The sequence below is a fragment of the Martelella sp. FLE1502 genome (assembly GCF_053484255.1).
The window spans coordinates 115,344-228,553 of record NZ_JBAKFQ010000004.1 but is presented as its reverse complement, the minus strand read 5'-3'; the positions used below and the strand labels follow the sequence as shown (position 1 = coordinate 228,553).

Annotated in this window: 109 protein-coding genes, 1 other RNA gene and 4 pseudogenes (2 of these 114 cut by a window edge); 40 read left to right on the top strand and 74 right to left on the bottom strand. The window is 62.3% G+C overall.

What is annotated here, in order from left to right:
• The 4 genes in view from V6767_RS05740 to V6767_RS05725 are tightly spaced (at most 12 nt apart) and all read left to right on the top strand, a layout consistent with a single transcriptional unit that may run on beyond the window.
• Positions 1-1,017, top strand: the 3' portion of a protein-coding gene (locus V6767_RS05740) for a BMP family ABC transporter substrate-binding protein (protein ID WP_448472567.1). It extends 81 nt beyond the left edge of the window; 1,017 of the gene's 1,098 nt are visible here — the last part of the coding sequence; its start codon lies beyond the left edge, outside the window; its stop codon occupies positions 1,015-1,017.
• Between the two features lie 12 nt (positions 1,018-1,029).
• On the top strand, positions 1,030-2,541 hold the full coding sequence (locus V6767_RS05735) for an ABC transporter ATP-binding protein (RefSeq protein ID WP_448472566.1): 1,512 nt from the start codon (positions 1,030-1,032) through the stop codon (positions 2,539-2,541).
• Positions 2,538-3,632, top strand: coding sequence for an ABC transporter permease (locus V6767_RS05730; protein WP_448472565.1), 1,095 nt, complete (start codon positions 2,538-2,540; stop codon positions 3,630-3,632). The genes V6767_RS05735 and V6767_RS05730 overlap by 4 nt, the downstream gene beginning before the upstream one ends.
• A complete protein-coding gene (locus V6767_RS05725; RefSeq protein WP_448472564.1) occupies positions 3,629-4,540 on the top strand; it encodes an ABC transporter permease in 912 nt (303 codons plus the stop codon). The genes V6767_RS05730 and V6767_RS05725 overlap by 4 nt, the downstream gene beginning before the upstream one ends.
• A 258-nt stretch (positions 4,541-4,798) precedes the next feature.
• Here V6767_RS05725 and V6767_RS05720 read toward each other — a convergent pair.
• From V6767_RS05720 to V6767_RS05700, 5 genes and pseudogenes are all read right to left on the bottom strand, one after another.
• Positions 4,799-5,098: pseudogene (locus tag V6767_RS05720) on the bottom strand (SDR family NAD(P)-dependent oxidoreductase); the annotation flags it as partial.
• A 67-nt stretch (positions 5,099-5,165) separates the two neighbouring features.
• On the bottom strand, positions 5,166-5,399 hold the full coding sequence (locus tag V6767_RS05715; RefSeq protein ID WP_448472563.1) for a carboxymuconolactone decarboxylase family protein: 234 nt from the start codon (positions 5,397-5,399) through the stop codon (positions 5,166-5,168).
• A 182-nt stretch (positions 5,400-5,581) separates the two neighbouring features.
• Positions 5,582-5,881: an antibiotic biosynthesis monooxygenase gene (locus V6767_RS05710; protein WP_448472562.1), complete on the bottom strand. Its 300-nt coding sequence runs from the start codon at positions 5,879-5,881 to the stop codon at positions 5,582-5,584.
• Between the two features lie 41 nt (positions 5,882-5,922).
• Positions 5,923-7,491, bottom strand: a complete 1,569-nt coding sequence (gene lsrK, locus V6767_RS05705) for an autoinducer-2 kinase (protein WP_448472561.1) — start codon at positions 7,489-7,491, stop codon at positions 5,923-5,925.
• Positions 7,488-8,444 (bottom strand): sugar-binding transcriptional regulator, encoded by a 957-nt coding sequence (locus V6767_RS05700; RefSeq protein WP_448472560.1) that lies wholly within the window; start codon positions 8,442-8,444, stop codon positions 7,488-7,490. The genes lsrK and V6767_RS05700 overlap by 4 nt, the downstream gene beginning before the upstream one ends.
• Positions 8,445-8,688: 244 nt before the next feature.
• Between V6767_RS05700 and lsrA the strand changes: the two genes are divergently transcribed.
• The 5 genes from lsrA to V6767_RS05675 all read left to right on the top strand — a co-directional run bounded on the left by lsrA (position 8,689) and on the right by V6767_RS05675 (position 14,575).
• A complete protein-coding gene (gene lsrA / locus V6767_RS05695; protein ID WP_448472559.1) occupies positions 8,689-10,185 on the top strand; it encodes an autoinducer 2 ABC transporter ATP-binding protein LsrA in 1,497 nt (498 codons plus the stop codon).
• Positions 10,178-11,212, top strand: coding sequence for an ABC transporter permease subunit (locus V6767_RS05690; protein ID WP_448472558.1), 1,035 nt, complete (start codon positions 10,178-10,180; stop codon positions 11,210-11,212). The genes lsrA and V6767_RS05690 overlap by 8 nt, the downstream gene beginning before the upstream one ends.
• Positions 11,209-12,210 carry an ABC transporter permease subunit gene (locus tag V6767_RS05685; RefSeq protein WP_448472557.1) on the top strand — a complete coding sequence of 334 codons (1,002 nt, stop codon included), beginning with the start codon at positions 11,209-11,211 and terminating at the stop codon, positions 12,208-12,210. Before V6767_RS05690 ends, V6767_RS05685 begins: the two co-directional genes overlap by 4 nt.
• Before the next feature lie 14 nt (positions 12,211-12,224).
• On the top strand, positions 12,225-13,256 hold the full coding sequence (gene lsrB / locus V6767_RS05680) for an autoinducer 2 ABC transporter substrate-binding protein LsrB (RefSeq protein ID WP_448472556.1): 1,032 nt from the start codon (positions 12,225-12,227) through the stop codon (positions 13,254-13,256).
• 68 nt (positions 13,257-13,324) lie between these two features.
• Positions 13,325-14,575, top strand: coding sequence for a class II aldolase/adducin family protein (locus tag V6767_RS05675; protein WP_448472555.1), 1,251 nt, complete (start codon positions 13,325-13,327; stop codon positions 14,573-14,575).
• A 28-nt stretch (positions 14,576-14,603) separates the two neighbouring features.
• On the opposite strand, the gene doeA is transcribed toward V6767_RS05675, so the two are convergent.
• The 9 genes from doeA to ehuR form a co-directional block, all read right to left on the bottom strand.
• Positions 14,604-15,791 (bottom strand): ectoine hydrolase DoeA, encoded by a 1,188-nt coding sequence (gene doeA, locus V6767_RS05670; RefSeq protein ID WP_448472554.1) that lies wholly within the window; start codon positions 15,789-15,791, stop codon positions 14,604-14,606.
• Positions 15,792-15,823: 32 nt separating this feature from the next.
• Positions 15,824-16,822, bottom strand: a complete 999-nt coding sequence (eutC, locus tag V6767_RS05665) for an ectoine utilization protein EutC (RefSeq protein WP_448472553.1) — start codon at positions 16,820-16,822, stop codon at positions 15,824-15,826.
• 1 nt (position 16,823) lies between these two features.
• On the bottom strand, positions 16,824-17,822 hold the full coding sequence (eutB, locus tag V6767_RS05660; RefSeq protein ID WP_448472552.1) for a hydroxyectoine utilization dehydratase EutB: 999 nt from the start codon (positions 17,820-17,822) through the stop codon (positions 16,824-16,826).
• The gene (locus V6767_RS05655; RefSeq protein ID WP_448472551.1) at positions 17,819-18,613 is read right to left on the bottom strand and encodes an aspartate racemase/maleate isomerase family protein; all 795 of its coding nucleotides are present in this window, start codon (positions 18,611-18,613) and stop codon (positions 17,819-17,821) included. Before V6767_RS05655 ends, eutB begins: the two co-directional genes overlap by 4 nt.
• A gap of 36 nt (positions 18,614-18,649) precedes the next feature.
• Entirely contained in the window at positions 18,650-19,087 is a 438-nt protein-coding gene (locus tag V6767_RS05650) for a universal stress protein (protein ID WP_448472550.1), read from the bottom strand.
• A 15-nt stretch (positions 19,088-19,102) separates the two neighbouring features.
• On the bottom strand, positions 19,103-20,386 hold the full coding sequence (locus V6767_RS05645) for a TRAP transporter large permease (RefSeq protein ID WP_448472549.1): 1,284 nt from the start codon (positions 20,384-20,386) through the stop codon (positions 19,103-19,105).
• A 10-nt stretch (positions 20,387-20,396) separates the two neighbouring features.
• Complete coding sequence (locus tag V6767_RS05640) at positions 20,397-20,981, bottom strand: TRAP transporter small permease (protein WP_448472548.1); 585 nt, start codon at positions 20,979-20,981, stop codon at positions 20,397-20,399.
• 93 nt (positions 20,982-21,074) lie between these two features.
• Complete coding sequence (locus V6767_RS05635) at positions 21,075-22,097, bottom strand: TRAP transporter substrate-binding protein (RefSeq protein WP_448472547.1); 1,023 nt, start codon at positions 22,095-22,097, stop codon at positions 21,075-21,077.
• A 294-nt stretch (positions 22,098-22,391) separates the two neighbouring features.
• Complete coding sequence (gene ehuR, locus V6767_RS05630) at positions 22,392-23,780, bottom strand: MocR-like ectoine utilization transcription factor EhuR (protein WP_448472546.1); 1,389 nt, start codon at positions 23,778-23,780, stop codon at positions 22,392-22,394.
• Between the two features lie 63 nt (positions 23,781-23,843).
• On the opposite strand from ehuR, the gene V6767_RS05625 reads away from it, so the two are divergent.
• The 3 genes from V6767_RS05625 (at position 23,844) to V6767_RS05615 (ending at position 27,398) form a co-directional block, all read left to right on the top strand.
• Positions 23,844-24,332 carry an Lrp/AsnC family transcriptional regulator gene (locus tag V6767_RS05625; RefSeq protein WP_448472545.1) on the top strand — a complete coding sequence of 163 codons (489 nt, stop codon included), beginning with the start codon at positions 23,844-23,846 and terminating at the stop codon, positions 24,330-24,332.
• Positions 24,333-24,481: 149 nt separating this feature from the next.
• Entirely contained in the window at positions 24,482-25,972 is a 1,491-nt protein-coding gene (locus V6767_RS05620; protein ID WP_448472544.1) for an NAD-dependent succinate-semialdehyde dehydrogenase, read from the top strand.
• Between the two features lie 55 nt (positions 25,973-26,027).
• Positions 26,028-27,398 carry an aminotransferase gene (locus V6767_RS05615; RefSeq protein WP_448472543.1) on the top strand — a complete coding sequence of 457 codons (1,371 nt, stop codon included), beginning with the start codon at positions 26,028-26,030 and terminating at the stop codon, positions 27,396-27,398.
• Positions 27,399-27,561: 163 nt separating this feature from the next.
• On the opposite strand, the gene thyA is transcribed toward V6767_RS05615, so the two are convergent.
• Positions 27,562-28,488, bottom strand: a complete 927-nt coding sequence (gene thyA / locus V6767_RS05610; RefSeq protein ID WP_448472542.1) for a thymidylate synthase — start codon at positions 28,486-28,488, stop codon at positions 27,562-27,564.
• Between the two features lie 134 nt (positions 28,489-28,622).
• Here thyA and ssrA point away from each other — a divergent pair.
• From ssrA to V6767_RS05590, 4 genes are all read left to right on the top strand, one after another.
• Positions 28,623-28,981, top strand: a transfer-messenger RNA (tmRNA) gene (gene ssrA, locus V6767_RS05605).
• Between the two features lie 98 nt (positions 28,982-29,079).
• A complete protein-coding gene (locus V6767_RS05600; protein WP_448429190.1) occupies positions 29,080-29,556 on the top strand; it encodes an SspB family protein in 477 nt (158 codons plus the stop codon).
• A 7-nt stretch (positions 29,557-29,563) separates the two neighbouring features.
• Positions 29,564-29,758: a DUF4169 family protein gene (locus tag V6767_RS05595; protein WP_448472541.1), complete on the top strand. Its 195-nt coding sequence runs from the start codon at positions 29,564-29,566 to the stop codon at positions 29,756-29,758.
• Positions 29,755-29,967, top strand: a complete 213-nt coding sequence (locus tag V6767_RS05590) for a ribbon-helix-helix domain-containing protein (protein WP_448472540.1) — start codon at positions 29,755-29,757, stop codon at positions 29,965-29,967. Before V6767_RS05595 ends, V6767_RS05590 begins: the two co-directional genes overlap by 4 nt.
• A 13-nt stretch (positions 29,968-29,980) precedes the next feature.
• Here the strand turns inward: V6767_RS05590 and V6767_RS05585 are convergent, their stop codons facing one another.
• From V6767_RS05585 to glmU, 3 genes are read right to left on the bottom strand one after another with little or no spacing between them, the layout of a single operon-like run.
• The gene (locus V6767_RS05585; protein ID WP_448472539.1) at positions 29,981-30,481 is read right to left on the bottom strand and encodes a GNAT family N-acetyltransferase; all 501 of its coding nucleotides are present in this window, start codon (positions 30,479-30,481) and stop codon (positions 29,981-29,983) included.
• On the bottom strand, positions 30,478-32,304 hold the full coding sequence (gene glmS, locus V6767_RS05580; protein ID WP_448472538.1) for a glutamine--fructose-6-phosphate transaminase (isomerizing): 1,827 nt from the start codon (positions 32,302-32,304) through the stop codon (positions 30,478-30,480). Before glmS ends, V6767_RS05585 begins: the two co-directional genes overlap by 4 nt.
• Before the next feature lie 4 nt (positions 32,305-32,308).
• Entirely contained in the window at positions 32,309-33,676 is a 1,368-nt protein-coding gene (gene glmU / locus V6767_RS05575) for a bifunctional UDP-N-acetylglucosamine diphosphorylase/glucosamine-1-phosphate N-acetyltransferase GlmU (RefSeq protein WP_448472537.1), read from the bottom strand.
• Positions 33,677-33,944: 268 nt separating this feature from the next.
• On the opposite strand from glmU, the gene V6767_RS05570 reads away from it, so the two are divergent.
• Positions 33,945-34,385 (top strand): hemerythrin domain-containing protein, encoded by a 441-nt coding sequence (locus tag V6767_RS05570; RefSeq protein WP_448472536.1) that lies wholly within the window; start codon positions 33,945-33,947, stop codon positions 34,383-34,385.
• A gap of 8 nt (positions 34,386-34,393) precedes the next feature.
• On the opposite strand, the gene V6767_RS05565 is transcribed toward V6767_RS05570, so the two are convergent.
• The 7 genes from V6767_RS05565 to hemN all read right to left on the bottom strand — a co-directional run bounded on the left by V6767_RS05565 (position 34,394) and on the right by hemN (position 41,305).
• Complete coding sequence (locus V6767_RS05565; RefSeq protein WP_448472535.1) at positions 34,394-35,323, bottom strand: lipid A biosynthesis lauroyl acyltransferase; 930 nt, start codon at positions 35,321-35,323, stop codon at positions 34,394-34,396.
• An 85-nt stretch (positions 35,324-35,408) separates the two neighbouring features.
• Positions 35,409-36,440: a zinc-binding dehydrogenase gene (locus tag V6767_RS05560; protein ID WP_448472534.1), complete on the bottom strand. Its 1,032-nt coding sequence runs from the start codon at positions 36,438-36,440 to the stop codon at positions 35,409-35,411.
• Positions 36,441-36,505: 65 nt separating this feature from the next.
• Complete coding sequence (locus V6767_RS05555) at positions 36,506-37,786, bottom strand: beta-ketoacyl-ACP synthase (protein ID WP_448472533.1); 1,281 nt, start codon at positions 37,784-37,786, stop codon at positions 36,506-36,508.
• A 15-nt stretch (positions 37,787-37,801) separates the two neighbouring features.
• Positions 37,802-39,004, bottom strand: a complete 1,203-nt coding sequence (locus V6767_RS05550) for a beta-ketoacyl-ACP synthase (RefSeq protein WP_448472532.1) — start codon at positions 39,002-39,004, stop codon at positions 37,802-37,804.
• A gap of 1 nt (position 39,005) precedes the next feature.
• On the bottom strand, positions 39,006-39,491 hold the full coding sequence (locus tag V6767_RS05545) for a 3-hydroxyacyl-ACP dehydratase FabZ family protein (protein ID WP_448472531.1): 486 nt from the start codon (positions 39,489-39,491) through the stop codon (positions 39,006-39,008).
• 77 nt (positions 39,492-39,568) lie between these two features.
• Entirely contained in the window at positions 39,569-39,856 is a 288-nt protein-coding gene (locus V6767_RS05540; protein ID WP_085986543.1) for an acyl carrier protein, read from the bottom strand.
• Between the two features lie 96 nt (positions 39,857-39,952).
• Entirely contained in the window at positions 39,953-41,305 is a 1,353-nt protein-coding gene (hemN, locus tag V6767_RS05535) for an oxygen-independent coproporphyrinogen III oxidase (protein WP_448472530.1), read from the bottom strand.
• A gap of 194 nt (positions 41,306-41,499) precedes the next feature.
• On the opposite strand from hemN, the gene V6767_RS05530 reads away from it, so the two are divergent.
• Positions 41,500-42,231 (top strand): Crp/Fnr family transcriptional regulator, encoded by a 732-nt coding sequence (locus V6767_RS05530; RefSeq protein WP_448472529.1) that lies wholly within the window; start codon positions 41,500-41,502, stop codon positions 42,229-42,231.
• A gap of 8 nt (positions 42,232-42,239) precedes the next feature.
• On the opposite strand, the gene V6767_RS05525 is transcribed toward V6767_RS05530, so the two are convergent.
• Together V6767_RS05525 and V6767_RS05520 are read right to left on the bottom strand one after the other, a co-directional pair.
• Entirely contained in the window at positions 42,240-42,692 is a 453-nt protein-coding gene (locus V6767_RS05525; RefSeq protein ID WP_448429218.1) for a L,D-transpeptidase, read from the bottom strand.
• Positions 42,693-42,807: 115 nt separating this feature from the next.
• Positions 42,808-43,758 carry a nucleoside hydrolase gene (locus tag V6767_RS05520; RefSeq protein ID WP_448472528.1) on the bottom strand — a complete coding sequence of 317 codons (951 nt, stop codon included), beginning with the start codon at positions 43,756-43,758 and terminating at the stop codon, positions 42,808-42,810.
• A gap of 132 nt (positions 43,759-43,890) precedes the next feature.
• On the opposite strand from V6767_RS05520, the gene V6767_RS05515 reads away from it, so the two are divergent.
• Positions 43,891-44,682 (top strand): TSUP family transporter, encoded by a 792-nt coding sequence (locus tag V6767_RS05515; protein WP_448472527.1) that lies wholly within the window; start codon positions 43,891-43,893, stop codon positions 44,680-44,682.
• Here V6767_RS05515 and cobU read toward each other — a convergent pair.
• The 16 genes from cobU to V6767_RS05435 form a co-directional block, all read right to left on the bottom strand.
• Positions 44,666-45,190 carry a bifunctional adenosylcobinamide kinase/adenosylcobinamide-phosphate guanylyltransferase gene (gene cobU / locus V6767_RS05510; RefSeq protein ID WP_448472526.1) on the bottom strand — a complete coding sequence of 175 codons (525 nt, stop codon included), beginning with the start codon at positions 45,188-45,190 and terminating at the stop codon, positions 44,666-44,668. The two genes, V6767_RS05515 and cobU, sit on opposite strands and share 17 nt — an antisense overlap.
• Before the next feature lie 211 nt (positions 45,191-45,401).
• Positions 45,402-46,403 (bottom strand): glycine betaine ABC transporter substrate-binding protein, encoded by a 1,002-nt coding sequence (locus tag V6767_RS05505; RefSeq protein ID WP_448472525.1) that lies wholly within the window; start codon positions 46,401-46,403, stop codon positions 45,402-45,404.
• 329 nt (positions 46,404-46,732) lie between these two features.
• Positions 46,733-47,158, bottom strand: coding sequence for a hypothetical protein (locus V6767_RS05500; protein ID WP_448472524.1), 426 nt, complete (start codon positions 47,156-47,158; stop codon positions 46,733-46,735).
• A gap of 138 nt (positions 47,159-47,296) precedes the next feature.
• Positions 47,297-47,986 carry a GntR family transcriptional regulator gene (locus V6767_RS05495; protein WP_448472523.1) on the bottom strand — a complete coding sequence of 230 codons (690 nt, stop codon included), beginning with the start codon at positions 47,984-47,986 and terminating at the stop codon, positions 47,297-47,299.
• A gap of 105 nt (positions 47,987-48,091) precedes the next feature.
• A complete protein-coding gene (locus V6767_RS05490; protein ID WP_448472522.1) occupies positions 48,092-48,481 on the bottom strand; it encodes a cupin domain-containing protein in 390 nt (129 codons plus the stop codon).
• A 4-nt stretch (positions 48,482-48,485) separates the two neighbouring features.
• The gene (locus V6767_RS05485; RefSeq protein WP_448472521.1) at positions 48,486-49,382 is read right to left on the bottom strand and encodes an NAD(P)-dependent oxidoreductase; all 897 of its coding nucleotides are present in this window, start codon (positions 49,380-49,382) and stop codon (positions 48,486-48,488) included.
• Positions 49,383-49,474: 92 nt separating this feature from the next.
• Complete coding sequence (locus tag V6767_RS05480; protein ID WP_448472615.1) at positions 49,475-49,888, bottom strand: carboxymuconolactone decarboxylase family protein; 414 nt, start codon at positions 49,886-49,888, stop codon at positions 49,475-49,477.
• Positions 49,889-49,926: 38 nt separating this feature from the next.
• Positions 49,927-50,802: an NAD(P)-dependent oxidoreductase gene (locus tag V6767_RS05475; protein WP_448472520.1), complete on the bottom strand. Its 876-nt coding sequence runs from the start codon at positions 50,800-50,802 to the stop codon at positions 49,927-49,929.
• A gap of 65 nt (positions 50,803-50,867) precedes the next feature.
• On the bottom strand, positions 50,868-51,194 hold the full coding sequence (locus V6767_RS05470) for an NIPSNAP family protein (RefSeq protein WP_448465476.1): 327 nt from the start codon (positions 51,192-51,194) through the stop codon (positions 50,868-50,870).
• 109 nt (positions 51,195-51,303) lie between these two features.
• Complete coding sequence (locus V6767_RS05465; RefSeq protein WP_448472519.1) at positions 51,304-52,107, bottom strand: N-acyl homoserine lactonase family protein; 804 nt, start codon at positions 52,105-52,107, stop codon at positions 51,304-51,306.
• A 79-nt stretch (positions 52,108-52,186) separates the two neighbouring features.
• Complete coding sequence (locus V6767_RS05460; RefSeq protein ID WP_448472518.1) at positions 52,187-53,404, bottom strand: ABC transporter substrate-binding protein; 1,218 nt, start codon at positions 53,402-53,404, stop codon at positions 52,187-52,189.
• Positions 53,405-53,432: 28 nt separating this feature from the next.
• A complete protein-coding gene (locus tag V6767_RS05455; RefSeq protein ID WP_448472517.1) occupies positions 53,433-54,143 on the bottom strand; it encodes an ABC transporter ATP-binding protein in 711 nt (236 codons plus the stop codon).
• On the bottom strand, positions 54,130-55,911 hold the full coding sequence (locus tag V6767_RS05450; RefSeq protein WP_448472516.1) for a branched-chain amino acid ABC transporter ATP-binding protein/permease: 1,782 nt from the start codon (positions 55,909-55,911) through the stop codon (positions 54,130-54,132). Before V6767_RS05450 ends, V6767_RS05455 begins: the two co-directional genes overlap by 14 nt.
• Positions 55,908-56,873 carry a branched-chain amino acid ABC transporter permease gene (locus V6767_RS05445; protein ID WP_448472515.1) on the bottom strand — a complete coding sequence of 322 codons (966 nt, stop codon included), beginning with the start codon at positions 56,871-56,873 and terminating at the stop codon, positions 55,908-55,910. Before V6767_RS05445 ends, V6767_RS05450 begins: the two co-directional genes overlap by 4 nt.
• Positions 56,870-58,234 (bottom strand): MmgE/PrpD family protein, encoded by a 1,365-nt coding sequence (locus V6767_RS05440; protein ID WP_448472514.1) that lies wholly within the window; start codon positions 58,232-58,234, stop codon positions 56,870-56,872. Before V6767_RS05440 ends, V6767_RS05445 begins: the two co-directional genes overlap by 4 nt.
• 67 nt (positions 58,235-58,301) lie before the next feature.
• Positions 58,302-59,042: an SDR family NAD(P)-dependent oxidoreductase gene (locus V6767_RS05435; protein ID WP_448472513.1), complete on the bottom strand. Its 741-nt coding sequence runs from the start codon at positions 59,040-59,042 to the stop codon at positions 58,302-58,304.
• 289 nt (positions 59,043-59,331) lie between these two features.
• Between V6767_RS05435 and V6767_RS05430 the strand changes: the two are divergent.
• Positions 59,332-59,800: pseudogene (locus V6767_RS05430) on the top strand (ISAs1 family transposase); the annotation flags it as partial.
• Positions 59,801-59,994: 194 nt separating this feature from the next.
• Here the strand turns inward: V6767_RS05430 and V6767_RS05425 are convergent.
• The 14 genes from V6767_RS05425 to eno all read right to left on the bottom strand — a co-directional run bounded on the left by V6767_RS05425 (position 59,995) and on the right by eno (position 72,771).
• Positions 59,995-60,744: an ATP12 family chaperone protein gene (locus V6767_RS05425; RefSeq protein ID WP_448472512.1), complete on the bottom strand. Its 750-nt coding sequence runs from the start codon at positions 60,742-60,744 to the stop codon at positions 59,995-59,997.
• Positions 60,741-61,406, bottom strand: coding sequence for an HAD-IA family hydrolase (locus V6767_RS05420; protein WP_448472511.1), 666 nt, complete (start codon positions 61,404-61,406; stop codon positions 60,741-60,743). The genes V6767_RS05425 and V6767_RS05420 overlap by 4 nt, the downstream gene beginning before the upstream one ends.
• 1 nt (position 61,407) lies before the next feature.
• Entirely contained in the window at positions 61,408-62,397 is a 990-nt protein-coding gene (locus tag V6767_RS05415; protein WP_448472510.1) for an RluA family pseudouridine synthase, read from the bottom strand.
• 61 nt (positions 62,398-62,458) lie between these two features.
• Positions 62,459-62,839 carry a fluoride efflux transporter CrcB gene (crcB, locus tag V6767_RS05410; RefSeq protein ID WP_448472614.1) on the bottom strand — a complete coding sequence of 127 codons (381 nt, stop codon included), beginning with the start codon at positions 62,837-62,839 and terminating at the stop codon, positions 62,459-62,461.
• 29 nt (positions 62,840-62,868) lie between these two features.
• Positions 62,869-63,843: a lipoyl synthase gene (lipA, locus tag V6767_RS05405; RefSeq protein WP_448472509.1), complete on the bottom strand. Its 975-nt coding sequence runs from the start codon at positions 63,841-63,843 to the stop codon at positions 62,869-62,871.
• 145 nt (positions 63,844-63,988) lie between these two features.
• On the bottom strand, positions 63,989-64,240 hold the full coding sequence (locus tag V6767_RS05400) for a GlsB/YeaQ/YmgE family stress response membrane protein (protein ID WP_448472508.1): 252 nt from the start codon (positions 64,238-64,240) through the stop codon (positions 63,989-63,991).
• 72 nt (positions 64,241-64,312) lie between these two features.
• Positions 64,313-65,758 (bottom strand): dihydrolipoyl dehydrogenase, encoded by a 1,446-nt coding sequence (lpdA, locus tag V6767_RS05395; RefSeq protein ID WP_448472507.1) that lies wholly within the window; start codon positions 65,756-65,758, stop codon positions 64,313-64,315.
• A 67-nt stretch (positions 65,759-65,825) separates the two neighbouring features.
• Entirely contained in the window at positions 65,826-66,062 is a 237-nt protein-coding gene (locus V6767_RS05390) for a YdcH family protein (RefSeq protein WP_448472506.1), read from the bottom strand.
• A 75-nt stretch (positions 66,063-66,137) separates the two neighbouring features.
• Positions 66,138-66,776 (bottom strand): SGNH/GDSL hydrolase family protein, encoded by a 639-nt coding sequence (locus tag V6767_RS05385; RefSeq protein WP_448472505.1) that lies wholly within the window; start codon positions 66,774-66,776, stop codon positions 66,138-66,140.
• A 10-nt stretch (positions 66,777-66,786) separates the two neighbouring features.
• Positions 66,787-68,175, bottom strand: a complete 1,389-nt coding sequence (locus V6767_RS05380) for a pyruvate dehydrogenase complex dihydrolipoamide acetyltransferase (protein WP_448472504.1) — start codon at positions 68,173-68,175, stop codon at positions 66,787-66,789.
• Between the two features lie 12 nt (positions 68,176-68,187).
• Positions 68,188-69,582: a pyruvate dehydrogenase complex E1 component subunit beta gene (locus V6767_RS05375; RefSeq protein WP_448432897.1), complete on the bottom strand. Its 1,395-nt coding sequence runs from the start codon at positions 69,580-69,582 to the stop codon at positions 68,188-68,190.
• Positions 69,583-69,598: 16 nt separating this feature from the next.
• Complete coding sequence (gene pdhA / locus V6767_RS05370; protein ID WP_448465530.1) at positions 69,599-70,621, bottom strand: pyruvate dehydrogenase (acetyl-transferring) E1 component subunit alpha; 1,023 nt, start codon at positions 70,619-70,621, stop codon at positions 69,599-69,601.
• Positions 70,622-70,768: 147 nt separating this feature from the next.
• Positions 70,769-71,089, bottom strand: a complete 321-nt coding sequence (locus tag V6767_RS05365) for an FtsB family cell division protein (protein WP_448472503.1) — start codon at positions 71,087-71,089, stop codon at positions 70,769-70,771.
• 407 nt (positions 71,090-71,496) lie between these two features.
• Positions 71,497-72,771 carry a phosphopyruvate hydratase gene (gene eno / locus V6767_RS05360; RefSeq protein ID WP_448472502.1) on the bottom strand — a complete coding sequence of 425 codons (1,275 nt, stop codon included), beginning with the start codon at positions 72,769-72,771 and terminating at the stop codon, positions 71,497-71,499.
• Here eno and V6767_RS05355 point away from each other — a divergent pair.
• Complete coding sequence (locus V6767_RS05355; RefSeq protein WP_448472501.1) at positions 72,770-72,919, top strand: hypothetical protein; 150 nt, start codon at positions 72,770-72,772, stop codon at positions 72,917-72,919. The two genes, eno and V6767_RS05355, sit on opposite strands and share 2 nt — an antisense overlap.
• A 59-nt stretch (positions 72,920-72,978) precedes the next feature.
• Here the strand turns inward: V6767_RS05355 and kdsA are convergent, their stop codons facing one another.
• The 3 genes from kdsA to V6767_RS05340 form a co-directional block, all read right to left on the bottom strand.
• Entirely contained in the window at positions 72,979-73,818 is an 840-nt protein-coding gene (kdsA, locus tag V6767_RS05350) for a 3-deoxy-8-phosphooctulonate synthase (RefSeq protein WP_448472500.1), read from the bottom strand.
• 1 nt (position 73,819) lies between these two features.
• Entirely contained in the window at positions 73,820-74,698 is an 879-nt protein-coding gene (locus tag V6767_RS05345) for a VOC family protein (RefSeq protein WP_448472499.1), read from the bottom strand.
• Positions 74,699-74,776: 78 nt separating this feature from the next.
• A complete protein-coding gene (locus V6767_RS05340; RefSeq protein ID WP_448472498.1) occupies positions 74,777-78,652 on the bottom strand; it encodes an autotransporter domain-containing protein in 3,876 nt (1,291 codons plus the stop codon).
• Positions 78,653-78,903: 251 nt separating this feature from the next.
• On the opposite strand from V6767_RS05340, the gene V6767_RS05335 reads away from it, so the two are divergent.
• From V6767_RS05335 to V6767_RS05315, 5 genes are read left to right on the top strand one after another with little or no spacing between them, the layout of a single operon-like run.
• Positions 78,904-80,799, top strand: a complete 1,896-nt coding sequence (locus V6767_RS05335) for a SurA N-terminal domain-containing protein (protein ID WP_448472497.1) — start codon at positions 78,904-78,906, stop codon at positions 80,797-80,799.
• A gap of 12 nt (positions 80,800-80,811) precedes the next feature.
• Entirely contained in the window at positions 80,812-81,846 is a 1,035-nt protein-coding gene (gene trpD / locus V6767_RS05330; RefSeq protein WP_448472496.1) for an anthranilate phosphoribosyltransferase, read from the top strand.
• Positions 81,843-82,652: an indole-3-glycerol phosphate synthase TrpC gene (gene trpC / locus V6767_RS05325; protein ID WP_448472495.1), complete on the top strand. Its 810-nt coding sequence runs from the start codon at positions 81,843-81,845 to the stop codon at positions 82,650-82,652. Before trpD ends, trpC begins: the two co-directional genes overlap by 4 nt.
• A complete protein-coding gene (gene moaC, locus V6767_RS05320; RefSeq protein WP_448472494.1) occupies positions 82,649-83,140 on the top strand; it encodes a cyclic pyranopterin monophosphate synthase MoaC in 492 nt (163 codons plus the stop codon). The genes trpC and moaC overlap by 4 nt, the downstream gene beginning before the upstream one ends.
• A 3-nt stretch (positions 83,141-83,143) precedes the next feature.
• A complete protein-coding gene (locus V6767_RS05315) occupies positions 83,144-84,349 on the top strand; it encodes a molybdopterin molybdotransferase MoeA (RefSeq protein ID WP_448472493.1) in 1,206 nt (401 codons plus the stop codon).
• A 92-nt stretch (positions 84,350-84,441) separates the two neighbouring features.
• On the opposite strand, the gene V6767_RS05310 is transcribed toward V6767_RS05315, so the two are convergent.
• Entirely contained in the window at positions 84,442-84,765 is a 324-nt protein-coding gene (locus tag V6767_RS05310) for a DUF1476 domain-containing protein (RefSeq protein WP_448472492.1), read from the bottom strand.
• Positions 84,766-85,006: 241 nt separating this feature from the next.
• Between V6767_RS05310 and V6767_RS05305 the strand changes: the two genes are divergently transcribed.
• The 4 genes from V6767_RS05305 (at position 85,007) to V6767_RS05290 (ending at position 87,424) form a co-directional block, all read left to right on the top strand.
• On the top strand, positions 85,007-85,768 hold the full coding sequence (locus tag V6767_RS05305) for a phosphoribosylaminoimidazolesuccinocarboxamide synthase (protein ID WP_448472491.1): 762 nt from the start codon (positions 85,007-85,009) through the stop codon (positions 85,766-85,768).
• Positions 85,769-85,798: 30 nt separating this feature from the next.
• A complete protein-coding gene (gene purS / locus V6767_RS05300; protein ID WP_448472490.1) occupies positions 85,799-86,041 on the top strand; it encodes a phosphoribosylformylglycinamidine synthase subunit PurS in 243 nt (80 codons plus the stop codon).
• Between the two features lie 11 nt (positions 86,042-86,052).
• Positions 86,053-86,727: a phosphoribosylformylglycinamidine synthase subunit PurQ gene (purQ, locus tag V6767_RS05295; RefSeq protein ID WP_448472489.1), complete on the top strand. Its 675-nt coding sequence runs from the start codon at positions 86,053-86,055 to the stop codon at positions 86,725-86,727.
• A 103-nt stretch (positions 86,728-86,830) separates the two neighbouring features.
• Complete coding sequence (locus tag V6767_RS05290) at positions 86,831-87,424, top strand: acyloxyacyl hydrolase (RefSeq protein ID WP_448472488.1); 594 nt, start codon at positions 86,831-86,833, stop codon at positions 87,422-87,424.
• A gap of 223 nt (positions 87,425-87,647) precedes the next feature.
• On the opposite strand, the gene V6767_RS05285 is transcribed toward V6767_RS05290, so the two are convergent.
• The gene (locus V6767_RS05285) at positions 87,648-88,064 is read right to left on the bottom strand and encodes a winged helix-turn-helix transcriptional regulator (protein WP_448472487.1); all 417 of its coding nucleotides are present in this window, start codon (positions 88,062-88,064) and stop codon (positions 87,648-87,650) included.
• 141 nt (positions 88,065-88,205) lie between these two features.
• On the opposite strand from V6767_RS05285, the gene V6767_RS05280 reads away from it, so the two are divergent.
• On the top strand, positions 88,206-89,093 hold the full coding sequence (locus tag V6767_RS05280) for an SDR family oxidoreductase (protein ID WP_448472486.1): 888 nt from the start codon (positions 88,206-88,208) through the stop codon (positions 89,091-89,093).
• A 12-nt stretch (positions 89,094-89,105) separates the two neighbouring features.
• Here V6767_RS05280 and V6767_RS05275 read toward each other — a convergent pair whose 3' ends face one another.
• Positions 89,106-89,858, bottom strand: a complete 753-nt coding sequence (locus V6767_RS05275; protein ID WP_448472485.1) for a pyridoxine 5'-phosphate synthase — start codon at positions 89,856-89,858, stop codon at positions 89,106-89,108.
• Positions 89,859-89,942: 84 nt separating this feature from the next.
• The gene (locus tag V6767_RS05270) at positions 89,943-91,070 is read right to left on the bottom strand and encodes an ATP-dependent DNA helicase (RefSeq protein ID WP_448432918.1); all 1,128 of its coding nucleotides are present in this window, start codon (positions 91,068-91,070) and stop codon (positions 89,943-89,945) included.
• 133 nt (positions 91,071-91,203) lie between these two features.
• Here V6767_RS05270 and V6767_RS05265 point away from each other — a divergent pair, with 133 nt between their 5' ends.
• Both V6767_RS05265 and V6767_RS05260 read left to right on the top strand, forming a co-directional pair.
• A complete protein-coding gene (locus V6767_RS05265; protein ID WP_448472484.1) occupies positions 91,204-91,593 on the top strand; it encodes a COG4315 family predicted lipoprotein in 390 nt (129 codons plus the stop codon).
• Positions 91,493-92,086 (top strand): annotated as a pseudogene (locus V6767_RS05260) (RNA polymerase sigma factor); the annotation flags it as partial. The gene V6767_RS05265 and the pseudogene V6767_RS05260, both read left to right, overlap by 101 nt.
• Before the next feature lie 12 nt (positions 92,087-92,098).
• On the opposite strand, the gene V6767_RS05255 reads toward V6767_RS05260, so the two are convergent.
• The 8 genes from V6767_RS05255 to murQ all read right to left on the bottom strand — a co-directional run bounded on the left by V6767_RS05255 (position 92,099) and on the right by murQ (position 100,943).
• Positions 92,099-92,695 (bottom strand): LysE family translocator, encoded by a 597-nt coding sequence (locus V6767_RS05255; protein WP_448472483.1) that lies wholly within the window; start codon positions 92,693-92,695, stop codon positions 92,099-92,101.
• A gap of 63 nt (positions 92,696-92,758) precedes the next feature.
• Positions 92,759-93,886, bottom strand: a complete 1,128-nt coding sequence (locus V6767_RS05250; RefSeq protein WP_448472482.1) for an anhydro-N-acetylmuramic acid kinase — start codon at positions 93,884-93,886, stop codon at positions 92,759-92,761.
• Positions 93,886-94,890, bottom strand: coding sequence for a serine hydrolase domain-containing protein (locus V6767_RS05245; protein WP_448472481.1), 1,005 nt, complete (start codon positions 94,888-94,890; stop codon positions 93,886-93,888). The genes V6767_RS05250 and V6767_RS05245 overlap by 1 nt, the downstream gene beginning before the upstream one ends.
• Positions 94,887-96,626 carry an ABC transporter ATP-binding protein gene (locus V6767_RS05240; RefSeq protein ID WP_448472480.1) on the bottom strand — a complete coding sequence of 580 codons (1,740 nt, stop codon included), beginning with the start codon at positions 96,624-96,626 and terminating at the stop codon, positions 94,887-94,889. The genes V6767_RS05245 and V6767_RS05240 overlap by 4 nt, the downstream gene beginning before the upstream one ends.
• A complete protein-coding gene (locus V6767_RS05235) occupies positions 96,623-97,462 on the bottom strand; it encodes an ABC transporter permease (RefSeq protein ID WP_448472479.1) in 840 nt (279 codons plus the stop codon). Before V6767_RS05235 ends, V6767_RS05240 begins: the two co-directional genes overlap by 4 nt.
• Positions 97,462-98,421, bottom strand: a complete 960-nt coding sequence (locus V6767_RS05230; protein WP_448432925.1) for an ABC transporter permease — start codon at positions 98,419-98,421, stop codon at positions 97,462-97,464. Before V6767_RS05230 ends, V6767_RS05235 begins: the two co-directional genes overlap by 1 nt.
• A gap of 24 nt (positions 98,422-98,445) precedes the next feature.
• Positions 98,446-99,957, bottom strand: a complete 1,512-nt coding sequence (locus V6767_RS05225; protein WP_448472478.1) for an ABC transporter substrate-binding protein — start codon at positions 99,955-99,957, stop codon at positions 98,446-98,448.
• A gap of 53 nt (positions 99,958-100,010) precedes the next feature.
• Entirely contained in the window at positions 100,011-100,943 is a 933-nt protein-coding gene (gene murQ, locus V6767_RS05220; RefSeq protein WP_448472477.1) for an N-acetylmuramic acid 6-phosphate etherase, read from the bottom strand.
• A gap of 230 nt (positions 100,944-101,173) precedes the next feature.
• Between murQ and V6767_RS05215 the strand changes: the two genes are divergently transcribed.
• The 4 genes from V6767_RS05215 to alaS all read left to right on the top strand — a co-directional run bounded on the left by V6767_RS05215 (position 101,174) and on the right by alaS (position 107,880).
• On the top strand, positions 101,174-102,028 hold the full coding sequence (locus V6767_RS05215; RefSeq protein ID WP_448472476.1) for a MurR/RpiR family transcriptional regulator: 855 nt from the start codon (positions 101,174-101,176) through the stop codon (positions 102,026-102,028).
• 122 nt (positions 102,029-102,150) lie between these two features.
• The gene (locus V6767_RS05210; RefSeq protein WP_448472475.1) at positions 102,151-103,800 is read left to right on the top strand and encodes a SulP family inorganic anion transporter; all 1,650 of its coding nucleotides are present in this window, start codon (positions 102,151-102,153) and stop codon (positions 103,798-103,800) included.
• Positions 103,801-103,998: 198 nt separating this feature from the next.
• Positions 103,999-105,084 carry a recombinase RecA gene (recA, locus tag V6767_RS05205; RefSeq protein WP_448472474.1) on the top strand — a complete coding sequence of 362 codons (1,086 nt, stop codon included), beginning with the start codon at positions 103,999-104,001 and terminating at the stop codon, positions 105,082-105,084.
• A gap of 141 nt (positions 105,085-105,225) precedes the next feature.
• Positions 105,226-107,880 carry an alanine--tRNA ligase gene (gene alaS / locus V6767_RS05200; RefSeq protein ID WP_448472473.1) on the top strand — a complete coding sequence of 885 codons (2,655 nt, stop codon included), beginning with the start codon at positions 105,226-105,228 and terminating at the stop codon, positions 107,878-107,880.
• Between the two features lie 75 nt (positions 107,881-107,955).
• Here alaS and dusA read toward each other — a convergent pair whose 3' ends face one another.
• Positions 107,956-108,966: a tRNA dihydrouridine(20/20a) synthase DusA gene (dusA, locus tag V6767_RS05195; RefSeq protein WP_448472472.1), complete on the bottom strand. Its 1,011-nt coding sequence runs from the start codon at positions 108,964-108,966 to the stop codon at positions 107,956-107,958.
• Positions 108,967-109,085: 119 nt separating this feature from the next.
• On the opposite strand from dusA, the gene V6767_RS05190 reads away from it, so the two are divergent.
• The 3 genes and pseudogenes from V6767_RS05190 to V6767_RS05180 all read left to right on the top strand — a co-directional run bounded on the left by V6767_RS05190 (position 109,086) and on the right by V6767_RS05180 (position 112,170).
• Positions 109,086-110,156, top strand: a complete 1,071-nt coding sequence (locus V6767_RS05190) for a tyrosine-type recombinase/integrase (RefSeq protein ID WP_448472471.1) — start codon at positions 109,086-109,088, stop codon at positions 110,154-110,156.
• Between the two features lie 310 nt (positions 110,157-110,466).
• A pseudogene (locus V6767_RS05185) lies at positions 110,467-110,763 on the top strand (biotin synthase BioB); the annotation flags it as partial.
• 561 nt (positions 110,764-111,324) lie between these two features.
• Positions 111,325-112,170 carry a PrsW family intramembrane metalloprotease gene (locus V6767_RS05180; RefSeq protein ID WP_448472470.1) on the top strand — a complete coding sequence of 282 codons (846 nt, stop codon included), beginning with the start codon at positions 111,325-111,327 and terminating at the stop codon, positions 112,168-112,170.
• A gap of 32 nt (positions 112,171-112,202) precedes the next feature.
• Here V6767_RS05180 and V6767_RS05175 read toward each other — a convergent pair whose 3' ends face one another.
• On the bottom strand, positions 112,203-113,210 hold the 3' portion of the coding sequence (locus tag V6767_RS05175) for an MFS transporter (protein ID WP_448472469.1). It continues 129 nt past the right edge of the window; only the last 1,008 of its 1,137 coding nucleotides appear in the window; its start codon lies beyond the right edge, outside the window; its stop codon occupies positions 112,203-112,205.

Genomic DNA, 113,210 nt, shown 5'->3' with positions numbered 1-113,210 from the left:
TTTGCCGCCGACGAGCCGCTCGGCATCACCCTCGTCGTGCCGTCGCCGATCGGCGATGTCGGCTGGGGCCACGCGCTGGCCGCCGGCCTCGAGCCGGTCAAGGAAGCCTATGGCGACAAGGTCAAGGTCACCGTGCTTGAAAATATCATGGAAGGTCCGGACGCCGACCGGATCATGAACAAGGCCGTCGCCGATGGGAATAATTTCCTGATCGCCGGCTCGTTTGGCTACCAGAACGGCGCATTCCAGATCGCCCGGCGCAATCCGAAGATCAGCGTTCTGCATGCATCGGGCTACATGGTCGCGCCGAATTTCTCGCCCTTTGCCGCCAAATATTTCCAGGGCACCTATCTGCTCGGCATGGCCGCCGCCGCGGTTTCCAAATCCGGCAAGCTCGGCTCGGTCTCGGCCTTCGCCATTCCCGAACTGATCACCTCGATCAACGCCTTCACGCTCGGCGCGCAGGCTGTGAATCCCGATATCGAGGTCTCGGTGGTCTGGGTCAATTCCTGGTTCGATCCGGCCCAGGAACAGGATGCCGCCAAGGCGCTGATCGCGCAGGGCTGCGACGTGATTTTCTCCAACGCGCAGGATACGCCCTCGGTCATTTCGGCCTGCGAAGAAGCCGGCGTCTATGCCTTCAACCTCAACTCCTCGATGAAGAAATACGCGCCGGAGAAATATCTCGGCTGCGTGGCCACCGACTGGTCGCCCTATTTCAAGGCGCAGGTCGAGGCGCATATGAATGGAACATTCAAGGGCGCCAATGCCTTCCTCGGCATGGCTGACAATGTGGTGGAAGTCGTCGACCTCAACAGCGACATCCCTGCCGACATCATGGAGAAGATCAAGTCGACCGAAGCCGAGATCGCCGACGGCAGCTTCTCGCCCTTCACCGGCCCGATCGCCAAGGCTGACGGCAGCGAGGGCGTTGCCGACGGCGAGACCATGACCGACGAGCAGATCGTCGCCATGGACTGGCACGTCAAGGGCGTCACCACGCCGCTGCCGCAATAAGGCCTGCAGGGAATGGAGACACCGCTCCTTTCGCTCAAGGGCATTTCGAAGAGTTACGGACAGGTCCAGGCCAATCGGGACATCGACCTGTCCGTTGCCCCGAAATCGATCCACGCGATCCTCGGCGAAAACGGCGCTGGCAAATCCACGCTGATGAAGCTGATCTATGGCGTGGAGCAGCCCGACGCCGGCAGCATGGCGTGGAACGGCGAGCCGATCGCGCTCGCCTCTCCCGCCGCCGCCCGCCGGCAGGGCATCGGAATGGTGTTCCAGCATTTCTCCCTGTTCGAGACGCTCACCGTCGTCGAGAACATCCAGCTCGTCATGCCCGGAACCAAGGGCGCGCTTGCCGAGCGCATGCGCGCCCTTGGGCGCGATTTCGGGTTGGAGGTCGATCCCTTCGCCCATGTCCACGCGCTTTCAGTGGGCGAGCGCCAGCGGGTGGAGATCATCCGCTGCCTGATGACCGATCCGAAGCTTCTGATCCTCGACGAGCCAACATCGGTGCTGCCGCCACAGGCGGTCACCCTTCTGTTTGAGACCTTGCAGCGCCTGCGCGATGGCGGCGTATCGATCCTGCTGATCTCGCACAAACTGGAGGAAATCCAGGCGATCTGTGACCGGGCGACAATCCTGCGCGCCGGCCGCGTGACCGGCCATCTCGACCCGCGCGAACATGACGAGCACACGCTTGCAAAGATGATGATCGGCCGCGATATCCCCGAGCCGGTGCCCGCCGAGCCGGTGGCACAGGGCGACAAGCAGCTCGAGATCATCGGCCTCGACTACAAGCCCGAGGACCCGTTCGGCGTATCCCTCGAAGGCATTACGCTCACCGTTCGTGGCGGCGAAATTCTCGGCATTGCCGGCATTTCCGGCAATGGTCAGAGCGAGCTGACCGCGCTGATTTCCGGCGAGACCCGCCTTCCCACCGCTGACCGCATCTTCATGATGGGCAAGGATGTCGGGCCCATGGGTGCGGCCGCCCGCCGCAAGCTCGGCTTCGCCTTCGTTCCGGAAGAACGGCTTGGCCGGGGCGCGGTGCCGGAAATGTCGCTGGCGATGAACGCCATTCTGACGGCCCATGGCCGCAATGTGGTCCGCAACGGCGTGATCGACAGGAAAGCGGCGGAGGCCTTCGCCCTTGAGTGCATCAGCGAATATGACGTGCGCACGCCGGGACCGCAGGCGGAGGCAGGCGCGCTTTCCGGCGGCAACCTGCAGAAATTCATCGTCGGGCGCGAGATCATGCTGGCGCCGAAACTGCTGTTCGTCGCCCAGCCGACCTGGGGCGTGGATATCGGAGCCGCGACCGCGATCCGGCAGCGGCTGATCGCGCTGCGCAATGCCGGCATGGCGATCCTGGTGATTTCCGAGGAGATCGAGGAACTGTTCGAGCTTTCGGACCATATCCAGGTGCTGCATCACGGCAGGCTGAGCCCGCCGCTCGTCACCCGCGACACCAGACCCGAGGAGATCGGCCGCTACATGATCGGCTCCGAAACAGGAAAACGCGCCTCATGACCGCCCTGTCATTCCTCCCCAACCTGGTAAAGCGCGAACAGGCCTCGCTGAAGGCGACCCTGCTCGCGCCGCCGCTGGCGCTGCTGGCGGCCGTGATCCTCAATGTCGGGCTTTACGTGCTGATGGGTCGCAGCCCAACGGCGGTCGTCTACGCCATGCTGCTCGAACCGTTCATCTCCTGGACCTCGTTTTCGGAAGTTCTGTTGAAGACCGGACCGCTGCTCCTGATCGCGCAGGGGCTTGCGATCGGCTTCAGGGCCAAGGTGTTCAATATCGGCGCGGAGGGACAATTCATTCTCGGCGCGATCTTCGCCTCTGCAATCCCGGTCTGGTTCCCGATGGCGACCGGGTTCTGGATCTGGCCGCTGATGCTTCTGCTCGGCGCGGTCGGCGGCGCGCTCTGGGCGTCAATCACGGCGTTCTGGCGCACAAGGCTCAACGCCAGTGAAATCCTGGTCTCGCTGATGCTGAGTCTCGTCGCCCTGCAACTGCTCTACTACCTGCTGCTCGGCCCCTGGAAGGACCCGAACGGCTTCAATTTCCCGCAATCGGTGATGTTCCAGTATGACGCGATGGTGCCGACGCTGATCCCCGGCACCAGGGTCAATGTTTCGCTTCTGATCGCGCTTGCCTTCTCGGCCGCCGCCTTCGTGTTCATGCAGAAGAGCTTCATGGGCTACAGACTACAGGTTGGCGGTCTTGCGCCGAAGGCCGCGGGCTATGCCGGCTTCAGCGACAGAAACGCGATCTGGCTATCGCTGCTGATCGGCGGTTTTGCGGCTGGGCTTGCGGGCGCTGCGGAAGTCGCCGGCCCCGTCGGCCAGCTTCAGCGCTCGATTGCGACCGGCTACGGCTATGCGGCGATCATCGTCGCCTATCTCGGCGGCCTGCATCCGATCGGCATCATCTTCTCCTCGCTGTTCATGGCCGCGCTCTATATCGGCGGCGACAACGCGATGGTCTCCGCCAACCTGCCGGTCGCGGCCGTGCGGGTTTTCCAGGGCAGCCTGCTGCTGGCCTATCTCGTCGCCATTGCCTTCACGCGCTATCGGCTGGAGTGGCCGACAACCCATCGTCGGAGCACGGCATGAACGCAGTCGAATTCATCATCGCCGGCATGCTGGCCGCCGCAACGCCGTTCCTGCTGGCCGCCCTCGGCGAACTCGTGGTCGAGCGCTCCGGCGTCATCAATCTCGGCCTTGAAGGTCTGATGGCGCTGGGCGCGGCAATCGCCTTCATCGTCGTCTATCAAAGCGGAAGCCATATTCTCGGTTTTATCGCAGCGGGCATCGTCAGCGCGCTGCTTGCGCTGATCTTTGCCTTCGTCGTGCTGGGTTTCCGGGCCAATCAGGTCGCGGCCGGCCTTGCGATCGGCATTCTCGGACAGGGGCTCTCGGCTTTGTTCGGCAAGACCTATGAGAGCCTGACGATCAAGGGCCTGCCGAAACTCGCGATCCCCGGCCTTTCCGATATCCCCATCATCGGCGGGCTGTTCAGCCAGGACATCATCGTATGGCTGTCGCTGGCGGCAACATTCGGCGTCTGGTTCATGCTGAACCGCACCAAGACGGGCCTTATCGTGCGGGCGGTGGGCGAAAACCCCAAGGCGGCGCATGCGATCGGCTTTCCGGTTATCGCCGTGCGTCTCGCAGCCATCGTCTTCGGCGGCGCGATGGCGGGCTTTGCCGGCGCCTATGCCGCCACGGTCTACACGCCGCTCTGGGCCGATGGCATGATCGCCGGACGCGGCTGGATCGCCATCGCCCTTGTCGTCTTCGGCACGTGGCTGACGGGCCGGGTCTTTCTCGGCGCCTGCATGTTCGGACTGGTTTCGCTCCTGAGCCTCGCCGCCCAGGCCTCCGGCGTCGGCCTGCCCTCGCAACTGCTTTCCGCCCTGCCCTATATCGTCACCATCATCGTGCTCGGCATCATCTCTGCCGACCGCCGCCTGCTGAAGCTCAACGGCATAGCCTCGCTCGGCGAGCCGTATGAACGGTGAAGCATGGGCGCTGGAAGCAAGCCGCAAATTCTTCACGTCTTTTGACGCCGCGTGGAAGCCTTGCCCTGGCGAGGACGCCGCAATGGGAATGGTTTGGCAGGAACGCACGCATGACCCTTGGACACTGGTCCCGTGGCGCGCGCGGAAATGAACGGGCATAGTCCGGTTTGAATCCTCGTTCGTCCATTTCTTTGCTTATGGCAGTGTTCGATCTATGGCTTTAAACCAGAGCCGTCTGCGTCGGGCCAATTACCCTTCTCAAGAAAACACGATGCCGCCATCGACATTCAAGGTCTGACCGGTCACGAAGCCCGCATCGTCGGATGCGAAGAAGGCGACGGGACCAACGACATCCTCGGGAGCGCCGATCCCTGCCATCGCGGTCTTCTTCTGCCAAGCCTCGCGCACCGCCGGGTCGTCAAGGTTCACGCGTCCCATATCCGTCAGGATGATCCCGGGACAAACGCAGTTGACGGTGATGCCGAGCGGCCCTACCTCCTGCGTCAGCACGCGGGAAAAGCCCATGACGGCTGCCTTGGAAGCGGAATAATGCGCCTGTTTCCGTGCCGCCATCTGCTGTCAAGAAATTGGTCATCGTCTCCTCCCATATTGCGGCTTGAACCGGTTAAATAACGCGGAAGGCCTCCAGCACCTCGACGAGCGCTGCCTCTTCGGCGCCGTGGCGTTTTGCGGCCTCCACATGGTAGAGAATGCATTCCTCGCAGCGTGTAACAACGGCTATCGATACGGCAGACAGTTCCCGGTCCGCCGCGGAGAAATGGCCCGCTTTCGTGGCTGCGCCGGAGACGGCAGCGAAGCCGCGCATCAGCTCCGGCGCGGATTTCGCGAATCCTCCCATACAGGACTTTGCGGTTTTCAGCTTAACGGCCGGTCTGCTGTCTGAGATGTCCTGACAATGCCATCATCGAATGCCCGCCAGGATATCGTGGCATCCGCACTGATGCTGATCCCGGTGTCGATGCCGGCAGCGGCAAGAGCACCCTTGGCAGCGAGCTCGCCATTCGGGGGCCCGCCCTGCAACTACAAGAACTCGGCCATTTCGGCGTTATAGAAGACCTTCGTGCGGGGGCGCGCCAGGATCGGATCGATCAGACGGACGCATTCCTGATAGTGCTCGGTCTTGCGATGGGCGTCGACAGCCTCTTCCGATTTGAAGACCTCGTAGATGAGGAAGCTGTTTTCATCCTCCGGGTCCCGCAGCACATCGAAACGAACATTGCCAGGCTCGTTGCGCGTGCCCTCGTAATTGATACGGAAGGCTTCGACGAATTCTGCCGCGTGGCCTGGTTTCACTTCGATGCTGACCAATTGAACAATCATATCTGTATTCCCGGTTTTAAATGAAACTGTTGTGAGAGATCCTAGAGACCCGGCGCCTTCCACATCGAGGTGGTGACGCCCTCGTCGACGAGCTGAAGCTGCAGGGCGTAAGCGCGCGCCCAGCGTTCGCCGGCTTCATCGTAGATTTGCTTGTGCGCGGTATCGGGCTCGAAACGCTGGTCCCAGCGGATCCAGGCGCTGGCGGCTTCGGGCAGATCCCGGTAGAGCCCGGCGCCAACGGCAGCGGCGGCGGCGCAGCCGAAAGCGGTCGCCTCCTTCACCACAGGCGTGACCACCGGTATGCCGGTCGCGCTTGACAGGATCTGGGCCCAGTGCGCCGATTTGGCGGCGCCGGCTGCAAAGACGATCTTGTCCGGCGTGATACCGGAGAGCTTGAAAATGCGCGAGAGATTCCGCGCCGCCACGATCACCGCATTTTCCTGGAGGGCGCGGAAGATCGCAGCCTTGCCGGAGCGCTCCGGATCGATCGACAGGTTCAGCAGCGAAGGTGCGGCGTGATACCATCTGCCGTAATGCATGACGTCGGAGAAAATCGGTATGATGCCGTACGCGCCCGGCGGTACGGCTTTGGACTTTTCCTCAAGAAGCGCATAGGCATCGCCCTCGCCTCCCGCCTTCAAGACCTCTTCCGCACCGAAACTGTCGCGGAACCAGCGCATGACGGCGCCAACGAAGAAGCTGATCGCTTCCGCCTGATTGAGGCCCTCCACGACATGAGGGTTGATGCGAAGATCCATCGACGCATCAGTCACCTTCGGCGACACGTTGACGATCTGCTGCCAGAATGTGCCGCCGAGCACGGCGCAGTCGCCCTCCTTGACGAGCCCGGTGCCCGCCGTTCCGATCTGGCAATCGCCGCCGCCCATGACGACGGGAATGCCCGCCGCAAGGCCGGTCTCCTCGGCCGCCTGATCGGTGACGCGCCCGATCACAGTGCCGGTTTCGACGCAATCGGGAAAGATGTCGTCTCTGAGACCGGCGCGACTCATCGCGCTTGGCTGAAAGCGGCGCGCCTTGAGGTCGAACAGACCGGTCGTGCCGGCATTGGAGGGGTCGCTGACAATCACGCCGGAAAGGCGTGCCAGCACCCAGTCGGAGAGCATGGCGATACGATGCGTGCGCTCGTAGATCTCGGGAAGGTTGCGCTTCAGCCAGAGCAGGCGCGGCAAGGCGCCAAGCGCGAAGGTCTGGCCGGATTCTGAATAAAGCTGTGCCTCGAGTTCCGGGTGCGAACGCTTCAGCGCGCCAACCTCGCGACCCGCGCGGCTGTCGACATTGGCGCAGGCCCAGATCTCGCGGCCCTCCCTGTCGAACAGCACGAAGGCCTCCCGCATGCTGGTGGCGCTGACGGCGGCAATATCGCTGCCGCGAAGACCAGCCTTTTCAAGCGCCGCACGGATTGCGCGCGAAAGCAGCGCCCAGTTTCCCTCAACGTCGAAATCCATCGAGCCTTCAAACCGGGGATCCGGCTTGTGCCACCATTCCTGCTGCGCGCTCGCGATCTGTTCGCCGGACGCATCGAATATGACGGCGCGTCCACTGCCGGTGCCCGCATCGATAGCGAGCAGATAGGTCTCCTTGCCGCTCATGCTGCTCTCTCCTGGATTTTCATGAGGCCCTCGGCCGTGGTCTCGTCGGTGATCAGAATGCCGGCGAAACGGCCCTTGAGTGCCGCGTGGATGGCCTGCACCTTGTGAAGGCCGCTGGCTGCCGCAACCACTTTTTCCGCGCGTGAAAGACCGGCAAGCTTCACGCCGATGACACGATCGTGGAACGGCAGGTCAAGGACCTCGCCCTGCTCGTTGAAGAACTGGCAGAGAATATCGCCAACCGCGCCCTTGCGACGCAACGGCTCGATCTCGTCCGGCGTGACGTAGCCGGACCGTACCACGGTCGAGGATGGCGAGATTTCGCCGATTCCGACCAACTGGTAGGAGGCATTCAGGGCCATGTCGAGAAGATTGGCAACCGCAGGCTCATGGCTGAGCGTGCTGGCAACCGCCGGATCCCGCACCACCAACGGCGCCGGCACAAGATGCACGCTACTACCCCAGTTTGCCGTGCGCATGCCGTCGACATAGGTGCCGACCCCACCGGTGAGGCTGACAAGGCCGATACTACGCTCATTGGCGACATGGCCGAGGCGCTGCATCGTGTTGGAAACCGTTTCACCCCAGCCGACCGCGAGGAGATCACCGGGCTCAAGTCTCTGCATCAGGAACTGGGCGGCGGCCTGGCCGAGACGGTCGCTCGGATTGTCCTCGGGAAGTTTCGGGACGACATAGGCTTCCTGCAGGCCGTAACGCTCCTTCACCTCGCGCTCAAGAGACAGGCAACCCTGATACCGTGAGTTGATGCGCACCTGGATGATTCCCGACCGGCGGCCGCTCTCCAGGAGCCGCGACACCTTGATGCGCGACATGCCGAGCTTTTCGCCGATGTCGCTCTGGGTCAGGCCATCATTGTAATAGTACCAGGCGATACGGGTGAGCAGCTCCTCGTCCGTATCCGCATAACTCCAGTCGCCAGCGTCAGCGCTCATTGGCTTTCCTCATCCCAATTTATGAACACTTGAATACCGTAGGAACATTTGATCCGTCAACGGATAAGCGCGACTAATTTTTTCATCGACATCAATGCGCTGATTTATATGACTTCTGATCGAATTAATCGTTATTCCCTTAAGGGATTTGAACAATGTCAGTTCTGATCATGTTGACGCCACTCAATCTATGTGATCGTATGTTGTCAAGGTGGAGCATTTGAACAGGTGAGGAGTATTCGCGATGCCGACAGCCGGGAGGGCTGCGCAGCTGACCGATATCTGGAAGTCCTACGGGCCCGTGCCGGTGCTTAAAGGCGTCACGCTGACGCTTGGCATTGGCGAGGTGCATGCGCTTCTGGGCGGGAACGGCGCCGGAAAATCCAGTCTGATGAAGGTGATGTCCGGGGTCATCGCTGCAAATTCGGGATCTGTCGAGATCAACGGACAGGAGCTCGCGACCCCCTCGCCCGCAGCCGCCCAGAAACTCGGGCTCTATTTCGTCCCGCAGGAGGCGCATATCTTCCCGAACCAGACGGTTCTGGAGAACATCTGCCTCGGATTGAAGCGTTCCGCCAGAAGCATGCGCGTCCGCGTCGAGCAGTTGCTCGAGGAGCTGTCGGTCTCTCTTGATCTCGATGCCGAAGCCGCCGGGCTGGAGATTGCCGAAAGACAGATCGTCGAGATTCTCCGGGGCATGATTCGGGATGCGCGGGTTCTCATCCTCGACGAGCCCACGTCTGCGCTGACGCCGTTTGAAACCCGCGCGCTTTTTGATCGCGTCCGCAACCTGCAGGCTCAGGGCGTCGGCATCTTCTTCATTTCGCACAAGCTGCGCGAGATTCGCGAAATCTGCGGAACGATCAGTGTCCTGCGCGACGGCGCCATCGTCCTTTCCGGCCCGCTTGCCGATTTCACCGATGAGGAAATCGTTGATGCGATGAGCCGTGTTGAGAATGCCGAAAGTGAAGTCACCGTCCCCCGGACGACGGGAACCATCTCCCATGTCGGCCGCGCCAGGCTCTGTGTCAGAAATCTGAGCGGAGAAGGTTTTGCCGATATCGACATGGACGTCCATGCCGGTGAAATCTTGGGTCTTGCCGGCGTCGTCGGCGCTGGCCGGACGGAGTTTGCCGAGACAGTGTTCGGCCTGCGCCCTCAGTCGGCCGGCTCTGTCACCCTTGAGGGCGAAGACTTCCCAAGCCGTTCACCGAGACGGTCGATCGACCGGGGGCTGGTCTATCTGCCCGAAGACCGCCAGCAACACGGCCTCTTTCTCGAAGCGCCGCTCTTCTGGAACGCGTCTTCCTATCTGATCCATCGCCTGCCGTTCTTTCTGAGCGCGGGAAGGGAAAGATTGAGCTTCGATCGTTTCCGTTCCGATATGGGGATCGTCTGCACGGGCCCCGGCCAGGAGGCAAAGGGCCTGTCAGGTGGTAATCAGCAGAAGGTTCTGATGGCGAAGTGCCTGTCGGCGAAACCCAAGGTGCTCATCATGGATGAGCCGACGCGCGGCGTCGATGTTGCCGCCAGAAACGACATCTACGCCCTGATCCGCGAACTTGCCGCGACCGGCGTCGCGATCGTGCTGATTTCCTCGGACTTCGATGAGATCGAAACTCTGGCGCACCGCGTGCAGGTGATGGCGTTCGGCAGGCATGCCGGTGAAATCGACAGCGATATCGCGGTCGATGCCATCGCAAGGATGGCATTCGGTGCGGGAGAAAACGCCCATGCTTGAGGCTTTTTCCCGGAACCGGGTCCTGACCCTTCTTGTTGTGCTGGTCCTCGCATCACTTGCAGCCGGCGCCTTTGCCCCCGGCTATCTATCTCTTGCGACCGCTTCTGTGGTGCTGTCGAACAGCCTCGTGCTCGCCCTGATTTCGCTCGGCACGATGGTGGTGATCATCACCCGCAACATCGATGTCTCAAGCGGGTCGGTGCTCGGTCTCAGTGCGGCCGTCCTCGGCCTGACGCTGAATGCGGGCGCGAGCCTCCCCCTGGCAATCGCGCTTTGCATTGCGACCGGCATCGCGGCTGGCGCCGTCAACGGCGTGCTTGTCGCCTATCTCGGCATCCCCTCGATCGTGGCCACCCTCGGAACGCTCGGCTTTTACCGCGGCCTCATGCTGGCCATGACCGGCGGACGCTGGATCGAGGACTTGCCGCAGGGCCTGAAGGCGCTTGCCGCCAATGCTGCATTCGGTATTTCGGTGCTGACACTCATTGTCTTTGCCATGCTCGTCGCGATCTGGCTTCTCCTGCGCGCCACCAATTTCGGACGATCCTTCTATGCGGTTGGCGACAACCGCGCGGCCGCCCATCATCTGGGCATTCCCGTCAGGCTGGTTCAGTTTACAGCCTTCGTCATAACCGGCATCTGCGCAGCGCTTGCGGGACTGACCTTCGCAGCGCAGATCGGGTTCATTCCCAACCAGGCGGGCAACGGCGTCGAGCTCAAGGCCATCGCCGTCAATGTCCTCGGCGGCGTCAGCCTGCTCGGAGGAACCGGCTCCGTCGGCGGCGTCATTGCCGCGGTTCTGTTCCTTACATCGATCGACAGCGCGCTGGTCTTCCTGAAGATCCCCGCCTACTGGAACGACTTCATCGCCGGCGCGATCCTGCTGTCCGTCATCCTGCTCGACGGCCGCATCCGCCTGATCGTCAGCCGCCGCATCCGCGCCAAGCGCTATGCCGTTCATGACCGAAGCGAACGACCGGCAGAGTTTCCCCCGACCACATCCGCCAACGCCGGAGCCGACCAATGAAAAAGATCATCTTCCGCTGGGAAACGGCGCTACTTTTGATGCTGATCGTGGAATTGGCGGTTTTCGGCCTGATCAATCCACGCTTTCTCAACCTCTCGAACCTGATCTACGGGATTTCCGATTTCGTGCAGATCGGCATTGTCGCCCTGCCCCTGACACTGGTCATCATCGCAGGCGGGATCGACGTTTCATTCGCTTCCGTCATCGGCTTTGCCGCAATCTCCTTCGGCATCTCCAACTATTTCGGCATGCCGCTGCCGCTCTCGATCGCCGTTGCGCTGATCGTTGGAAGCCTTTGCGGACTTCTCAACGCCTGGGTCATCCATTTCTCGAAGATCCAGCCGCTGGTGGTGACACTTGGCAGCCTTTACCTGTTCCAGGGCACCGCGACCGTTGTTTCCGGTCTGGCGGGGGCCGGCGGTTATGAGGGGATCGGCAATTTTCCAGAGGTCTTTACCGGTTTCGGATATGCCGAGTTTCTCGGTATTCCCGCTCCCACTCTGCTGTTTGTCGCGATTGCGGCGGTGCTGATCGTGTTGCTGCACATGACGAGGTTCGGGCGCGCCGTGTTCCTGACGGGCCAGTCGGAGAGCGCGGCCCGGTTCTCGGGCATTCCCGTCGCCCGGGTGCAGACCATCACCTATGTGATCACCGGCCTTTGCGCGGCCATTGCCGGCCTTGCTCTGTCAGCCTATTTCGGCTCGGCCCGCGTCGACCTCGGCTCGTCCACCCTGCTGCCGGCGGTCACCGCCGCCGTACTCGGGGGCGCATCCATCTACGGCGGACAGGGGTCCATCATCGGCACCCTGATCGCCACCTTCGTCATCGGCTACCTGCAACAGGGCCTACAGGCGGTCGGTGTTCCCAGTCAGATTTCCAGCGCACTTTCGGGAGGGTTGCTGGTTGTAGCGGTCGCATTGCGTCACGGCACGACAATGCTTGCCGATTTCATCGCTGTCGCACGCCAGCAGAATGCAAAGCGGGCGACGGTTTCTTAAGGAGGAGAATGAAAATGAAGAATTCTGGTTTCAAGACGGGCGTTTTTGGCGCGGCATTGCTGGCCGGCTCGATGCTCATGGCGGGCGGGGCATATGCATCCGAGCAGATCGCCTTCATTCCGAAACTGGTCGGCGTCGGCTTTTTCACGAGCGGCGGCGCTGGCGCGGTCGCGGCCGGCGAGGAACTCGGCGACGACGTGACCTATGACGGGCCAACCGAGCCGAGCGTTTCCGGCCAGGTCCAGTTCATCAACAACTACGTGAACCAGGGCTACAAGGCGATTATCGTATCCTCTGTTTCTCCCGATGGCCTTTGCCCGGCATTGAAGCGCGCCATGGCCCGCGATGTGCTGGTGATGACCTGGGACAGCGACGTCAACCCGGAATGCCGCAGCTACTACATCAACCAGGGCACGCCAGAGCAGCTCGGCGGTCTTCTGGTGGACATGGCAGCCGAAGGCGTCACCAAGGACAATGCAAAGGTCGCCTTCTTCTATTCGAGCCCGACGGTGACCGATCAGAATGCATGGGCGAACGCCGCCAAAGAAAAGATCGCCAAGGAGCATCCGGGCTGGGAAATCGTGACCACGCAATATGGCTACAACGACGCCCAGAAATCGCTGCAGACGGCGGAAAGCATTCTGCAGACCTATCCGGACCTCGACGCCATCATCGCGCCCGATGCCAACGCGCTTCCCGCAGCAGCCCAGGCCGCTGAAAACCTGAAGCGCGCGGATGACGTGACCATCGTCGGGTTTTCGACCCCCAACGTCATGCGCCCCTATATCGAGCGCGGCACGATTGACCGCTTCGGTCTCTGGGACGTCACGCAGCAGGGCAAGATCTCGGTCTATGTCGCCGATCACGTTCTGAAGAACGGCCCGATGAAGGTGGGCGACACGCTCGACATTCCGGGCATCGGCACCGTCGAAGTCTCCCCCAACAGCGTTCAGGGCTATGATTACGAAGCCGATGGCAACGGCATCATCCTGCTGCCGGAGCGGACCGTCTTCACCAAGGACAACATCAACGATTTTGACTTCTGATCGAAGCAGAACAGACGAGACGGGCGATCACGGTCGCCCGTCCTTTTCTTGATAACGGGAAATATGACATGCAAAGCCGCTGGAACGACATCGATGCAAAGGCCTTCGAGGACGCCGCAATCGCGGCAGGACAGGACCCGCAACTGGGTCTCAGGGTCTATACCTCGCGCATCATCGGGGCCGATCCCGATCTCGTTCTCCATGGCGGCGGCAACACCTCGGTCAAGGTGACCGGCGCTGACGGCGAAGAAATCATCCACATCAAGGGCAGCGGCTGGGATCTCGACACGATCGAGGCGCCCGGATTGCCTGCCGTCAGAATGGCGCCGCTTCTCGCTGCGCGTAACGGCGACAAACTGAGCGATCCGGACATGGTCGCGCTTCTGAGGGCCAACCTGCTTGATCCCGCCTCGCCCAACCCTTCGGTCGAAGCGCTGCTTCACGCCTTCCTGCCCTTCCGTTTCGTCGATCACAGCCATGCAACCGCGATCCTTGCGCTGGCCGACCAGAAGGACATGGCTGAGACGGTGAAGCGCATCTATGGCGACCGACTCGCCTTCGTGCCGTATGTGATGCCCGGCTTCGACCTCTCGATCGAGGCGGACAAGGTCTACCGGGCAAATCCCGATTGCGAAGGACTCTGGCTCGAAAACCACGGGCTTTTCACCTTCGCGGACACGGCGAAGCATTCCTACGATCTGATGATCGAATTCGTGACGATGGCGGAGCAGGAGCTGGCTGATAAGGGCGCCGCCCTCGCCGGGCCTCAGACAAGCGATCGGCAACCCGATGAAGCCTTGCTGCGGAGGCTGGAAAATGTCCTTCGCGGCGAAGGCTCGCCATTTGCGAAGGCACTGCATATGGACTACCGCTCGACGCCTGCAATCCGCGACTATGTTTCGCGCGCGGACGTCGATGCCGTATCCGCGCGCGGCACTGTGACGCCGGATCACGTGATCCGCATCAAGCCATGGCCCATGATCATCGGAAAAGACGATACCGAAAAGCAGATCGTTGAGGCTCTTGCGGCATATCGCGAACGTTACGAAGCCTATTTCAGACGCAACGCCGCGCGGGCCGATGAACCGAAGACCATCCTCGATACCTATCCAAGGGTCGTGGTCATCAGGAGCGAAGGCATGGTTGCCCTGGGGGCCACCGAAAACGCCGCAAGGATCGGAGGTGATCTCTGCGAACAGGCAACCCGCGCCATCAATGCCGCCGAATCCTATGGCCGCTTCACGCCGATTTCGGAAGCGGACCTCTTCGACATGGAATACTGGACCCTCGAACAGGCAAAGCTGAAGGTCGCGCGCTGATCGTCCCCCGCAGACGGTCGCCGTCTCATCAGCCCTTCACGAACAATTTGCGCGGCACGTTGGCGAGGCACTCCGGCCCGCCTTCCCTGATGACGATGCTTTCGGTGATCTCGAAGCCCCAGTCTTCCATCCACAGGCCGGTCATGAAGTGGAAGGTCATGTTTTCCTCAAGCACCGACTTGTCGCCGGGACGGAGCGACATGGTGCGTTCGCCCCAGTCCGGCGGATAGGAGAGGCCGATCGGGTAGCCGGTGCGATTATCCTTGGTGATCCCGTATTTCTTCAAGACGCCGAAGAAGGCATTGGCGACATCCTCGCAGAGATTTCCAGCACGCGCCATTTCGAGCCCGGCTTCCATGCCCTCGAGCACGGCTTTTTCCGCGTTGAGGAAAGTCTCTGTCGGCTTGCCGAGGAAGACCGTGCGCGACAGCGGGCAGTGATAGCGGCGATACACGCCGGCGATCTCGAAAAAGGTGCCTTCGCCCAGCCGCAGCGGCTCGTCGCTCCAGGTCAGGTGCGGCGCGGATGCATCGATGCCCGATGGCAGGAGCGGCACGATCGCCGGATAGTCGCCGCCGAACCCGAGATCGTCGTCGAACCTGAGGGAGGCGTCGTAGATATCGGCCACCAGATCGCATTTGCGAATGCCGGGCTCGACTTTCTCGAAGATCCGCTGGTGCATGCGCTCGACGATACGGGCGGCACGCTGCATGTAGAGAAGCTCCTGATCCGATTTCACCGCGCGCTGCCAGTTCACCAGGCTGTTGGCGTTGACGAAGGTGGCATTGGGAAGGTGCTGCCGCAGCGAGGCATGGGCCTGCGCGGTGTACCAGTAATTGTCCATCTCCACGCCAATGCGCTTCCTGTCCCAGCCGCGCTCCTCAAGCCGGGCGGCGAGAAAATCCATCGGATGGCGAACATCCGACTGCACATAGTGATCCGGATAGCCGATCATGTCGTCTTCCGCCATGAAACAGGTGCGCCTGGCGCCATTGCGGTCCTGATCGCGGCCGAACCAGACGGGGTCGCCGTCGGGACCGACGATGACGCATTGATGCACATAGAATGACCAGCCGTCATAGCCCGTCAGCCAGGCCATGTTGGACGGGTCCGAGACGATCAGAACCTCCACCTCGCGTTCTTCCATGGCCTTGCGCGTCTTCTCGATGCGCTGGGCAAACTCGCTGCGTGAAAAGGCCAGTTGCGGTGCTGACATGTCTTTTGCTTTCTATGCCGTATGGCTGCCGATCACGCCTCGGAGTCGAACGTGACGCCGAGACCCAGTTGATCCGCCTTCTTGAGGGCGAGCGTTGCGATCGCGGTGTCCTGAACCCCGGTTCCGGTCAGGTCGGCAATGGTGAGGTCGGACGGCGCAAGACGCGCCCTCGCGGCGCCCGTGATGATGTCTCCGAGTTCGGCGAACTTCTTTTCGGCGGGGATGACGCCTGCCGCGATCGCCGAACGCAGTTCGCCGAGTTCCGCGGTCTGCGACTGGCGGTCGGGGACATAGGCATCGGCCCTCAACAGACATGCCGGCTCGATCTCGTTCTTGGAATGCTGGTCGGAACCCATGGCGGTGACGTGCTGGCCGGGCTTCAGCCAATCCGCCTTCAGGACGGGCTCGGTCGCCGGCGTCGTGGTGATCACGATATCGGCCGCGCTGACGGCCGCTTCCGGATCGGCCACCGCGACAGCCGCAATGCCGTCCTCGGTTCTGATCCGCTCGGCCAGCGCCTCGGCTTTGGCCATATCGCGCGCCCAGATCGGCGCCTTTTTCACCGGACGGACGAGCATCAGCGCCTGCAATTGAAGCCGCGCCTGCATGCCAGCGCCGAAAACGCAGACCGTCGCGGAATCTTCGCGCGAGCAGTGTCTGGCCGCCACCGCGCCGGCGGCCGCGGTGCGTACGTCGGTCAGATAGCCGTTGTCGAGGAGCAGCGCTTCGAGAACCCCGGTCCTGGCCGAGAAAACCATCATCAGCCCGGACGTGCTCGGCAGACCGATCTTCGGATTGTCGAAGAAGCCGGGCGAGACTTTTATGGCAAAACTGTCGAGACCAGGCACATAAGCCGTCTTCACGTCGACTTCGCCATTCGCTTCCCTGATCGCAAGGCTCAGAATCGGCGGCATGACCACCTTTCCGCCGGCAAGGGCCGCAAAGGCGTTCTCGACGCAATCGACCGCTTCGCCATCGAGCGGCACGGCTTTCACCAGATCGGACTGGGTGAGAATCTTGATCTTCGGCATTTCAGGCAAGCTCTTTCATGAGGTCGACATCCTCGCCGCCGATCACCCGGAAATGCTGCTTCATGTCGACATTGCCTCCGGACAGGATGAGCGCGACCGGTCCTTTCGGCTTGAACGTTTTGGCGATGACTGCGGCAATCCCCACCGCACCGGCCCCTTCGACGATCTGCCGCTCCTGCCAATAGGCGTGGCGCATGCCGGCGGCGATCTGGGCTTCGTCGAGCAGAAAGGTTTCATCCACGAGGTCGTGGGTCATGGCGAAGGTATAGCGGTTCGATAGTCCGATCCCGCCGCCGAGGGAATCGGCCAGCGTCGGCAGTTCCTCGACCGCGATCGGCGCGCCCGCCTTCAGGCTTGCGATCATCGCGGCGCCGCGCTCCATGGTGATGCCGACAATGCGAATATCCTTGTTCCGCGCCTTGCAGGCGGCGGCCACCCCGGCAATCAGCCCGCCGCCGGAAAGCGGCACGACGACGGTCTCGACATCGGGGATCTGCTCGACGATTTCGAGGCCGAGCGTTCCCTGTCCGGCGATCACCGCGGGATGATCGAAGGGCGGGATCATCGTCATGCCCTCGGCGACCAACTTCTCGACTTCGGCCTGGGCTTCGTCCTGAGACCTGCCGACAATGCGGACCTCCGCGCCAAGCGCCCGGATACCGTCGACCTTCACCTGTGGCACCAGGCGCGACATGCAGATCACGCAACCCACGCCGGAAGCCTTGGCGGCATACGCCAGAGCCCGGCCGTGATTGCCGGTGGACACGCCGACAACGCCCGCCCTCCGCTCCTCGTCCGACAGAAGGGAAACCGCGTTGGCCGCTCCGCGCAGCTTGAAACTGCCGGTATGCTGCAGATGTTCGAGCTTGAGATGCACCGGCACGCCGGCAAACACCGAAAGCGTCTCGGAGACATTGACCGGCGTTAGACGGATGGTCGCGGCAATGCGTTCGCGCGCCGCCTCGATTTCTCCGATACCGATGAAATCCGATTGGGTCATGCAGCAAATCCTGCGTTCAGGCCGTCGAGCTGAAGCGTGAACAGTCTTCCGTATTCGGTGGGGCGCCAGTCATTGAACCCGCCGCGGCGCAGCATCTCCCAGGCGCTTGCCTGGTTGGATGTCACCACCGGTTTTCCGGTGCGCTCCTCGATCTCGGAAATCGCGCCGACCGCGGGCATGGCTGTGCATGAGAGGAATATCGCCTCATTATCGGGGCCATCGGCCGCCATTGCCGCCTTCACGATCGTCTGCTTCGAGAGCCTCGCCATGTCGCGATCATCAGCCAGTCCCAAGCAGTGATGGGTCGTCACATCGAAGCCTTGCGAAGCGAAATATCCGGCAACGGCCTCGCTCGCTTCCGGCAGATAGGGCGTGACGATGGCAATACGGTTCACGCCAAGCGCTTTGAAAGCGAGCGTCGAGGCGCCGGTGGGCAGCACCACCGGGATGCCGGGCCGCACGGCATGGATGGACCGCTCGACCGTCTCGACCCCGATCGTGGCCGAAGCCGACGTGCAGGAATAGCAGATGCCGACAATCGGAACGCCCGGCGTGATAAGCGCCGCGGCATCGGTGAGAAGCGGCGCCATCTTGCGCAGGTTTTCCGGCGTCGTCGGATTGGCGTAATGCACGCGCGTCGTATGCACGATCGCCTCGGGCGGAAAGATCCTCACGAAGTCCGGCTCCGTCGTCATGTCGGTCGCAAGAGCGATGAGACCGAATCGCACAGTTGCGCCCGGGCTCTCGTAGCCGACCTCTTGCGGCGACATCGAAACTTGTGGCTCTGCCATCATGCTCTCCGGGAAACGCACAGACGCGCCGCGGCGTCAGACGACCAGTACTGGACACGACGCCAGGCTCGTCACCTTATGGGAAACGCTGCCCAGCAGAAAACCCTCTATATCGCCCATGCCCCGGCTGCCGACAACGATCAGGTCGGCGGCGTGATCGGCGGAGAACTTCACGATGGTGCGCGCGGGCTGGCCGCTCTTGATGAAGGCGCGAAACTTGGTGGCGCCGGCTTCCCTGGCCAGCACCTTGGCCTCGTCCGCCACTTCCCTGGCATAGCCACGCATGGCGTCATCGATATTCTCCGGGGTCTGCGGACGCACCATCGACATCGAGCCCTCGAGCAATGAGTGGTGCCGGTATACGGTCAGCATGAGAAGCTCGCCCTCATACTGCGCCTGCATCTGGGCGCCGTAGCGGATGGCCTTCTTCGAGCCTTCCGACCCGTCGACGGCAACGACAATCGTTTTGAACATTTTTTCCCTCCCGGTTTATCTGAATGCCAGATCGCGCGCGAAGAGTGCGATCTGCGGGAAGAAGATCAGGGCCACCGCGACCCCCATGAGAATGAGGATGAAGGGCGGCGTCCCGCGGATCACCTCGATATAAGGTCGCTTGAAGACCGCGATCGCCGTGAAAATGTCACAGCCGAACGGTGGCGTGGCCGAACCGATCGCAACCTGCAGCGTGATGATGGCGCCGACAAGCACCGGATCGAGACCGACTGCATCCACAACCGGCGCGAAGATCGGCACCAGAACGAGGATAACGACGATCGGATCGACGAACATGCAGCCGACGAAGAAGGCGATCGAAATGACGAACAGCACGCCGATCGGCCCCATCTCGGTAATGCCGATGGCGCCGAGGATTGCCTGCGGCACCTGCGCAAACGAGATCACCCATGAAAAGGCAGCACCTGCGCCCACCAGAATGAACACCACCGCCGTGATCAGGCCGGTCGACTTGGCGGTCTGGTAGACCTCGCCAACCGTGATCGAACGGAAGATCAGGACTTCGAGAAGCAAGGCATAAAGCACGCAGGCCGCGGCGGCTTCCGTCGGGCTGAAGACGCCGCCATAGATGCCGCCGATGATGATGACGGGGAAGCCCATGGGCCAGAGGGCTGCAAGCAGGGCCCTGCCGCGCTCGGACCATGTCGCCCGCTCCTCGGTCGGCACGTTGTTGCGCACCGCGTAGATGTAGCTGTAGATCGAAAACAGCACGAGGATCAGCAGGCCCGGACCGATGCCGGCGATGAAGAGTTCGGCGATCGAGGTATTGGACACGACGCCGTAGATGATCATGCCGATCGACGGCGGGATCAGGAAGGCGATGTCGGAGGCGTTGACGATCAAAGCCAGAATGAAGCTATCCTTGTAACCGGCCTTCAGCATGCGCGGCCGAAGCGGCGAGCCGACGGCGACCACCGTCGCCTGCGTGGAACCGGAGACCGCGCCAAAAAGCGTGCAGGCTGCCGCCGTGGAGACGGCCAGACCACCACGGACATGGCCCACAAAAGCCATCACAAGGTCGATCAGACGTCCGGCCGACTGTCCGCGCGTCATGATGTCGGCGGCGAAGATGAACATCGGAACCGCGATCAGCGAGGCCGGACGGATGCCGGCGAGCATCTGCTGGACCATGGTTTCCATCTGCCCCATGCCGCCGAACATCGTGAAGAACCCGATGAACGCGCCGACGATGAGCGGGATCATCATCGGGAAACCCAGAAGCAGGAGGACGATCATCGCGATGAAAATTGTAGCTGCCATGATGCCGTCCTCAGATCTCGAGTTCGTCTTCTTCGTATCCCTCGAGCACGCTGGTCGAGAGATAGATGTCACGCGACGTCATGTTCTTGATGGCGGTCAGCACATATTGCGCACCCGTCATGAAGAAGCCGATCGGCACCCAGACGAGGGTGATCCAGACGGGAATCTGAAGGGCGGGAAGCACGCGGCCGCGCGATGCCTGCGTCAGGAGATAGCCAATCGAGTAGTAGCACAGCCCGAACATGAAGAGCGCGGTCACCAGCGCGATGCCTATCATCAGCGGCTTGCGGACATTGCTCGGCAGGGCGTCGTAGATCGCCGACATCCGGATGTGGCGTCCGTGCCGCGCCGCATAGGAGATGCCCGCGAAGGTAATGAGAATGATGAGAATGCGGTTGAGTTCTTCGGAAAAGAAGATGCTCTGCTGAAACGCGAAACGGCCCACCACATTGGCGACCGTGTTCAGTGCCATCAGCAGGACGCCGGTGGCGAGAAAGAAGGATTCTATCCGGCTGATGGTCGTGTCGATTACGCCCAGAATGCCGGGTAAAGTGGATTCATGCTGCTCAATGCTGTCTTCGCCGCTGTCGGTCATCTCATATGTTCCCGATCCTGAAAGATACCGGGCGGGCTCTCACCCGCCCGGTCCTGTTCCTGATCCTTGGTATTCGTCCAGCCGTATCGGGACTTAACCTTCTTCGGCAGCCTTCAGATCGGCCTTCATCTGGTCGAGAATTTCCTGGCCGGACTCGCCGGTCATCTCGATGAAGGTCGCTTCCACGTCTGCGGCAGCGTCCTTGAAGCATTCGCGCTGCTCTTCATTCAGCACCGTCACCGTCATCTCGGGCTTGGCGTCCGTGATCTTCTTCAGCTCGGAATCAGCCAGACCCTTCTGATAGTCGACGATGTAGTCGTAGGCTTCCGTCGAGGCCTTCTCGATGAGCGCCTGGTCTTCCTCGCTCAGTCCGTCGAAGAAGTCCTTGTTGGCCATCACCGCCGTGGTGAAGTTGTTGTGGCCGGCATAGGTGATGTAGTCGGTCACCTCATAGAGCTTCGTCGAGTACAGGAAGAAGGTGGGGTTTTCCTGGCCCTGTATGATGTTCGTCTGCAGCGAACCGTAGACCTCGCCCCAGGGCAGCGGCGTCGGCGTTGCGCCGAATGCCTTGTAGCTCTCAACCAGCAGCGGGTTGGTCATGACCCGGAATTTCACGCCCTCAAGGTCGGCGCAGGTTTCCACCGGCTCCTTGGTGGTCATGGCGACTTCGCCTTCGGGGAACATGGTGAGGAGTTCAAGTCCCTGCTCGGCATAGAGCTCGGGGAACATCTCGTTGACGGCCTTGGAGTCCTTGTAGAAACGGGCAAGCTGTTCCTGGTCGGTCGGCAGCAGGTACGGCACGAAGAAGACCTGGGCTTCCGGGATCAGCGAACCGGTGAAGCCAGGCGACTGGTCAACGAACTGAAGAATGCCGGACTGGGCCTGTTCCATGATGTCCGCGGATTCACCGAGCGTGCCGAACGGGAAGAGCTGGATCTGGTGGTCGGAATTGGCCTCTATCACTTCCTTGAACTTCTGGGCGTATTTGCCCTGCACCTCGTCCATGGCTTCCTCGAAGGCGTACTTCCAGGTGGCCGCATGTGCGGTGCCGAGACCGGCGACGGTCATCACGGTCGCAGCAATGGAACTGAAAAGGATCTGTTTGTTAATGCGCATAAATGGTTGCTCCCATTGTGTTGGTGCGCGACCGCAATGGCATACGGGCCTGCCACGGCGGTACCGGGCAGGAATATTGCCTTGAAATCGGTCTGCGCTGTCTCCGGCTTCGACGATCCGAATTGATCGTGCCGGTGTTTCCCGCTCTAGTTTTATTATTGTTCTGATTTGGCAACGGTGAAACAATGACAATTTAGAGTCAATAATTATATTAAATCATTACAATTTCGAATGAGGCCCGTTGGCAGACTTGGCTTGTTCTTCGAACGACCGGACTGGCCGCAGGCGGCCGCGCTAATTGGTCAGAAGCGCCGGCTCAAAGCGGCTCCGGATAATGCGGCCGATGACCCTCAAACCGCTCTCCAGCGTCTCGATCGACTGCCCTCCGAGGCACACGCGCACCGCCGGCTCCGGATAATCATCGGCAATCGCGAACGCACCTCCTGGCGCGACCGCAACGCCTTGCTGGCGGGCATGGGAGACGAAGTCGTCCTCGCTCCAGCCGGGAGGCATCGGCAGCCAGATATGCATGCCGTTCGGCGAGGATCTGAAGGGGACGCCCGCCAGAATGATCTCGGCCAGACGGTTGCGTTCGGCGAAAGCCTCGGCCTGGTAGCGGGCGAGCTTCTCGGCGGTCCCGTCCTCGATCCAGCGTGCGGCTATTTCCGCGAGCATGGGCGTTGCCATCCAGTTGACAACGAGATGGCGGTTGGCGGTCGCGGCCTCCAGCGCCTCGGGCATGACGAGAAAGCCCAGCCGCAGGCCCGGCATCACGCATTTCGTCAGCCCGGTGAAATAGAAGGTCCGCTCGGGCGCCATGTTGGCGATCGGCGCCGGACGATTCGCCTGCATTGGCCCCCACGCATCATTCTCGATGATGATGATATCGCGTTTCCGGGCGACCTCGACGAGCGCGCGCCGCCGCTCTTCCGGCATGATCCGGGCCTGGGGACCAAGGCCCGCGGGCATCAGATAGACAGCGCGAACGGTCTCGCGAAGGCTCAGCCGTTCAAGCGCTTCGGGGATCATGCCCTGATCGTCGGACGGCACGCCGCGAAGGCGATAGCCGAGATAGCCGGCAAGGGGTTTGAGCGTATGATGCGTGAGTGTCTCGGCCGCGATCAGGTCTCCGCCATTGGCCGCGGTCAGGACCGCCAACGCCATTGCGGGGCTCGACCCGTTGGTGATCATAACCCCCTGCGATTGCAGCTCGATTCCGCAATGCCTCAGCCACTTTATGGCGTTCTCCCGGTATTTCCCCAGTGCGGTGGCCGGCCTGAACGACGCGTAGATCGTTGTTGGCAGATCGTCGGCGAGGTCCTTAAGCGCCTGCTTCATCAACGCAGCATGCATAGGCTCGAGCACCGGCTTCAGCAGCGACAGATCGATCATCGGGCCGTCGGGATTGCGCGGCAGATAGGGCGTGCGGGTCTCGTTGCCGGTGGCCCGCACGAAGGTGCCGCGACCCACTTCGCCGCTGATGACGCCGCGCCTGATCAGTTCGTCATAGGCGCGCCCCACCGTCTGTACGCTCAGTCCCAGATCGTAGGCGAGATTGCGATGGGTGGGCAGACGGTCGCCCTGCTTGAGCTGACCGCTTTCAATTGCTTGCATAACCGCGTCGGCCAGCGAACGATAAGCGGGACGACGAAGCGTCCCGGGTTGTGGAGGCCATATTGTCATGATTTAGTGTGACCCGAAAAAGGGACAATTGACAAGCCCCTCGCCATTCTGTGGAAACCCGCAATGATCAAGCTCGACGACCGCGATATCAAGATCCTGTCCGTTCTCGACCGCGAGGGACGCATCTCCAAGACGGAGCTCGCCAGGCGCGTTTCCCTGTCGGCCACGCCCTGCTGGGAACGGCTTCAGCGGCTGGAGAAGGCAGGCATCATTTCCGCCTACCGCGCGGAAATCAGCCTGAAGAAAATCGCCCCCCATGTGGAAGTCTTCGTGATGGCGGAACTCGAAAATCACCGGGTCGAAACCATGCAGGGTTTCGAGCGCGCCGTGGAGCGCTACGACGAGATCGTCAATTGCTGGGCGCTGGGGGGCGGCTACGACTATCTGCTGCATGTCGTCTGCAGGGACATCGACACCTACCAGCGCATGATCGACCAGTTGCTCGGCGAAGGCGCGGGTTTTGCGCGCTACTTCACCTATATCGTCACCAAGCCCGTCAAATCCGGCCGCATTCCCTTCGAGGCCCTGCTGCCGCCACGCGGCAAGGGTTGATTTCTCTCCCTTTCGCCCCCGTAAAAAAGAGGAATCCTCTGCCCGGGACATTTCGATAAGAGAATCCGACTGCCCGCCGCCCGATAGTCTCGATGCATCCGATCGCCCACCTGAGCGGCGATCCATCACGCACAAAACGGGAGAGAGACATGGCAGAAGCGCACCGCATCGATACCGTCCGCCGGGACATGTCCCGTCTCGACGATCCCAAACTCCTGCGCAGCTTCTCTTACATTGACGGAAAGTGGACGGCAGCAACCAACGGCGCGGCGATCAGCGTGACCAACCCGGCTGACGGCTCCGAGTTCGGGGAAATCGCGGCGCTGAGCAGCGATGACAGCGCCGCCGCAATCGATGCTGCGCAGACGGCCTTTCCCGAATGGGCGTCGCTCCTGCCACAGGAACGCTCGACGATGCTGCGGCGCTGGTTCGAGCTCATGGGCGAACACCGTGAGGACCTGGCCCGCATCATGGTGCTCGAACAGGGCAAGCCGATCTCCGAGGCACGCGGCGAGATCGACTATGCTGCGGCCTTCATCGAGTTCTACGCCGAGGAAGCCAAGCGCCCCAACATAGAGAGCGTGACCTCGCACCTGCGCGATGCCGAAGTCGAGGTATGGCGCGAGCCGCTCGGCGTTGCAGCGCTCATCACGCCGTGGAACTTCCCCTCGGCGATGATCACCCGCAAGGCGGCCGCGGCCCTTGCCGCCGGCTGCACCGTGCTGGTTCATCCCTCCGCCGAGACCCCGTTCTCCGCGCTCGCGCTGGCCGAACTTGCTGAACGCGCAGGCCTTCCCGCCGGCGTGTTCAACGTCGTCACCGGGAATGCCGCCACGATCGTCGAGCCCTGGCTCAACGATCCCCGTGTTCGCGCGCTGTCCTTCACCGGCTCCACCGAGATCGGCAAGCATCTCTATAGGCGCTCCGCCGACACCGTGAAGCGCCTTGTGCTTGAACTCGGCGGCCATGCGCCTTTCATTCTGTTTGCCGATGCCGACATGGACCAGGCCGTCGACGAGGCGATCAAGGCAAAGTTCGCAACCTCGGGCCAGGATTGCCTCGGCGCCAACCGCTTTTTCGTGGAACGCTCGGTCTACAGGACTTTCTGCGAAAAATTCGCCGCCCGCACCGCGATGCTCTCGGTCGGCATCGGCATGGACGATCCCGATATCGGCCCGCTGATGAACGAAAAGGCCGTCGCTAAACAGCGCCAGCATGTCGAGGACGCCGTCGAGAAGGGCGCGCGCGTGCTGACCGGCGGCAAGGGTCACGAAGCCGGCGACCTCTTCTTCCAGCCGACGGTGCTTGCCGATGTGCCCGCCGACGCCCTCATCATGCATGAGGAAACATTCGGGCCCGTGGCCGCAATCGCGCCCTTCGACACCGAAGAGGAAGCGCTGGCCCGCGCCAACGACACCGAATACGGCCTCGTCGCCTATCTTCACACACAGGACCCGCGCCGCATCTACCGCGCCAGCCGGGCGCTGCAGTTCGGCATGGTCGCCGTCAACCGCACCAAGGTCACCGGCGCGCCGATCCCCTTTGGCGGCATGAAGCAGTCCGGTCTCGAACGCGAAGGTTCGCGTCTCGGCATGGAGGCCTTCACCGAAGTCAAATATGTCTGCCGCGACTGGGCGTGAGCCCGCGGCAGACCCTCGCAACAACACGAACGAACGATAATCGAAAGGAAAGCCGATGCTTCGCAACGACCAGCTTGACCAGTGGGATCACGACCACTTCTTCCACCCCTCGACCCATCTGGGCCAGTTCGCCCGTGGCGAACTGAAGAACCGGATCGTCACCGGCGGCGAAGGCGTCCATATCTCGGACCGCGAAGGCAACAGGCTGCTCGACGCCTTCGCCGGCCTCTACTGCGTCAACATCGGCTACGGCCGCCAGGAAGTTGCCGATGCCATCGCCGAGCAGGCCAGGGAGCTGGCCTATTACCACTCCTATGTCGGCCATGGCACCGAAGCCTCGGTGACGCTCGCCAAGATGATCATCGACCGCGCGCCCGACAACATGAGCCGCGTCTATTTCGGCCTGTCGGGTTCGGATGCCAACGAGACCAACATCAAGCTCGTCTGGTACTACAACAACATCCTCGGCCGGCCGGAGAAGAAGAAGATCATCTCCCGCTGGCGCGGCTATCACGGCTCGGGCCTGATGACCGGTTCATTGACCGGGCTTGAACTGTTTCACAAGAAGTTCGACCTGCCGCTCAGCACCGTCATCCACACCGAGGCGCCCTATTATTATCGCCGCGAAGACCTGGCGATGTCGGAACAAGACTTCGTCGCGCATTGCGCCCGCGAGCTCGAAGCCCTGATCGAGCGGGAAGGCGCGGACACTATCGCGGCCTTCATCGGCGAGCCGGTCCTCGGCACCGGCGGCATCGTGCCGCCGCCCGCCGGCTATTGGGAAGCCATCCAGAACGTGCTGAAAAAACACGATATCCTGCTGATCGCCGACGAAGTGGTCACCGGCTTCGGGCGTCTGGGCACCATGTTCGGCTCCGCCCATTACGGCATCGAGCCCGACATCATCACCATCGCCAAGGGCCTGACCTCGGCCTATGCCCCGCTGTCCGGCTCGATCATCTCCGACAAGGTATGGAAGGTCCTCGAGCAGGGCACCGACGAGAACGGCCCGATCGGCCATGGCTGGACCTATTCCGCGCACCCGATCGGCGCGGCGGCGGGCGTTGCCAACCTGCAGCTTCTCGACAAGCTGAACCTGATCTCGAATGCCGGCGAGACCGGCGCCTATCTCAACAAGGCCATGTCCGACGCGCTCGGCGACCACGCCAATGTCGGCGAGATCCGCGGCGAAGGCATGCTCTGCGCCGTCGAGTTCGTCGAGGACCGCGACAGCCGCACCTTCTTCGATCCGTCGAAGAAGGTCGGACCATCGGTGTCCGCCGCCATGCTCAAGCGCGGCGTCATCGCCCGCGCCATGCCGCAGGGCGATATCATCGGCTACGCCCCGCCCTTCTGCCTGACCCGCGCGGAAGCCGACACCATCGTCTCGGCCACCGTCGACGCGGTGAAAGAAGTGCTCGGCTAAGCATCGTCTCAGCCTGAAAAGCGACAGCGCGGGGCGCAAGGCCCCGCGCTTTTTTTCATTCCCGAGAGGTCGGCCCGTTCAGCGCTTGCGGAAGCCGCAGCAGGCCGTGATCGCGGTGCGTTCCGCCACGGTGTCCGTCGGTCCGCCATCCGCGCTCGGGCTACTACACCGCCACCGGCGCGGCAATCGCCGGGTGCGGATCGTAGGCGGTTACCTCGAAGTCTTCGATCCGGTAGCCGTCGATGGAGGCTGGGCGGCGGAGAAGGCTCAGTTTGGGGAACGGGCGCGGTTCGCGCGCGACCAGTTGCTGGGCCATGTCGAGGTGGTTCAGGTAGAGGTGATAGTCGCCAGCCATCCAGATCAGTTCGCCGGGGGCCATGTCGACCTGCTGCGCCACCATGGAAAGCAGCGCAGCCGATGCCGCGCAGTTGAAGGGCGCACCGAGGCCGACATCGAGGCTTCGCTGGAACAGCAGCATGGACAGTTTCAACTTGGGTTCGCCTGGCCCCGCCTTTTTGTTCTCGGCAGTGTGAAACTGGTAGGTCATGTGGCAGGGCGGCAGCGCCATCTGGTCCAGTTCGCCCACATTCCAGGCGTGAAATAGCATGCGCCGGCTCGCCGGTTTGGTTTTCAGCGTCTCGATCACGGTGGCGATCTGGTCGTGTTCCTTGCCATTGGCATCGAGCCAGCGCCGCCACTGCTTGCCATACACGGGGCCGAGGTCGCCCCATTCGAGCGCAAAGCCGTCATCGGCGAGGATACGTTCCTCGAAGGCTTCCTGCGATATCTGTTCGCCCGTGGCATTGCGGTATTTCTCCAACGGCCAGTCGGTCCAGATGCGGACGTTTTCCTTCAGCAGAGACTGGATATTGGTCTGGCCGGTCAGGAACCACAGCATCTCCTTGATCGCGGTTTTCCAATAGACGCGCTTGGTCGTGAACGCCGGAAACGTGCCGTCGGAAATGTCGAAGCGCATCATCGCGCCAAAGGCCGACAGCGTGCCGACGCCGGTGCGGTCTATCCGCCGATCGCCTTTTTCCAAAAGGTGCTCGAGCAGGTCGAGATACTGATATTCGGGATGACGCGCCATGCGAAGCTCCTTGGAATCGTGCCGCAAGTCTGAACATCGCGCCCCTTGAAGGCAAGATATCGGCGCCGAATTCGGACGGTTGCCCACCGGAATGCGGGGTCCGCAGTCCGGGGAACGGAATTTCTCGGTCCCCGCCCCTTTCCAGAAGCTTTTGAAACACTTATATCAGGTCTGCCGGCTTGACCGGCTATGGTGATAAACGGCAATGCAATAAGCTCATTGGACCCGGGGGCGGTACCCGGCGCCTCCACCATGATCAGGCGGGAAGGCCTGATTTTGATGGGGGCGAAACAGGATCGACAAGAGTGTAAAGATTGACCTTTTACCCGGCATGATACCACCGTTATCGGGTCAAACGAGTAGTTGCAAATGACAACAAAGCTCAGGGTTACGCTGTAGCTGCCTAATGGCGGTTCCAGAAACCCAAATTAAGTCCTTGCGGGTAGCACTGTAAGGCGGGGTCCGGAGGCACCTGGCAACAGAAGCCTCCACCTGATTTTGAACAAAATCCCCTATAATGATTGCGATTTCCGAAAAGCCGACTTATGGCTGTGGGGAACGCAGCAACCGGGCGAGAGGCAGGAAGATTTAATGGGGCAGGACCATATTCGCTACGACGTTTTGGCGCAGGATGCATTGCGGGGCATGATCCGCAAGGTTCTGGCCGAAGTGGCTGCAACAGGCCACCTGCCCGGCGAACATCATTTCTTCATCACCTTCCTCACCGGCGCGCCCGGCGTGAAAATCTCGCCGGCGCTGAAGGAAAAATACGCCCAGCAGATGACCATCGTCATCCAGCATCAGTTCTGGGACCTGAAGGTAACCGACGCGCTGTTCGAGATCGGCCTGTCCTTCTCGGATGTGCCGGAGCGTCTCGTCATTCCCTTCAACGCCATTGTCGGTTTCTACGATCCTTCGGTGAACTTCGAGCTTGAATTCGACGTCGCCACCCTTGATGTAGAAGACGAGACGCCGACCGATCCGCCGATGAATGACGGTGACGACACCCCCGGCGGCGATGACGGCGCCTCCGTGGTCTCGCTTGACGCCTTCCGCAAGAAGCACTGAACGTTCGATGTGCGCCGAGATCGTCAATCTGCGGCAGCAGCGCAAACGCAACGAACGCCGCAAGTCAGAGCAAAGAGCCGCTGAGAACCGCGCGCTCCACGGCCTCACCAAGGGCGAGAAGCAGCGCGAAAAGCTTGAGCGCGACAAGGCTGAGCGCCGGTTCGATCAGGGGCGGCGCGAGCGCGGCGAAGACGAGGCGTGATCCGCAAACACTCCGTCAGCCTGCACGGCCACCGCACCAGCTTTTCCCTGGAAGATCAGTTTTACGCGGAACTGACCCGGATCGCGGACAAACGCGATCTCAGCCTCGCGGCCCTTATCGCCGAAATCGATGACGCGCGGGATGGGGAGATCAACCTGTCATCCACCATCCGGCTTTTCGTGCTTGCCGCGGTAAAGGCCGGGACATGAGCCCCTACCCTCCTCAGACCTCGCCATAGAACGCCCGGTGATAGGCGACCTTGCCGCTTGGCACATGACCATCAAAATCGAGCGCCATGAAGTGGTCCGGCGGCGCGCCGTCCAGCGTCAATGCCGGTTCGTGGCGAAAGCCGAAGCGCTGGTAGAAGGAGGGGGCGCCGAGCACCACGACGCCATGCGCGCCCTCGTCCTTCAGAAGCTCCAGCCCGCCGAGCACCAGCGAGGTGCCGATCTCGCGGCGCTGGAATGCCGGATCGACGGCGAGCGGGCCGAGCCCGAACCAGCCGTCCGTTCCATCGGAAATGCCGACCGGCGAGAACGCGATATGGCCGACCGGTCGCCCCTCCTCCTCCGCCACCAGCGCCAGCGACAGCGCGCCCGCCTTGCGCAGCCTGCGGATGATGTCGGGTTCGCTGCCATCGCTGTACGGCGTCTCCGCAAAGGCGGCCGCCACGAGCCTGTAGATCGCGGCGACGTCGTCCTGGCGTTCCCGTCGAATGATCATTCCACGGTCACCGCCTTGGCGAGGTTGCGCGGCTGGTCGGCATCCGTGCCCATGAACACCGCGGTATGATAGGCCAGAAGCTGGATCGGCAGCGAGAACACCATCGGCGCGATGAATTCCGGCATGTCCGGCAGCACGATGGTCTGCATGGTCTTGAGGTCGGAGGCCTTCGCGCCGCTCTCGTCGGTGATGAACACGATCTTGCCGTCGCGCGCGGCGACTTCCTGCATGTTGGACACCGTCTTTTCGAAGAAACGGTCATGCGGCGCGATCACGATCACCGGCATGTTTTCATCGATCAGCGCGATCGGCCCGTGCTTGAGCTCGCCGGCGGCATAGCCCTCGGCGTGGATATAGGTGATCTCCTTGAGCTTGAGCGCGCCCTCCATTGCCAGCGGAAAGCTGGTGCCGCGGCCGAGATAGAGAACGTGATGGAAATGCGAGAGTTCGCGCGAGAGCTTTTCGATTTGTGGCTGCACGGCGTGCAGCACCTGGCTCATCAGCCGCGGCACTTCCGAAAGCGCGTGCACCAGCTCCTTTTCGTCCGCCGGGGACAGCGTGCCGCGTTCGCGCCCCGCGCGCAGCGCAAGCGATGCCATAAGCGCCAGCTGACAGGTGAACGCCTTGGTCGATGCCACGGAAATCTCGGGCCCGGCGAGGATCGGGAACACCGCATCGGCCTCGCGCGCGATCGTCGAGCCGGTGACGTTGACGAGTGCGCCGGCCCTTGCGCCCTGCTCCTTGCAATAGCGCAGCGACGCCAGCGTATCGGCGGTTTCTCCGGATTGCGAGATGAACAGCGCAAGCGTGTCGTCCGATATCGGCAGTTCGCGATAGCGGAACTCGGAGGCGACGTCGATCTCCACCGGCAGGCGGGCATAGCGCTCGATCCAGTATTTGCCGATCAGGCCGGAGAGATAGGCCGTGCCGCAGGCGGCGATGGTGAGACGGGAGATTTTCGAGAAATCGATTCCGTCGTCGGATTCGGCGCTCCGCCCGGCCGCGAAATCGCAATAGCGGCCAAGCGTGTGAGAGATCACTTCCGGCTGATCGAAAATCTCCTTTTCCATGAAATGGCGATGATTGCCCTTGTCGATCATCATCGCGGACAATTGCAGCGGCTGGCGCTGGCGGCGCACCGGTTCACCGGCAAAATCGCAGAACACCGCGCCGTCGCGATCAACGATCGCCATGTCGCCGTCTTCCAGATAGGAGATGCCGGTGGCAAGCGGCGCGAGCGCAATCGCGTCCGAGCCGACATACATCTCGTCATCGCCGTGACCAATGGCAAGCGGCGGGCCGTAGCGGGCGACGAACAGCGTATCGGGCCGGTCCTTGAACAGGATGACCAGCGCGAAGGCGCCGGTGACCCTTTGAAGCATGGCCAGCACCGCATCGCGCGGGGCCATGCCGGCGCGACGATAGTCATCCAGCAGGCGGGCGACGACTTCGGTGTCGGTGTCGCTCGAAAAACTGACGCCCTTGGCCGTCAGTTCGGCGCGCAGTTCCGCGAAATTCTCGATGATGCCGTTATGGACAACGGCGACATCGCCAGCGATATGCGGATGGGCATTGGCCTCGTTGGGAACGCCGTGGGTCGCCCAGCGGGTATGGGCGATGCCGGTGACGCCGTCGACCGGGTCATCGGCAAGGCATACCCGCAGGTTTTCAAGCTTGCCCGGCGCGCGGCGGCGCACCAGTTCGTCCTCCTCGATCACCGCAATGCCGGCCGAATCATAGCCGCGATATTCAAGTCGCTTCAAAGCATCGACAAGACGACCGGCCACCGGCCGAACGCCAACGATCCCCACTATTCCGCACATATGGTCACTTGCCCCCGTCCTTCTTGCGCGCCGCCTTGATGGCCAGCGAGCGGGCGCGCAGCAGTTCGGCGCGCCCTTCCTTGTTTTCCTGGCGTCCGCGCGCAAGCGCAAGCGCATTGTCCGGCACATCGCGCGTCACCACGCTGCCGGAGCCGACATAGGCGTGGTCGCCGATGCGCACCGGCGCCACCAGCGACGAATTGGAGCCGATGAAACTGTCCGCCCCGATCTCCGTCCTGAACTTGTTGACCCCGTCATAATTGCAGGTGATCGTTCCCGCGCCGATATTGGCGCGCGCGCCGACGCTGGCATCGCCGATATAGGTCAGGTGGTTGACCTTGGCGCCCACGCCGATATCGCCGTTTTTCACCTCGCAGAAATTGCCGACCTTGGCATCTTCATGCAGCACAGCGCCCGGCCTCAACCGCGCGAACGGCCCGACCTTGCTGCCGGCCGCGATCTTCGCACCCTCAATGTGACTATAGGCGTGGATCGTGACGTTCTCCGCAATCTCGACGCCGGGACCGAAGAAAACATTGGGCTCGATCAGGCAATCGGCGCCGATCACGGTGTCATGGCAGAGGAACACGGTTTCCGGCGCGATCATGGTCACGCCCTCAAGCATCAGTTCGCGGCGGCGGCGCGCCTGCCAGATGCGCTCAAGCTCGGCGAGTTCGGCCCGGTTGTTGCAGCCCAGCACCTCCTCGGCGTCGGCCATCACCACGCCGGCGCGACCGTCCTTTGCCAGCGCCGCCTCGACGATGTCGGTCAGATAGTATTCGCCCTTGGCATTGTCATTGCCGATGGCATCAAGCAGTGCGAGCGCGCGTCGGCCGTTGAAGGCCATCAGACCGCTGTTGCAGAGCGTCACCCTGCGCTCGTCGTCGCTGGCATCCTTTTCCTCGCGGATGGCATAGAGCGCGCCATCGCGGGTCAGAAGCCGGCCATAGCCCGTCGGCTCGTCGGTCTCAAAGCCGATTACCACGACGTCGTCGCCCGCTTCGAGCGCCGCCCGCGCCTTGTCGAGCGTCTCTCCCGTCACCAGCGGCGTGTCGCCATAGGTCACGATCACATCGTCATAGCCGCGTTCCAGCGCCGCGCGGGCGGCAAGAACGGCGTGGGCGGTGCCAAGCCGTTCGCGCTGCTCATAGGTCTCCAGCGCCACGCCGGGCAGCGTGCAGGCATCCGCAACCTGGTCGCCGTCGCGCCCGACGACGAGCGCCACGGCATCGACGCCGGAACGGGAAACGGTATCGACCACATGCGCCGCCATCGCCCGGCCGGCCACCTCGTGCAGCATCTTGGTTTTGGCCGATTTCATCCGTGTTCCATCGCCCGCCGCCAGAACGATTGCCAGTGCACTGCGTGACATGAAATCCCCTTCCGTTTGCCGCCGATTGATCCGCTATCGCTTGTAGCGGAATCCTCACCGAGACCTATTCAAAAAATGTGAATAATTTTTATGTGCGGCGCCGCCATGCGACATGTTTTTCGCCACGCGCCGCCCCTGCCCTGCGCCGAACACTACGAAGCCCTGGAAGCCGTCTTGACCCAGGTCAATGAAGCACGAGCGGCATTGAACTCTAATGGTGACAGAACGGCCGGGCGGAAGGCCGAGCTAATGCATCCGGGAAACAGTTGTGAACAAACATATGCTGGTCAAGAACCTGGCGCCGTTCTCGGCGCTCTCATCGACACATGGCACGATTCTGGGGCTTTGCCATGCGCTGGAGGCGGTTGCCGATTCGCTGCCCGGCAATATCGACCGGCACAGTTGCCAATGCCTGTCCGAGACCCTGATGCCTCTCTTGAAGCTCGCCCAGCAACGCGAGGAAAGACAGGTATTTCCGCCATTGCGCCGCAAAGGAGGGGCAGCGGCAATGTTCGACCGGCTTCATCAGGAGCATTTCGAGGATTTGTGCTTTGCCGAGGAGGCAAGCGAGGCGCTTGGACGGCTCGCCCGGGGCGAAGAGGTCAATACCGAGGCGACCGGCTATCTGCTGCGCGGCCTTTTCACCACGTTGCGCCGTCATATCGTGTTCGAAAAGGACTTTCTCGAAAGTCTGCAGGCCACGAAGTAGTAAAGCTGCTATCCCCGTTTCCGGCGGTTCCAGCGGTCATGATACCATAGCCACTGCTCGGGATATTCCCGAACCCAGCTTTCAACCTTGTCATTCAGCACCTGGGCGGTCGCCGGTATGTCGATCGCGCCTTTTTCATTGCGCGGAAGCGTGATCTCGTCTTCCAGCACCAGCCGGAACCGGTTGCCCGGCAGGCGGATGCAGCGGGCGGGATAGATCGCGCAATCGAACTGGCGGGCGAGCTTTCCGAGCAGCGGATTGGTCTGCACCTCCTGCCCGAAGAAAGTCGAGTGGGTGCCGCGCTTGAACTTCTGATCCACCAGCACGCCGACGCCGCCGCCCTGTTCCAGCGTTCCCGCCAGGGCGAAGGCCGATCCGGCGTGCGACGGCACCAGATTGCCCATGCGCTTTCTCCGAAAACGGAACACCTTCTTGGCGATATAGGGGTTGTTCGGCGGACGGAAGAGCACCGAGACGTGAAGATTGAACGACGCGGCCGCGACCGGCAGAAGCTCGAAATTGCCGGTATGGGCGGTGAAGACGATGAACGGCCGATCGCGATCGAGCAGCGTCAGAAAGCGCTCCACGCCCTCCACCTCGATCCGTCCAGGGCTGCCGGCCTCCGGATCGAAATCGAAAAGCTCATCGAGAAACACATATTCCGCCGCCAGCCGGCCGATATGCCCCCAACTCGCGATCGCGATACGCTCGATCTCGGCGTCATCCTTTTCCGGAAAGGCTTTCCGCAGGTTTTCGAGAATCAGCTTGTGGCGGCCGGTATGGGGGCCGATCCTGCGCATTACCCAATCCGCAAAGCGGATCGAACCATCGGCGGGAAACAGCTTGAGCACCGAAAGCAGCGCGAAAATCAGATAGGCCACCAGCCATTGCTGGAACTGGCGGGCTTTCAGAACGACGCGGGTGATGAAGGATTTCAAAGACTCTGGCCCATATTAGAACTTTACGAAGCAAATGCCGCGCGTCCGTCTTTTATCGGCGAAAGCCCCTCAAGCCAAGTCGCAATCAATCCTCGATCCTGAGCACGATCTTGCCGAACACCTGGCGGCTTTCCATGCGCTCCAGCGCCTTGTCGATGCCGTCGAAGTCGACCAGCGTATCGATCACCGGATGAACCACGCCCTGCGCCATCTTCTGCATGGCGTTTGCCATGTTTTCCATGCGGCAGCCGAACGAGCCGAGCAGCTTGAGCTGCTGCTGGAACAGCATCATCAGGTTGACATTGGTGGAGACGCCCGAGGTCGAGCCGCAGGTCACCAGCCGACCGCCGCGCTTCATCGACAGCATCGAACCCGCCCAGGTATCGGCGCCGACATGCTCGAACACGACGTCCACGCCCTTCTTCTTGGTGAGCTTGCGGACCACGCCCTCGAACCGGTCCTCACGATAGTTGATGACATGATCGGCGCCGAGTTCGCGGGCCTTTTCCATCTTGTCCTCGGAGCCCACCGTGGTGATCACGGTGCAACCGGTCTTCTTGGCAAGCTGGATCGCCGCCGAACCGATGCCGGAACCGCCGGCATGAACCAGGATCGTCTCGCCAGGCTGGAGCTTCGCATTGTCGAACAGCATATGCTCCACGGTCCCGAAGGTCACCGGCGCAAGCGCCGCGCCGATCGCGTCCACGCCGGGGGGCGCTGCCACGAGCTGGCGGGCGGGAATATTGATCTTTTCCTGCGCGAAACCGTCAAGATGAAAGCCGTGAACGCCGCCGACATGTTCGCAGAGATTGTCGCGACCCTCGCGACAGGCCTTGCAGCGGCCGCAGACGCGCGCGCCATAGATCGCCACCAGATCGCCCGGCAGGACATTGGATACCCCTGCCCCGATCGCCTCGACCACACCGGAAGCCTCCGCGCCGATCGTCAGCGGCAGCTTGCGCTTGGCAAACGCCATGCCGCGCCAGCCCCAGACATCGATATGGTTGAGCGCGACCGCCTTCAAACGCAGCGTCACCTCGCCGGGCGCCGGTGCATCGGGCTCGGCCACGTCGCGCAATTCGATCTTGCGGTCATCGGTCAGCTGCAAGGCGCGCATGGGTCATTCCTTCATATTCAATACGTTAGAGCTACTAACTAAACTATGCCATCGACCGATCAGGCTCACGCCGGCTCGCGCGTCATCACCAGGCAGGCATTCTGGCCGCCAAAGCCGAACGAGTTGGAGAGCACCGATCCGGTGTCGGCCGACCGCTTCACATTCGGCACCACATCGAGTTCGATCGCCGGGTCCGGATTGACGTGGTTGATGGTCGGCGGCAGCACGCCGGTCTGCATGGCCTGGAAGGAGAACACCGCCTCCACCGCGCCGGCCGCCGTCAGCGTATGGCCGATCATCGATTTGTTGGACGACAGCGGGATCGACTTCAGCCCCTCGCCAAACACGGCCTTGAGCGAGGAATATTCCATCTTGTCGTTTTCCGGCGTGGAGGTCCCGTGGGCGTTGATGTAATCGATGCCGTCGATATCGAGCCCGGCATCGTCCAGCGCCGCGCGCACGGTCGCAATCGCCGGCGCGCCATCGGGCGAGGACCGGGTGCGGTGGAAATGATCGGCCTTTTCGCCGCAGCCGCGCACGATGCCGTATACCTTCGCGCCGCGGGCAACGGCCGACGACAGCGATTCGAGGATCAGCGTCGCCGCGCCCTCGGCAATCACGAAGCCGTCGCGATCCTTGCTGAAGGGTTTGGAGGCCTTTTCCGGGGGATCGTTCTGGGTGGACAGCGCCGACAGCAGCGAGAACCGCACCAGCGCCTCGGCGCTGACCGAACCGTCGGTGGCAACCGTCATGGCGCGCTCGGTGCGGCCCTGGCGGATCGCCTCGACGCCGAGCTGGATCGCGGTCGCGCCGGAAGCACAGGCCGTCGATGTCGTCACCGGCAGGCCGCGCGTGCCGAACTTGTCGGCAATGCGTTCCGAGATCGAGCCGAACAGCACCGCTTCGTGAAAGGCCGGATCGCCCTTCTCGCGCATGGCGGCGAGAAAACGGACATAGGCGTCGTTCTCCTCGACCGGCGGACCGGAGCGATCGGTCAGCGCGAAGCGCATCGACCATTCGGGCTCGACCGGCGGGGCCGCCAGAAACAGCGGCGCATCGAAATCGCCGGAAAGGCCGGCCGCGGCAAGCGCCTCCTCGATGGTCGCCTCGGCAAAATTATAGGAGCGGGAAACCGCATTGTCCTCGGCCGGAATGAAATCGACCGTCCCGGCGATGCGGGTGGAAAGATGGTCGGTCGGAAAGCGCGAAATGGCGTGGATGCCGGAAACGCCCTCCGTCAGCTTCTTCCAGTTGTCCTCAAGCCCGCGACCGAGCGAGGTTACCACGCCCATGCCGGTGACGGCGACGAGCGGGCGACCGAGATGATCTGTATAGGCATTGCTCATCTGTCCGGTCCTTCCTTATTTCTCGGCCGAGAGCACGGCGACGCCCTCGCCGCGCTGATGGCCGACCGTGGTTACCGCGATCTTTTCGGCCGGCACCGCCATCTTCTGCTCCGCGCCGGGGTTGAAGACCGGCAGAGCGACCTTCCTGTCGAGCGCCAGGGCTGCCAGCGCGAGACCCAGGGTAAAATTGGCTTCCATGGCATGGCCGGTTGCGCCGGTATAGCCGCGCAGCGGCGCCGACGGGAAATGCGCTTTCACGAAAGCGGCCTCGCGCTTGGTGATATCGGTCAGGCCGGTCGCGCCGGAAAGGATCGCCTCGTTGGAAGCGCCCGTAAACCCGGCATCCTTGAACAGCCGCTCGAGACGCTGTTCCAGACGGCCATCGTCGCGCTTGCCGCGATCGCCTTCGACGCCGGAGAGCACCGCATAGATATGCGCGCCGCGGGCCTCGGCATGTTCACGCGATTCCAGAACCAGAAACGCGCCGGCGGTGCCCATGACCATGCCGCCATCTTCGTCTTCCGGCCGGTCCCAGAGCGGTCTCCACTCGCCGCGCGACAGCGCATGCACCGATTCCATCATCAGCAGGATATCGCGCCGCTCGGCCACGAACGAGCCGCCCACCAGCGTGTGGCTGGACTGGCCCGCCAGGACGCGCGCATAGGCGGTGGCGACGGCGGAAATCCCCGCGCCTTCCTCGCCCATGAAAGTGCGCGAGGAGCCGGCGACCTTGTGGACGATCGAGATGTTGCCGGCAACGAGATTGGCGAGTTGGGCCAGAAACAGCGTCGGGCGCAGCTCGGTGGTGAGCTTCTCATTGAGCAGGATTTCGCGATCATTGCGCTGGCGCGCCTCGTTGACGATCAGGCTGTCGACGGCGATATCGCGCTCGCCACCGCCGGCGGCGACGATCATGTCCATCGTCGCGCAGAGCTCTTCGTTTTCCTTCATCCCGGCATCGTCCAGCGCAAGGCCGGCGGCATAGACGCCGAGCCGCTGCCAGTTTTCCATCTGGCGCTGGTCGCCGCGCTTCGGGATCTGGTCCTTCCAGTCGATTTCCGGTAGCGGGTGCACCGGATAGGGCGCGCAGATATCGGAATCGATCCGGATATCGGGCTCGCCGCCCGTCAGCATCGCGACATGCGGCTCGATACCGACGCCGAAACTCGTGACCAGACCAATGCCGGTGACGACCACATCATTGGAGGATTTCGCCATGTCAGGACCTCTCCGCGGCCTGTCCGGCGATCGCCGCAAACAGGCCGACTTCCTCGGCGCGCCGTTTCACGATCGGCGCTAGTTCATTGTCATCGAAGGACATCGTGCGGAATTTGAGCTGGGCGTTTGCGATCGGCTTCCCGCCCGACGCGATCTTCGCCTTGGTAACGGCAAAGCCCGAGCCCTCATGCTCCAGTTGCGCTTCGATATCGAGCACGGCATTGGGCTCCACGAAGCCGCGCAGCTTGGCACTGTCGACCATCATCAGAAACGGCATGGCCGTGCAGTCATTGACGCCGAGCAGCAACATGCCGGACGCCTGCGCCATGGTTTCGATCAAAAGCACGCCCGGCACCAGCGGCATGCCCGGAAAATGTCCCTCGAAAACCGTGCTTTTTTCAGGAACCGTGGAACGCGCGACGATCGTCCCGGCGGAGATGTCCGCCGACACGATCTCGTCAATCATCTGGAAATATTCGAGCAGCATAGAATGCTTTCAGCCCCTGCATCAGTTCCGCAGCGAAGCCAGGCGGGCTGAGATGCCGGTCGTAAAACCGGTCGCCCTTAAGACTGCTTTGCCGCTCTCAGCTCGTCGATCTTGGCGCAGAGATTCTTCAGAATGAAGTACTCGTCCGCATCGACCTTGCCCTCGTTGACGTCCTGCGTCCACTTTTCGAGCGGGATCTTGATACCGAATTCCTTGTCGATCGCAAAGACGATATCGAGGAAATCGAGGCTGTCGATGCCGAGATCGTCGATCGTGTTGCTTTCCGGCGTAATCTGATCGCGGTCGATTTCGCTCGTTTCCGCGATGATATCGGCAACTTTATCAAATGTAGCGCTCACGCCTATTACCTCTTCATCTTTCAAGTGTGCCCTCCTCATAGGCAATGATTGACGAAAAGCCAATGGCCGCAAGGTGTGGGAGGGCAATTTTTCGATTGTAACTCAGACGGCCGCCGAATGGCGACCCTTGCCGCGCCCAAGATAGGTATCGAAAACCGCAGCAACAGAGCGCGCGAACGGAAAAGCCTCATTTTTCAATCGAAATCCGAACCGGTCATAAACGCACACGTCCGGATTTTCGCGCGCATAAGCCTTGGCCTCGGCGATGATATCGTCGGTTCCGGCGGCGAATCGCGCCTTCAGTTCGCAGGCGGAAAATCCGTAGGCGCACATGATTCTCTCGATCACGAAGGCCCGCGCGCGGTCTTCCGGCTGAAGCGCGACACCGCGCACCACGGCCAGATCGCCGCTTTCGACCATGCGCCGATATTCTCCGGTCGCCGGCATGTTCTGCCAGTAACCCTCGGGCAGCTGACTGATGGATGACGCCCCGAGCCCGATCAGCGCATCAGCGCTTTCATCGGTATAGCCCTGGAAATTGCGCCGCAGCCTGCCGGTGCGGGCCGCCTTGGCAAGCGTGTCGTCGGCAAGCGCGAAATGGTCGATGCCGATCGCCTCATAGCCGGCCTCGGCCAGCATCCCGGCCGCCAGCGACATCTGGCGAAATCGCTCCTCCGCATCAGGAAGAGCGTGTTCGGGAATCAGCGCCTGATGCTTCTTCATCCACGGCACATGGGCATAGCCGAACAGCGCGATCCGATCGGGCTTCAGGCTGATGATATCGGCGACGGTCTTCGCCATCGTATCAAGCGTCTGATACGGCAGGCCGTAGAGCAGGTCGCAATTGACGGAGCGGACGCCCCGCTTGCGCATCGCCGCGATCACCTCTGCCGTCTGCTCGAAAGTCTGCAGGCGGTTGATGGTCTTCTGCACCTTGGAATCGAAGTCCTGAACGCCGAGGCTTGCCCGCGTCACCCCGATCTCCGCCAGCGCATCATAGCGCGCCTCATCGAGATCGTTCGGGTCCATCTCGACGCTGATCTCGGCGTCTTCGGCGAAATTGAAGGCCGTGCGCAGCCAGCCCATCAGCCGGTGCATGTCCTCGGGCTTCAGCATGGTCGGAGAGCCGCCGCCCCAATGCAGGCCGGTCACAATCACATCGGGCGATACCAGCCGGCCCATGGTCTCGATTTCATGCTTCAGGCTTTCGAGATAAGCGGCCACCGGCTCATATTTCAGCGTGTGTTTGGTATGGCATGCGCAAAACCAGCAGAGACGGTCGCAATAAGGAATGTGCACGTAAAGCGATAGCTTCTGGCCTGCGCCCAGCGCCGCGATCCACTTTCTCGCCGTGGCCGAATCGACACCGTCGTGGAAATGAGGCGCCGTGGGGTAGCTCGTGTAGCGCGGAACCGGCTCCGAAAACTTATCCAACAACTGTCGTTGCGACGTCATGACGCGCCCCTTCCTGACTGATAATCCAATCGAGATAGCCGCTCGGCGCGCTCGCAGCTTTGACTTTGATCAAGTTTGGTTGCACTGTGTGAAGGAGCGACGCTAGGCGGTTGTGGCGGCGGCGCGGCCCTGCCCTCCCGCGTTGCAGAAAAGATGGCAGGTGGTTTCACGCCACAACGAATTGAGAATATCCGATGACCGACCACACGCACCGATCCCATGAAGGCGACGACCTTCTGCCGCTCGTATGCCGGGCATGCGAGGCGCGCCATGGGGGCATCTGTTCGGTGCTGACGCCCGAGCAACTGGCGCAGATCAACAAGCACTCCTCGCGCCGGACGATCGAGGGCGGCGCGGAAGTCGTCGGACAGGGCGAAAGCGTTGGCAGCTACTCAAACATACTGCGCGGCGTGGTGAAGCTTTCCAAGATGATGGCCGATGGCCGCCAGCAGATCGTCGGCCTGCAATTCGCGCCCGATTTCATGGGCCGCCCGTTTTCGCGCGAAAGCGCGCTGACGGCGGAGGCTGCAACGGAAACGGAAATATGCGCCTTCCCGCGCGCCGCGCTGGAGCGGATGATCGAAGAATCACCGGAGCTTGAGCGCAAGCTTTACAATCAGTCCCTGAAGGAACTCGACGAGGCCCGCGACTGGATGCTGACGCTCGGCCGCAAGAGCGCGCGCGAGAAAGTCGCCTCCTTTCTGTATCTGATCGCGACCCATATCGATCCGCTCGCCGATGACGGCTTCACCTTCGATCTGCCGCTGTCGCGCGCCGACATCGCCGATTTTCTCGGCCTCACCATCGAGACGGTCAGCCGTCAGATGACCAAGCTGCGCAACGAGAAGATCATCATCGTCGAAAACAACCGCCATGTCAGCGTGCCGGATATCGACAGACTGAGCGCGGCCGCCGGCAATGACTGATTCCCTTATCAGTCGCCGATCACCACCGTGACGTTTTCCAGGCCCATCGTCTGCGCGAGTTCGAACAGCAGCGCCGCATTGTCCGGATGAAGCCGCACGCAACCGTGTGATGCAGGGCGGCCAAGCCGCGAGAGCTGGTCCGTGCCGTGGACGGCATAGCCGTGATGAAAGAAGATCGCATAGGGCATCGGCGCATTGTTGTATTTGCGCGAGCGGTGGTTCTTCGACAGCCATTCCGCGCCATATATGCCGCGCGGCGTCGAATAGCCCCCTGCCCCGGTCGAGACCGGCCATTCATAGCGCTCATGGCCGCCAATGATGACCTTCATGGTCTGGCTCGTCAGGCTGACGGCCGCAACGACCTTGCCCGGATCGAAAATCTCGTCGCCGGATTTACGGGCGGCATTCGCAGCCGACGCCGCGCCAAGCAACACCAGTAACGCCAACAGTATTTTACGCATATCCACCCCGACACACATATGTTTCTAATGAACGATATGTGCAGCGGGGGTTACTATCAACGCGATACTGATTTTAAGGTAAACACAACCGGCGCAAGACCGGTCTGTTCATGCGTCAGGGCGCTAGCGTGGCGGCGATCAGATCGACCACCTTCTTCGCTTCGATGGTCATCGCCACCTTCTGCTCGGTCTTGTCATCCCACGGGCTCGGGCCGAACGCGCCGCCGGCCGGCTTCTGCAGGGTCAGCCCGTCGGCAATGCCGCCGCAGACCACGCGCACGGAGCCCGACCTGAGGCCGAAGAGCTCGGGCGCCACCACGTAGGCGCAGGCGCAGCTGTCATGCACCACCATGCCGTCTTCGACCTGCTGGCTGTAGAAATCGATATAGGGATCGGAAATCCGTGCCAGCAGTTCCACCGCCGGGCCGCCGCGCAAGGCCAGATCCTTCATCATCGTGCGGGTCATGACGGTCTTAAGGGTGACGTCGAGGCCGATGATCACGACCTTCCACGGCGCGGTGAACACGACATCGGCCGCTTCCGGGTCGCCATGGATATTGGCTTCCGCCGCCGGCGTCACGTTGCCGTTGGTGTCGAACGCGCCGCCCATCACGACGACCTGCTTGACGAGGCCGGCGATTTCCGGATCGCGCGCCAGCGCCATGGCAAGGTTGGTCATCCGGCCGACGGCGACGATCTCGACCTCGCCGGGATGTTCACGCACCGTATCGATGATGAACTGGAAGGCAGGACGCGGATCGAGCGGCACGTCTTCGATCGTCTCCGGCACCTCGATATCGCCGAGCCCGTTGACGCCATGCACGAATGTCGGCCACGATGCCATCGGTCGGCCCGGATCGAAGGTTATGTCGGCGCCGCGGGCGACCGGGGCCTTGATACCGAATTCGCGCTTCAGGAACTGCGCATTGCGCGTCGTCGTGTCGGCGGAGGCGTTGCCGAAAACGGAGGTTACGCCGAGGAGTTCGATATCGGGATGGCGCTCGAGGAAGAGCAGCGCCATGGCATCGTCAATACCGGGGTCCGTGTCGAAAATTACCTTGTGCATGAAAACGCATCCTGTCTTCGGAAATATGGGAACGGCGTTTGCGCCGGATCGAGAAAGGCCCTACACGATCCGGAGAAAAAAGGAAACGCCGCAGGCCCGCGCGGGCTGCGGCGGCCCGCCAAGGATATATTCGTGTTTGAAACCAGTGTCGAACTGCTGCTGATCCTGTTTGCGGCCGCCTATATCGCCGGCTTCGTCGATTCGATCGCCGGCGGCGGCGGCCTCATCACCATACCGGTGCTGCTGATTTCCGGCGTACCGCCGCTGCAGGCGCTTGGCACCAACAAGCTGCAGGGCATGTTCGGCGCGGCTTCCGCCACGATCTCCTATGCCCGCGCCGGCCGGGTGGAACCGTTGCAACAATGGCCGATGGCGCTGATCGCGATTGCCGGCGGCGCGCTCGGCGCGCTGGTCGCCACGCTGATTTCCGGCGATGCGCTGCGCGCGGCGCTCCCGTTCCTGCTGGTCGCAATAGGGCTCTACTTCGCGCTGCGCACCGGGCTCGATGACAGCGACCGCGAGAAGCGGCTTTCCACCCCGCTCTTCGCCGCAATGGTGGTGCCGGCGATCGGCTTTTACGATGGTCTGTTCGGCCCCGGGACCGGATCGTTCTTCATGATCGCCTTCGTCACGCTCGGGGGCTTCGGCATGCTGAAGGCCACCGCCCACACCAAGTTCCTGAACCTGTCGACCAATATCGGCGCTTTCGCGGTGTTCATGTTCGGCGGCGCGATCCTGTGGAAGGTCGGGCTGGTGATGGGCCTTGGCCAGTTTCTGGGTGCCCGCACCGGATCGAATCTCGCCATGAAAAACGGCGCGAAAATCATCCGCCCGCTTCTGGTTCTGTCGTGCATGGCGATGGCGATCAGGGTTTTCTTCGATGAGAAAAATCCCGCCTATCAATGGCTTATGATGCAGTTTTAAGGTGAAGCGGTAGGCCCGCCGCCATAAACACCACCTCCGCCGAGACCGCCGCGATGCGCTGGTTCAAAATGCCGGCGGCATCGCGAAAGCGCCGCGCAAGCGCGTTATCCGGCACGATCGAGAGGCCCACCTCATTGCTGACCATGATCAGCCGGTAGGGGCAGCGCGCGACGAAATCGGCAAGCCGTGCGCCTTCGGCCTCGATATCGCGCTCCGCCAGCAGCAGGTTGCTGAGCCACAGCGTCAGGCAGTCAAGCACCACCACCGGCTCCTTCTCCCGCTCCAGCGCTTCGAGACGCTCGACTAGCGCAAAGGGCGCTTCATGGGTGACCCACTCGCTGCCGCGATCGGCCCTGTGTCGCGCGATCCGCGCCGCCATTTCGGCGTCGTCCATGCTTTCGGCGGTCGCGATATAATGCAGGCATCCGCCATGCCGGCGCGCCAGCATTTCGGCGTGACGCGACTTGCCGGAGCGCGCGCCGCCGAGGACTAGGCAGGTGGCCTTCATCCAGCCGACCCCGGTCGGCTTTTCAAATCTAAGGAGAATGCGCCGGCGGGCGACAGTTTGGCGAAAGCGGACGATTCGTAGTTCATGGAGGCGTCCGCATTGTTCATCGCCACGGTCACGATGACCGATCGGGGACCATCCCCGACTGCACCCTTGCCGGCACGCCGCGATGATAACGGCGACGGGCCGGCAGTGCAATAACCGTCGCCGGTCAGATCTTGTCGGCGACCTTTTCGGCGATGTCCTCCGGCAGCCAAGCTTTCCAGACATCCGGATAATTGGCAAGGAAATGGCGGGCGCCGGCCTCATTGCCGGCTTCCTCCTCATCCATCCAGGCCAGCACTTCGCTCACCGTGCCGTTGCTCCATGAGCGGGTATTGAAGTAATTCATCAGTTCGGGATTTTCATCGACGAAATCACCCGCGATCAGCGTGTAGACGGCAGAGACGGGATAGGTGTTGAGCTTGGGATCCTGGCAATCCGGCACGATGGTGCAATTGTCCCATTCCTCCTTGCTGAATTCCACGCCGAAACTGAGCTTGACCATCGGATGATTGCCGAGAAGGGCCGTTGGCGCCCAGTAATAACCGAGCCAGCCCTCCTTGCTCTCGAACGCCTCGATGATCGATTCGTCAAGGGCGGCGGCGTTCTTCACATCGTGAAGCGCGAAGCCGGCCTCTTCCGCATCGATGGCGCGGAACAGGTTTTCGGTCGAGGCGCGACAAGCCCAGCCCTCGGGACAGTTGAACACCGCCGGCTTGCCGCCCTCCTCGGCCGGCATGAAAAGCTCCGGATGCTGCAAGGCCTGCTGAACGGTTGTCATGCCGGGATTGGCGTCGAGGATATATTTCGGCATCCACCAGCCCTGAACGCCGCCTTCGTTCAGCAGCGCCGCTCCGAAGGCGACGCGCTTGTCGGCGACCGCCTCCTCAAGCGCCGGCGTCATGCTTTCGAACCAGAATTCCGGCACAATATCGGGCTTGCCGTCCTTCGCGATCGAAGCGACGGCGCTGTTGGTGTCGCCTTCGACGAGCGACACCGTGCAGCCATACCCCGTTTCCATGATCAGCTTGTCGACCCAGGCAGCAAGCCCGGCCGAGGGCCAGTTCAATTCCGCGATCGTCAGATCGCGACAGTCGGTCTCGGCTGCGGCGGCTCCGGAAAACAAGGCAACGGCTGAGGCCAATGACAGAGCGGCGACATAGGACTTCATTGTTGCTGTTTCCTCCGATCATCACATTTTAGAGCCACGGCGGGCGACATTGCCGTCTCCCGAAAGCCGTAGCGCCTAATTGGTTCAAGAATACGTCTGTCGCGCTGAAATAACAAACCGCAAGACGCGGCTTTTAGGGTGAAATCCGATCGGTTTCCGTCTTTATGCACGAGCGCTAACCAAGCGGTAACGTTCTGCCGCTAGAACGGGTGTCAGCGGACGGTTGCGCGGCAAATGTCCTCCCGGCTTTATCAGTTTCGCGTTTCCGGGAGTGCCGTTTCAGGTATTGCGTATGCAACCGCCGCGCAGCGTCGAGCCGGGCTTCAGCGCTAGATCTTCTTCACCACCCAGGAATAGCTGTCGGTCACAACATGCAGCGGCGCCGAAAAGGCGTTGGCGAGCTGCTGGCGCGTCGGCACGATGCCCATCAGCGCCGCCATCGACCCTCTCGTCAGGCGCTGGAGGCGGTTTGGCATCTCGGCTTGCGCCTCGGCGGTCGTCGTTTCGGGCATGGTTGGTGGCAACACGGCATCCGGGTTCCGCCCGAGCGCGGCATTGACGAGCTCGCCGGGCTCCCGGCAGACGGCGATGATCGTGGGAAAACCGCTGTCGCCATAGGCCGTGATTTTGTTTTCGATTTCGCTGTCGCAGGCCTGGACAGTGGCATAGCGCGTTTCAGCCATATCGATATAGCTGCACTGGTTCAGACTGTCATCACAGCCGAAAATCGTCATCGCAATCAACGCCGCCTGCATGATTCACCTCGCTCGTTTCAGGGCTGAATACATCTTCCGCGCGAATGCGCCGCAAACAAGGCAGCAGAACGGGAGCGCCGCAAATTTGCGGCGCGGTTTGTGAGCTCTGGTGCTCGACAGCAATGAGGGCGACCGAATCTAGGCTTCGGCGTCCACCTCGTCACGTTGCTCTTTCAACAGTTGAAGCGCGACAACGCAGGCGTTCTGGACGTGAAGAGAGGCAATCCTGGCGGCTTCCTCCGCATCGCGCTTTTCCAGCGCGGCCGCGAGAGCGTCGATCTCGGCAAGGCTTTCATCAATGCGCTCGGGATGCATCAGCGAAGTCGCGCGCAGGATGTTGATCCGGGAAAACAGGCTTTGCAGTACTTCGCGGGCGAGGTTGTTGCCGCAGTTTCCGAGCATGATGCTGTAAAGGCGGCTCTTGGCTTCCAGCACCTCCGCCTTGTCACCGGACAGGGCGTGCTCGCGAAGCGCCTCGGCGCCCTTCGAAAATTGCCTTATGGCTTCATCGGAGCCGTTGAGCGCAAATTCGCGCGCGGCAAACCCTTCAAGCACCCCGCGCAGAGCGTATAGCTCCTTCGCCTCTTCCAGCGAAATGACGGCGACGACGGGTCCCTTGTGCGGAACGATCTCAAGCAGCTTCTCGGCTTCCAGCTTGCGCAGGGCTTCACGCAGCGATGTGCGGCTTACGCCAAGTTCCTCGCACAGTTCGCGCTCGACAAGGCGCGCGCCCGGCTTGTACCGGCCGGACGTGATTCCCTGACGGACTGCGTTCTCGATCTGTCGACGCAATGTGTCCGGTTGCAGCGCTGTCCCACGTGAACTCATCAGGCCTTCCCGTATTACATTATGACCATCCGCCAATTAACACGAAACACCGCTGCGCAACAAGCTTTACGCGGCACACGTCACCCTCGCACTCTGGCGAAAACGCTACTTCCCAGCGGCCTGATAGTCGGTCTCGCCGACCTCTTCGAGCCAGTCGGTCTTGCCGATCGAAATGGCGGTGTGCAGCAGATAGCTGTCGGAAGCCGCGCCGTGCCAGTGCTTTTCGCCGGTGGCGATCCAGACCGTGTCTCCGGCCTTGATCTCCTGTGCGGCCTCGCCTTCCTTGCAGACCCAGCCCTTGCCGGCGATGACGGTCAGGACCTGGCCGGTCTCGTGGGTGTGCCAATAGGTGCGCGCGCCGGGCGAAAAGAACACGTTGTTGATGACGACGCCATCCGTTGGCGGCATCACGGGATCGGCGTGAACCGTTCCGGTGAAAGTATCGGATTTGACTTCCGATGGAGCGCCAGCCTGCCGGCCATGGAAAATCTTCATATCTTCAATCCTCTTCGTGGAGACGAACTTTGCCGGAAATGTCGCCGATGGCATCGACGACGCGATTGCTTATGACATCGCCATAGCCGAGCGCGGTTGCAAGGCCGAAGCTTGCCATCGGCCCGGACGCGTTCAGCGAAGAGACGCCGAGTTCGTGCAGCAGGTCGCAATAGAGCAGCACGTCCTTGGTCATAAGTTTGGAGGTGAGCCCGCCCTCCAGGTAATCTCCATCGACGATCTTCGGAAAACGGTTCAGCGTCGCGAAGTTCACCCCGCTGCTGGCGTTCAGTACCTCGAGCAGGCGATGGAGATCGAGACCGGCCTTCTTGCCGGCGACCATCACTTCCGCCGTGGCTGCCAGACTGACGGCATTGAGAAAATTGTTCAACAGCTTGGCGGTGTGCCCCGCCCCGCTTTCGCCCATCACGATGACCTTCTTGGCGATCAGCGCGAAGACCGGCTCGAGCCGTCCGATCGCCTCCGCATCGCCGCCGACCATCAGGGTAAGCGCGCCCTTTTCGGCCGCCGCCGCGCCGCCGGAAATGCCGGCATCGACATAAAAGGCACCCTTCTCAGCGAATTTCGCCGCGATCCGCCGGGTGGAGGCGGCAGACGCCGTGCTCATGTCGGCGACGATCTGTCCAGGGCGAACGTGGTCCAGCAAGCCGCCCTCGCCTTCCACCACCTTCTCGATCACCGTGCTGTCGGGCAGGGAGAGAAAAATGATGTCGGTCTCTTGCATGATCTGGCGAGCGGAGGACGCCCGCTTGGCTCCGAAGCGTCCAGCGGCGGCCTCGTCCATATCGAAGCCTAGCACCTCGACGCCGCCCGCGACGATGCAGCGGGTCATCCGCCCGCCCATGTTTCCAAGTCCGATAAACCCTACCGTATCAATTGCCATATATAGCGACCCTTGCTGAACCTGCTGTTTTCAAACGGCGCGACGGCCGCACCGGCCGCCGTTCCGTCCCGATGAAAGAGTGACGCGAGACCTTATTCCGCCGAACCGCCCTGTTTTTCCTGCTCCGCGGACCACTCCTTCAAAACGGCGCTGGCGGTTCGGAAGGCCGAGAGCGCCGCCGGCGCGCCGCAATAGACCATCGCCTGCAACAACACCGCCTGGATTTCCTTCGGCGTAACGCCGTTGTTGAGCGCGCCACGGACGTGGACAGCCAGCTCATGATGCTGGTTCATCGCGGTCAGCATCGCAAGGTTCAGCATGCTGCGGGTGCGGAAAGGGAGCGTTTCATCACCCCAGACCTCGCCCCAACAGTATTCGGTCACAAGCCTCTGTGCCGGACGGTTGAACGAATCCGCGTTTTCCCACGACTTTTCAACATGCGGGGCGCCCAGCACCGCCTTGCGGTTCCGGAACCCTTTTTCGAACATTTCGCTTTCACTCGGCATGGCATCCAATCTCCCCCGCTCCACGCGGTCGTCATCTTTCATTGCGCGTCTTCCGAAAGAAGACGGTACATCTCGGTGTGATCGGTCGTCGGCGAAACCCCTTCGGCAACCCGGTGCCAGGTATCGATGCCATAGGCCCCGAAACTCAGCGTGTAGCCGACCGATTCAGCAAGCTTGCCTGCGATCGAAAGGTCCTTGTCCATCAGCTTCAGCGAAAAGCCGGAGCCGAACGTGCCCGAAAGCATGAATTGCTTGACCTTGTTTTCGGAGGTATTGCTGCGGCCGCTTGAGGCATTGAGCACATCGGTCATGACGTCTTCGGCAATACCGAACCGCTTGGCGACATGCAGTGCCTCGACCGTGATCATCAGCCCACAGGCCGAGACCAGATTGTTGAGCGCCTTGGCAGCGTGACCGGCACCGGCGGGACCGATGAACAGGATCGACTGCCCCATGGTTTCCAGGAGCGGCCGGGCGGCATCCATCTGCGCCTGGTCCCCGCCCACGAGAATTGCCAGCGTGCCGTTTTCCGCCCGTTTGACGCCGCCGGAAACCGGCGCATCGAGATAGTGAAGTCCGCGCCCGGCAAGCGTCGCGGCGAGTTCGCGCGAGCGCACCGGCTCGGACGAGCTCATGTCGATCACCAGAGCGCCGGGCTTCAGCCGATCGGCCCAGCCACTCTCCAGCAGAACGGACTCCACGATGGAGGAATTCGGGAGCATGGAGATCAGGACGTCGAGGTCTTTTGCCGCCGTCTCCGTCAGGGGCTCGGCGGACAGCTTTGCGCAAATCTCGTCAACGCGCGCCGCGTCCGCGTCCGCGACATATAACGCATAACCGGCTCCCGCGATGCGCGCACACATCGGCGCACCCATCATGCCCAGTCCGATGAAGCCTATTTTCTGAACGCTCATGACAAACCCGCCTCGCGTTTGAAGGACCACAATTCCATATCCGCTATGCCCTCTCTGGCGACACGTCAGCGCAAGGCCGAAAAGTCGGTCGGCGCGAGAAAGCTGTTCTCGACCCGGGCGACGATGGGCGCGTTTCGTTCGGATTCAGCGCGCGCGGCGATCCAGTCGGGATCGGACTGGAAAGCGTTCCAGCGTTCTTCGCGCTCGGCCATGCTCTCCCATTTCAGCAGATAGGTGAGCGCATGATTGTCGGGGCCGACGACGGTGGTCCAGAAGCCGATCTGCTCGATGCCGTACTTCTCGAAAAAGCCGAGCGTCGTTGACCGGAAACGGTCCAGAAGCGCAGGCAGGCGGGTCGGCGCGCAATAATAAATCCGGAGCTCCACGATCATTCGACAGTCCCTTCTCTTGATTGGGTAGGAGTCTATTTTTGCTATGACATTCCGTCAATAATACAAAATCATCTCGGGCGTTTAAGTCAGCCTATTTCACAGACTGAAACTATCGCTCCTGCGGTCGCTCGTCCTCATCCAGCCTCACGGCGAAGGCCGCGGTCTGCTCGCTGAATGAAGGATAGCGGTTCATCACCGCGGGATCGTGTCCCGGCACAATGTGGCTGTCCCTCCCGGCCAGTTCCTTCAGCCGATGGTAGCCAACGACCGTGTCGGAAACGCTGTCGCAGGTCGGAAACACCCGGCCGGTCTGGAAGTGCTGGTAAAGATGGCTGGCGTCAGACGCGAGCACCACCGGACCGCGTTTGGTCTCCACCCGCACGCATTGCAGGCCGCGCGAGTGGCCGCCGATGTGGTGAACCGTGACGCCCGGAAAGAGCTCGCGATCGCCCAGGCAGAACGACACCTTGCCGGCATAGGTGCGCCGGACCATGTCGACGACATCGTCGACCTCGTAGGGGTGATTGAGGAAATGATGGCACATGCAGGGACCGGTCGCATAACGCATCTCGCTTTCCTGCATGTAGAAGCAGGCATTCGGAAACAGCTCGTTATTGCCGGCGTGGTCGTAATGCATATGCGTGGTGATCACATGCTCGACGGCATTGAAATCCACGCCAACGGCGGTGAGCGCGGTGTGCACCGGCGTGATGAGCTCACGTCCCCGCCGCGTGCCCGATTGCGCGTTGAACCCGGTATCGACAACGATGGTGCGCGCCTCGTTGCGGATCACCCAGACATAATAGTCGATCGGCATCGAGTGGTCGTGGGCATCGCCGCCGATGAAGTTCTGCGACGCCGGACGGTCGTTGCGGGCGTATTTCAGGGCCAGGATTTCGTATCTGTCGCTCATGCTGCTCTCACTTCAACAATTCATCCCGCCCGCGCGGGAAAACGCGTCCGGCGATCACCCGACCGCCGGACGCAGGATACTACTTCTTCGGCCAGCTCGGCTGCGAAAGCGCCAGGTCTTCCGGGAACACGGTGACCGGAACGCCATCCTGCCACTGGATGACAGTCAGGCTGGCGCCTTCGCGGCGGCCTTTGTCGTCAAAGCTCAGCGTGCCGCCCGGATAATATTCGGCCGGTCCCGCATCGAGTTCGCGCAAGGCATCGCCGAGCGCGGCGCGATCGCGGCTGCAGCTCTTTTCCAGTGCTTCCTTGAAAAGCCAGATATCGCCATAGGTGGATACGGCGTTCTGGGTCATCCATGGTTCGCCGTAGACGGTGTTGAGCCGTTCGATGAGCTCCTCCTGCCCCTTCGTCCCCCAGTTGGCGACCGCCGACATCACGCCTTCCAGCATTTCCGGCGGCATGGTGTTCAGCACCTCCGGCTCGGCGATCGCGATGCCGAAGGAGATCACCGGAACCTGAACCCGGAATTCCTTCATCTTCTCCAGGATCAGCTTGCTGTCCGAAATCACGGTCGGCAGGAAGAACAGCAGGTCCGGGCGCTTCTGGCGCACCTGCTGGACCAGCGAGGTGGCATCAGCCAGCGGCGGGGTGAACACTTCCTCCAGCACCACTTCGAGGCCGACTTCATCGAGCAGGCCACTCGTCATGCGCTCGACGGAGGACAGCGACGCGGCGGTATTGTCGGTGACGATCGCGACCGTCTCGGGCCGCTTGCCGGTCTGTTCCTCGGCGAGGTCCAGAATGATCGGCAGGGCAAGCTGCGCCTGCACGCCGGCCGTCGCCGAGGTCTGGAACACGTTCTTGAAACCGCGATCGGTGATGAGGTCGGAATAGGACAGCGTCAGCATCGGCAGATTGGCCCGCTCCGTCACCTCGGTCACGGCCAGCGTGAACGAACTGAGATAGGCGCCAGTGCCGCCCACCAGTTCCGGATATTCGGCAACCATGCGCTGGGCGGCATTCGTGGCCTTCTCGACGGTATCGCCGGAATCGATCACGACGAGCTCCAACGGGGCGCCGTCCAGGCAGGAGATGCCGCCGGCTTCATTGACGTCCTGCACGGCGAGCTCCGCGCCCATTTTCATGACCGTGCCGGGACGGGCGTAGATGCCCGATGTCGGCGCGATCAGGCCGATCTGGATCGGCTTTTCCTGCGCAAGCGCGGGGATGCCGGCCATCGCGGCCGTGCTTGCCGCAAGGGCAAAAGCGAAACTCTTCTTCAACTGATTAGACATGTTTTCCTCCTCCTTTGTTCAGTTCTGTTTACATTCCGAGATAGGCTTGGCGGATACGGTCATCGGCCATCAGCGTATCGCCGTCTCCTTCCAGAACGATGCGACCGGTTTCGAGCACATAGCCGCGATCGGCAAATTGCAGCGCCTCCGCCACGCGCTGCTCGACAAGCAGGATGGCAAGGCCGAGGTCACGCCTGATCTCCATCAGCTTCTCGAACACGAAGTCCGCTATCGACGGCGCAAGCCCCATGGACGGCTCGTCGAGCATGATCAGCTTGGGCGACGATGCGAGGCCGCGCCCGATGGCGAGCATCTGCTGCTGGCCGCCGGACAGCGTGCCGGCATACTGTCCGGCGCGTTCCTTCAGCACCGGAAACCAGGTATAGATCCGCTCCAGGTTCGTCGCCCATTCGTCCCGTCCGGCCTTGGGCACCGCGCCCATTTCGAGATTTTCCAGAACGGTCATCGAGGGAAACACCTGCCGACCCTCCGGGACATGGGCGATGCCGAGATGCGGCCGCCGCGACGGCTCAAGGCTCGAAATGTCCTCGCCCTCGAAACTCAGCCTGCCGCCGACGGGCGTCAGCGTTCCGGAGATCGCCTTGAACAGCGTCGTCTTGCCCGCGCCGTTCGGCCCGACGACGGAGATGAACTGGCCGGCCTCGATGCTGATCGAAACGTCGTGCAGCACCGGAACACTTGCGGAATAGCCGACGGTGAGTTTCTCAATCTTCAGCATGGGCGCTCCACTTCTTGCCAAGATAGGCCTCGATGACATGAGGGTTCTTGGTGACTTCTTCGGGAGCCCCCTCCATGATCACCTGGCCATGGTCGAGCACCAGGAAGCGGTCGACCAGCTGCACCATCGCCTGCATCGTGTGTTCGATGATCGCCACCGTCATGCCGCTGGCGGAAAGCCGCCGGATCACCGCCACCACCTCGGCGGCCTCGTCGCGGCCGAGCCCGGCAAGCGTCTCGTCGAGAAGCAGGGTGTGCGGCTTGCCAGCAAGGGCGCGGGCCAGCTCCATCAGGCGGAGTTCCTTGGTGGTGAGTTCGCCGGCAAGACGGTCCGCGATCGCCGACAGCCCGACCTGACGCAGGGCATCGTCGGCAACCTCCGCCGCCTCGGCCTCGCTCCCGGCCCGCACATAGGCCCCGGTGCGAACATTGTCGCGCACGGTCATGCGCGTGAACGGACGCATGATCTGGAACGTGCGGCCAACCCCCGCCCGGCACAGGACATGCGGCTTGCTGCGCGCCATGTCATTGCCGTTGACGAAAACCTGGCCGGATGTCGGCGTCTGAAACCCGTTCAGAAGGTTGAAGAGCGTGGTTTTGCCGGCCCCGTTCGGGCCGATGATCCCGAGGATCATGCCACGGCGCACCTGGAAGCTGACATCCTGAACCGCCTTCAGCCCGCCGAAATTCTTCGACATTTTGCGCACGTCGAGAACGATGTCGGAGCCATCGGCAGCCGGCGTGAATTTCCGCGGTTCGACGGCGACCTCGTCCATCGGTTGCGTTTCAGGATGCGTCTCGGGCTCGCCCTTCTTCCGGGCCTTGCCCATCCAGTCGCGCACCTTCCAGAACATCCCCTCCGGCGCAAGCGTGATCAGCACCACGATCGCGACGCCGTAGACGACGCCCTGAATGCCGGGAAGAATGCTGCCGAGTTCGGCATGCAGGATTTCCGCGATCGGTATCAGGAAGCCCGCGCCGATGATCGGGCCCCAGAAGGTGCCGATCCCGCCGAACATCGCGACCGTCAGCGCCTGGGCGGACACCAGCATGCCGAACACGGATTGCGGCGTGATCACCAGAATGACCACGGCATAGAGCGAACCCGCCATCGCCGCGATCGCGCCGCTGACGGCGATGGCCCTCAGCTTCCAGCGCAGCGAGTCGATCCCGGCCGCTTCTGCCGCCGCCTCGTTCTGCTTGATAGCGATCAGCGCCATGCCGAAGCGGGAGGATTCGATCTTGCGCGACAGCAGCACCACGACGATCAGAAACGCCATCGCGATCAGCGTGTAGATACGCCCGTCGGAGAACTGCATGTAGGCAGCAGGATTTTCATGCACGCGCGGCACGCTGACCTCGGGAAAGCCGAGCCAGAGGAAGACGTACATGAAGGCCAGCGGATAGGCGAGCATGCTGAGCGCGAAATAGTGGCCGCGCAGGCGGAAAGTCGGAAAACCGATCAGGACGCCAAGTGCCGCGCCGATGACGCCGGAGGCGAAGAACATCACCCAGGGCGTGATCGACCAGTAGATCTGCGCCAGCACCGTGGCGAAGGCGCCCGCGCCGAAGAACGCGGCATGGCCGAAAGATATCAGCCCGGTATAGCCGCTCAGAATGTTCCAGCTCAGCCCGAAGGTCGCCCAGATCAGGATGAGCGTCAGCATGAGCTGGTAGTAGGAATTGGTCACGAACGCCGCGAGCGCCAGATAGGCGAGCGCCGGAACGATGAAATAGAGGAGAGATTTGCTGCCTGTCTTCATCATCATGTCCGATCCACATTGCGTCCGAACAGGCCCTGCGGGCGAAGCATCACCACCAGCAGGAAGCACACGAAGATGGTCGCGTTCTGAAGCTGAGTCGGCAGCACCAGCGTCGAAAACTGCTGCACAAGACCGATGATCATCCCGCCCCAGAAAGCGCCGATAATGCTGCCGATGCCGCCGAGCACGACGCCGGCATACATGATGATCACATATTCCAGGCCGACGAACGGGCTGAAGGGATAGCTGGTGGCGAGAAGTCCGCCGGCGATCGCGGTGACCGCCGTGCCGATCGCAAAGGCGATGCGGTGCGCCCGGTCGACATCAATGCCCATATAGGTCGCGGCTTCCGCGTTATCGGCGGCAGCCCTCAGTGATTTACCGAGGAAGCTGCGCTGGATGAGCAGCCACAACGCGATGATGACGGCGCTGGAGACCAGCATGGCGAAGATGCGCGACTTGTTGAAGAACAGCATGATCGGCATGCTCTCGCCGAACGGCTCCAGAACCCACGCCTCGCTTGAAAGCGGCGTGCGGATCGAAACCAGATCGGCCCCGACGAGGATCATCGCGCCGTTTTGCAGGATCAGCGCGATGCCGAGCGTCAGGATGAGTTGGGCGTAATGGCCATCGCCCTCCATCTCGATCGACTGCCGACCGGTGACCCGGCGGATCAGGAACCTATGGATCAGCCAGCCGAAGGCATACATGGCAGGCGCTGCGGCAATGACTGAGACATAAGGGCCGAGCCCGCTTCCGAACAGCGCCTGAAAGCCGAGCGCGGTGAACACGAAATAGGCGGCATACATGCCGACCATCATGAAATCGCCTTGGGCGAAATTGATGACCCGCATGATCCCGAAGATCATCGCCAGACCGACGCACATCAGCCCGTAGATCGCGCCGAGCGATACGCCCGTGATCAGGAGCTGGAGAACATTCTCGATGAAGAACTGGAAATCCGTCACGGGACGCCCTCCTCGGCGTTTGCGGCGGCAAGCTTTGCCACAGCGGCAAGGCTCGCGGCGTCATTCGCGACGAGCTGATCGATCGCGCGATCGAGGTCGCTTGCCTGACGATTCCCCAACCGCTCCGTCGCCACTTTCGAAAGCCGTTGGCGCACGAGACCGGGCGATGCCGAACGGATATCGTCCAGCGCTTCCTCGATCACCGCACCAGAGTTCGTCTCGATGCGCACCTTTGCGCCCTGACGGGCGGGAAAGGCGCTGTTGAGCGCGTCGGAAATCGACACACTGGTCATCCCGATCAATTCCGCGATCCTCGGGTCATCGAGCAGCGCATAGTTCGCCTCGGCGATCTCGCCGCGCGCAATCGCCGCCCCCATGCCGAAAAAGATGCTCATCTTGGCCTGCAGCGGCGTTTCAAAAGGCCCGCGATAGTTACAGCCCGGATAGTTGAGCGCGGCATCGTAGGTCGACAGATGGATGGCCTTGATGCTGTCGCCCTCGCCAACCTGTTGCGCTGCGGCCAGCGCCGCCTGGCACGGCGACTGGGCGAAATTGCAGGCCGGCACTTCCTTGTTGAACACCGCCATGATTTCGCATTCGCCCTCGGGATAGAGGACGATTTCGGAGGGCGCCTTCTGGCGGCCGAAGGCGGCGAACAGCCCTGCCACGCCGTCGATGGCGCTCGCCGAGCCCTGCGCGCCGAGCCGGGCCAGCCGAAGGGTCGAGAGCGCGTTGCGCGAGGCGAAGCCCGGATGAAAATACATGTCGTCCGCGCCGCTGTGCGGCCATTCGTTGAGACCGCCGGCGGAATTGATGGCCAACGCCATCGCGTTGACGGTGGTCTCTCTGTCGAGACCGAGAAACAGAGCACCCGCGAGCGTGCCGGAAAGCGGCCCGATCAGCCCGGTCGGACGGAAAAGCCGCGCCATTTCCGGCGTCATCAGCGCCCGGCCGACACGACCGCCGATCTCGTATCCGGCAATCGCCGCATCAAGCGGTCGTGTCGTGAGGTCCGCCGCCTCACCGGCAAGCGCAAACAGCACCGGCCAGATCACTACACCCATATGCGAAAGGCTGCCGGCATGCATGTCCTCGCGCACGAGACCGTGTCCGCGCACCGCATTGGCAAAGGCTGCATCTTCCGCAACAAATCCGCCTGCTTCGCCAACGATGGCGCAATCGCCGCTCCTGCCGGCAGCCAGCGCGAAGGATTGCCGGCTCCAGGGAAGGTCCGCCGATTCAATGGCGCATGACAGGAAGTCTGCGAGGCAGATCGCGGCCTTGGCGCGTGCAGCCTCGGGAAACTCGTTTTTCTCGAAAGCCTGATCGACCAGATCCGTCAATACGGTCCCTGCGGTCATAAAATATTCCCTCCCATTGGGTGTCGACCTCTTCTGTTTCAGCCGGCGTTTTCGGCTCGGGCGCTGGTCACGCCCCCTTGATCGTCATGCCGCAATCCACCTTGAGCGTGACCCCGGTGATGCAGCGGGCTTCGGTTGACGCCAGAAACGCCACCGCGCGGGCGACATCCTCCGGCTCGGCAAGACGTCCGAGCAGCGATTTCGCCGTCCGCTCCTCCCAGCCGCTGTCGGTGATCACGGCGGATGCACCGGGCGTGCGCACCGAACCTGGCGCCACCGCATTAACCCGAATGCCCCTTGGGCCGAGTTCGGCCGCCTGCTGGCGTGTTAGCGCGTCGAGCGCACCTTTGATCGAGGTGTAGACCGAGGCCGTGCCGATCGCGATCGACACCGCGATCGAGGATAGGTTGACGATGCTGGCGTGCTTGCTGTCCTTCAGAAACGGAATCGCCGCCTGGCTCGCCCAGAAGGTTCCCTTGAGGCCGACATCAAGCATGCGCTCGATCTTCTCGGGCGGAAAAACTTCCAGTTCGGCATAATGGAACGCCACGGCATTGTTGACGAGGATATCGAGCCCGCCGTCTTTCGCAAAACCATCGATCGCGGCCATGGTGGCCGCGCGATCAGAGATATCGCAATGCAGCGGCACCAGCCTGCCGCCCTCAGCCTCGTTCGCCATCCGCGACAAGGCTTCTCCGTCGATATCAAGCGCGCCGACGGTCACCCCCCGAGCGACCAGATCGAAGGCGATTGCGCGACCAATTCCGTTCGCGCCGCCGGTTACGACCGCACGCAACCCATCATGCATGAAAGCTCCTCTCATTTGGCGCGGTCTCCCGCCGCGCTTCAGCAATGTCTATCACAAAACTACAATAATACAATATGAAAATCCTGAGACTTTGGATCCGTCTACAGAATTGACCGATGCACCGGTCGACGCCCGATCAGCCGCCGGCCCATCGCACCAATAACGAAATCACATGGGATGAAAGCCCCGCTGCGCTCGGTTCTCCGAATCATTCTCAGCGCGGCGAACCGTCATTGCCGGGCGAGGACGCTTTGCCTCCCCTTTCCATTTTGGACAGCCTTTGCCCGTCATTGACGGCAAGGCCGTGCGCGGGGCCTACAAACGCGGCGACAAGGCTTCGACCCTGCATCTGGTCAACATCTGGGCAGCCGACCAGCGCATGGTCATAGGCCAGCAGCTCGCTTCGGGCCGCAGTGAAGTCAAAGGCGTTCTGCAAGCTCTTTCATGCTTGTCACCACTGGATGGGCTGCATCGTGACGGCTGACGCGCTGCATTGCAGGGCCGACACGGCCTCTGCCATTTTCAAGTCTGCGCCGACTATGCGCTTGCACTCGAGGGGAACCAAACCCGACAGAGCCGAAACCCAACGCGCCGTCATCGTCAAGAAAGGATCATGGGCCCCAGAACCTTTCGATCCTTCGCAAGCTCGCTCTCAACATCATCCGACACCACCCGGACAAGGCGTCCATCCGGCGAAAAATGAAAAAGCCGGATGGGACGATGCCTTCCTAATCTCAAGGATCGCTCATATGCGATAGCCCTGCCCTTGAGGTGGAGATGGCGCGAAAGCGACAGAGAAGGTAAAGTGCGTAAGCCCTGAAAGCCGCAGTCTCTGTGCTGCTCGGAGAGGGTACACCCTCCCTGCCCCTTTCGGGGCATCTCTCTAAAGGGGAGAGATTATGGGGCCGGACCGACGCGCGGCGCATCGCCGGCGCGCTGCCATCCGACGTTGCTACCCCAGCGCCACGAACAAATCATGCGCGGCCTTCATGTCCTCGAACCGCTTGGCGCGGCGGGCGGCGGCTTCGGCGTCTTCGCCCCAGTGCTCGATGGTCCAGTCCTCTTCCAGATTGGCGAGCGCCCAGGCCTCGTCCAGCGTCAAGCGGCGGCGCGCCAGCGCGAGCGTCACAAGGGCCGAGCCGGTGAGCGTGGTCATGACGTGGAGGCTGCCGAGCGCAAAGGGCGCGCGGTGACGGTCGAGCTCGCTACGGAAAGCCGAAACGCTTTCAGAGGGTTGCTCGGAAAACATGATCCCTTCCACGAGCACGAAACGCGCGCCGAATTCCTCCGCCATCCAGTCGAGCACCGGGTCCCAACGCTCCGCCTGACGGGCCACAAGCTCTTCAGGGCTTTCAGCGCGGTAGAACAGCATGTCGTTGCCGGCATAGGCGATGATTTCCTCGAACACCGCATCGGCATTCTGCGTCACGCCGTCGATCACCGTATTGGCAAGCCGCGTGACCGGCATTTTCGCCGGATCGATCACCTTTTCCTGCGCCTGCCATTCGGCACGCACCATTTCGGCCGCGTCTGCCGTCGGCAGGATCAGCGGATTGCGGCCGGGCGACTTCACCCCACGGCCATCGAGCTTGATCGCAAACCCATCGCCGTCCCGTTCGACGGTGGCGGTCTGATAGAATTTCTTCGGCAGTTCGGCGCGCATCAGTTCCTGCGAGCGGCGGATCGGATCGGTCTCGGTCATTGGGCGGTCTTCAGCACGAGTTTGAGGATATCGTCGGGGCTTTCGGCAATCGCGGAGGCGCCCGAAGTGGTCAGGTCCGTGGTTGCGCCATAGCCCCACGAGACGCCGATCGCATCGGCGCCTGCGGAGCGGGACATCTGCATGTCGTAGACGGAATCGCCGATCACCACGGTTTCGGCCGGCTCGATGCCGGTCTCCACGCAGCATTCCAGCACCATCGCCGGGTGCGGCTTGGAGGGGCAGTCGTCGGCGGTGCGCGACACCACGAACTTGCTGGCATAGCCATGCAGATCAAGCATGTGATCGAGTCCGCGCCGCGATTTTCCGGTCACGGCCCCGATCAGGAGATCATCCTGCAGGAAAAGCTGCTCCAGCATCGGCGCGATGCCCTCGAACAGCCGCTCCTGCATGGCCGGATCGGCGCGCACGATGGCAAACAGCGAGCGGTAATAGGCCATCATCTCGCGGCATTCCTCGTCCGGTCCCTCGCGACCGAGCAGCAGCGACATCGAGACATCGAGCGTCAGCCCGACAGTGGCGCGGGTCTTCTCGATGGCCGGAACGGGGTAGCCGAAATGGGTGAAGGTGCGCGCCATCGATTCCTGGATGATGGCGATCGTATCCACCAGCGTGCCGTCGCAATCGAACAATACAAGTTTCATGTTATTCCTTGTCGAGATCCTCGCGGTCGGCATCGAAGCCGAGCAGGTTCCAGCTTTGCACCATGTGCGGCGGCAGCGGCGCGGTGACCTTCAGCCGGCCGCCATCGGGATGGGGCACATCGATATGGCGGGCATGAAGGTGAAGCCGCTTCTGGATGCCGCCCGGAAACTCCCAATTGGGATCGTCATCGAAATATTTCGGATCGCCGATGATCGGGTGACCGATGTGATGGGCGTGGACGCGCAGCTGATGGGTGCGCCCGGTATAGGGCTCCATTTCCAGCCAGGCGAGATTGTGGGCCGCGGTATCGACCACGCGGTAGTAGGAAACGGCATGGTCTGCGTCCGGCTCGCCGTGCTTCGCGATCCGCATCCGGTCTCCATCCGGTGTCTGTTCCTTGACCAGCCAGGTGGAGATCTTATCCTCGCGCTTGCGCGGCACGCCCTTGACCAGCGACCAGTAGGTCTTCTTGGTCGTGCGCTGACGGAAGGCCTCCGTCAACGATTGCGCGGCCCGGCGCGAGCGGGCAACCACCAGCACGCCGGAGGTATCGCGGTCGAGGCGGTGGACAAGACGCGGTTTCTCGCCCTTCTTGTTGGTCCATGCCTCCAGCATCTTGTCGATATGCCGGACCACGCCGGAGCCGCCCTGCACCGCGAGGCCGGCCGGCTTGTTGAGCACGAACACCCGCTCATCCTCATGCAGCAGCATGCGCGACAGCAGATCGCCGTCCGATGAGTGCTTGAGGTCCCTGCCCGGGATCGGCCCGGATTTCTTCGGGTCGACATTCATCGGAGGAATGCGGATCATCTGACCGGGCTCGACGCGGGTATCGGTTTTCACCCGCCCGCCATCAACGCGGATCTGCCCGGAGCGCAGCAGCTTCTGCAGCGCGCCGAAACCGAGGCCCGGATAATGCTGCTTGAACCAGCGGTCGAGCCGCATGCCCGCCTCGTCCTGATCCACCTTGATATGTTCGATGCCTGCCATTTGAAAAACCTTTACGCTCAAGCGCAGGCTTCTATCGCATCGGGAGACGTAATGAAATGGGCTAAAATACCATTCGACCGATCATGAGGCCTGCGAACACGGCGATCAGCCCCAATGCGACGCTTGCGCCGATATAGAGAGCGGCCGGCAGGTAATCGCCGCGTTCGATCATGTTCATCGCATCCAGCGAGAAGGAAGAGAACGTCGTAAAGCCGCCAAGAAAACCGGTGACGAGGAACATGCGCATCTCCGCAGACTGGTTCAGGAGGCGCGCCACCGCCTCCACCAGAAGCCCGATCAGAAGCGAGCCCAGCACGTTGACGATAAACGTGCCCCACGGAAAACCGTGTCCGAAAAAGCGAATGGCAAAAACGCCGACGAGGTAGCGGCCGCTGGCACCAAGACCGCCGCCGATGGCGACGATCAGCGCATGGTTGAGCATTTGCGGCAAACGACTACCCCCGTTTCAGCCTATTCCGCCGCCACCATGGCAAGCTTCTTCTCGCGGTTTTCACGCAAGCGGGCGAAGTCTTCGCCGGCGTGATGCGAGGAACGCGTCAGCGGGCTTGCGGACACCATCAGGAAGCCCTTCGTATAGGCGACCGTCTCATAGGACTTGAACTCGTCCGGCGTCACGAAATTCACCACGCGGTGATGCTTGCGTGTCGGCTGCAGATACTGGCCGATGGTCAGAAAGTCGACATCGGCAGTGCGCAGGTCGTCCATCAGCTGGAGCACTTCGTTGCGCTCCTCACCGAGCCCGACCATGATGCCGGACTTGGTGAACATGTTCGGATCGAGCTCCTTGACCCGCTGCAAAAGCCGGATCGAATGGAAGTAGCGCGCGCCGGGACGCACCGTCAGATAGTTCGACGGCACGGTTTCCAGATTGTGGTTGAACACGTCCGGTTTCGCGGCCACCACGCGCTCCAGCGCGCCGGGCTTGCGCAGGAAATCCGGCGTCAGCACCTCGATCGTCGTTGCAGGCGAGGCAGCGCGGATGGCGAAGATCACCTTCTCGAAATGCTCGGCGCCGCCATCAGCCAGATCATCGCGGTCGACCGAGGTGATCACGACATGCATCAGCCCCATCTGGGCGACGGCCTTGCCGATATTTTCCGGCTCGTTCGGATCGAGCGCGCCGGGCTTGCCGGTCGCGACATTGCAGAAGGCGCAGGCGCGGGTGCAGATCTCGCCCATGATCATGAACGAGGCGTGCTTCTTGTCCCAGCACTCGCCGATATTCGGACAACCGGCTTCCTCGCAGACCGTGACGAGCTTGTTCTCCTTCACGATGCCGCGGGTTTCCTGATAGCCGCGCGAGACCGGCGCCTTTACGCGGATCCAGTCCGGCTTGCGCAGCACTTCGGTATCGGGCCTGTGGGCCTTTTCGGGATGGCGCACGCGCTTTTGTGCGTCACTTGTCGTATCGAGAAGCGTAACCATCTGTTCGTCCTTGACCGCCGGCGGGCCTCTCCGGCCCGGTCGACTTCGTTTTTCGTTAGACCGGATTCGTGGTGTTCGAACCCGGTCTATCTTGTTCTTGCGGCATTTTCGCGAATGTCAGGATTTCACCCGACAGCGAAATGCTCTAGCGCCGGATCAGACGTCCGACGAAAATCAGAATGACCGCGCCGATAAAGCCGGCGATCAGATAGCCCAGCCATCCGCCAAGGGCGATGCCGAACACGCCCAGAATTGCGTTGGCGACAATGGCACCGACAATGCCGAGGATGATGTTCATGAGGATGCCCATTTCGGACTTCATGAACTTCTCGGCGAGCCATCCAGCGATACCGCCGATGATGATGGCGGCAATCCAGCCTACACCCTGTTCTTCCATGTAATGCGTCTCCCTTTTTTGCTAGACGTCAAAGCAGGTTCTCTCGTTCCCGCTAACGATAACATAGAGGAATCATGCGTTAAGTACACGGCCATATGCGTCGAGCACGCTTTCCTTCATCATTTCCGAAAGCGTCGGGTGCGGGAAGATCGTGTGCATCAGCTCTTCCTCGGTGGTCTCCAGGTTCATGGCGACCACGAAGCCCTCGATCAGTTCGGTGACCTCCGCGCCGACCATATGGGCGCCCAGCAGCTCGCCGGTCTTCTTGTCGAACACGGTCTTGACCATGCCCTGGTCCTCGCCGAGCGCTACCGCCTTGCCGTTGGCAACAAAGTTGAAGCGGCCGACGCGGACCTCATGGCCGGCTTCCTTGGCCTTGGCTTCGGTGAGGCCGACAGAGGCCACCTGCGGATTGCAGTAGGTGCAGCCGGGAACCTTCAGCTTGTCCAGCGGATGGACGTTCTTTTCACCGGCGATCTTCTCGACGCAGATTACAGCCTCATGCTCGGCCTTGTGGGCGAGCATTGGCGGGCCTGCGACATCGCCGATCGCGTAGATGCCCTCGACATTGGTCTTGCAGTAGTCGTCGATGACGATGCAGCCGCGATCCGTCTTGATGCCGAGCTTTTCCAGCCCGATATTTTCGATATTGCCCTGAACGCCGACAGCCGAAATCATCTGATCGGCGGTGATCTTCTCGACCTTGCCATCCTTGGTCTCGACATGCGCGGTGATATTGTCCCCGCCCTTTTCGACCTTGGAAACCTTCGCTTCGAGCATGATCTTGATGCCGCGCTTTTCCAGCCGCTTCTGGGCAAACTTGGCGATCTCGTTGTCCTCGACAGGCATTACCTGCTTCATCACCTCGACCACCGTCACCTCCACGCCGAGCGAGCGGTAGAAGGAGGCGAATTCGATCCCGATCGCGCCCGAGCCCATGACCAGCAGCGACTTCGGCATCTTGGCGGGCTTCAGCGCATCGAAATAGGTCCAGATCAGCTTGCCGTCCGGCTCGATGCCCGGCAGCGCGCGCGGCCTGGCGCCGGTCGCGACGATGATGTGCTTGGCGTTATAGGTGCCGGGCCCCTTGGCGCCCTTCGGCGTCGGCGCCTGCGGCTCAACGACCTTCTTCTTGACCTCGGAGACGGTGACCTCGCCGGGCTTCGACAGCGTCGCCTCGCCCCAGATGATGTCGACCTTGTTCTTCTTCATGAGATAGATCACGCCGGCGTTCATCCGCTCGGCAATGCCGCGCGAGCGCTTCACGATCGCATCAAGATCGGCCTTGACCTGACCTTCGATAACGAGCCCGTATTCGTTGGCGTGATTGGTATTGTCGAACACCTCGGCGGATCTGAGCAGCGCCTTGGTCGGGATGCAGCCCCAGTTGGAGCAGATACCGGCCATGTGTTCGCGCTCGACGACGGCAGTCTTCAGGCCGAGCTGGGCGGCGCGGATGGCGGCGATATAGCCGCCGGGGCCGGCGCCGATGACGAGGACATCGTAGGTCTCAGACACGGTGTTCATCTCCTTTAAGGGGAGCCGGACGTTGCCCGCCCGGCCCGCTTGAGGGATGCCGCCGCAGCTACTGTTTCAGCATCCCGTAGATTTCGTCCTTCAGAACCATCCGGCGCTTGCGCATTTCTTCCATATGCGCGTCATCGGTCGGTTCGATGTTTTCCTCCGCGCGGTGGATGGCGCGGTTTACCTCGTGATAGTCGTCGAAGAGCTTTGCAAAATGGGCATCCTCGACCTTCAATTCGTGAATCCGGTCGGCGAATTCCGGGAATTCATCGGCCAGTTCGTGCGGGGTGTTCGACATGGATATCTCCTCTGTTGTGGTTGATATCCACCCTATCCGCGCTTCGTGTTCACTCCTTGATATTAATCAAAAAAATCACAGACCGAGCATCATCCTGACGATCGGCTCGAGACCGCGGCCGATGGCGCGGGTGTTCTCGGCATCAAGATGGACGCCGTCCACCGGGCTCGCGCTTGCGACCGAGGCCGCGTCGTAGAAACCGCAACCCAGTTCGTCGGCCAGTTCGCTGTAGAAAGTCGAAAGCATCTGCGACTGTTCGACCACGCCCTTCAGAAAGCCCATGCCGGTATCGTTGGCCGTGGGCACGGCATGCGGCGGCGCAACCACCAAAATATCCGGCGCGGCATGATCGAACGGATAGGGATGCGACCGTACGATCTCGATCAGCCGCTTCATGCCGTTTCTGGCCGCCAACGCCCCGCCGCCCGTCCACGGCTTCAGATCGTTGGTGCCGAGCATGATGATGACCAGATCGAGCGGCGTGTGGCTGGCAAGCAGCGTCGGCAGTATTCGCGCGCCGTTGCGGTCCGCCGCCGCCGTGTGATCGTCAAAGGCCGTGGTGCGGCCGCCCAGCGCCTCGGGGAGAACGTGGACGCCCTCCCCCAGAGCCTTCTGCAGCACCATCGGCCAGCGGTCCTCATGCGCATGCCGCTGCTCTCCATTCGGGTCATGTCCGAAGGTCAGCGAATCGCCATAGCAAAGAACCGTCTTCATCGGACCGCCCTCAGACCAGCATCGACATCGGGTTTTCGATGTAGCCCTTGAACGCGGCCAGAACCTCGGCCGCCAGAGCGCCATCGACGCAACGGTGGTCGGTGGAAAGCGTGACCGACATCACGGTCGCGATCGCGAGTTCGTCGTTCTTGACCACCGGACGCTTTTCGCCCGCGCCGATCGCCAGGATCGAGGCGTGCGGCGGGTTGATGACGGCGGCGAAGTCCTTGACGCCCATCATGCCCATGTTCGAAACGGCCGTCGTTCCGCCCTGATATTCGGCGGGCTTCAGCTTCTTGTCGCGCGCACGATTGCCCAGATCCTTCATCTCGTTGGAGATGACCGAGAGCGGCTTTTCCTCCGCCCGGCGTACGATCGGGGTGATCAGGCCGCCCGGGATCGACACGGCGACGCCGACATCGACATGCTTGTGGACGACCATGTTGCTTTCGGTCCAGGAGACGTTGGCGGTCGGCACGTCGCGCAGAGCCAGCGCCATGGCCTTGATGACCATATCGTTGACGGAGAGCTTGTAGGCCGGCTTGTCGTCCTTGACGGGCGCTGCCTTGTTAAGCTGGCTCCTGAGCGCCAAAAGCGCATCGAGCTCGCAATCGATCGTGACATAGAAATGCGGCACGGTCTGCTTGGATTCGACCAGACGCTTGGCGATCGTCTTGCGCATGCCGTCATGCGGCACGAGCTCGTAGGAGCCTTCTTCGAACAGCTTGAGAACGGCCTCTTCGGAGGTCGCCTTCGGCATGGGAGCGGGGGCAGCTTCTTCCTTCGCGGCTTCCGGCGTGGCGGCAGCCTTGCCGACGCCTTCGCTCTCAGCCTTCTCGATATCGCGCTTGACGATTCGGCCATGCGGGCCGGAACCGGAAAGCTGCGCGAGATCGAGCCCCGCTTCATTGGCCAGACGCCGGGCAAGCGGCGAGGCGAAGATGCGCTCGCCATCAGCCTTGGGCGCTGCTGGCGCCTTGGGCTCGGGAACCGGCGTATCGGAAGACGGAATGCCGCCCTTGGCGACCTTTTCGGCCGTTTCGTCGGAGGACGATTTCTCGGCCTTGGTCTCTTCCTTCGGCTTGTCTTCCTTGGGAGCCTGCTTCGCAGGCGCATCGCCGCCTTCGGCCGCCTTGGCGGCTTCGGCAGCGTCCTCGCCGTCTTCGGCAAGGATCGCGATCAGGGCGTTGACCGCGACGCCGTCCGTGCCTTCCGGCACGACGATCTTGGCAACAGTTCCCTCATCGACGGCTTCGACTTCCATCGTCGCCTTGTCGGTTTCGATCTCGGCAATCACATCACCGGCCGAAACGCTGTCGCCTTCCTTGACCAGCCACTTGGAAAGATTGCCCTCTTCCATGGTCGGCGAAAGCGCCGGCATCGTAATCTTGATGGGCATCTTGACGCTCCCTTACTTGTAGCAGACGGCCTTGACCGCATCGATGACTTCACCGACGTTCGGCAGGGCGAGCTTTTCGAGGTTGGCGGCGTATGGCATCGGAACATCCTTGCCGGCGATCGTCATGATCGGTGCATCGAGATAATCGAATGCCTGCTGCATGACGCGGGTCGCGATCTCGGTGCCCACGGAGGACTGCGGGAAGCCTTCCTCGACGGTGACCAGACGCCCGGTTTTCTTCACCGATTCGATGACGGTCGGCAGGTCCATCGGACGGATGGTGCGCAGGTCGATGATCTCGACGTCGATGCCTTCTTCCTCAAGCTTGGCCGCCGCTTCCACCGCATAGGTCATGCCGATGCCGAAGGAAACGATCGTTGCGTCCTTGCCGGTCTTGTGGATGCGGGCCTTGCCGATCGGCAGCACGAAATCATCGAGCTTCGGCACATCAAACTTATGGCCGTAGAGGATTTCGTTTTCGAGGAAGATTACCGGATTGGGATCGCGGATCGCCGCCTTCAGCAGGCCTTTGGCGTCGGCGGCCGTATAGGGCATGACGACCTTGAGACCCGGAATATGGCTGTACCACGAGGCGTAGCATTGCGAGTGCTGAGCCGCCACGCGGGCCGCCGCGCCATTCGGACCGCGGAACACGATCGAACTCTCCATCTGCCCGCCGGACATATAGTGCGTCTTGGCGGCGGAGTTGATGATCTGGTCCATCGCCTGCATGGCGAAGTTGAAGGTCATGAACTCGACGATCGGCTTGAGGCCGGCAAGCGCAGCACCCACGGCAACGCCGGTGAAGCCGTGCTCGGTGATCGGGGTATCGACCACGCGCTTGGCGCCGAATTCCTGCAGCAGGCCCTGTGTGATCTTGTAGGCGCCCTGATATTCGGCGACTTCCTCGCCCATGACGAAGACATCGCCATCGGCGCGCATCTCCTCGGCCATGGCATCGCGCAGCGCTTCGCGCACTGTGGTCGAAACCATTTCCGTGCCTTCCGGAATATCCGGATCGGAGGCCACCTCGACGGCCTTCGGTTCAGCCGGAGCGTTGGACGCAGAAGCCTGCGGTTTTTCTTCCTGCTCGACCTCGGGGGCCTTTTCGGACTGTTTCGGCTGCTCGGCGGCATCCGCCTTGCCGATATCGTCGGCGCTTTCGCCTTCTTCCAGCAGAACGGCGATCGGGGTGTTGACCTTGACGCCCTCGGCGCCTTCCTCGACCAGGATCTTGCCGATCGTGCCCTCGTCCACGGCTTCGACTTCCATCGTCGCCTTGTCGGTCTCGATCTCGGCGATCACGTCACCGGCGGCGACGCTGTCGCCTTCTTTCTTGAGCCACTTTGTAAGGTTGCCCTCTTCCATCGTCGGGGAGAGTGCCGGCATGAGAATATTGGTAGGCATGGTATCCCTCCCCGTCTTAGCGCAGGATGTCGGTGTAGAGCTCGGACGCATCCGGCTCCGGATCGGTCTGGGCGAAATCGGCGGCGTCGGAGATGACCGAACGCACGTCCTTGTCGATCGCCTTCAACTCGTCTTCCGTTGCCCACTTCTTGTCCAGAAGCCGCTTCCTGACCTGCTCGATCGGGTCGTGCTCGGCGCGCATCTTCTGGACCTCGTCCTTGGAGCGGTATTTCGCCGGGTCCGACATCGAGTGGCCGCGATAGCGGTAGGTCATCATCTCAAGGATGAACGGGCCATTGCCCTCGCGCGCGAAGCTTTCAGCTTCTTCCGCTGCTGCCTTCACGGCGCGGACATCCATGCCGTCGACCTGCTTGCCGGGAATGTTGAACGAGGCGCCGCGCTTGGAGAAATCGGTCTCGGCCGAGGAGCGCGAAACGGAGGTGCCCATGGCATAGCGGTTGTTTTCGACAACATAGACCACCGGCAGCTTCCAAAGCTCCGCCATGTTGAAGCTTTCATAGACCTGGCCCTGATTGGCCGCGCCATCGCCGTAATAGACAACGGCGACATGGTCGTTCTCGCGATAGCGGTTGGCAAACGCGAGACCGGTTCCGAGCGGAACCTGCGCGCCGACGATGCCGTGGCCGCCGTAAAACGCCTTCTCCTTGGAGAACATGTGCATCGAGCCGCCCTTGCCCTTGGAATAGCCCGAGCGGCGGCCGGTCAGCTCGGCCATCACGCCGCGCGCTTCCATGCCGGTGGCCAGCATATGGCCGTGGTCGCGGTAGCTGGTGATGATCTGGTCGCCATCTTTCAGCGCCATCTGCATACCGACGACGACAGCTTCCTGACCGATATAGAGGTGACAGAAACCGCCGATGAAGCCCATACCATAAAGCTGGCCGGCCTTTTCCTCGAAACGGCGGATCATCAGCATCTCACGCAGAGCATGCATTTCCTGATCACGGTCGAATTCCGTGATCCGTTTGTTATCTTCTTTTTTGGGTGATTTCCGTGAAGCGGACGCTTGGGACGCCATCAGGGTCTCCTTCGTTAAGGAAAGACGTGGAATTGGCAGTCACATTAAGCGCTTTTGTGCGACACGGCAATGCTAGATTTAGCACAACATGTTCCGCATCAAATCACTGTAATTACTTATTAAAAGTGCTATTAACTTGATTTCAGTTTATTGGAGATTTCGCTCGAAAATCACGATCTCGTTGGGTTTCAGCAGGTTCAGCGCGTATCGTGCCTGCTCATCGAGCGCATCCTTCATCAGCGAGCCATCGGAGAGCATCTTGACGTGCTTTTCCATGGCCTCGCGTTCAGCCACGAGCTTTTCCAGCTTGCGCTCGTTCAGCGCCTTGTGGGCGGCAAACCGCTCGCCGGCGATCAGACCGTAATCGCCATGGATCGAGTGATAGATGAAATAGCTCATGAAGCAGACGGTGATCGCGGGTACGATCAGGCGGCCGTAAAACCGGGATTTATGATGTCGGGTCCACATGAAGCTGTCCGGAAAGCTACGCAATACAATGGATTCACACTAACGCGTGAACCTTAACCAAGGCTAAACCGGAGGCTGGCGGGATGGGACGAAATGCGGTTTCCCACTACAGAAGTCGAAGGCCGACGTCGCCAATTCGGTGCTGCTCATGGGCAATCAGACGCTTGCTCAAAAAAGCGCCTCAACTTCGTTCGACGCCAGTTTCGCTTGAGAAACTGGCCGCCAACAATCTCCCCCCTTGAGGGGGAGATGTCGCGAAGCGACAGAGAGGGGTAAAGGGCGTAAGCCCTACAAGCCGCACATTCCAAATTCGCAGAGAGGGTTCACCCCTCTCTGCCCCTGTCGGGGCATCTCCCCCTCAAGGGGGGAGATTGATTGGGGGCTATGCGGCCGCGCCCCCGAAAATATCAACCCTTCAGGATCGACCGCCCTGCATAAACGGCCTGACTGCCGAGCTCTTCCTCGATACGGATGAGCTGGTTGTATTTGGCCAGACGATCCGAACGCGACAGCGAGCCGGTCTTGATCTGACCGCAATTGGTGGCGACCGCGAGGTCGGCGATGGTGGCGTCCTCGGTCTCGCCCGAGCGGTGCGACATGACCGAGGTGTAGCCGGCCTTGTGGGCGGTCTCGACGGCGTCGAGCGTTTCGGTGAGCGAGCCGATCTGGTTGACCTTGACGAGCAGCGAATTCCCGACGCCCATCTTGATGCCGTCCTTCAGGCGCTTGGTGTTGGTGACGAACAGGTCATCGCCGACGAGCTGGCACTTGTCGCCGATCAGCGACGTCAGTTCCTTCCAGCCGTCCCAATCGTCTTCTGCAAGGCCGTCCTCGATCGAGAAGATCGGGTATTTGCCGATGAGGTCTGCGAGATAGGCGGCCATTTCGCCGGAATCGAGCGTCTTGCCCTCGCCTTCCATCACGTATTTGCCGCCCTTGTAGAATTCGGTCGAGGCGGCGTCCATGGCGAGATACACGTCTTCGCCCGGCTTGTAGCCGGCCTTTTCGATCGACTTCATGATGATGTCGAGCGCCGAGGTGGTGCTCGGAAGCGCCGGCGCGAAGCCGCCCTCATCGCCGATCGCGGTGTTGTAACCGCCGGCGGACAGTTCCTTCTTCAGCGTGTGGAAGATTTCCGAACCCGTGCGCACCGCGTCGCGCAGCGTATCGGCGCCGATCGGCATGATCATGAATTCCTGGAAGTCGATCGGGTTGTCGGCATGCTCGCCGCCATTGATGATGTTCATCATCGGAACCGGCAGAGAATGGGCAAATACGCCGCCCACATAGCGGTAGAGCGGCAGGCCGCAGGCCGTCGCCGCAGCCTTGGCGGTGGCGAGCGATACGCCGAGGATCGCATTGGCGCCGAGGCGGCCCTTGTTGGAGGTGCCGTCAAGCTCGATCATGGTCTGATCGATTTCCATCTGGTTTTCGGCATCGAGACCGACAACCGCCTCGAGGATTTCGTTGTTGACGGCATCGACCGCCTTTTCAACGCCCTTGCCGAGATAGCGTTCGCCGCCATCGCGCAGCTCCACGGCCTCGTGGGCGCCGGTGGAAGCGCCGGAGGGAACGGCGGCGCGGCCGATCGTGCCGTCTTCCAGATACACATCGACCTCGACCGTGGGGTTGCCACGGCTGTCGAGGATTTCACGGGCGAGAATGTCGGTGATTGTCGTCATGTCTGTCTACCTGTCGACCTTGCTACAAGAAATTGAAACGACCGCGTCGAAGCGCTGGAGTTTTGCGAGGGTCCGCCCCTTGGGCAGGCGGATCGCGTCGCTGGAATTCTGCTTAATGCAGTTCGTGCGCCAGCACTATGACGAATGAATGATTTTGGCGATCAAGCCACGCATATTTGCGGCGCGATCACCCGATTTCGAAAGAACTTACCTTCCCTTGGCAATGGCGTCAAAAGCCAGCAGCTTGTCCAAAAGCCGCGGCATGTCATCGAGCGGCACCATGTTCGGGCCATCGGACGGCGCATTGTCCGGGTCCTCATGGGTCTCGATGAAAACGCCGGCCACGCCGACGGCGACCGCTGCGCGCGCCAGCGTTTCGACGAATTCGCGCTGTCCGCCGGTGGAACCGCCCTGCCCGCCCGGCTGCTGCACCGAATGGGTGGCGTCGAAGATCACCGGCGCGCCGGTGGACGCCATGATCGGCAACGCGCGCATGTCGGAAACCAGCGTGTTGTAGCCGAAGGAGACGCCGCGCTCGCACAGCAGAACATTGTCATTGCCGCTGTCGACGATCTTGGCGAGCACGTTCTTCATGTCCCAGGGCGCCAGGAACTGGCCCTTCTTGACGTTGATAACGCGCCCGGTCTTGGCGGCGGCGACCAGAAGATCGGTCTGGCGCGACAGGAAGGCCGGGATCTGCAGAACGTCGACGACGGTCGCCACCTCGGCGCATTGCTCCTCGGTGTGAATGTCGGTCAAAACCGGAAAGCCGAATTCCTTCTTCAGGTCGGCGAAGACCTCAAGCGACTTATCAAGCCCCATGCCGCGCGTCGCCTTGAGCGATGTGCGGTTGGCCTTGTCGAAAGAGGATTTGTAGACCAGCGCGATCCCGGCTTCATCGCAGATTTCGGCAAGCTTTCCAGCCATCATGAAGGCATGATCGCGGCTTTCCATCTGGCACGGTCCGGCGATCAGCGAAAGCCTTCCGGCATTGCTGAAGCTGACGGCGCGCGCGCCTTCGCCGGCGGTAACGGTTCGGTCGGTCATTCTAGTTTTCCCTGAACATGAAGGTCACGCCCTGCCCGGGCGCTGGCGGCACAGCGATGCTGTCGCCGGCCTGCCGTGAGGCGATGTCGTTGGTTTTCAGAATATCGGCAAGGTTTTCCAGATCGGCCACCTCAAACACCACGGCGGCAGATTCAAGCCCGCGCCCCGCGCCGGAGCGCGCGATGCCGTGCTGCTGTTCGATATGGTCGTGGGAAAACACCGAGAACTTCGCCGTCAGCGCGTCGGTGGTGAAACCGTCGGGGTGGATATCGGCCTCGCCGGCGCGGGTGAGCGTCTGCAGCAGCGGCTCGTATTCCATCGGGTAGTCGGCGCCGAGCAGAACTCCCGAAATGCCGGTCACGCCGTTCTGATGGCCCATGAGGGTTTCATCGGGGGCAAGCGCCTGCAGGCGTTCGCAGGTGAAGAAGAACAGATCCGGCGCGCGCAGATCGGCGGCGAAAGCGAGCCGGAAGCCGGCAACCGCTTCCGTTCCGTCGGCAAGCTTGTATGGCCGGGAGAAGCTGAAAAGATCGCCGATCCCAAGTCCGGCTTCAGCGAAATCCGCATGATCGGCTTCCGCATCCTCGCTCCTGAAGACGATGGCGGAGAGCCCGTCATCGCCGTTGCGAAAGCGAAAGGCGCGGTCGCGGCGGACGAATTCAGCTTTCGCGATATTCTGATCGTAGATCTGCTGGTCGGCGATCGCGATCGGTTCCAGATAGGTCGAATCGGCGAAATAGACGCAGGCATTTTCCGTACCGAACGGATGCCGCGCCTCCGGCGCCACGGCGAAACCGAGCGCGGAAAGCCTGAGCCGCGCGGTCGCGAGATCGACGACCGGCAGAACCAGATGATCAAGAGGACGGTGGGAAAGAGACATGGCCCCTCCTTTTCGGCGCTCTTGATGGCACAGAAACGCCCGCGCCTCAAGAAGGAGCGCACGGGCTTGCGCGAAGACCTACCAGACGTAGCGCAGTTTCGCCGAGGCGATCAGCGCCGAATAGCTCTCGCCCCATTCGCCATAGGCGCCAAGGCTGAGATCGGCCTGGCTGGTCAACTGAATTCTCGCTGCGACATTGGCGGCGACCGCGCTGCCGGTCGGCGCATTGCTGGAGATCGAGAAGCCGTATCCCGGCACTGCCAGGAAACTGGCGCTGGCATCGCCGCCCCCACCATAGCGGTAGAGATAGGAAACGCGGCCATTGAGCGCGAACCGGCGCGCAATGTCGCCGGCGGCGGTGTCGAAACCGAGCCCCGCCTCGACAGTGCCGCGAAACAGGCCGACATCGGAATAGGCAAGCGCGGCATTGCCATAGCCCGCTTCGACCTCTTCCTGATAGTCCGGCGCGTGGGTGTAGACCGCGCTTGCCCCCACGAAGGGCATCAGCGCGACGCCGTTCTGGACGATGCGCCCGCCCGCCTCGATCCGCCCGCCGACGGTTGTCGCAGAATAGGAGCCGCGCAACTGGTCGACGGCATCCCCGAAGGCGACCGTGCGTTTGGTATCGATGCTGTCGACGCCGCTGCCGAGCGCAGCGGTCGCATAAAACCCTTCCTTGGACTGGGTGACGCCGTTGATGGCGGCGTGGAAGCTCTGCGAATCCGCCTTGCCGTCCTGATCCGTCTGCTTGTAGGTCGAGCTGCCGCCGCCGAACACGATGCCGATCGCGTTGGCATCGTCCAGCCGCGCCAGATAGCCGCCCTCGATCATGCTGCTGTCGATATCGGCGCCGGAATTGCCGGCCTGCGCGTTGCCGTCGACGCTCGAACTGCCGCCATTATATTCGAGCCAGCCGGTATTGACCGGGTTGAGCGCGGCGTAAATCCCCTTGCGGCGCGCCGCGGACCAGTCCCAGCGCGGATCGCCGGCCGCGCCCGCATAGCCGTCATAGCCGCCGACTGCCCAGTAGGCGAGACCCGATGTCGCCGCCGGCGCGTTCTGCACGGCGTCCTCATCGGCATCCTTTTCGATGGGACGCCAGCCGGCGAGCAAGCGGTTGGGGTTGGAGGAGCGGCGCAGGAAATTGTCCATACCGAGCGTCGCCGTCATCGTCGCGTTGATACCGAGTTCGCCGCCGAGCGTCGTCATCGCCGCCTCATAGGCGCGGCCCGATTGCAGCATGCCGGCCGCAAGCGTCCCCTGCAGCGGAACGCCATCGTTGAACGCGCTGACCAGCGCCGTGTTGACGCCTTGGCCGAGCGCGGAGAAGTTGAAATTGCCGCCGACATAGGCAAGGCCGAGCTTCAGCGCATTGTCCTCGTCGGTGATCGTCCCGCGGAACTGGGAGGGGAGCGAATCAAGCGAGGGATCGTAGGTGCCGGTCAGGTTACCGGCCTGAAGCAGCGTATATTCCTTCTTCAGCACCCCGCCCTGATCGAAGTCGAGATCGATCGCGGTGTCGTCGAAGGCGACGGTGCCGGTTACGATCGCCGGTTCCTGATTGATCGTGATCACCGCGACATAGGTGGCGTCGGGATCGAAATCGAGATCGCCGTCGACGGTGATCGATCCCTGGCTGTCGCCGGCGCGGAACGTGCCGCCGGTGCTCACATGGGTATCGCCGATCACGCCGGAACCGCCAAGCGTCGCGCCGGAGGCTACTTCGGCGGTCGCGCCGCGCAGGTCGGCATCGATGTCGAGCGTGCCGCCGGCCGCTTCAAGCGAACCGGTGAAATCCGCGCTGTCGGTGGAAAGGTTGAGCTCGCCCGGCCCCTTCTGAACCAGAGCGCCGGAGCCGCTCAGCGCGCCGCGGAATTCGATGTCGTCGGAGCGGGCAAAGCTCAGAGTACCGCCGGAATCCACCGCGACATCGCCGCCGAGCGTTCCCGTCGTGCCGCCGGCGCCCACCTGGATTTCAGCGCCGGAGCCGATCGTCGTCAGGCCTGTATTGGTGTTGTCGGCGGTCAGGATCGTGGTGCCGGACAACGCAGCTATCTGCCCCGCCCCGCTGATGGTCGGCGCGAAGACATAGTCTGATGATGTATGGTTGAAGACGATAAGGCCGGTGCCCTCGCCGAAAGCGACGGTGGGTATCGCCACTTCGCCCGGCGCGACAGCGCTGCCTACGCCCGGAATGCCGCCAATGACGAGGCCGCCCTCTGAGCCGCTTGCGGCCGCTAGCACGAAGCTGTCGGCCGTCACGACACCGTTCTCTGCGACGTCGAGAACGCCGGAGCCGCCATTGCCCACCACAAGGTCGCCATTGACCGTCCAGGTACCGCCATAGACTTCGGCGAGGCCGAACGATCCCGCCGCATCGGCCACCACGCTTGCCGTGCTGGTGGCCGTCGCCCCGGTCGTGACGGAGAACAGACCGGTGCCGCTTTCGCCGACGGTGATGCCGCCATCGACATCCCAGCTCGATCCGGCGCCCGCGACCAGCACCCCGCCTCTACCGGTCGCCGAAGCGCCGAGCACTGTCGTTTTGTTGGTGACCTTCGCGCCGCTGGCGATTCCGAGAAGGCCTGTGCCATCCTGGCCGACGGTGAGATTGGAGGTGTTTGTCCAGACCCCGCCGGTCGTCAGCGCGACGCCGCCCTCGCTGTCGGCGTCGCGACCGATCACGCCGCCATTGGAGTTCAGCGTGGCGCCATCGAAAATGCCGAGCGCGCCATCGCCCTTGGCGGCCACCGTCATTCTGTTGGTCAGCGTCACGCTGCTGCCTGCGCCTGTGACTACGGTACCACCGTAACCTGTCGCGTTGACGCCCAGCATCGCATAATCGGCGGTAACCGTCGCACCGTTAGATACGGTAAGGCCGCCATCGCCGGAATTGCCGACCTTCAGCGCCGCCGAAAGCTGCAACTGCGTGCCAGCGCCGTCGATCGTGACCGTGCCTTCGCCGCCGGTGACATAGCCGACCGTCATGTTGCTGGCGGTCATCGTCGCGCCGGAGAGAACGGAGAGCGAGCCTTCGCCGCCGGAGCCGCCGCCGGCCACACTGCCGCCGATCGCGATGTCGTTATAGACGTTCCAGAGCGAGCCCGCGCCCGTCACCGTGGCCGTGTTCCCGGTGGAGCTGTTGTTCTGGCCGATGCTGAGCGAACCGCTGATCGCGTGGCCGCCATTGTTCACGGTCACCGAGCCGGTGCCGGACAGCCCGACCGTGAGGTCGCCATAGCCGTTCCATTCGGAGTTTGCCCCCGAGATCAACACGGTGCCGTCGCCGCCGGCACCCTGGCCCATGATCGTCTGATTCGATTCGAGCCGAGCTCCGCCAGTGATGTTGAGATTGCCCTCACCCAGATTTCCGATCACCACGCTGTTTGCGCCGGTGCCGTAGGTGCGCATCTCCGTTCCCGCACCGTCGAGCGTGAAGGTGCCCTCTCCGCTCGCCGCGTTGCCGATGGTGATTGCGCCCGTCTGCCCCTTCGCGCCGGACTGCATGGTCAGCGTGCCGACGCCGGCACCGCCGACCGTGATGAGCTTGTCGAACTGGATCGCGCTGCCTGCGCCCTGAACGATGACAGTGCCATTGCCGCCGGTGGAGGCGCCGAGGGTCACTACCTCGCCGCTGACCGTGGCGTTGGACGTTAGCTTGCCGGCGGCCGTGTCGCCCACGATGAAGTTGCTTATGTATTCCGTGCCGCGGTCGGGGGTCAGCACCGGCGCATTGTTCAGCGTATTGATGGTTACGTTGTCACCGGATTTCGGCGGAAGCGGCGGCTGACTGCCGTCGACGGTCCAGTTCTCGGTCTCGTACCAGTCTGTGGAGGTCGCGCCGGTCCAGTTGAAATCGGCGGCCAGTCCCGGGGCGCTCCACGCAACCAGAAGTGCCGAGGAACTCAGAAACAACGCTCTGGCAGCGTCCTGCCGAAATCTCAAACCACGCATTACCTACCCCTTGCGACCCGATCCGCGCATTCGGGAATCGGCCGCCTGTCCAAAACTGGGGTGATTCTGGTTGCAGGTCCTTAAGAACCTATTGCCATGCGTGCTTTTGCGAACATGCTTAACATTTATGGTTAATGAACGGTTATCGCCCTTGCCCGGCCGGCCATTGCATCTGCGGCTTCAATTCGGTTGCATCTTCGTCTATGAAGCGTCACAAAACCGAAGGACCGGCAAACAGGGACTGCACAAGAATGCTTGAGACAATGCGCAAAGGCGCCCAGACCTGGGTCGCGAAACTCCTCTTGATCCTGCTGATCATCTCCTTCGGCGTATGGGGGGCCTCAAGCGCGTTCCTGTCCGGCAATTCCGATGTGGTGGTGAAGGTCGGCGACAAGACCGTCTCGGCCAATGAATATCGCCTTGCCTATCAGCGCCAGCTCAATAGTCTCAGCAACCAGTTCGGCCGGCGACTGACCGGTGAGGAAGCCCGCATGATCGGCGTCGACCAGCAGGTCAATGCCCAACTCGTCGCCGGCGCTTCTCTCGACCAGCTTGCCGACGACATGAATCTCGGCCTCTCCGAAGACCGGCTGGCAGAGATCATCGCCCAGGATCCCGCCTTCCAGAACGCCGATGGCCGTTTCGACCGCCAGCGCTTCAGCGCGCTGTTGCGCAATGTCGGCCTCAACGAGGATGACTATGTCGCCGAACGCTCCAAGGTCGCCGTGCGCTCCCAGGTCGTCGACGGAATCGCCGATGGCTTCGTCCCGCCGAAGACGCTCGTGGATGCCATCAGCGAATACCGCAACCAGTCCCGCGGCGTCGATTACATCGTGCTGAACAACGCCTTCATCGAGCCGGTGAAATCGCCGGGCGACGAGGTGCTGAAGCCATGGTTCGAACAGCGTAAGGCCGCCTATCGCGCGCCGGAATATCGCAAGGTTTCCTATGTGGCGCTGCATCCCTCAGATATCGCCGATCCCGATGCCATCACCGATGCCGCCGTGCGCGAGGATTACGACGCGCGGATTTCAAGCTTCACCACGCCGGAGGAACGCCGCATCCAGCAGCTCACCTTCTCCGATCAGGCCGAAGCCGAACAGGCCGCCCAGGCGCTTGCCGACGGCACCAAGACATTCGACCAGCTTATCAGCGAACAGGGCAAGACCACCGGCGACGTGACCCTCGGCATCTTCACCAAGGGCCAGTTTCCGGACGCCTCGATCGACGAGGCAGCCTTCGCCATCGAGAACGAGGGCGGCACCAGCGAAGTCGTCCAGGGCAATTTCGGCCCGGTAATCCTGCGCGTCACCGCGATCTCACCCGAACAGGTCACGCCCTTCGATCAGGTCAAGGACCGGATCCGTCAGGAACTCGCCGAGCAGCAGGCAACGGACGATATCCTGAATGTCGAAAACCAGTATGAGGACCAGCGCGCTGGCGGCGCATCGATGGCCGAAGCGGCCCAAAGCCTGGGCCTCGAGCCCACGACCATCGACGCCATCGATGCCCAGGGCAATGATGAAAGCGGCACTCCCGTTGCCGATATTCCGCTCGGCACAGAGCTTGTCGCTTCAGCCTTCGACAGCGATATCGGCGTCGAGAACCTGCCGCTCACGCTCAATGACGGCGGCGTCGTCTGGTACGAGGTCATCGACATCACCCCCTCGCGCGACCGCGAATTCGACGAGGTCCGCAGCCAGGTGGAGGTCGATTGGGCGGCCGAGCAGCAGCGCGAGGCCCTGGCCGACAAGGCAAACGAGTTGCAGGCCCGCGTCGAAGGCGGCGAGTCGCTGCAGCAGATTGCCGATGAGCTGGCGATCGACGTCAACAGCGTGACCTCCGTCACCCGCACCACGCAGAATGACGATCTCGGCCCCGAAGCCGTGGCCGCCGCCTTCAGCGGTCCGCTGGGCACCGTGGCCACCGCGCCGCGCGACAGCGGCACCGAGCAGGTGGTGCTGAAGGTCGTGGCCGTCGTCAACCCGGTCGGGACGCTGGCGGCATCCGGCGACGACCAGGCGGTCAACGCCATCGCATCCTATGCCGGCGATGACATTCTCGATGAAATGATCAACAAGCTGCAGGGCGAATACGGCGTCTCGATCAACCAGACGCTGGCCCAGCAGGCGATCAACCTCAGATAAGAAGAGCGAACAATGTCCGAGCTGAAGCCCTTCATCGCGAAAGTCGCAAGCGGCCAGTCGCTTACCAGTGACGAAGCCCGCCGGGCCTTCGATCTTCTGATGTCGGGCGAGGCCACGCCATCGCAGATCGGCGGCTTCCTGATGGCGCTGAGGGTCAAGGGCGAAACGGTCGACGAGATCGTCGGCGCCGTCTCGACCATGCGGGCCAAGATGACGCCCGTCAAAGCGCCCACCGATGCCATCGATATCGTCGGCACCGGCGGCGATGGTGCCGGCACCTACAACATCTCGACGCTGGCGGCGATCATCACCGCCGGCGCCGGGGTCACGGTCGCCAAGCATGGCAATCGCGCGCTCAGTTCCCGCTCCGGCACCGCCGACAGCCTGTCGGAGCTCGGTGTCGATCTCGATATAACGCCGGCCCTGATCGAGGCCTGTCTTGAGGAGGCCGGCATCGGCTTCATGTTCGCGCAGAAGCACCACGCCGCCATGCGCCATGTCGGCCCGTCGCGCGTCGAACTCGGCACCCGCACGATCTTCAATCTGCTCGGTCCGCTTTCCAATCCCGCGGGCGTCAAACGGCAATTGCTCGGCGTATTTTCCGCCGAATGGGTGCGTCCGCTTGCCGAGGTCCTGCGCGACCATGGGTCGGAAAAGGTCTGGGTCGTTCATGGCCAGGGGCTCGACGAGATCACCACGACGGGCGAAACCATGGTGGCCGAGCTTGCCGACGGCAAGATCCGCGAATTCACGCTGTCGCCGTCGGATTTCGGCGTTCCGCAGGTCGAACTCAAGGCGTTGCGCGGCGGCGATGGCAAGGTCAATGCCGCGGCGCTGCGCAAGGTGCTTTCCGGTGAGAAGAATGCCTATCGCGATATCGCGCTCTGCAATGCCGCAGCGGCTCTTGTGGTCGCGGGCAAGGCAGACACGATCGCCGACGGCATGGCGATTGCCACCGATGCGCTGGAGAGCGGCAAGGCCGCCCTCGCGCTCGACCGTCTGGTGGCCGTGTCGAACCGCAAGCCAGAACATGAGGCCCGGCCATGACCGATATCCTGAAGAAGATCGAAGCCTACAAGCGCGAGGAAATCGCGGCCGCGAAGAGCGCCGTGCCGCTCGACGAGCTAAAGGCGCGGATTCGCGATGTCGATCAACCGCGCGGTTTTGCCGATGCGCTTTTCGCCAGAAAGGCTGCGGGCGATTTCGGTCTCATCGCCGAAATCAAGAAAGCGAGCCCCTCCAAGGGTCTGATCCGCCCAGATTTCGATCCACCGGCCTTTGCCGCAGCCTATGAGGAAGGCGGGGCAGCCTGCCTTTCGGTGCTGACCGATACGCCGAGCTTCCAGGGCGCGCCGGAATTCCTCGCCGCCGCCAAGGCGGCCTGCGCCCTTCCCGCGCTCCGCAAGGATTTCATGTTCGAACCCTATCAGGTCTACGAGGCCCGCGCCTGGCAGGCCGATTGCATCCTGATCATCATGGCGAGCCTTTCCGATGACGAAGCCCGGCTTCTGGAAGAGACCGCATTCGGCCTCGGCATGGACGCGTTGATCGAGGTCCACGACGAAGCCGAGTGCGAGCGGGCGCTGAAGCTCTCCTCGCCGCTGATCGGCATCAACAACCGCAATCTGCGCACCTTCGAAGTCTCGCTCAAGACCAGCGAAAGGCTCGTTCCAATGATCCCGGAGGACCGGCTGATCGTCGGCGAAAGCGGCATCTTCGTCCATGACGACTGCCTGCGGCTGGAAAAGGTCGGCATCTCCACCTTCCTCGTGGGCGAGAGCCTTATGCGCAAGGATGATATCGCCGCCGCCACCCGTGCGCTGCTGAAGGGCACAGCCGAGGCCGCGCCATGACCGACAAGCCCGCCGGACTGACCCATATCGGCGAGACCGGCGAGGCCCGCATGGTCGATGTCGGCGCCAAAGCCGAAACCGTCCGCTCCGCCACGGCGGAAGGCCATGTCCGGATGAAGCCCGAGACGCTGTCGCTGATCGAAAGCGGCAACGCCAAGAAGGGTGATGTGATCGCCACCGCCAGGCTGGCCGGGATCATGGGCGCCAAGCAGACGGCGAACCTCATCCCGCTCTGCCACCCGCTGATGCTGACGAAAATCGCCGTCGACATCGAAGCAGATGCAGCGCTTCCGGGTCTCAGGGTCGTCGCCACAGCCTCGCTCTCCGGCCGCACGGGCGTAGAGATGGAGGCGCTGACCGCAGTTTCCGTCGCCTGTCTCACGATCTACGACATGGCCAAGGCCGCCGACCGCGAGATGGAAATCGGCGCGATACGGCTGGTCGAGAAATCCGGCGGCGCAAGCGGCGACTTCAAGCGCGGAGGCTAAAGCATGGCCGATCCCCTGCTGAGCGTTGAAAGAGCCGGCGAGATCCTGCTGGATCATGCCCCGCAGATCGTTGAGACGGAAACCGTGGCGCTTGCCGATGCCAATGGGCGCGTGCTTGGCGAGGATATCGTCTCCCGCATCACCCAACCGCCCTTTTCAGCCTCCGCCATGGATGGCTATGCGGTGCGTGCCGCCGACATCGGGCCCGCAGGCGCGGAGCTTCAGGTGATCGGCGAGGTCGCCGCTGGCGCGATGCCGCATGCGCATGTGACCGCCGGAACCGCGATGCGGATTTTCACCGGCGCGCCGCTGCCGCAAGGCGCAGATAGCGTGGTGATACAGGAAAATACCGAGAAGCGCGGCGATGCCGGCGTCTTCTTCAAAACCGCTGCCGCCGTGGGCGACAATGTCCGGGAGGCCGGACAGGATTTTGCCGACGGCGATATCCTGCTTCGCCGCGGCCGCGCGCTGGACGCCCGCGCGCTTTCTCTTGCCGCAGCCGGTGGCCACGCCAAGCTTTCCGTCTTCCGCCGGCCGCGCGTCGCCGTGCTTGCCACCGGCAATGAACTGGTGCCGCCCGGAACACTTCTCGGCCCCGGCCAGATTTCGGCCTCCGGCAGCGTCGCCATTGCCGCTCTCGCCCGCGACAATGGCGCGGATGTCATCGATCTCGGCATTGCCGGCGACAGCGAAGCCGAGATTCGTGGCGCAGTCGAAAAGGCGATCGAGGCGAAGGTCGATATTCTGGTGACGATCGGCGGCGCGTCGGTCGGCGATCACGACCTGATCCGCCCCACGCTTTCAGCCATGGGCATGGAGCTTGATTTCTGGAAGATCGCGATGCGGCCGGGAAAGCCGCTGATGGTCGGCCGACTGGAAGATATGCGGGTGCTTGGCCTGCCCGGCAACCCGGTCTCAAGCTTCGTCTGCGCCCTGCTCTTTGCCGAACCGCTCATCCGCCATATCGGACGGTTCCCGCCCCGCAAGCGCGAGACCACGGCCATCGCCGCGTCCACGCTCGCGGAAAACGGCCCGCGCCAGCACTATATGCGCGGCCGTTTCGACCCCGAGGGCCGGGTCGCGCCCTTCGCGCGGCAGGATTCATCCCTGCAGGCCACGCTTGCAGAAGCGGATTGCCTGATCATCCGCCCGCCTCATGCCAAAGCAGTTGAAGCGGGCGAGTCTGTTCGGATCGTGACCCTCGGCTGAGCGATACACCGTGGAGCGGCCCGATCGGCCACACCAAAAAAAGAAGCAGAGCGGTCACGCCTTCCGAAAAAGCCGGGACCGTTCAAGTCAATTCAGGCCGAGCCCTTTTCCTGAGCGGCGGCTGCAATCATGAACTCGTTCAGCTTGGCGTGAATGGTCTGCTCGTCCATTGCGACGCCGGCTTCGTTGAAGTCCGCCATCAGCTTGCCCGTCAGATCGGCGTCGCCGGCCTCGATGAAATGGCTCGCCATCACTTCGCTGATATAGGCCTGGTCGCCCTCACGGTCTAAAAGTCCTGCCGCCCAGTTTGCCAGCATGCGGTTGCGCCGGGCGAGCGTATTGAAATGCGCATGCTGTTCCGCCGTATAGGCGGCCTCGTGCGCGCGCCCGCGGTCTGCAAAAATTCGATCTGCCATGTTGGCCTCCCTGATAGTCCTACTTACCTAAGATGGTATGTCTTCGCGCGATTGAGAAGAAAAAAACCGGCATTTGCTTCAAAATTTGCTCGCATGCGACGCTTTGTCATCAGCAAATCGTGCAAAACCGCAATTGCCTTGAAAAACACGTGGTTTTGATTGAGAAAGCGGCGCAAACTCGCTATTGCAGCGAAACTGATGATTTCAGCGCGCTTGGCGCGCCAACGTATACGAGACAGAGATGAGTCGCCGCCGCCGGGTTTATGAAGGCAAGGGTAAGGTCCTGTACGAGGGCCCCGAGCCCGGAACCCTGATCCAGTTCTTCAAGGACGACGCCAGCACCGAGCCGGGTGCGGGCGCCGACGTGATCGACGGAAAGGGCGTTCTGAACAACCGCATTTCGGAATATGTCTTCGGGCATCTGAACGCGATCGGAATTCCCACCCATTTCATCCGCCGCCTGAACATGCGCGAGCAGCTCGTGCGCGAGGTCGAAATGATCCCGCTGATCGTGACCGTGCGCAATATCGCCGCCGGCTCGCTGTCGCGCCGGCTCGGCATCGAGGAAGGCGTTCCCCTGCCCCGCTCGATCGTCGAGTTCAGCCTTAACTCCGACGAGCTCGGCAACCCGCTGGTGACCGAGGAACACATCACCGCCTTCGGCTGGGCGTCGCCGCCGGAGCTCGACGACATGATGGCGCTGGCGATCCGGATCAACGACTTCCTGTCCGGCCTGTTTCTGGGTGCGGGCATGCAGCTCGTCGATTTCAAGATCGAATGCGGCCGCCTTTTCGAGGGCGACATGATGCGCATCATCCTGGCCGACGAGATTTCCCCCGACAGCTGTCGCCTGATGGATCTGGCAACGCGCCAGCGTCTCGATTCGCGCGTCGAGGGCGGCGATGGCGTTGCCGCCAGCGCCTATTCCGAGGTCGCCCGCCGGCTCGGCATCATGAATGAGAACGAGCCGGCGCGCGCCGCCGGCCCCGTCCTGGTCAAGTAGAATTTTCGAACAGAAGCTGAGGTTAAGCCAGTGATCAACGCACGCGTCATCGTCACCTTGAAAAACGGCGTACTCGATCCGCAGGGAAAGGCGATCGAAGGCGCGCTGCATGGCCTGGGCTTCGATGGCCTTTCCGGCGCGCGCCAGGGCAAGGTCTTCGACCTCACGCTCGACACCGATGACCGCGCCAAGGCGGAAGCCGACGTCGCCGCGATGTGCGAGAAGCTGCTGGCCAATATGGTGATCGAAAACTACGCCATCGAGCTGAACTGATCGGGGTTGCCATGAAATCCGCTCTTATCCAGCTTCCCGGCCTCAACCGCGACCGGGACATGTTCGCAGCCCTGAGCCAGATTTCCGGTACCGATCCGGTCACCGTCTGGCAGACCGAGACCGAACTGCCGGATGTCGACCTGATCGTGATCCCCGGCGGCTTCTCCTATGGCGATTATCTGCGCTGCGGCGCGATCGCCGCTCGCATGCCGGTCATGCGCGCGGTTGCGGAAAAAGCGCGCGCGGGCGTGCGCGTCATCGGCGTCTGCAATGGTTTCCAGATCCTGCTCGAGGCCGGCCTTCTGCCCGGCGCGCTGATGCGCAATGCATCGCTGAAATTCGTCTGCCGCGAGGTCCGCCTGAAGGTCGCCAACAACCGCACGGTGTTCACCAGCGGCTATGCCGCCGGCGAAGTGATCCGCTGCCCGGTCGCCCATCATGACGGCAATTATTTCGCCGACGCCGACACCCTTGCGGCGCTGGAAGATCGCGGACAGGTGGCTTTCCGCTACGCGGAGGGCACCAATCCCAACGGCTCCGTCAACGATATCGCCGGCCTTGTCAACGAAGCCGGCAACGTGCTCGGCATGATGCCGCACCCCGAAAACCTGATCGAACCGGCCCATGGCGGCACCGACGGCCGTCGCCTTTTCGAGGCCGCGCTTGGACAGATTGAGGTGGCCTGAAACGGCGCACGTTTGGCTTGACCTGGACGTGAGAATGTTCAGTATTAGGAAAAAATAAGGCGGCGCGTGATTGCAGCCATATTGATTCGATTAGGTCGGCCCCATGCATGTGAACAGATTTTCGACGTCGGCGGCAGCAATTGCGTTTGCCCTGATCACCGCAACGACTGCCTCTGGCGCCGATATGAATGCCCCCAGCGTCTCGCCCGCGCCCGTTTCCAGCAACGGCATTTTCGATGAAGTCCGCTTCGAAGTGGCCGCCTCGCTCGGCGCCAAGTCGGATTTCGAAAGCGGCGTGTTCCTGATTCCGAGCGTGTTCTTCGATCCGCTGCACAGCGAAGGCCGGGAAGGATTCGACAAGGTTTTCCATCCTCGTTTCTTCCTGAGCGCCAGCATCTCGACCGACGACGAATCGTCGCAGATCATGGCGGGCGCGAGCTGGAAGTTTCCGCTGCTGGGACCGACCTTCGCCGATATCGGTTTCGGCGGCGCGCTGACCAACGCCGATATCAACGAGGGCGGTCGCGGACCGGGCGTCGGCTCGCACCTGCTATTTCACGAATATCTTGCGCTCGGCGTCAATCTCGATGAAAACTGGAGCCTGACGGCAACCGTGCGTCATTCTTCGAACGCCGAACTGGCCTCCCCCAACAGCGGCCTGACCTATGGCGGCATCGGGCTCGGCCGCAGCTTCTGATTCCGGTCTCCTCCGGCATTTCAAGGCAACTTCGGGTGCCGATGACAGTTGCGCGCTTCGTCCGGTAAGGGCAGAAATCCGCTTCGCCTTCAAATCGCCGGAAAATTAACCATATATGGGAACTAGACGGACACGGGCAGCGTTTCATGTCTATAAGTTCGTAAGTGACCCCCAAGTAAACGCCCCGGCACCCCCTGCTCCGGGGCGTTTATTTTTTGCCCTATCAAAAGATCAATTCGTTTTCGGCGCGATCGAATGCGCTACGCGCCTCGCTGATCTGCCTGTGGTTTTCCTTCGCCCAGGTGACCAGCAGCGAGAACGGTTCGAGAAACGACCGGCCCGTCTCCGTCAGTTCGTAGACCACCCTGGGCGGCTTGGTGGGAAAGACGGTGCGGGTGATATAGCCGTCGCGGTGAAGGTCTCTCAATGTCTTGGTGAGCATGCGTTGCGAGATGTCCGGCGTCATGCGCTTGAGCTCGGCAAAGCGCAGCGGTCCGCTCGAAAGCGCCATCAGCAGCAGGCTACTCCATTTTCCGGACACCTGGTTGAGCACATCGCGCACCGGGCAGTTCCCGGCCCCGTCATCAGAGATGATCTCGGCAAGCTGCGCGCGACTCCACAAGCGAAGATCGTCGGCCATTTCTTTCTCCCGGTCACAACCGTGTAACCACCGCACAAATAAAACCCGTCTTTACAACGACGACGGTCATATTAGATGGTTCATGGTCTCTTTTTGAGACTATAGTTCGTTCACAGCTTTACTCTAATCGGGATATCACACATGAACAACCCGACAATCCTCGTCACCGGCGCGTCCGGAAAGCTCGGCCGCGAAACGCTGGACTTTCTGCTGGCCTCCGGCAAGGACCCCGCCCGGATCATCGCCGCCACCCGCGACGTGACCAAGCTTGCCGACTATGCCGAGAAAGGCGTGGTGGTGCGGCACGCCGATTTCAATGCGCCCGAAACCCTGGGCCCCGCCTTCGAAGGGGCCGAGCGAGTGGCCGTCATCTCAACGGATGCCGTTTTCCCCGGGGTCGATCGGGTCGCCCAACACAGCGCTGCCGTCAACGCCGCCAAGGCGGCGGGCGTCCGTCAAATTATCTATACCTCGATGCCGGGCCCCGAGACCTCGCTGATCAGCTTCGCGGGCGATCATCTGGGCAGCGAGAAGGCGGTCAAGGAAAGCGGCCTCGACTACACCATCCTGCGCAACACCTGGTATCAGGAGAACCTTCTGATGAGCCTGCCGCAGGCGCTGGAGCACGGCGTGATCATGTCAGCGGCGGGCCAAGGCAAGCTCAGCTACATCGCCCACGAGGATTGCGCCCGGGCGCTGGCCGCGGCCCTGCTCGCGGAAACCGATGAGAGTGCGATCTACACGCTTGTCGGCCCCGAAGGCCACACAATCGAGGATGTTGCGGCGCTGGCGCGCGAATTCAGCGGCAAGCCGCTCGCGGTGCAGCATGTCGACAGCGCCGCGCTGCGCAAGACACTGGAAGGCGCGGGCCTGCCGCCCTTCCTCGTGGACATGCTCGTCAGCACGGACGACAACATCCGCGCCGGCAATTTCGACATCGTCAATGATGATTTCGAGCGCCTTACCGGTCGCCGGCCGAAGCCGCTCCGCGCCTTCTTCGAGGACAATCGCGACGCCCTGTCCGCCTGAAGCTGAGCCGTTTCAGACCGGCTCGCCACAGGCATGGCGGAAGCGTCGCACGCTCTCCGCCATGCCGTATTCGAGCGCGTCCGCGGTAAGGCCGTGGCCGATCGAGACCTCCGCCAGATCCGGAATCGCGGCCACAATCGGCGGCAGGTTGGCAACGGTCAGGTCGTGGCCGGCATTGACGCCGAGGCCGCGTTCGCCGGCGCGGCGGGCGGTGTCGCCCAGCTGCCTGGCCAGCGCGGCCTCCCTGTCGGGATCGTCGAAACACGCGCCATAGGGGCCGGTGTAAAGTTCGATCCGGTCCGCCCCGCTCTCGCGCGCCACGTCAAGCTCGGCGGCGGTCGCATCGCCGTCGGCGAACATCGAAACCCGGATATTCTTCTTCTTGAGCTTCTCGACCGACCTCTTCAGCAGGTCGCGATGCGCGGCGAATTTCCAGCCATGGTCGGAGGTTGCCTGGGCCGGGTCATCCGGCACCAGCGTCACCTGCTCGGGCTCGGTTTCCAGGCAGAGCCCGATAAAGAAATCGCTTGGATAGCCTTCGATATTGAATTCCGCCTGCGGGAACTCGTCATCAATCAGCGCCCGCAGCACCGGAAGATCGGAAAACCGGATATGGCGCTGGTCGGGGCGCGGATGCACCGTCAGGCCATGCGCGCCCGCTTCAAGGGCGATCCTGCCGAAATGGCGCACGCTGGGCCACGGCAGATCGCGCCGGTTGCGCAACTGGGCAATCGCATTCAGGTTAACGGAAAGCTTGGCGACCATGGCTCCCTCCAGATGTACCGCGCCGAAAGGCGCCTCGCCGTGTATGCGCCAAAGCGCGCCTTGCGGCAACACACGGTTGCGTCTTTACATGACGACGGTCAGTTTTTCGGCCGCCCGGGTGATCGCCGTATAGAGCCAGCGCTCCCGCGTATCGCGAAACGCCCAGCTTTCGTCGAACAGCACGACATTGTTCCATTGCGAGCCCTGCGCCTTGTGGACGGTCAGCGCATAGCCGTAGTCGAAATCATCATAGCGTTTTTTCGTCGACCACGGAATTTCGGTTTCGCTGTCCTCGAACGCCGCCTTCAGGAGCTTGATGCGAGATGCGCCGCGATCGGGATCGTCTTCCTCCGGGTTCACCAGCAGGTTGATGCCGGGTTTGACCGTTTCGCGCGAGGCGGACATCACCTTCCAGAGAGAGCCGTTGAGCAGGCCCTTCGCCGGATCGTTTCTCAGACACACCAGCTTGTCGCCGGCCTGCGGGTGGACCTGCGAAAAACCCTTCAGCTCGCGCAGCCGCTGGTTATAGCGCCGCCGTGTGCGGTTGGTGCCGACCAGAACCTGATCGGCCTCCAGCACCAGTTCCTGTGTCACGTCATGCTTGGAGATGACCTGCGCGAGGCCGTAATCGCCATAGCCGATCTCCTGACCCTCGCGCACCTTCATCGCAAGCTCGATGATCGGGTTGTCGCGGGCCTGGCGATGGATTTCGGTCAGCAGGTAATCGGGTTCGTGATTGGTGAAATAGCCGCCGCCAGAAACCGGCGGCAACTGACCGGGATCGCCGAGCACCAGAACAGGCGTGCCGAAGGAGACAAGATCCTGACCGAGCTTCTCATCGACCATCGAACATTCGTCGATGATGATAAGCGCCGCCTTGGCGAGCGGGCTCTGGCGATTGAGGGTGAACATCGGCGACACAGAGGTCTTGCCGGTCTCCTCGTCCTCGATCATCTCCTCGCCCTTGGGGCGATAGATCAGCGAATGGATGGTGCGGGCATTGGTGGCCCCGCGCGAGCGCAGCACCTGCGCCGCCTTGCCGGTGAAGGCGGCAAACAGCACCTCGCCATCGACATGTTCGGCAAAATAGCGCGCCAACGTGGTCTTGCCGGTTCCGGCGAAACCGAAAAGGCGGAACACCGGCGCCCGGCCCTCTTTCAGCCAGCGGGCCACCGCCTGTAACGCTTCATCCTGTTGCGGCGAAAAATCCATGGGCGTGAATTGGCAGGATTCGCCGCCGCTCGGCAACAAAAAATCGCATCGCACGGGAATAAACCGCCGCGCTGAGGTGTCTATGGCACGTAACCACCGCAATCTGCGGTTATAACGACACGGAACGACAACCATGATGAAGAAGACACCGATACTCGCAGCCGTCGCCCTTGCAGCCTTTGCCGGGATGGCCCATGCGGGCACCACCACCTTCCAGGCGATGAACACGCCGGACGGCCCGGTTCTTGCCGGACAGAACGGCCAGACGCTCTACACCTATGACAAGGACGCAAACCACCAATCCGTTTGCTACGGTAGCTGCGCCAAGGAATGGCCCCCATATCTCGCCAACTCATCCGCGCAACCGTTCGCACATTACAGCTTTGTGGTGCGCAAGGATGGCCAGAGACAGTGGGCATTGAATGGCGAACCCCTCTACTTCCGCTCTGCGGACAAGAAATCCGGCGACATCACCGGCCAGAACGCCGATCACGGCAACTGGCAGGTGGCGCGCCCGGCATGATCGCGCCGGAACGGCGCAGCGTCCTTGCGAGGCTGCGCCGTCGCGCACCGCATTCGAGACTCAGTTGCTCGAGCAACTGCCGAAGCTTCGCCGCATGGCCGGCGCTTTGGCCGGATCGGTGGCGGACGGCGACGATCTTTTGCAGAATACGCTCATGGTCGCCTTCGAGCGCCGGGACCAGTGGCGCGGCGAAAATCTCGGCGGCTGGCTTTATGCGATCATGCGCCACATCGACGCCAACCGCCGCCGCCATGAGCGCGTGCTGCCGATGATGGTTCTGAACGAGGATTGCGGCCTTGCCGAGAATTCGACAGAGGCCATCGAGATCGACCGGCTCGGCGTCGAGGCCGCGCTCGACGCGCTCGAACCCGACTTCCGCGCCATCGTGATCCTCAGGGATATCGAGGGCTACGGTTACGAGGAGATCGCGGAAAGGCTTGGCATTCCGCTCGGCACGGTGATGTCGCGCCTGTCGCGGGCGCGCCGCAGGCTGGCGACCACGCTATCAGGCGAGCATCGGCCAGAGGCTTGCGACCAGCACGATCGCCATGGCGATATTGAACCATCTGAGCCGGTTTCCCACGGACAGCCAGTCACGCAGCCCCGCGCCGAACCCGCCCCAGATCGAAAGGCTCGGCACCGACACCAAGCCGAACATGCCTGACACCAGCGCAACCGAAAACGCATAGTCTTCCGGATAGGTATAGACCGATATCGCCGTCAGCGACATGATCCAGGCCTTCGGGTTGACCCACTGAAAAGCGGCGGCCTGAAGGAAGGTCAGAGGCCTTCCGGAAACCGTCCGGCCCGAATCCATCTGCCTTGTATTGGCGATCTTCCAGGCGATCCAGACAAGATACGCGCCGCCGGCGACCTTGGCGACGATCAGAAGGCTCGGAAAAGCGGCGACGACCGCGCCGAGCCCGGCGCCGATCGAGGCCAGCAGCACCATGAAGCCGATCACGACGCCGGCCATATGCGGGATCGTGCGGAGAAAGCCGAAATTGACCGTCGACGCAAACACCATGAAATTATTCGGCCCCGGCGTAAACGAGGCCGCAACCGCGAAACCGAACAGGGCCAGCAATGTTTCATGGGTCATAGTCCCGGTCCCTCCCCGGCTTGGCGAAACGAATCGCAACCGCGAGAATGCACCGGCTCACCGCTATCCGGCAAGTCGCCCGCCCATCATCGGCTGTGGCACGCCGGTGGTTGTCGGGAAGCTGATCGGGAGACCGCGCAGCGTCCGCGCCGCCAGAAACGCGAAGCACTCGGCCTCGATCGCATCGCCGCGCCAGCCGACCGCTTCCGCGGGGACCGCCTCGACGCCGGCGCGCGCGCCGAGCATCTGCATGATCGCCGGGTTGCGCCGCCCGCCGCCGCAGACGATCAGGCGCTTCGGACGCACCGGTAAAAGGTCGAGCGCCTTGCCAACGGCGGCGGCGGTGAAGGCAGTCAGGGTTGCCGCGCCTGTCGCGGGATCGAGGCCATCGGCCATTTCCGCGGTGAAATCAAACCGGTCGAGGGATTTCGGATAAGGCGCGGAAAGATAGGGATGTTCGAGCAGTCGCCACAGACGTTCCTCATCGACGGTTCCGGAAAGCGCCAGCTTGCCGTCGCGGTCCATCTCGCCGAGGCCGTTTGCCTTCATGAAATCGTTGAGGGGGGCGTTGGCCGGACCGGTGTCGAAGGCGATCAGCCGGTCGCCGCCATCCCATGACGTGACATTGGCGACGCCGCCGAGATTGAGCACGGCCGTCTCGCCGGAGGTATCGAGACCGCGCAGCAGGGCCTGATGATAGCTGGCCGAAAGCGGCGCGCCCTGCCCGCCGGCGCGGATATCGGCGGTGCGGAAATCATAGGCGACCTTGCAGCCGAGCAGGTCGTGCATCAGCGCGCCATCGCCGAGCTGGCGGGTATCGCCGATCCGCGTCTTCGTCGGCGCGCGGTGCAGCACCGACTGGCCGTGAAAGCCGACGACGCCGATATCGGCCATGGTCAGCCCTTCCGCTTCCACCAGCGCCTTCACGGCAGCGGATTGCGCGCGGGTCAGAACCTCTTCGGCCTTTGCGAAGATAGCAGGCTCCGGCCCCTCGAAATTCCATTTGCGAGCGACGGCGAGCGTTTCTTCCAGCAGGTCGCGGGTCGATTGCGGATAGGGCGCCAGGGTATAGGCGCCGAATCGCTCGACGCTGACGCCATCGGTCTTCAGCATCGCGACGTCGATGTTGCCGTCGAGCACGGTGCCCGTCATCAGGCCCACGGCCCAAACCGGTTTGAAATCCTCGGCCATCATTCGGCTCCGTTTATGAAATCGCTGACGGCGCGGCGTAGCGCCATGATGCCGCTGTCGAAATGGCGGCTGGGGTGAACGCGGTTGGTGAGCAGCGTCCAGGCATGGCCGCGCTCGAAATCCACGCAGAGCGAGGTGCCGGTGAAGCCGGTATGGCCGATGGTATCGGAGGAGCAGAGCGCGCCGCCGTGCCAGCCCTCATAGGGCCGCTCCCAGCCATGGGTGCGGCGCTCGGACAATGGCTCCCGCATCAGCTTGACCGCCGCATCGCCCTCGGCGTCGCGCTCCAGCAAGTCGTGAGCGAAACCCAGGACGGCATCGACTTGGCCGAACAGTCCGGCATGACCGGACCCCTGAAGGGCGTAGCAATTCTCGTCATGCACCTCGCCCGCCATCACCCGGCCGCGCCATGTGCAGCGCTCGGTCGCGGCCGTTTGCTCCGGCGCGGCGGACCAGGCGAATCCGGGCCCCGGATCGAGTTCACGGATCGTCTTGCCGGACAGCCGTTCCAGCGCGATGCCGAGCAGGATGTAGTTGATATCGGAATAGACCGGCGTCTCCACCCGCTTCCATTCCCGTTGCAGCACGAAGGCCCGCAGACGATCGGGATCGCCGCCATAGGTGTAGATCGGCTCGACCGCGGGGAAATGCGTCTGGTGGCCGAGGCACTGGCGGAAGGTTACCTGCCGCTCCCAGCAGTTCGGGTCATATTGCCGGAAATCCGGGATGACGGCGGTGAGCGGCGCGTCGAGATCGATCTCTCCGGCTTCCGCAAGCGCCAGAGTGCGCGATGTGGTGAAGATCACCTTGGTGAGCGAGGCGAGATCGAACCAGGTATCGATGGCCATCGGGCGTTCTTCCGGCACGATCGCCGCCTTGCCGACGGCCCGAGTCAGCCGGTTGCCCTCGTGATCCACCACGCCCAGCACGCCGCCGGGAATGCGCCCTTCGGCAATGGATTGCTCAAGTGCTGCAAACGCCTTGTCGAAACCGGTCTCGTTCATGCTTCGGCCCTCGCCAGATGATCATCGCCATAAGATACCCAATCCGCCTGCGCCGGCTCATAGCCCGCCGGGCGCACCAGCGAGGGAACCTCGGTGGTGTCGAGCCGGTAGTCCTGGTGGCGGCGATCGATGCTCGGCACCGCCGAGATCAGCCTTTTGGTGTAGGAATGCCGCGGATCGGCGAGCACGGAACGGGCATTGCCGATCTCCACGATCTGACCGGCATAGACGACGGCGATGCGGTGCGCGATGCGTTCGACCACGGCCATGTCGTGGGTGACGAACAGGTAGGAGAGGTTCATGTCGCGCTGCAGCTCGGTCAAGAGTTCCAGCACCATGGCCTGCACCGAGACATCGAGGGCGGAAACCGCCTCATCGAGCACCACCACGGAGGGCTTCAGCATCAGCGCGCGGGCGATGCAGAGCCGCTGACGCTGGCCGCCGGAGAATTCGTGAGGATAGCGGGTCAGCGCGTTTTCCGGCAGGCCGACGCGTTTCAGCAGTTCGGCCATGCGAGCGCGGGTCTCGGCATTCAGCCTTCCTCCGGTGGCAATCACCGGCTCGGCGAGGATGCTGTCGACGCGCAGGCGCGGATTGAGCGAGGCGTAGGGGTTCTGGAACACCATCTGGATCGGATCGCCATGGGCGGCGACCGAACCGCCCTCGCCTAAAGCGAAATTGCCGCGCGTCGGCTTGGTGAGCCCCATGATGGCGCGGGCGGTGGTAGATTTGCCGGAACCGCTTTCGCCGACGATACCCAGCGTCTCGCCCGGCATCAGGTCGAAATCGACGCCATCGACGGCGTGAACGGCACCCGTCTGCCGCTTGAAAAATCCGGAGGCGACGGGAAAACGCACGGTCAGGTTCTCGACGGCAAGCGCCGGCTTCGTGTCAGGTTTGCGTGTGAAATCGCCGCGCACCGCGCGCCCTTCGGCAAAATGCGGCACCGCCTTTAAGAGATGCTGCGTATAGGCATGCTGCGGGTTGTCGAGAACCGTGTCGGTCTCGCCCTGCTCCACCACTTCGCCGGCCTGCATCACCATCACCTTGTCGGCAATGCCGGCGACGAGACCGATATCGTGGGTGATGAAGATCAGGCCCATATCGCTCTCGCGCTTCAGTTCGGTGAGCAGCGCCAGGATCTGCGCCTGCACCGTAACATCCAGCGCCGTCGTCGGCTCGTCGGCGATCAGCAGACGCGGATTGCAGGACAGCGCGGTTGCGATCATCACCCGCTGCAGCATGCCGCCGGAAAGCTGATGCGGATGGTATTTCAGCCGTCGCGCCGCATCCGGGATACGGACCCGCTCCAGCGCCTCGCGCGCGGCATTCATCGCCTGCTTGCCGGTGAGACCGTGATGCAGGCGGAAGCTTTCCGCGATCTGCTCGCCGATGGTGTGGACCGGGTTCAGCGAGGTCATCGGCTCCTGAAAGATCATGCCGATCTCGCGGCCGCGAATGCCGGTCAGGCGCTTCTCGGGCAGGCGCGCGAGATCGACGGTGTTGCCGTCCGACAGCGTGTAATCGATCCGCCCGCCGGTGATCTTGCCGCCGCCGAAATCGACAAGTCGGTTGAGGCAGAGCGAGGTGACGGATTTGCCCGAACCGCTTTCACCGACGATCGCCATGGTCTCGCCGGCGGCAAGATCGAAGCTGACGCCGCGTACGACCTCGTTCTTCTCCGGGTTCTTGCCGAAGCCAACGCGGAGATCGGAGACGGTAAGGAGCTTGCTCATGCCTCTGCCCTCCTGGAACGGGGATCGAGAATGTCGCGCAGCGCATCGCCCAGAAGGTTGAAGCCGAGAATGCCGAGCATGATCGCAAGCGCCGGGAAGATCAGCAGCCAGGGCGCCATCTCCATCAGGTTGCGCGCCTCGCTCAGCATCAGGCCGAGGGAGGCCTGCGGCGGCTGGGTGCCGAGGCCGAGGAAGGAAAGCCCCGCCTCCGTCAGAAGCGCCCAGGCGAGCGCCAGCGTGACCTGCACGGTGAGCGGCGCGACCAGATTGAGCAGCATGTGACGCGACAGGATGTAGGAACGCGAGGAACCGAAGGTGCGGGCGGCATCGACGAATTCGCGGGTTTTCAGCGACAACGCCGGCCCGCGCACCACGCGGGTGAAGATCGGCGTGTAGACGAAGGCGATCGCCATCACGCTGGTCCATGTGCCGGGGCCGACAATGGTGATGATCAGGAGCGCCAGCAGGATCGCCGGAAACGCCAGCAGCACATCCATCAGCCGCATGATCGCGCCGTCCCAGTTTCCGCCGAACCATGCGGCGGCAAGGCCGAGCACGATGCCGGCGATCGTTGCCAGCGCCACGGAGGAGAACGACACGATGAAGGACTGTGCGATGCCGATCATCAGCCGGCTTGCGACATCGCGGCCAAGCAGGTCCGTGCCCATCCAGTAGGTCGCCGATGGCGCATGCAGACGGTCGATGCGGAACTGCGTCAGCGGATCGTGAGGAGTCAGGCCGACAAGGCCGAGGATCGCGATCACGATATAGAGCCCGACGATCGCGCCGCCGATGCGGCCGCTCGGATGGGCGAAGATGGAACGAATGAGAGCCATCACTGCGCTCCCAGCCGGATACGCGGATCGAGCGCCGCATAGGCGAGATCGACCAGCAGATTGACGATCATGAAATTGAGCGCGATGAACAGCACGCTGCCCTGCACCAGCGCATAGTCGCGCTGCAAAATGGCGTCGAGCACCGTGCGCCCCAGCCCCGGCAGCGCGAACACCTGTTCCACGATCACCGCGCCGCCCAGAAGGTAGCCGAACTCGACGCCGGAGACGGTGACCACCGGGATCAGCGCATTCGGCAGCGCATGATGCCAGATCACCTGACGCTGCGGCACGCCCTTGGCGCGGGCGGTGCGCACATAGTCGTCGGAGAGAATATCGAGCATGGCGGAGCGCGAGATGCGAGTCACGGCGGCGGCGAAGGCGAAGCCGAGGGTGAGCGCCGGCAGGATCATCTGCGCGAGGTTCTTCAGTGGGTCTTCGAACAGAGGCGTGAAGGTGCCCATGGCGGGCAGCACGCCGAACCAGACGGAGAGCGCGTAGATCGCGAGCAGCGCGACCACGAAGCTCGGCGTCGACTGGCCGATCATCGCGACGACGCGGACAATCAGATCGGAGGGTTTTTCGGCATGGGTCGCGGCATAGATGCCGGCGGGCAGGCCAATGGCGAGCGCGACAATCATCGACAGGAGCGCCAGTTCCAGCGTCAGAGGAAACACCCGGAGGATGACGTCCAGCACCGGCTTTCCATATGTGACCGAGATGCCGAGATCGCCGTGCAGCACGCCGCCGAGCCAGTGCCAGTATTGGCCGAACCAGCTCTGGTCCATGCCGAAATAGGTTTCAAGCGCTGCCCGCTGGGCCGGCGTCAGCAGGCCGGCCTCGGTCCCCAGCATCGCCGTGATGGCGTCGCCGGGAACCAGCCTGATCGAGATGAACACGAGGACCGACACCCCGAGCATGACCAGAGGAAAGGTCACCAGTCTTCGGGTCAGATAGTTCATGGGGCGTTGACCTCGCGTCCTTGCTTATTCGCCGATGGTGACGGCGGTGAGGCCGAAGAGCGAGCCGGTCGGCGTCGCCTCGAAGCCCTTCACCTTGTCGGTGCTGGCGGTGTAGCTGTAACCGGTATAGAGCCAGACCCAGGGCGAAACCTCGGTGATGTGCCTGGAGAACTCCGCGAAGATTTCCTTGCGCTTGGCCGGATCGGTTTCCACGCGACCTTCATTCATCAGCGTATCAAGCTCGTCGTCGATATAATGGGCGACGTGGTTGAGGTTGCCGTCCTTGGTCCAGTAGCGGTTATACATGGTGTAGGGATCGGTACGACCGCCGTTGAGCGCCACGGCCATGTCGAAATCGCCCTTCAGCCAGCGGTCGATATAGACGTTCAGCTCCATCATCTCGATCTCGAGATCGATGCCGATTTCGGCAAGCTGCGACTGGATGACCTGGGCTTCCGCGGCAGCCGTCGGCGGCTCGCCGGTTGCGGCCATCACCTTGGCGGAGAAGCCGTCCGCATAGCCGGCCTCTTCCATCAAAGCCTTGGCCTTGTCGAGATCCTGCGTGTAGCAGAACAGTTCGGAGGGGTCGGTGGCGAAGGCCGGCATGGTCAGCGGGCCGGTTACCTCGCCCTCGCCCAGAAGCGCGGCATCGAGCACGTCCTGCCGGTCGATCGCGCAGGAGATCGCCTGGCGGACCTTCAGCTCCTTCATCGCGCCTTCCTCGGCATTGAGCTGAAGCACGTGATAGGACAGCACCGGCTCGCGATCGAGCGTGAGGCCGGGGTTGGAGGGCACAAGGGTCGCGACCAGCGGATCGTTGATCAGCGCGAAATCGACCTGACCGGTGCGCAGCGACGCGAGGATCGCGGTCTCGTCCGGAAGGACCGAGATATCGAGCCCGTCGATAGCGAGTTCGCCGCCGGCCCAGTTTTCATTGGCCGTCAGCGTCTCGCTGGAATTAGGCTCCCAGTTGTCCAGTACGAAGGGGCCGGAACCAAGCGTCTCCGTGCCAAGCGTGCCGGCCTCGATCGCCGAAGCGGGCACGATCGCCGCGTTGATCGACGACATCGCCGTCAGCAGCGGCACGTCCGGCTGCGACAGGTTGAAGACGACGGTTTCATCGTCCGGCGTATCGATGCTTTCAATCGACAGGAAGTTGGAGCGGGCCGAAGCACTGGTGGCCTCATCCAGAATGCGTTCGAACGACGCTTTCACATCCGCCGGCATCACCTTGTCGCTATTGGAGAATTTTGCATTCGGATCGAGCTTGAAGGTGAGCGTCTTGCCATCCTCGGAGAATTCCCAGGAGGCGGCGATGGCCGGCACCACGTTCAGTTCGGCATCGGTGCGCACCAGCGGCTCGTAGACGAGTTCCAGCAGGCGGATCGACGCGAAGGCGGTCTGCTTGTGCGGATCGAGGCCGGTCGCATCCTGCGACCACGCCATTTTCAGTGTCTCCGCCGAAGCCGGCGCCGCAGCGAGCGCGGCGGCAATCGCCAGCGCCGATGCAATCGTCTTGATTTGAACTCTTCCCATAACCAATTCCCTCGAGATGATGATTGTTGCCGGTCGTCGCGACCGGAGCGACTTCAGTCTTCGCGGCCTTGCGCCGTCTTCTGGTTGATAGCCTTGCGCAGATAGCCGCCCGATTTCGTCAGAAGATCGCGGCCTTCCTGCAATTCCATATCGGTCAGCGCCAGCAATATGGCGAGCTTGACGTCATTTCCGGTTTTCTCAAGCAGCGCCGCCGCCTCTTCCGCGTCGATGCCGGAAGCCTCCATGACGATGCGCACCGCGCGGGCGTAAAGCTTGGCGTTGCTGACAGTCACATCGACCATCAGGTTCTGGTAGACCTTGCCGATACGGATCATGCTGGCCGTGCTCAGCATATTGAGCACGAGCTTCTGCGCCGTTCCGGATTTCAGGCGGGTGGAGCCGGTCAGGACCTCGGGCCCGACGACGGGCGCGATCGAGATTTCGGCGATGGCCGCAATCGCAGAAGACGGATTGCAGGAGAGCGCGACCGTGCCGGCACCAATCTCCCGAGCATATTCAAGCGCGCCGATCACATAGGGCGTGCGGCCGCTGACGGCGATGCCGACCACGACATCGCGCTTCGAAAGATTGACGGCCTCAAGATCGGCGCGTCCCAAAGCAGGGTCATCCTCCGCGCCCTCGACGGCGGTGGTGAGCGCCGCATTGCCGCCGGCGATCAGGCCGACCACCATGCCCGGCGGAACCGAGAAAGTCGGCGGACATTCGGAGGCATCAAGCACGCCGAGCCGACCGCTGGTGCCGGCGCCGATATAGATCAGCCGTCCGCCGGCATTGAAGGCGGCAACGATGCGATCGACCGCCGCCGTGATCGGCGCGATCTCGCGGGCGACCGCGCCGGAGACCAGTCCGTCCTCGGCATTGATGGTTTCCAGGATCTCGCGCGTGCTCAAGAGGTCAAGCTCAACGCTTTTCGGGTTGCGCCCTTCGGAGACCAGTTTGTCGAGCTCGCCATTTAACAGATTCACGTTGGAATTCCCCTGCCCTTCAAGGCTTGCCGGTGAACGAATCCTCAGCAGCAGCCTTCTATCTTGCCCAAAGGCTATAATCGAGAATTCCAACTGTCAAATAATATCGCGAATAATTTATTCCAACTCAGACTACGCAATCGCCAAAACCAATTTGCAACAATTCCGTTGTATTCCCGAATTCAGGAATTTATTATTCGTGCCGATCGACCCTTTCGGAAAGGCAGGCCGTGTCCGTCCTCAGCATCATCGAAGCGCAGCTGGAAAGCCTCGCGCCGGCCGACCGGCAGATCGGCGATTTCATCCTCGCCCATCCGGACGAGGTGCTGCGACTGTCGTCCGCAAGCCTTGCCGAGAAGACCGGTCGCAGCCAGTCGAGCGTGGTGAAATTCGCGCAGAAGCTGGGTTTTTCCGGCTATCAGGACATGAAATTCGCCGTCAGCAAGGCCAAGGCCAGCGAATGGCGCGCGCCCGGCGCGCTGCATGCGAGCATAGAGCTTGGCGACAGCCACGCCACGATCGCCCAGAAGCTGATGGCGAGCAAGATGCACGCCATGCAGCAGACGCTCGCCGCCAATGACGAGAGCGCGATTTCTCGGGCGCTGGAAATCACCGATGCGGCGCAGCGCATTCATGTGGCCGGCGTCGGCGCGTCCTCGCTGGTGGCGCGCGATTTCTGCTACAAGCTGCAGAAGCTCGGCCGCTATGCGCTGCATGATTCCGACAGTCACGTGCAGATGGCCAATGTCTCCGCCGCCAGGCCCGGTGATGTGCTGTTCGCGCTCTCCTATTCCGGCGCGAGTATCGAGACCGTGCGGATCGCCGAACTTGCCCGCAAGCGCGCCGTCACCGTGATCTCGCTCACGGGCCCGAAACAGAACGCCATCGCCCGCGTCGCCGATCTCAATCTCTACACCATTGCGGATGAGGAAAAGGTGCGCTCCTCGGCGATCACCGCCCGCGATGCCCAGCTGATGCTGACCGACTTCATCTTCATCCTGCTGCTCCAGCGCCAACAGGACGCCGGCGACTACATTGCCGACAGTGGCGATGCGGTTACGGCGCTGAAGCTTGGCGAGAAATAGCGCGCGCATTCCCTTGGCCAGGAAGCTTCCCCGCTGATTGGCCGGCAGGCCTCCGATTGACGGAATCGCCCACCGGGTGCAATGATCCTGTCGCCCTTCCGCGGCCTTCAGGTGAAATGACCATGCCCACCCGCCTCGTTCCCAAAACCGTCAGCGTTCTGCGCGAAGGTTATTCTGCTTCCCGTCTGAAAAGCGACGCCATTGCCGGACTGACCGTCGCGATCGTCGCCCTGCCGCTGTCGATGGCAATCGCGATCGCCTCCGGCGTCTCGCCCGACCGCGGCCTTTATGCCGCGATCATCGGCGGCTTCTTCGTGTCTCTGCTGGGCGGCAGCCGCCACCAGATCGGCGGGCCGGCGGGGGCGTTCATCGTGCTGGTCGCAGCCTCCGTCGAGCGCCACGGCATTGACGGCCTGCTGATCGCCGTCATTCTCTCCGGCCTGATCATGATCGCGGCCGGCTATCTGAAGCTCGGAGCCTATATCCGCTTCATCCCCTATCCGGTGACCGTTGGCTTCACCGCGGGCATCGCCATCATCATCTTCGCCAGCCAGCTTTCCGCGATCTTCGGCCTCGATCTGCCCGGAAAGGAGCCAGGGCCCTTCGCCGAAAAGGTGGCCTATCTGGCGCAATATGTCGGCACCACCAATATTTCGGCCGTTGCCATAGCGGTGCTGACCATCGCCATCATCGTAGCCGTGAAGCGCTTCCGGCCGGGCTGGCCGGGCATGCTGATCGCCGTTGCCGTTGCAACCCTCGCGGCCTCTGCCCTCAACCTGCCGGTGGAAACCATCGGCAGCCAGTTCGGCGGATTGCCGCGCGGGCTGCAGTCCCCGGCCCTGCCCGCGCTGTCGCTTCAGAAGGTCATCGCCGTGTTGCCCGACGCCTTCGCCTTCGCGCTCTTGGGCTCGATCGAATCGCTGCTCTCCGCCGTTGTCGCCGACGGCATGACCGGGCGCCGGCATCGCTCCAACATGGAACTGGTCGGCCAGGGCGTGGCCAATATCGCCTCCGGCCTGTTCGGCGGCATCTGCGTGACCGGAACCATCGCCCGCACCGCGACCAATGTGCGCGCTGGGGCGACCAGCCCGTTTTCCGGCATGCTGCATTCACTGTTCCTGCTGCTGTTCATGATCGTCGCAGCGCCGCTGGCCCGCTTCATTCCGCTCGCAACCCTTGCCGGCGTTCTGGCGGTCGTCGCCTGGACGATGGTGGAAAAGGCCGCGATCCGGACGCTGCTGCGCACGTCGCGCGGCGATGCCGTCATCCTGCTCGTGACGCTTCTGCTCGTCGTCTTCCGCGACCTGACGGAGGGCATCGTCGCCGGTTTCGCGCTCGGCGCCGTCATGTTCATCGACCGCATGGGCAAGAATGTCGCCGTAAACCCATATTCCGACTACAACACCCGCCCGGAAGCCCCAATCGCCAATACCGATCCCGACACTGTGGTCTACCGCATTTCCGGCGCGTTCTTCTTCGGCGCGGCCGCCACCGTCGGCTCCGTGCTCGACCGGGTGGCCGGCGGCGCGCGCAATTTCGTGCTCGATCTCTCCGATGTCCCTTATGTCGATTCCTCCGCCGCCAACGTGCTGGAGGGCACGATCGGCAAGGCCGAACACAGCAGAGTTCGAGTTCTGCTCGCCGGCGCGACGCCGAGCGTCCGGTCTATCCTCGAAAGCCACGGGATTTCGGAGCCGCGCGTCGCCTATTGCGCCACCCTCGACGAGGCGGCCGCACGAATCGAAGCCGAGAAAAACGAAACGGCGGACTGAGGCGGGTACCACGGGCGCCTTCCTCCTCCCGCAACGCCGTACACAAGCTTTCGAGCGGAAATACATAACCGGAACATTGTTGCCTTTCTATATATAAAACAATGATTTGACGGGGGCTTGCGGATATGGAACAAATGGAGTACAAATATGTAAATTCTGAAATCGTCTAGGCGGCAGCGACAACAAGGGATAAGGTCCATGGCACAGAATTCACTAAAACTCGTCGAGGAAAAATCGGTGAACAAGAGCAAGGCGCTGGAAGCGGCACTTTCCCAGATCGAGCGCTCGTTCGGCAAGGGCTCGATCATGAAGCTCGGTGCCAATGACAGCGTCGTCGAGATCGAAACCGTGTCGACCGGCTCGCTCGGCCTCGATATCGCGCTCGGCATTGGCGGCCTGCCCAAGGGACGCATTATCGAAATCTACGGCCCGGAAAGCTCGGGCAAGACCACGCTCGCGCTGCAGACGGTGGCCGAGGCGCAGAAGAATGGCGGCATTTGCGGCTTCATCGATGCCGAGCATGCGCTTGATCCGGTCTATGCCCGCAAGCTCGGCGTCGACCTGCACGACCTCCTGATCTCCCAGCCCGACACTGGCGAGCAGGCGCTTGAAATCGCCGATACGCTGGTGCGCTCCGGCGCGCTCGACGTGATCGTGATCGACTCGGTTGCCGCCCTCACCCCGCGCGCTGAAATCGAGGGCGAGATGGGCGACAGCCTCCCCGGCCTCCAGGCCCGCCTGATGAGCCAGGCGCTGCGCAAGCTCACCGGCTCGATCTCCCGCTCCAACTGCATGGTCGTCTTCATCAACCAGATCCGCATGAAGATCGGCGTCATGTTCGGCTCGCCCGAAACCACCACCGGCGGCAACGCGCTGAAATTCTACGCCTCCGTCCGTCTCGACATCCGCCGGATCGGCGCGGTCAAGGATCGCGACGAGGTGGTCGGCAACCAGACCCGCGTGAAGGTGGTGAAGAACAAGATGGCCCCGCCCTTCAAGCAGGTCGAGTTCGACATCATGTATGGCGAGGGCGTTTCCAAGACCGGCGAGCTCATCGACCTCGGCGTCAAGGCCGGCATCGTCGAGAAGTCCGGCTCCTGGTTCTCCTATAATAGCGAGCGTCTCGGCCAGGGCCGGGAAAACGCAAAGACTTTCCTGAAGGAAAACCCGGCGATCGCCGACGAGATCGAGCTTGCGCTGCGCCAGAATGCCGGCCTGCTTTCGGAAGGTCTGCTCGATACGGATGAAGACGGCGGCGATGCCACCGGCACCAACGACGACTGAGATCTGTTGTAAGGACATTTCGAGATTTCGACGAAACAGCGGCTTTCTCGGGCCGCTGTTTTCTCTTGTCTGGACAGTATCTTCGCCTGTCGTTAAAAGCCGGGAAACGGACACACCAGAATTCAAAGGGACGTGCGCAGCATGAATGGCGTGAATGAAATCCGGTCGACCTTTCTCGACTACTTCAAGCAGAATGGACATGAAGTTGTCGCGTCCAGTCCGCTGGTGCCGCATAACGACCCGACGCTGATGTTCACCAATGCCGGAATGGTGCCGTTCAAGAACGTCTTTACCGGGCTTGAATCGCGGCCGTACTCGACCGCGACCACCGCGCAGAAATGCGTGCGCGCCGGCGGCAAGCATAACGACCTCGACAATGTCGGCTATACAGCGCGCCACCATACCTTCTTCGAAATGATGGGCAATTTCTCCTTCGGCGATTACTTCAAGGAGCGCGCGATCTCGCTTGCCTGGAACCTGATCACCGGCGAATTCGCGCTTCCCAAGGACAAGCTGCTGGTCACCGTCTACCACGAGGACGACGAGGCCTTTAACCTCTGGAAGAAGATCGCCGGCCTGCCCGACGAGCGCATCATCCGGATCGCGACCTCGGACAATTTCTGGTCGATGGGCGATACCGGCCCCTGCGGCCCCTGCTCCGAAATCTTCTACGATCATGGCGATCATATCTGGGGCGGCCCGCCCGGTTCGCCGGAAGAGGATGGCGACCGGTTCATCGAGATCTGGAACCTGGTGTTCATGCAGTATGAGCAGATTTCCGCCGACCGCCGCGAGAACCTGCCGCGTCCCTCGATCGATACCGGCATGGGCCTGGAGCGGGTCGCGGCCGTGCTGCAGGGCAAACACGACAATTACGACATCGACCTGTTCCGCAACCTCATCGCCGCGTCCGTGGATCTCACCGGCGTCAAGGCCGAGGGCGAGCATCGCGCCAGCCACCGCGTCATCGCCGATCACCTGCGCTCCTCCGCCTTCCTGATCGCCGACGGCGTTCTGCCGTCGAATGAAGGCCGCGGCTATGTCCTGCGCCGCATCATGCGCCGCGCCATGCGCCACGCCGAACTGCTCGGCGCGCGCGAGCCGGTGCTCTACAAGCTTCTTCCTGTCCTGGTCGGCGAGATGGGCCGCGCCTATCCCGAGCTGCATCGCGCCGAGGCGCTGATCTCCGAGACGCTGAAGCTTGAGGAATCCCGCTTCCGCAAGACCCTCGATCGCGGCCTGACGCTGCTTGACGAGGCGAGCCGCGAGCTCAAGAAGGGCGACAGCCTCGACGGCGAGACCGCCTTCAAGCTTTACGACACCTACGGCTTCCCGCTGGATCTCACCCAGGATGCCCTGCGCGCGCGCGGCATCCATGTCGACCTCACCGGCTTTCAGGATGCCATGCACCGCCAGCGCGCCGAAGCGCGCGCCCACTGGCAGGGCTCCGGCGACAAGGCGACCGAGACGATCTGGTTCGAGCTCGGCGAGAAGCATGAGGCAACCGAGTTTCTCGGCTACGATACCGAAAAGGCCGAGGGCATCACCCTGGCGCTCGTCAAGGATGGCGCTTCGGTGGATGCCGCACGCGAGGGCGATGCCGTCGCCGTCGTCGTCAACCAGACGCCGTTTTATGGCGAATCCGGCGGCCAGATGGGCGATACCGGCACGATCCGGACCGACAAGGCCGTTCTGCGCGTGACCGACACGCAGAAAAAGGGCCGCGGACTGTTCGTGCACTACGCCACCGTCGAGAAGGGCGACATCACCCGCGGCGAACCGGTTTCGCTGGAAGTCGATCACGCGCGCCGCTCGCGGCTTCGCGCCAACCATTCGGCCACCCACCTCATACATGAGGCGCTGCGCGAGCGGCTCGGCAACCACGTCGCTCAGAAGGGCTCGCTGGTCGCGCCGGAGCGGCTGCGTTTCGACATCTCGCACCCCAAGCCCCTGAGTGCTGAGGAACTGACCGACGTCGAAAACATGGCCAACGAGATCGTGCTGCAGAACGCCCCGGTCGCAACCCGGCTGATGAGCGTCGACGACGCGATCGCGGAAGGCGCCATGGCGCTGTTCGGCGAGAAATACGGCGAAGAGGTGCGCGTCGTGTCGATGGGTACCGCGACGTCGGGTGAAAAGGCCGGCAAGACCTATTCGCTGGAACTGTGCGGCGGCACCCATGTGCGCGCCACCGGCGATATCGGCCTGATCCGGATCGTCGGCGAAAGCGCGGTCGGCGCCGGCGTGCGGCGCATTGAGGCGCTGACCGGCGTCGATGCCCGGCGCTATCTCACCGACCAGGATGAAAGGTTGAAGGCGCTGGCGGCAAGCCTGAAGGTCCAGCCCGACGATGTCGGCAATCGCGTGGATGCGTTGCTGGACGAACGCCGCCGGCTGGAACGCGAACTCACGGAGGCGCGCAAGCAGCTTGCCCTCGGCGGCACGGGACCGGCCGATGAAGCCGAGAAGATCGGCGATATCAACCTGATCGCCAAGGTGCTCTCGGGCGTGGCGGCGAAAGACCTGAAGGGCATGGCCGACATCGCCAAGACCAACCGCGATCACACCGCCGTCGTCTTCATCGCCGTGGCGGACGATGGCAAGGCAAGCGTCGTCGTGTCGCTGACGGAAGACCTGACGCAGAGGTTCTCCGCGGTCGATCTGGTGCGCGTGGCCTCTGCCGCGGTCGGCGGCAAGGGTGGCGGCGGACGCCCCGACATGGCCCAGGCCGGCGGCCCCGATGGCGCGAATGCCGAGGCTGCGATCGATGCCGTGCGGTCAGCGCTCGCCGGCTAAGGCCGGCAACGGTCTACTCGAAACCTTGCGGGGGTCTTGTGACGCTCCGCTTCGCGTCTGGATCAAGCGGCCGGATCAGGCCGCTTTTTCATCCAGCGCAACGGCATCGAACGCGCGCGCGATCACCTCCGGCCCCGCGCCCGGCTTCGTCGCCTCGGTTGAAAGGATCTGGCGATAACGGCGCGCGCCGGTATGGCCGCTCATCAGGCCAACCATATGGCGCGTGATCTGGGAAAGCCGGGTGCCCGCGGCCAGTTCCCGCTCCGCATAGGCCATCATCGCGTCGCGCAGCGCTTCCCAGTCCAGCGCCCGGCGCGGCTCGCCGAACAGTCGATGATCGACGTCAGCCAGTATTGCAGGCGTCTGGTAGGCCGCCCGCCCCATCATTACGCCATCGACTTTTTCGAGATGGGCCTCGGCCGCATCCATGGTCAGGATGCCGCCATTGATGCCGATGAAGAAATCGGGATGCCGCGCCTTCATGGCATAGACGAGCGGGTAGTCGAGCGGAGGAACCGAGCGGTTTTCCTTGGGGCTGAGCCCCTTCAGCCATGCCTTGCGGGCGTGAATCCATAGCGCATCGGCCCCGGCGCCCGCCATCCGGTCGACGAAATCCGGAAGCACCGCATAGGGATCCTGATCGTCCACGCCGATCCGGCATTTGACCGTGACCGGCACCGAAACAGCCGCCTTCATCGCCGAAACCGCCCGTTCCACGACCTCGGGCGTCTTCATCAGGCAGGCGCCGAACGTACCGGACTGAACGCGGTCCGACGGGCACCCGACATTGAGATTGATCTCGTCATACCCGAAATCGCTGCCGATCGCCGCCGCCTCCGCAAGCTTCACCGGATCGGACCCGCCAAGCTGCAGCACCACGGGATGCTCCACCGGCGAAAAGCCCAGCAGCCTCTCGCGATCGCCATGCAGCACTGCATCGGCCACGATCATCTCCGTATACACCTGCCCGCGCGTCATCATCTGCCGATGAAAAAACCGACAATGCCGATCCGTCCAATCGATCATGGGTGCCACGGCAAAGCGGGAAGCTCCTACAAACTCTTGTTTTTTAGTTTTTTCAGACACTTATAGAAATCCTATTTCTGTCTCTTTTCCGCTCGTTCGGTACCAAACCCGTCGATTTCGACACTGGACTTGGTACAAAGTACCAAATAAAGTTTCGTGTACCAAATCAGGAGATCACCATGGGCTCAATCAGAACACGCAAACGAAAAGATGGCAGCAGCAGCTACCTTGCCCGCTTGCGAGTGATGCGAGAGGGGACGTCCTATCACGAGACCAAGACTTTTGACAGACGCCCAGCTGCAGCCGCATGGATAAAGAAACGCGAGAAAGAGCTGGCCAGACCTGGCGCGCTGGAGGAGTTAAACGCATATGACCCGCCGCTGTCCAAGGCCATCGAGCGCTATACCGAAGAAGCGGTTAAAGAAATCGGACGCACGAAGGCACAAGTCCTGAAGACCATCTCGACCTATCCGATCGCCGACATGCCCTGCTCCGCCATCAGGTCGAAGAATATCATCGAATTCCTTCAGTCCCTTCCCGGGCAACCACAAACCGTCGGGAATTACGCAAGCCACCTCGCCTCCATATTTGCCATCGCGCGGCCGATGTGGGATTTCCGACTTGACGACAGGGAAATGAGAGACGCCGTCACGGTGGCGCGCCGCATGGGGATCATCTCCCGTTCGGCACAGCGGCACCGCAGACCCACCCTCGACGAACTCGACCGCTTATTGACGCATTTCATCGATCGGCGCCGAAGAACACCTCAGGCCATGCCAATGCACAAGGTGATCGTTTTCGCTCTTTTCTCGACCCGCCGACAGGCAGAGATCACCCGCCTCACCTGGGCAGATTTCCAGAAACAACACAAACGTATTCTGGTCCGAGACATGAAGCACCCGGGTGAGAAGCTCGGCAATGATACATGGGTCGACCTGCCCGACGAAGCCATCCGTATCATCGACAGCATGCCCAAGCGTAAATCGGAGATATTCCCCTACTCCCCGGATGCAATCACAGCGAACTTCACGCGGGCTTGCAAGCTGCTTGGAATTGAGGACTTGCACTTCCACGATCTGCGCCATGACGGCATCTCGCGCCTGTTCGAGATGGGCTGGAACATCCCGCATGTCGCAGCGGTCAGCGGACACAGGTCCTGGGTAAGCCTGAAACGCTATACGCATATCCGTGAGACCGGTGACAAATATGCCAATTGGCCGGGCTTGCAGATCGCGAGCGAAAACGAGTGAACGCCCCCCGCGAGGTCGTTCAGCTTGTCTCTTTGAGATCACTCTGATGAGACATGCTCCCGAATACCTTGTTGCCACTTCTTTTTTCGGGAATCGGTCGCCCCGAAGCAAGATTTCGTTTCAAGTTGCTACTAGCCTCTACACGTCAAACATTCCGGCTCAGGATGTAAAAAACGCGTCTTGCCCCTCTGCTCACACAGAAAATCAAAGCAATTCCGTCAAAAATTAAATAGCAGAGATGTTAAAGCAGACGCCCCAAAAAGCATCGCAGCCTCTGCCCTTCTATCAAAAGTACGTAAACGTCTCACTGGGCGTGCCGGTGCAGAAAACCGCAAACCCGGTCGATCCGTTCGCGCTCGTCCGTCTGGTGGCGCTCGCGCGCATCCTGATGCTCGCCTCCGTAGGGCGGCTCTCCGCCGGACGCACGGAGATGAGCGATGAGTTGCAGGCGCTCTGCTTCCTTGCCGGGGCTAACTCGATCTTTATCGGCGACCAGTTGCTGACGACGGCGAACCCAGCGGCTTTGAAGGATCACTATCTGTTGCAACGGCTCGGCATGCATGTGGCGCCGGGCGGGCCACAAGGCTCTGCCATGGCGGCCGAGTAGCTCAATCGCGCAGGATTCGGGCGATGACTTCTACCCCCGAACGATCTCGGGTTCGTCTAGCGCAGCATAGCCGAGGCGAATACTAGGCGAGAGCAGTTTGGAGAGCGTGCCTACGTGGACCAGCGACATATTCGCAGGGGCGTGGACCTCGCACGGCAGGACCGGGCGGCCGGCAAAGCGGTATTCGTGATTGTAGTCGTCCCCAATCAGCGCAACGCCGTGACGATCGACCAAATCCAGTAGCTGTGGCCGCCGCGCCCATAGTCATCCTGGCCGGATACTGGTGATGGGGTCTGACATAAACGGCAGCGATGAGCGAACACAGGAAATGTGCGAAATCGCTTACAGGCTGCGATTGGATTGCCTTGAGGGTCATAACCGTACCCTTGCCCGTGCCGGATGGAGTTCGACACCCACTTGTATAGCAATATGTGCACTCAATTTGTTGAAACACTGCTCAGAAGGGTCGAAAGCGGTAGCCCTCACGGCTATACGAGCCGAATTAAATTCATATGTACCTGCAATATTTCGAGGTTCGTTTCGAAAGGCTTTGATATTACGATGACTTGGTATGTGGCTCATCGCTGCCGCGTCTGTCCTCTGTCAGCGGCAGGACTTGCCTGGCTCACATCTCTGGTTTGGATCTACACGAAAGTTGGCCTGACCGGTTTTGCATCCGGCGTTGCGCTATCGTTCCTCGTCACGGTGCCGGTGTTCGCAACGATCATGTGGTTGGGACAGAGGGCACCAGAAAGGCGGTGGTTGCTGTTGTCGTCCTTCCTGTGGGGCGCTGCTATTGCCCCGTTTTTCTCCCTGATATCACAGGAAAGCCTGCAGGCCCTGGCCGACAACCTTGTCGGGCCGACATTCGGCCACTGGTTCCGGCCGCTGGTCATAACACCCGTGACGGAAGAAGCGTTCAAGGGCCTCTTCCTGCTGTGGCTGCTGATATCGCGCCGGTCGGATTTCCGTGGGCTGCTGGACGGGATCGTGCTGGGAGGGATGATCGGTGCGGGTTTCGCCTTCACCGAGCAGATCTTGTATTTCGGTAATGTCATGGTCACCTATCTGGGCAGCGCGGCGACTGACAGCGCAGCAACGACGACATTCGTCATGAGTCTCGTCTTGCGCGGCGTCTTGGTGCCGTTCATGCACCCCTTCTTTGTTGCGTTTATCGGTCTGGGCGTTTCATACGCTGCCGCCGTGAAGGACCGGTCTCGGCAATTGGTCGGGGTGATTGTCGGCTTTCTGTTTCCCATCTTGCTGCATGGACTTTGGGACTGGGCCGGTCTGGCCGCCAATGACCGGTTTCTCATCTTCAAAATCTATGCGTTCGTGATGGTTCCCCTGTTTTTCGGGCTGGTGGCTTTCGCGCTGGTTCTGCGCCGCAGGCAACCTGCTTTTTGAACAGGCATCAAAGAACAGGAGAGATGCTGAGTTTACGCTGAGGCGGCGGTAATGTTGCTGCCAGTTCGAAAAAAACCGGCCAACAGTGCGAGGATGGCGAAACAGGTCACTGCCATTCCGGTGCCATAGCCTGTCATCAGGATCCCGAATACCGGCGCGCCGACGGTTTGGCCGATGGCGATGGTCAGGAACCCGATCGTCAGACCGGTCGCGGGCCGGTCTGGCAAGGCATGCACGCCCCAGATCAGATAGACGCCTGTCAGCATCATATAGGCAGCGCCAAAAAGCGCTCCGCCGATCAGCGCAAAAGCGGGGCCTGCGACATTCGATCCGGCTGCGATGACGCCGCCTGCCATGAGCCACAGAAAGGCCCGATGGACCCGATCGAGGCCGAAGCGGGCGACTAGGTGACCGGCCAAGGCGCCGGTGACGCCGCCCGCACCGATTGCGCTCCACAGGGCGGCGGCTCCCGTCAGTCCCCAGTTCAGCCGCTGCGATACAAGCTCGCCGCCAAAGGACCAGAGCGCGGTGCTCGCCGCCCCCATCAGAAAGGCGGCAAGGACAAGACGCAGCACAGCGCCGGTCATTGGCGGCAAACCACCCACGCCCCTACCCTTGCGTGCGCCGGGCAGCGATAGTGCAGCGGCGATTGCGAAAACCGCGGCAATGAAGGCAAAGACACCGAAGGCCAGCCGCCATTGCCCGGAGATTGCCAGAGCAATCGACGCCGAGAGGACCACGCCGGCACTTGTCCCCGCATTGATGGCGGTGTTGGTCATGTCCTGCCGGTTTTTCCGGACCGCAGCCGCAACAGCCGCGGCCATTGCCGGTGAGGCAAGACCGGTGCTCGACCCGGCTACCACGACGGCAACGGCCAGAACAAGCGGGTTCGGCGCGAGTGCGATGCCTGCCATGCCGAGAGCGGCAACCACGCCTGCCGCTGTGGCGACCGCACGGGCGCCAATCCGCTCGGTCAGGGCGGCGGAAGTGATGATGGCGATGCAATAGGCGGCAAAAGCGCCGCCGGAGATCACGCCGCT

Bases quoted from the DNA above. Each gene is read 5' to 3' on its own strand.
- V6767_RS05640 (WP_448472548.1), bottom strand. From the start codon at position 20,981: ATGACCGACAGCGGCGAAGACAGCATTGAGCAGCATGAATCCACTTTA.
- V6767_RS05240 (WP_448472480.1), bottom strand. From the start codon at position 96,626: ATGAGCAAGCTCCTTACCGTCTCCGATCTCCGCGTTGGCTTCGGCAAG.
- V6767_RS05475 (WP_448472520.1), bottom strand. From the start codon at position 50,802: ATGAGCGTTCAGAAAATAGGCTTCATCGGACTGGGCATGATGGGTGCG.
- V6767_RS05250 (WP_448472482.1), bottom strand. From the start codon at position 93,886: ATGGCCGAGGATTTCAAACCGGTTTGGGCCGTGGGCCTGATGACGGGC.
- eno (WP_448472502.1), bottom strand. From the start codon at position 72,771: ATGACGACAATCACCGACATTCTCGCCCGTGAAATCCTCGACAGCCGT.
- V6767_RS05725 (WP_448472564.1), top strand. From the start codon at position 3,629: ATGAACGCAGTCGAATTCATCATCGCCGGCATGCTGGCCGCCGCAACG.
- V6767_RS05355 (WP_448472501.1), top strand. From the start codon at position 72,770: ATGTCTGTCTACCTGTCGACCTTGCTACAAGAAATTGAAACGACCGCG.
- alaS (WP_448472473.1), top strand. From the start codon at position 105,226: ATGAATGGCGTGAATGAAATCCGGTCGACCTTTCTCGACTACTTCAAG.
- V6767_RS05180 (WP_448472470.1), top strand. From the start codon at position 111,325: ATGACTTGGTATGTGGCTCATCGCTGCCGCGTCTGTCCTCTGTCAGCG.
- V6767_RS05585 (WP_448472539.1), bottom strand. From the start codon at position 30,481: ATGATCATTCGACGGGAACGCCAGGACGACGTCGCCGCGATCTACAGG.
- V6767_RS05230 (WP_448432925.1), bottom strand. From the start codon at position 98,421: ATGAACTATCTGACCCGAAGACTGGTGACCTTTCCTCTGGTCATGCTC.
- V6767_RS05460 (WP_448472518.1), bottom strand. From the start codon at position 53,404: ATGTCTAATCAGTTGAAGAAGAGTTTCGCTTTTGCCCTTGCGGCAAGC.
- V6767_RS05530 (WP_448472529.1), top strand. From the start codon at position 41,500: ATGACCGACCACACGCACCGATCCCATGAAGGCGACGACCTTCTGCCG.
- V6767_RS05495 (WP_448472523.1), bottom strand. From the start codon at position 47,986: ATGAGTTCACGTGGGACAGCGCTGCAACCGGACACATTGCGTCGACAG.
- V6767_RS05490 (WP_448472522.1), bottom strand. From the start codon at position 48,481: ATGAAGATTTTCCATGGCCGGCAGGCTGGCGCTCCATCGGAAGTCAAA.
- V6767_RS05545 (WP_448472531.1), bottom strand. From the start codon at position 39,491: ATGCTGCTCGAATATTTCCAGATGATTGACGAGATCGTGTCGGCGGAC.
- V6767_RS05700 (WP_448472560.1), bottom strand. From the start codon at position 8,444: ATGAGCGCTGACGCTGGCGACTGGAGTTATGCGGATACGGACGAGGAG.
- V6767_RS05440 (WP_448472514.1), bottom strand. From the start codon at position 58,234: ATGACCGCAGGGACCGTATTGACGGATCTGGTCGATCAGGCTTTCGAG.
- V6767_RS05365 (WP_448472503.1), bottom strand. From the start codon at position 71,089: ATGTGGACCCGACATCATAAATCCCGGTTTTACGGCCGCCTGATCGTA.
- thyA (WP_448472542.1), bottom strand. From the start codon at position 28,488: ATGGCGCGTCATCCCGAATATCAGTATCTCGACCTGCTCGAGCACCTT.
- V6767_RS05505 (WP_448472525.1), bottom strand. From the start codon at position 46,403: ATGAAGTCCTATGTCGCCGCTCTGTCATTGGCCTCAGCCGTTGCCTTG.
- V6767_RS05675 (WP_448472555.1), top strand. From the start codon at position 13,325: ATGCAAAGCCGCTGGAACGACATCGATGCAAAGGCCTTCGAGGACGCC.
- V6767_RS05255 (WP_448472483.1), bottom strand. From the start codon at position 92,695: ATGACCCATGAAACATTGCTGGCCCTGTTCGGTTTCGCGGTTGCGGCC.
- V6767_RS05620 (WP_448472544.1), top strand. From the start codon at position 24,482: ATGGCAGAAGCGCACCGCATCGATACCGTCCGCCGGGACATGTCCCGT.
- pdhA (WP_448465530.1), bottom strand. From the start codon at position 70,621: ATGGCGTCCCAAGCGTCCGCTTCACGGAAATCACCCAAAAAAGAAGAT.
- V6767_RS05520 (WP_448472528.1), bottom strand. From the start codon at position 43,758: ATGCACAAGGTAATTTTCGACACGGACCCCGGTATTGACGATGCCATG.
- V6767_RS05465 (WP_448472519.1), bottom strand. From the start codon at position 52,107: ATGAGCGACAGATACGAAATCCTGGCCCTGAAATACGCCCGCAACGAC.
- V6767_RS05315 (WP_448472493.1), top strand. From the start codon at position 83,144: ATGGCCGATCCCCTGCTGAGCGTTGAAAGAGCCGGCGAGATCCTGCTG.
- V6767_RS05615 (WP_448472543.1), top strand. From the start codon at position 26,028: ATGCTTCGCAACGACCAGCTTGACCAGTGGGATCACGACCACTTCTTC.
- V6767_RS05225 (WP_448472478.1), bottom strand. From the start codon at position 99,957: ATGGGAAGAGTTCAAATCAAGACGATTGCATCGGCGCTGGCGATTGCC.
- V6767_RS05690 (WP_448472558.1), top strand. From the start codon at position 10,178: ATGCTTGAGGCTTTTTCCCGGAACCGGGTCCTGACCCTTCTTGTTGTG.
- V6767_RS05555 (WP_448472533.1), bottom strand. From the start codon at position 37,786: ATGAGCAATGCCTATACAGATCATCTCGGTCGCCCGCTCGTCGCCGTC.
- V6767_RS05335 (WP_448472497.1), top strand. From the start codon at position 78,904: ATGCTTGAGACAATGCGCAAAGGCGCCCAGACCTGGGTCGCGAAACTC.
- glmU (WP_448472537.1), bottom strand. From the start codon at position 33,676: ATGTCACGCAGTGCACTGGCAATCGTTCTGGCGGCGGGCGATGGAACA.
- V6767_RS05560 (WP_448472534.1), bottom strand. From the start codon at position 36,440: ATGCGCGCCTTGCAGCTGACCGATGACCGCAAGATCGAATTGCGCGAC.
- V6767_RS05390 (WP_448472506.1), bottom strand. From the start codon at position 66,062: ATGTCGAACACCCCGCACGAACTGGCCGATGAATTCCCGGAATTCGCC.
- hemN (WP_448472530.1), bottom strand. From the start codon at position 41,305: ATGACGTCGCAACGACAGTTGTTGGATAAGTTTTCGGAGCCGGTTCCG.
- V6767_RS05710 (WP_448472562.1), bottom strand. From the start codon at position 5,881: ATGATTGTTCAATTGGTCAGCATCGAAGTGAAACCAGGCCACGCGGCA.
- V6767_RS05245 (WP_448472481.1), bottom strand. From the start codon at position 94,890: ATGAACGAGACCGGTTTCGACAAGGCGTTTGCAGCACTTGAGCAATCC.
- V6767_RS05525 (WP_448429218.1), bottom strand. From the start codon at position 42,692: ATGCGTAAAATACTGTTGGCGTTACTGGTGTTGCTTGGCGCGGCGTCG.
- V6767_RS05265 (WP_448472484.1), top strand. From the start codon at position 91,204: ATGATGAAGAAGACACCGATACTCGCAGCCGTCGCCCTTGCAGCCTTT.
- crcB (WP_448472614.1), bottom strand. From the start codon at position 62,839: ATGCTCAACCATGCGCTGATCGTCGCCATCGGCGGCGGTCTTGGTGCC.
- V6767_RS05635 (WP_448472547.1), bottom strand. From the start codon at position 22,097: ATGCGCATTAACAAACAGATCCTTTTCAGTTCCATTGCTGCGACCGTG.
- V6767_RS05715 (WP_448472563.1), bottom strand. From the start codon at position 5,399: ATGGGAGGATTCGCGAAATCCGCGCCGGAGCTGATGCGCGGCTTCGCT.
- V6767_RS05310 (WP_448472492.1), bottom strand. From the start codon at position 84,765: ATGGCAGATCGAATTTTTGCAGACCGCGGGCGCGCGCACGAGGCCGCC.
- recA (WP_448472474.1), top strand. From the start codon at position 103,999: ATGGCACAGAATTCACTAAAACTCGTCGAGGAAAAATCGGTGAACAAG.
- V6767_RS05210 (WP_448472475.1), top strand. From the start codon at position 102,151: ATGCCCACCCGCCTCGTTCCCAAAACCGTCAGCGTTCTGCGCGAAGGT.
- V6767_RS05190 (WP_448472471.1), top strand. From the start codon at position 109,086: ATGGGCTCAATCAGAACACGCAAACGAAAAGATGGCAGCAGCAGCTAC.
- V6767_RS05455 (WP_448472517.1), bottom strand. From the start codon at position 54,143: ATGCTGAAGATTGAGAAACTCACCGTCGGCTATTCCGCAAGTGTTCCG.
- V6767_RS05385 (WP_448472505.1), bottom strand. From the start codon at position 66,776: ATGAAGACGGTTCTTTGCTATGGCGATTCGCTGACCTTCGGACATGAC.
- V6767_RS05340 (WP_448472498.1), bottom strand. From the start codon at position 78,652: ATGCGTGGTTTGAGATTTCGGCAGGACGCTGCCAGAGCGTTGTTTCTG.
- V6767_RS05450 (WP_448472516.1), bottom strand. From the start codon at position 55,911: ATGATGATGAAGACAGGCAGCAAATCTCTCCTCTATTTCATCGTTCCG.
- V6767_RS05470 (WP_448465476.1), bottom strand. From the start codon at position 51,194: ATGATCGTGGAGCTCCGGATTTATTATTGCGCGCCGACCCGCCTGCCT.
- eutC (WP_448472553.1), bottom strand. From the start codon at position 16,822: ATGCCGAAGATCAAGATTCTCACCCAGTCCGATCTGGTGAAAGCCGTG.
- V6767_RS05730 (WP_448472565.1), top strand. From the start codon at position 2,538: ATGACCGCCCTGTCATTCCTCCCCAACCTGGTAAAGCGCGAACAGGCC.
- V6767_RS05435 (WP_448472513.1), bottom strand. From the start codon at position 59,042: ATGCATGATGGGTTGCGTGCGGTCGTAACCGGCGGCGCGAACGGAATT.
- V6767_RS05420 (WP_448472511.1), bottom strand. From the start codon at position 61,406: ATGAAACTTGTATTGTTCGATTGCGACGGCACGCTGGTGGATACGATC.
- V6767_RS05480 (WP_448472615.1), bottom strand. From the start codon at position 49,888: ATGCCGAGTGAAAGCGAAATGTTCGAAAAAGGGTTCCGGAACCGCAAG.
- V6767_RS05685 (WP_448472557.1), top strand. From the start codon at position 11,209: ATGAAAAAGATCATCTTCCGCTGGGAAACGGCGCTACTTTTGATGCTG.
- V6767_RS05270 (WP_448432918.1), bottom strand. From the start codon at position 91,070: ATGGATTTTTCGCCGCAACAGGATGAAGCGTTACAGGCGGTGGCCCGC.
- V6767_RS05280 (WP_448472486.1), top strand. From the start codon at position 88,206: ATGAACAACCCGACAATCCTCGTCACCGGCGCGTCCGGAAAGCTCGGC.
- ehuR (WP_448472546.1), bottom strand. From the start codon at position 23,780: ATGACAATATGGCCTCCACAACCCGGGACGCTTCGTCGTCCCGCTTAT.
- V6767_RS05595 (WP_448472541.1), top strand. From the start codon at position 29,564: ATGTGCGCCGAGATCGTCAATCTGCGGCAGCAGCGCAAACGCAACGAA.
- V6767_RS05645 (WP_448472549.1), bottom strand. From the start codon at position 20,386: ATGGCAGCTACAATTTTCATCGCGATGATCGTCCTCCTGCTTCTGGGT.
- V6767_RS05275 (WP_448472485.1), bottom strand. From the start codon at position 89,858: ATGGTCGCCAAGCTTTCCGTTAACCTGAATGCGATTGCCCAGTTGCGC.
- lsrA (WP_448472559.1), top strand. From the start codon at position 8,689: ATGCCGACAGCCGGGAGGGCTGCGCAGCTGACCGATATCTGGAAGTCC.
- trpD (WP_448472496.1), top strand. From the start codon at position 80,812: ATGTCCGAGCTGAAGCCCTTCATCGCGAAAGTCGCAAGCGGCCAGTCG.
- cobU (WP_448472526.1), bottom strand. From the start codon at position 45,190: ATGAAGGCCACCTGCCTAGTCCTCGGCGGCGCGCGCTCCGGCAAGTCG.
- V6767_RS05290 (WP_448472488.1), top strand. From the start codon at position 86,831: ATGCATGTGAACAGATTTTCGACGTCGGCGGCAGCAATTGCGTTTGCC.
- V6767_RS05345 (WP_448472499.1), bottom strand. From the start codon at position 74,698: ATGTCTCTTTCCCACCGTCCTCTTGATCATCTGGTTCTGCCGGTCGTC.
- V6767_RS05625 (WP_448472545.1), top strand. From the start codon at position 23,844: ATGATCAAGCTCGACGACCGCGATATCAAGATCCTGTCCGTTCTCGAC.
- V6767_RS05655 (WP_448472551.1), bottom strand. From the start codon at position 18,613: ATGGCAGAGCCACAAGTTTCGATGTCGCCGCAAGAGGTCGGCTACGAG.
- V6767_RS05415 (WP_448472510.1), bottom strand. From the start codon at position 62,397: ATGGCAGGCATCGAACATATCAAGGTGGATCAGGACGAGGCGGGCATG.
- V6767_RS05285 (WP_448472487.1), bottom strand. From the start codon at position 88,064: ATGGCCGACGATCTTCGCTTGTGGAGTCGCGCGCAGCTTGCCGAGATC.
- V6767_RS05600 (WP_448429190.1), top strand. From the start codon at position 29,080: ATGGGGCAGGACCATATTCGCTACGACGTTTTGGCGCAGGATGCATTG.
- V6767_RS05500 (WP_448472524.1), bottom strand. From the start codon at position 47,158: ATGCAGGCGGCGTTGATTGCGATGACGATTTTCGGCTGTGATGACAGT.
- V6767_RS05375 (WP_448432897.1), bottom strand. From the start codon at position 69,582: ATGCCTACCAATATTCTCATGCCGGCACTCTCCCCGACGATGGAAGAG.
- V6767_RS05485 (WP_448472521.1), bottom strand. From the start codon at position 49,382: ATGGCAATTGATACGGTAGGGTTTATCGGACTTGGAAACATGGGCGGG.
- lipA (WP_448472509.1), bottom strand. From the start codon at position 63,843: ATGGTTACGCTTCTCGATACGACAAGTGACGCACAAAAGCGCGTGCGC.
- V6767_RS05550 (WP_448472532.1), bottom strand. From the start codon at position 39,004: ATGGCGAAATCCTCCAATGATGTGGTCGTCACCGGCATTGGTCTGGTC.
- lsrB (WP_448472556.1), top strand. From the start codon at position 12,225: ATGAAGAATTCTGGTTTCAAGACGGGCGTTTTTGGCGCGGCATTGCTG.
- trpC (WP_448472495.1), top strand. From the start codon at position 81,843: ATGACCGATATCCTGAAGAAGATCGAAGCCTACAAGCGCGAGGAAATC.
- V6767_RS05425 (WP_448472512.1), bottom strand. From the start codon at position 60,744: ATGACCGAGACCGATCCGATCCGCCGCTCGCAGGAACTGATGCGCGCC.
- eutB (WP_448472552.1), bottom strand. From the start codon at position 17,822: ATGACCCAATCGGATTTCATCGGTATCGGAGAAATCGAGGCGGCGCGC.
- V6767_RS05400 (WP_448472508.1), bottom strand. From the start codon at position 64,240: ATGGAAGAACAGGGTGTAGGCTGGATTGCCGCCATCATCATCGGCGGT.
- moaC (WP_448472494.1), top strand. From the start codon at position 82,649: ATGACCGACAAGCCCGCCGGACTGACCCATATCGGCGAGACCGGCGAG.
- lsrK (WP_448472561.1), bottom strand. From the start codon at position 7,491: ATGAGCGGCAAGGAGACCTATCTGCTCGCTATCGATGCGGGCACCGGC.
- V6767_RS05380 (WP_448472504.1), bottom strand. From the start codon at position 68,175: ATGCCCATCAAGATTACGATGCCGGCGCTTTCGCCGACCATGGAAGAG.
- V6767_RS05235 (WP_448472479.1), bottom strand. From the start codon at position 97,462: ATGGCTCTCATTCGTTCCATCTTCGCCCATCCGAGCGGCCGCATCGGC.
- V6767_RS05650 (WP_448472550.1), bottom strand. From the start codon at position 19,087: ATGTTCAAAACGATTGTCGTTGCCGTCGACGGGTCGGAAGGCTCGAAG.
- glmS (WP_448472538.1), bottom strand. From the start codon at position 32,304: ATGTGCGGAATAGTGGGGATCGTTGGCGTTCGGCCGGTGGCCGGTCGT.
- purQ (WP_448472489.1), top strand. From the start codon at position 86,053: ATGAAATCCGCTCTTATCCAGCTTCCCGGCCTCAACCGCGACCGGGAC.
- V6767_RS05305 (WP_448472491.1), top strand. From the start codon at position 85,007: ATGAGTCGCCGCCGCCGGGTTTATGAAGGCAAGGGTAAGGTCCTGTAC.
- kdsA (WP_448472500.1), bottom strand. From the start codon at position 73,818: ATGACCGACCGAACCGTTACCGCCGGCGAAGGCGCGCGCGCCGTCAGC.
- doeA (WP_448472554.1), bottom strand. From the start codon at position 15,791: ATGTCAGCACCGCAACTGGCCTTTTCACGCAGCGAGTTTGCCCAGCGC.
- V6767_RS05735 (WP_448472566.1), top strand. From the start codon at position 1,030: ATGGAGACACCGCTCCTTTCGCTCAAGGGCATTTCGAAGAGTTACGGA.